This window comes from Laribacter hongkongensis DSM 14985 (assembly GCF_000423285.1).
Lineage (GTDB): Bacteria > Pseudomonadota > Gammaproteobacteria > Burkholderiales > Aquaspirillaceae > Laribacter > Laribacter hongkongensis.
In genome coordinates this window covers 56,447-169,129 of the sequence record NZ_AUHR01000001.1, presented here as the reverse complement: position 1 = coordinate 169,129, position 112,683 = coordinate 56,447, and the positions used below count along the sequence as shown (strand labels likewise).

107 protein-coding genes, 1 tRNA gene and 1 pseudogene (2 of these 109 only partly in view) are annotated in these 112,683 nt (G+C 64.1%); 74 read left to right on the top strand and 35 right to left on the bottom strand.

Annotated features, from left to right (window positions below; genetic code table 11):
• A protein-coding gene (locus G542_RS0100815; protein ID WP_027823132.1) for a hypothetical protein crosses the window boundary here: on the top strand, positions 1-5 show its end. The gene continues 484 nt to the left of window position 1, outside the view; 5 of the gene's 489 nt are visible here — the last part of the coding sequence; its start codon lies off the left edge, out of view; the stop codon is at positions 3-5.
• Positions 6-31: 26 nt separating this feature from the next.
• On the opposite strand, the gene gshA is transcribed toward G542_RS0100815, so the two are convergent.
• Complete coding sequence (gene gshA, locus G542_RS0100810) at positions 32-1,312, bottom strand: glutamate--cysteine ligase (RefSeq protein ID WP_012698526.1); 1,281 nt, start codon at positions 1,310-1,312, stop codon at positions 32-34.
• A gap of 58 nt (positions 1,313-1,370) precedes the next feature.
• Complete coding sequence (locus G542_RS0100805) at positions 1,371-2,336, bottom strand: carbohydrate kinase family protein (protein ID WP_012698525.1); 966 nt, start codon at positions 2,334-2,336, stop codon at positions 1,371-1,373.
• A gap of 71 nt (positions 2,337-2,407) precedes the next feature.
• Between G542_RS0100805 and G542_RS0100800 the strand changes: the two genes are divergently transcribed.
• The 8 genes from G542_RS0100800 (at position 2,408) to G542_RS0100765 (ending at position 10,182) form a co-directional block, all read left to right on the top strand.
• Positions 2,408-2,890: a TlpA family protein disulfide reductase gene (locus tag G542_RS0100800; RefSeq protein ID WP_034984674.1), complete on the top strand. Its 483-nt coding sequence runs from the start codon at positions 2,408-2,410 to the stop codon at positions 2,888-2,890.
• 88 nt (positions 2,891-2,978) lie between these two features.
• A complete protein-coding gene (gene purE / locus G542_RS0100795) occupies positions 2,979-3,464 on the top strand; it encodes a 5-(carboxyamino)imidazole ribonucleotide mutase (RefSeq protein ID WP_012698523.1) in 486 nt (161 codons plus the stop codon).
• The gene (locus G542_RS0100790) at positions 3,461-4,603 is read left to right on the top strand and encodes a 5-(carboxyamino)imidazole ribonucleotide synthase (protein ID WP_012698522.1); all 1,143 of its coding nucleotides are present in this window, start codon (positions 3,461-3,463) and stop codon (positions 4,601-4,603) included. Before purE ends, G542_RS0100790 begins: the two co-directional genes overlap by 4 nt.
• Before the next feature lie 159 nt (positions 4,604-4,762).
• Positions 4,763-5,446 carry an NYN domain-containing protein gene (locus G542_RS0100785; protein ID WP_012698521.1) on the top strand — a complete coding sequence of 228 codons (684 nt, stop codon included), beginning with the start codon at positions 4,763-4,765 and terminating at the stop codon, positions 5,444-5,446.
• Positions 5,447-5,499: 53 nt separating this feature from the next.
• Positions 5,500-6,378 carry a phosphoribosylaminoimidazolesuccinocarboxamide synthase gene (locus G542_RS0100780; protein ID WP_012698520.1) on the top strand — a complete coding sequence of 293 codons (879 nt, stop codon included), beginning with the start codon at positions 5,500-5,502 and terminating at the stop codon, positions 6,376-6,378.
• A 371-nt stretch (positions 6,379-6,749) separates the two neighbouring features.
• Positions 6,750-7,880 (top strand): serine/threonine protein kinase, encoded by a 1,131-nt coding sequence (locus G542_RS0100775; RefSeq protein ID WP_012698518.1) that lies wholly within the window; start codon positions 6,750-6,752, stop codon positions 7,878-7,880.
• Between the two features lie 272 nt (positions 7,881-8,152).
• A complete protein-coding gene (locus G542_RS0100770; protein ID WP_012698517.1) occupies positions 8,153-9,127 on the top strand; it encodes a DMT family transporter in 975 nt (324 codons plus the stop codon).
• Between the two features lie 104 nt (positions 9,128-9,231).
• Positions 9,232-10,182: a DMT family transporter gene (locus G542_RS0100765; protein ID WP_012698516.1), complete on the top strand. Its 951-nt coding sequence runs from the start codon at positions 9,232-9,234 to the stop codon at positions 10,180-10,182.
• Positions 10,183-10,187: 5 nt separating this feature from the next.
• On the opposite strand, the gene rodA is transcribed toward G542_RS0100765, so the two are convergent.
• The 5 genes from rodA to G542_RS0100740 all read right to left on the bottom strand — a co-directional run bounded on the left by rodA (position 10,188) and on the right by G542_RS0100740 (position 16,022).
• Entirely contained in the window at positions 10,188-11,294 is a 1,107-nt protein-coding gene (rodA, locus tag G542_RS0100760) for a rod shape-determining protein RodA (RefSeq protein ID WP_012698515.1), read from the bottom strand.
• Positions 11,275-13,251 (bottom strand): penicillin-binding protein 2, encoded by a 1,977-nt coding sequence (gene mrdA / locus G542_RS15495; RefSeq protein ID WP_051189829.1) that lies wholly within the window; start codon positions 13,249-13,251, stop codon positions 11,275-11,277. The genes rodA and mrdA overlap by 20 nt, the downstream gene beginning before the upstream one ends.
• Before the next feature lie 12 nt (positions 13,252-13,263).
• Positions 13,264-13,770: a rod shape-determining protein MreD gene (mreD, locus tag G542_RS0100750; protein ID WP_012698513.1), complete on the bottom strand. Its 507-nt coding sequence runs from the start codon at positions 13,768-13,770 to the stop codon at positions 13,264-13,266.
• A gap of 3 nt (positions 13,771-13,773) precedes the next feature.
• Positions 13,774-14,910, bottom strand: coding sequence for a rod shape-determining protein MreC (mreC, locus tag G542_RS15490; RefSeq protein WP_051189828.1), 1,137 nt, complete (start codon positions 14,908-14,910; stop codon positions 13,774-13,776).
• 68 nt (positions 14,911-14,978) lie between these two features.
• Positions 14,979-16,022 (bottom strand): rod shape-determining protein, encoded by a 1,044-nt coding sequence (locus G542_RS0100740; protein ID WP_012698511.1) that lies wholly within the window; start codon positions 16,020-16,022, stop codon positions 14,979-14,981.
• A 152-nt stretch (positions 16,023-16,174) separates the two neighbouring features.
• On the opposite strand from G542_RS0100740, the gene gatC reads away from it, so the two are divergent.
• The 21 genes from gatC to moaC all read left to right on the top strand — a co-directional run bounded on the left by gatC (position 16,175) and on the right by moaC (position 38,349).
• Positions 16,175-16,462: an Asp-tRNA(Asn)/Glu-tRNA(Gln) amidotransferase subunit GatC gene (gatC, locus tag G542_RS0100735; protein WP_012698510.1), complete on the top strand. Its 288-nt coding sequence runs from the start codon at positions 16,175-16,177 to the stop codon at positions 16,460-16,462.
• Between the two features lie 45 nt (positions 16,463-16,507).
• The gene (gatA, locus tag G542_RS0100730; protein ID WP_027823128.1) at positions 16,508-17,959 is read left to right on the top strand and encodes an Asp-tRNA(Asn)/Glu-tRNA(Gln) amidotransferase subunit GatA; all 1,452 of its coding nucleotides are present in this window, start codon (positions 16,508-16,510) and stop codon (positions 17,957-17,959) included.
• Between the two features lie 82 nt (positions 17,960-18,041).
• Positions 18,042-19,472, top strand: coding sequence for an Asp-tRNA(Asn)/Glu-tRNA(Gln) amidotransferase subunit GatB (gatB, locus tag G542_RS0100725; RefSeq protein WP_012698508.1), 1,431 nt, complete (start codon positions 18,042-18,044; stop codon positions 19,470-19,472).
• 244 nt (positions 19,473-19,716) lie between these two features.
• Complete coding sequence (gene mraZ / locus G542_RS0100720) at positions 19,717-20,151, top strand: division/cell wall cluster transcriptional repressor MraZ (RefSeq protein ID WP_012698506.1); 435 nt, start codon at positions 19,717-19,719, stop codon at positions 20,149-20,151.
• Entirely contained in the window at positions 20,148-21,101 is a 954-nt protein-coding gene (gene rsmH / locus G542_RS0100715; protein WP_027823127.1) for a 16S rRNA (cytosine(1402)-N(4))-methyltransferase RsmH, read from the top strand. Before mraZ ends, rsmH begins: the two co-directional genes overlap by 4 nt.
• Complete coding sequence (gene ftsL / locus G542_RS0100710; RefSeq protein WP_012698504.1) at positions 21,098-21,373, top strand: cell division protein FtsL; 276 nt, start codon at positions 21,098-21,100, stop codon at positions 21,371-21,373. The genes rsmH and ftsL overlap by 4 nt, the downstream gene beginning before the upstream one ends.
• Positions 21,373-23,148, top strand: coding sequence for a peptidoglycan D,D-transpeptidase FtsI family protein (locus G542_RS0100705; RefSeq protein ID WP_012698503.1), 1,776 nt, complete (start codon positions 21,373-21,375; stop codon positions 23,146-23,148). The genes ftsL and G542_RS0100705 overlap by 1 nt, the downstream gene beginning before the upstream one ends.
• Positions 23,145-24,620, top strand: coding sequence for a UDP-N-acetylmuramoyl-L-alanyl-D-glutamate--2,6-diaminopimelate ligase (locus G542_RS0100700; RefSeq protein ID WP_012698502.1), 1,476 nt, complete (start codon positions 23,145-23,147; stop codon positions 24,618-24,620). The genes G542_RS0100705 and G542_RS0100700 overlap by 4 nt, the downstream gene beginning before the upstream one ends.
• Entirely contained in the window at positions 24,614-25,972 is a 1,359-nt protein-coding gene (locus G542_RS0100695) for a UDP-N-acetylmuramoyl-tripeptide--D-alanyl-D-alanine ligase (protein ID WP_027823126.1), read from the top strand. The genes G542_RS0100700 and G542_RS0100695 overlap by 7 nt, the downstream gene beginning before the upstream one ends.
• 57 nt (positions 25,973-26,029) lie before the next feature.
• On the top strand, positions 26,030-27,115 hold the full coding sequence (gene mraY, locus G542_RS0100690) for a phospho-N-acetylmuramoyl-pentapeptide-transferase (RefSeq protein WP_012698500.1): 1,086 nt from the start codon (positions 26,030-26,032) through the stop codon (positions 27,113-27,115).
• Between the two features lie 18 nt (positions 27,116-27,133).
• The gene (gene murD, locus G542_RS0100685) at positions 27,134-28,492 is read left to right on the top strand and encodes a UDP-N-acetylmuramoyl-L-alanine--D-glutamate ligase (RefSeq protein ID WP_027823125.1); all 1,359 of its coding nucleotides are present in this window, start codon (positions 27,134-27,136) and stop codon (positions 28,490-28,492) included.
• Entirely contained in the window at positions 28,489-29,727 is a 1,239-nt protein-coding gene (gene ftsW, locus G542_RS0100680) for a putative lipid II flippase FtsW (protein ID WP_211218770.1), read from the top strand. The genes murD and ftsW overlap by 4 nt, the downstream gene beginning before the upstream one ends.
• A gap of 156 nt (positions 29,728-29,883) precedes the next feature.
• Positions 29,884-30,948, top strand: a complete 1,065-nt coding sequence (gene murG, locus G542_RS0100675; RefSeq protein ID WP_027823123.1) for an undecaprenyldiphospho-muramoylpentapeptide beta-N-acetylglucosaminyltransferase — start codon at positions 29,884-29,886, stop codon at positions 30,946-30,948.
• Between the two features lie 88 nt (positions 30,949-31,036).
• Positions 31,037-32,446, top strand: a complete 1,410-nt coding sequence (gene murC / locus G542_RS0100670; RefSeq protein WP_027823122.1) for a UDP-N-acetylmuramate--L-alanine ligase — start codon at positions 31,037-31,039, stop codon at positions 32,444-32,446.
• A complete protein-coding gene (locus G542_RS0100665; protein WP_012698494.1) occupies positions 32,443-33,369 on the top strand; it encodes a D-alanine--D-alanine ligase in 927 nt (308 codons plus the stop codon). Before murC ends, G542_RS0100665 begins: the two co-directional genes overlap by 4 nt.
• Positions 33,359-34,090 carry a cell division protein FtsQ/DivIB gene (locus tag G542_RS15485; protein ID WP_012698493.1) on the top strand — a complete coding sequence of 244 codons (732 nt, stop codon included), beginning with the start codon at positions 33,359-33,361 and terminating at the stop codon, positions 34,088-34,090. The genes G542_RS0100665 and G542_RS15485 overlap by 11 nt, the downstream gene beginning before the upstream one ends.
• Positions 34,091-34,155: 65 nt before the next feature.
• On the top strand, positions 34,156-35,367 hold the full coding sequence (ftsA, locus tag G542_RS0100655) for a cell division protein FtsA (protein ID WP_197736104.1): 1,212 nt from the start codon (positions 34,156-34,158) through the stop codon (positions 35,365-35,367).
• Between the two features lie 93 nt (positions 35,368-35,460).
• Positions 35,461-36,645 (top strand): cell division protein FtsZ, encoded by a 1,185-nt coding sequence (ftsZ, locus tag G542_RS0100650; RefSeq protein WP_012698491.1) that lies wholly within the window; start codon positions 35,461-35,463, stop codon positions 36,643-36,645.
• Between the two features lie 105 nt (positions 36,646-36,750).
• Entirely contained in the window at positions 36,751-37,665 is a 915-nt protein-coding gene (gene lpxC / locus G542_RS0100645) for a UDP-3-O-acyl-N-acetylglucosamine deacetylase (protein WP_012698490.1), read from the top strand.
• Positions 37,666-37,673: 8 nt separating this feature from the next.
• Positions 37,674-37,859 carry a hypothetical protein gene (locus G542_RS0100640; protein ID WP_012698489.1) on the top strand — a complete coding sequence of 62 codons (186 nt, stop codon included), beginning with the start codon at positions 37,674-37,676 and terminating at the stop codon, positions 37,857-37,859.
• A gap of 4 nt (positions 37,860-37,863) precedes the next feature.
• On the top strand, positions 37,864-38,349 hold the full coding sequence (gene moaC / locus G542_RS0100635) for a cyclic pyranopterin monophosphate synthase MoaC (protein WP_012698488.1): 486 nt from the start codon (positions 37,864-37,866) through the stop codon (positions 38,347-38,349).
• A gap of 330 nt (positions 38,350-38,679) precedes the next feature.
• On the opposite strand, the gene G542_RS15480 is transcribed toward moaC, so the two are convergent.
• The 4 genes from G542_RS15480 to G542_RS15475 all read right to left on the bottom strand — a co-directional run bounded on the left by G542_RS15480 (position 38,680) and on the right by G542_RS15475 (position 42,052).
• Entirely contained in the window at positions 38,680-38,949 is a 270-nt protein-coding gene (locus tag G542_RS15480) for a FeoC-like transcriptional regulator (RefSeq protein ID WP_051189827.1), read from the bottom strand.
• Positions 38,943-41,237 (bottom strand): Fe(2+) transporter permease subunit FeoB, encoded by a 2,295-nt coding sequence (feoB, locus tag G542_RS0100625; RefSeq protein WP_012698486.1) that lies wholly within the window; start codon positions 41,235-41,237, stop codon positions 38,943-38,945. Before feoB ends, G542_RS15480 begins: the two co-directional genes overlap by 7 nt.
• Positions 41,234-41,476, bottom strand: coding sequence for a FeoA family protein (locus G542_RS0100620; RefSeq protein ID WP_012698485.1), 243 nt, complete (start codon positions 41,474-41,476; stop codon positions 41,234-41,236). The genes feoB and G542_RS0100620 overlap by 4 nt, the downstream gene beginning before the upstream one ends.
• Positions 41,477-41,614: 138 nt before the next feature.
• On the bottom strand, positions 41,615-42,052 hold the full coding sequence (locus G542_RS15475) for a DciA family protein (RefSeq protein ID WP_051189826.1): 438 nt from the start codon (positions 42,050-42,052) through the stop codon (positions 41,615-41,617).
• An 89-nt stretch (positions 42,053-42,141) separates the two neighbouring features.
• Between G542_RS15475 and G542_RS17290 the strand changes: the two genes are divergently transcribed.
• Both G542_RS17290 and secA read left to right on the top strand, forming a co-directional pair.
• A complete protein-coding gene (locus G542_RS17290; RefSeq protein WP_051189825.1) occupies positions 42,142-42,681 on the top strand; it encodes an acyloxyacyl hydrolase in 540 nt (179 codons plus the stop codon).
• A gap of 91 nt (positions 42,682-42,772) precedes the next feature.
• On the top strand, positions 42,773-45,493 hold the full coding sequence (gene secA, locus G542_RS0100600; RefSeq protein WP_012698482.1) for a preprotein translocase subunit SecA: 2,721 nt from the start codon (positions 42,773-42,775) through the stop codon (positions 45,491-45,493).
• A gap of 209 nt (positions 45,494-45,702) precedes the next feature.
• On the opposite strand, the gene G542_RS0100595 is transcribed toward secA, so the two are convergent.
• A complete protein-coding gene (locus tag G542_RS0100595; protein WP_012698479.1) occupies positions 45,703-46,164 on the bottom strand; it encodes a hypothetical protein in 462 nt (153 codons plus the stop codon).
• Between the two features lie 144 nt (positions 46,165-46,308).
• On the opposite strand from G542_RS0100595, the gene G542_RS0100590 reads away from it, so the two are divergent.
• The 6 genes from G542_RS0100590 (at position 46,309) to G542_RS0100565 (ending at position 52,240) form a co-directional block, all read left to right on the top strand.
• Positions 46,309-47,649, top strand: a complete 1,341-nt coding sequence (locus G542_RS0100590; protein WP_027823121.1) for an adenosylmethionine--8-amino-7-oxononanoate transaminase — start codon at positions 46,309-46,311, stop codon at positions 47,647-47,649.
• A 15-nt stretch (positions 47,650-47,664) separates the two neighbouring features.
• Positions 47,665-48,087 carry a hypothetical protein gene (locus tag G542_RS0100585; RefSeq protein WP_012698478.1) on the top strand — a complete coding sequence of 141 codons (423 nt, stop codon included), beginning with the start codon at positions 47,665-47,667 and terminating at the stop codon, positions 48,085-48,087.
• Positions 48,084-49,067 (top strand): 4-hydroxythreonine-4-phosphate dehydrogenase PdxA, encoded by a 984-nt coding sequence (gene pdxA, locus G542_RS0100580; RefSeq protein ID WP_027823120.1) that lies wholly within the window; start codon positions 48,084-48,086, stop codon positions 49,065-49,067. Before G542_RS0100585 ends, pdxA begins: the two co-directional genes overlap by 4 nt.
• A 234-nt stretch (positions 49,068-49,301) precedes the next feature.
• Positions 49,302-51,671 (top strand): heavy metal translocating P-type ATPase, encoded by a 2,370-nt coding sequence (locus G542_RS0100575; protein ID WP_027823119.1) that lies wholly within the window; start codon positions 49,302-49,304, stop codon positions 51,669-51,671.
• Between the two features lie 67 nt (positions 51,672-51,738).
• The gene (locus tag G542_RS0100570; RefSeq protein ID WP_027823118.1) at positions 51,739-51,939 is read left to right on the top strand and encodes a heavy-metal-associated domain-containing protein; all 201 of its coding nucleotides are present in this window, start codon (positions 51,739-51,741) and stop codon (positions 51,937-51,939) included.
• On the top strand, positions 51,926-52,240 hold the full coding sequence (locus G542_RS0100565; protein ID WP_012698474.1) for a metal-sensitive transcriptional regulator: 315 nt from the start codon (positions 51,926-51,928) through the stop codon (positions 52,238-52,240). Before G542_RS0100570 ends, G542_RS0100565 begins: the two co-directional genes overlap by 14 nt.
• A gap of 149 nt (positions 52,241-52,389) precedes the next feature.
• Here G542_RS0100565 and sstT read toward each other — a convergent pair whose 3' ends face one another.
• Complete coding sequence (sstT, locus tag G542_RS0100560; RefSeq protein ID WP_027823117.1) at positions 52,390-53,640, bottom strand: serine/threonine transporter SstT; 1,251 nt, start codon at positions 53,638-53,640, stop codon at positions 52,390-52,392.
• A 563-nt stretch (positions 53,641-54,203) separates the two neighbouring features.
• Here sstT and G542_RS15465 point away from each other — a divergent pair.
• The 3 genes from G542_RS15465 (at position 54,204) to G542_RS18350 (ending at position 55,526) form a co-directional block, all read left to right on the top strand.
• Positions 54,204-54,413, top strand: coding sequence for a hypothetical protein (locus G542_RS15465; protein WP_034984667.1), 210 nt, complete (start codon positions 54,204-54,206; stop codon positions 54,411-54,413).
• 83 nt (positions 54,414-54,496) lie between these two features.
• Positions 54,497-55,060, top strand: coding sequence for a phosphatase PAP2 family protein (locus G542_RS15460; RefSeq protein ID WP_051189824.1), 564 nt, complete (start codon positions 54,497-54,499; stop codon positions 55,058-55,060).
• Between the two features lie 46 nt (positions 55,061-55,106).
• On the top strand, positions 55,107-55,526 hold the full coding sequence (locus G542_RS18350; RefSeq protein WP_155826566.1) for a hypothetical protein: 420 nt from the start codon (positions 55,107-55,109) through the stop codon (positions 55,524-55,526).
• Here the strand turns inward: G542_RS18350 and G542_RS0100545 are convergent.
• The gene (locus tag G542_RS0100545) at positions 55,499-56,665 is read right to left on the bottom strand and encodes a class C beta-lactamase LHK-1 (protein WP_081666691.1); all 1,167 of its coding nucleotides are present in this window, start codon (positions 56,663-56,665) and stop codon (positions 55,499-55,501) included. The two genes, G542_RS18350 and G542_RS0100545, sit on opposite strands and share 28 nt — an antisense overlap.
• A 189-nt stretch (positions 56,666-56,854) precedes the next feature.
• Between G542_RS0100545 and G542_RS0100540 the strand changes: the two genes are divergently transcribed.
• Positions 56,855-57,742, top strand: coding sequence for a LysR family transcriptional regulator (locus G542_RS0100540; protein ID WP_027823115.1), 888 nt, complete (start codon positions 56,855-56,857; stop codon positions 57,740-57,742).
• A 141-nt stretch (positions 57,743-57,883) separates the two neighbouring features.
• On the opposite strand, the pseudogene G542_RS18345 reads toward G542_RS0100540, so the two are convergent.
• Positions 57,884-58,035: pseudogene (locus G542_RS18345) on the bottom strand (integrase core domain-containing protein); the annotation flags it as partial.
• 418 nt (positions 58,036-58,453) lie between these two features.
• Between G542_RS18345 and G542_RS15455 the strand changes: the two are divergent.
• Positions 58,454-60,340, top strand: coding sequence for a methyl-accepting chemotaxis protein (locus tag G542_RS15455; protein ID WP_081666690.1), 1,887 nt, complete (start codon positions 58,454-58,456; stop codon positions 60,338-60,340).
• A gap of 68 nt (positions 60,341-60,408) precedes the next feature.
• On the opposite strand, the gene G542_RS19565 is transcribed toward G542_RS15455, so the two are convergent.
• From G542_RS19565 to rsmI, 4 genes are all read right to left on the bottom strand, one after another.
• Positions 60,409-60,690, bottom strand: coding sequence for a phage integrase central domain-containing protein (locus tag G542_RS19565; protein ID WP_373279773.1), 282 nt, complete (start codon positions 60,688-60,690; stop codon positions 60,409-60,411).
• Positions 60,603-61,031, bottom strand: coding sequence for an integrase arm-type DNA-binding domain-containing protein (locus G542_RS17765; RefSeq protein WP_081666689.1), 429 nt, complete (start codon positions 61,029-61,031; stop codon positions 60,603-60,605). Before G542_RS17765 ends, G542_RS19565 begins: the two co-directional genes overlap by 88 nt.
• Before the next feature lie 154 nt (positions 61,032-61,185).
• Positions 61,186-61,270, bottom strand: a tRNA-Leu gene (locus G542_RS0100520).
• A 68-nt stretch (positions 61,271-61,338) separates the two neighbouring features.
• The gene (rsmI, locus tag G542_RS0100515; protein ID WP_012698466.1) at positions 61,339-62,235 is read right to left on the bottom strand and encodes a 16S rRNA (cytidine(1402)-2'-O)-methyltransferase; all 897 of its coding nucleotides are present in this window, start codon (positions 62,233-62,235) and stop codon (positions 61,339-61,341) included.
• Between rsmI and G542_RS0100510 the strand changes: the two genes are divergently transcribed.
• From G542_RS0100510 to G542_RS0100495, 4 genes are read left to right on the top strand one after another with little or no spacing between them, the layout of a single operon-like run.
• Positions 62,230-63,342, top strand: coding sequence for a penicillin-binding protein activator (locus G542_RS0100510; RefSeq protein WP_027823112.1), 1,113 nt, complete (start codon positions 62,230-62,232; stop codon positions 63,340-63,342). The genes rsmI and G542_RS0100510 overlap by 6 nt on opposite strands.
• Positions 63,339-63,680, top strand: a complete 342-nt coding sequence (locus G542_RS0100505) for a YraN family protein (RefSeq protein WP_027823111.1) — start codon at positions 63,339-63,341, stop codon at positions 63,678-63,680. Before G542_RS0100510 ends, G542_RS0100505 begins: the two co-directional genes overlap by 4 nt.
• 33 nt (positions 63,681-63,713) lie before the next feature.
• On the top strand, positions 63,714-64,304 hold the full coding sequence (locus G542_RS0100500; RefSeq protein WP_012698463.1) for a phosphoheptose isomerase: 591 nt from the start codon (positions 63,714-63,716) through the stop codon (positions 64,302-64,304).
• Entirely contained in the window at positions 64,305-64,922 is a 618-nt protein-coding gene (locus G542_RS0100495; RefSeq protein ID WP_244878662.1) for a BON domain-containing protein, read from the top strand.
• A gap of 96 nt (positions 64,923-65,018) precedes the next feature.
• Here the strand turns inward: G542_RS0100495 and G542_RS0100490 are convergent, their stop codons facing one another.
• The 3 genes from G542_RS0100490 to tsaA form a co-directional block, all read right to left on the bottom strand.
• Positions 65,019-66,596: a TerC family protein gene (locus tag G542_RS0100490; RefSeq protein ID WP_012698460.1), complete on the bottom strand. Its 1,578-nt coding sequence runs from the start codon at positions 66,594-66,596 to the stop codon at positions 65,019-65,021.
• 225 nt (positions 66,597-66,821) lie between these two features.
• The gene (locus tag G542_RS0100485; protein WP_027823109.1) at positions 66,822-67,778 is read right to left on the bottom strand and encodes a Tim44 domain-containing protein; all 957 of its coding nucleotides are present in this window, start codon (positions 67,776-67,778) and stop codon (positions 66,822-66,824) included.
• 136 nt (positions 67,779-67,914) lie between these two features.
• Positions 67,915-68,643: a tRNA (N6-threonylcarbamoyladenosine(37)-N6)-methyltransferase TrmO gene (tsaA, locus tag G542_RS15450; protein WP_244878661.1), complete on the bottom strand. Its 729-nt coding sequence runs from the start codon at positions 68,641-68,643 to the stop codon at positions 67,915-67,917.
• A 481-nt stretch (positions 68,644-69,124) separates the two neighbouring features.
• Between tsaA and G542_RS0100475 the strand changes: the two genes are divergently transcribed.
• Positions 69,125-70,456, top strand: coding sequence for a DUF445 domain-containing protein (locus tag G542_RS0100475; RefSeq protein WP_027823107.1), 1,332 nt, complete (start codon positions 69,125-69,127; stop codon positions 70,454-70,456).
• On the opposite strand, the gene G542_RS0100470 is transcribed toward G542_RS0100475, so the two are convergent.
• Complete coding sequence (locus G542_RS0100470; RefSeq protein WP_012698454.1) at positions 70,441-71,211, bottom strand: GNAT family N-acetyltransferase; 771 nt, start codon at positions 71,209-71,211, stop codon at positions 70,441-70,443. The two genes, G542_RS0100475 and G542_RS0100470, sit on opposite strands and share 16 nt — an antisense overlap.
• Positions 71,212-71,419: 208 nt before the next feature.
• On the opposite strand from G542_RS0100470, the gene mnmG reads away from it, so the two are divergent.
• From mnmG to G542_RS0100370, 20 genes are all read left to right on the top strand, one after another.
• On the top strand, positions 71,420-73,306 hold the full coding sequence (gene mnmG / locus G542_RS0100465; protein ID WP_012698453.1) for a tRNA uridine-5-carboxymethylaminomethyl(34) synthesis enzyme MnmG: 1,887 nt from the start codon (positions 71,420-71,422) through the stop codon (positions 73,304-73,306).
• Positions 73,303-73,926, top strand: coding sequence for a 16S rRNA (guanine(527)-N(7))-methyltransferase RsmG (rsmG, locus tag G542_RS0100460; protein WP_012698452.1), 624 nt, complete (start codon positions 73,303-73,305; stop codon positions 73,924-73,926). The genes mnmG and rsmG overlap by 4 nt, the downstream gene beginning before the upstream one ends.
• A gap of 1 nt (position 73,927) precedes the next feature.
• Positions 73,928-74,710 (top strand): ParA family protein, encoded by a 783-nt coding sequence (locus G542_RS0100455; protein ID WP_012698451.1) that lies wholly within the window; start codon positions 73,928-73,930, stop codon positions 74,708-74,710.
• Positions 74,707-75,570: a ParB/RepB/Spo0J family partition protein gene (locus G542_RS0100450; protein ID WP_012698450.1), complete on the top strand. Its 864-nt coding sequence runs from the start codon at positions 74,707-74,709 to the stop codon at positions 75,568-75,570. Before G542_RS0100455 ends, G542_RS0100450 begins: the two co-directional genes overlap by 4 nt.
• A gap of 99 nt (positions 75,571-75,669) precedes the next feature.
• On the top strand, positions 75,670-76,029 hold the full coding sequence (locus tag G542_RS0100445; protein ID WP_012698449.1) for an ATP synthase subunit I: 360 nt from the start codon (positions 75,670-75,672) through the stop codon (positions 76,027-76,029).
• Between the two features lie 16 nt (positions 76,030-76,045).
• Positions 76,046-76,837: a F0F1 ATP synthase subunit A gene (gene atpB / locus G542_RS0100440; RefSeq protein ID WP_012698448.1), complete on the top strand. Its 792-nt coding sequence runs from the start codon at positions 76,046-76,048 to the stop codon at positions 76,835-76,837.
• A 98-nt stretch (positions 76,838-76,935) separates the two neighbouring features.
• A complete protein-coding gene (atpE, locus tag G542_RS0100435; RefSeq protein WP_012698447.1) occupies positions 76,936-77,217 on the top strand; it encodes a F0F1 ATP synthase subunit C in 282 nt (93 codons plus the stop codon).
• Positions 77,218-77,266: 49 nt separating this feature from the next.
• Positions 77,267-77,737, top strand: a complete 471-nt coding sequence (locus G542_RS0100430; protein ID WP_012698446.1) for a F0F1 ATP synthase subunit B — start codon at positions 77,267-77,269, stop codon at positions 77,735-77,737.
• Between the two features lie 7 nt (positions 77,738-77,744).
• Positions 77,745-78,281, top strand: a complete 537-nt coding sequence (locus G542_RS0100425) for a F0F1 ATP synthase subunit delta (RefSeq protein WP_012698445.1) — start codon at positions 77,745-77,747, stop codon at positions 78,279-78,281.
• Between the two features lie 8 nt (positions 78,282-78,289).
• Positions 78,290-79,834 carry a F0F1 ATP synthase subunit alpha gene (gene atpA, locus G542_RS0100420; RefSeq protein ID WP_012698444.1) on the top strand — a complete coding sequence of 515 codons (1,545 nt, stop codon included), beginning with the start codon at positions 78,290-78,292 and terminating at the stop codon, positions 79,832-79,834.
• A 34-nt stretch (positions 79,835-79,868) separates the two neighbouring features.
• Positions 79,869-80,735 (top strand): F0F1 ATP synthase subunit gamma, encoded by an 867-nt coding sequence (gene atpG / locus G542_RS0100415; RefSeq protein ID WP_012698443.1) that lies wholly within the window; start codon positions 79,869-79,871, stop codon positions 80,733-80,735.
• Positions 80,736-80,772: 37 nt separating this feature from the next.
• Complete coding sequence (gene atpD / locus G542_RS0100410) at positions 80,773-82,149, top strand: F0F1 ATP synthase subunit beta (protein ID WP_012698442.1); 1,377 nt, start codon at positions 80,773-80,775, stop codon at positions 82,147-82,149.
• A 12-nt stretch (positions 82,150-82,161) separates the two neighbouring features.
• Entirely contained in the window at positions 82,162-82,584 is a 423-nt protein-coding gene (locus tag G542_RS0100405; protein ID WP_012698441.1) for a F0F1 ATP synthase subunit epsilon, read from the top strand.
• A gap of 100 nt (positions 82,585-82,684) precedes the next feature.
• Positions 82,685-84,049 (top strand): bifunctional UDP-N-acetylglucosamine diphosphorylase/glucosamine-1-phosphate N-acetyltransferase GlmU, encoded by a 1,365-nt coding sequence (glmU, locus tag G542_RS0100400; protein WP_027823106.1) that lies wholly within the window; start codon positions 82,685-82,687, stop codon positions 84,047-84,049.
• Between the two features lie 94 nt (positions 84,050-84,143).
• A complete protein-coding gene (gene glmS / locus G542_RS0100395; protein ID WP_012698439.1) occupies positions 84,144-85,973 on the top strand; it encodes a glutamine--fructose-6-phosphate transaminase (isomerizing) in 1,830 nt (609 codons plus the stop codon).
• Between the two features lie 8 nt (positions 85,974-85,981).
• Positions 85,982-87,049, top strand: a complete 1,068-nt coding sequence (gene rfbB / locus G542_RS0100390) for a dTDP-glucose 4,6-dehydratase (protein ID WP_012698438.1) — start codon at positions 85,982-85,984, stop codon at positions 87,047-87,049.
• The gene (rfbD, locus tag G542_RS0100385; protein ID WP_190273258.1) at positions 87,049-87,930 is read left to right on the top strand and encodes a dTDP-4-dehydrorhamnose reductase; all 882 of its coding nucleotides are present in this window, start codon (positions 87,049-87,051) and stop codon (positions 87,928-87,930) included. The genes rfbB and rfbD overlap by 1 nt, the downstream gene beginning before the upstream one ends.
• A 12-nt stretch (positions 87,931-87,942) precedes the next feature.
• On the top strand, positions 87,943-88,812 hold the full coding sequence (gene rfbA, locus G542_RS0100380) for a glucose-1-phosphate thymidylyltransferase RfbA (RefSeq protein ID WP_012698436.1): 870 nt from the start codon (positions 87,943-87,945) through the stop codon (positions 88,810-88,812).
• Positions 88,813-88,867: 55 nt separating this feature from the next.
• The gene (gene rfbC, locus G542_RS0100375) at positions 88,868-89,416 is read left to right on the top strand and encodes a dTDP-4-dehydrorhamnose 3,5-epimerase (RefSeq protein ID WP_027823105.1); all 549 of its coding nucleotides are present in this window, start codon (positions 88,868-88,870) and stop codon (positions 89,414-89,416) included.
• A gap of 143 nt (positions 89,417-89,559) precedes the next feature.
• Entirely contained in the window at positions 89,560-90,345 is a 786-nt protein-coding gene (locus tag G542_RS0100370; protein WP_027823104.1) for a ferredoxin--NADP reductase, read from the top strand.
• A gap of 159 nt (positions 90,346-90,504) precedes the next feature.
• Here G542_RS0100370 and G542_RS15445 read toward each other — a convergent pair whose 3' ends face one another.
• The 8 genes from G542_RS15445 to G542_RS0100330 form a co-directional block, all read right to left on the bottom strand.
• Positions 90,505-91,320, bottom strand: a complete 816-nt coding sequence (locus G542_RS15445) for an alpha/beta hydrolase (protein ID WP_051189821.1) — start codon at positions 91,318-91,320, stop codon at positions 90,505-90,507.
• A gap of 46 nt (positions 91,321-91,366) precedes the next feature.
• Entirely contained in the window at positions 91,367-95,989 is a 4,623-nt protein-coding gene (locus G542_RS0100360) for an autotransporter domain-containing protein (RefSeq protein ID WP_027823103.1), read from the bottom strand.
• A gap of 235 nt (positions 95,990-96,224) precedes the next feature.
• A complete protein-coding gene (locus G542_RS15440) occupies positions 96,225-98,060 on the bottom strand; it encodes a TRAP transporter large permease (protein WP_027823102.1) in 1,836 nt (611 codons plus the stop codon).
• The gene (locus tag G542_RS0100350) at positions 98,057-98,662 is read right to left on the bottom strand and encodes a TRAP transporter small permease subunit (protein WP_012698429.1); all 606 of its coding nucleotides are present in this window, start codon (positions 98,660-98,662) and stop codon (positions 98,057-98,059) included. The genes G542_RS15440 and G542_RS0100350 overlap by 4 nt, the downstream gene beginning before the upstream one ends.
• Positions 98,663-98,806: 144 nt before the next feature.
• Positions 98,807-99,901, bottom strand: a complete 1,095-nt coding sequence (locus G542_RS0100345; protein WP_012698428.1) for a TRAP transporter substrate-binding protein — start codon at positions 99,899-99,901, stop codon at positions 98,807-98,809.
• A 301-nt stretch (positions 99,902-100,202) separates the two neighbouring features.
• Positions 100,203-101,144, bottom strand: a complete 942-nt coding sequence (locus G542_RS0100340; protein ID WP_012698427.1) for a homoserine kinase — start codon at positions 101,142-101,144, stop codon at positions 100,203-100,205.
• Positions 101,145-101,155: 11 nt separating this feature from the next.
• Positions 101,156-101,500 (bottom strand): DUF2782 domain-containing protein, encoded by a 345-nt coding sequence (locus tag G542_RS0100335; RefSeq protein WP_012698426.1) that lies wholly within the window; start codon positions 101,498-101,500, stop codon positions 101,156-101,158.
• An 18-nt stretch (positions 101,501-101,518) separates the two neighbouring features.
• Positions 101,519-102,247: an LOG family protein gene (locus G542_RS0100330; RefSeq protein WP_012698425.1), complete on the bottom strand. Its 729-nt coding sequence runs from the start codon at positions 102,245-102,247 to the stop codon at positions 101,519-101,521.
• Between the two features lie 15 nt (positions 102,248-102,262).
• On the opposite strand from G542_RS0100330, the gene polA reads away from it, so the two are divergent.
• Positions 102,263-105,061: a DNA polymerase I gene (gene polA / locus G542_RS0100325; protein WP_027823101.1), complete on the top strand. Its 2,799-nt coding sequence runs from the start codon at positions 102,263-102,265 to the stop codon at positions 105,059-105,061.
• A gap of 91 nt (positions 105,062-105,152) precedes the next feature.
• Positions 105,153-106,379, top strand: a complete 1,227-nt coding sequence (locus G542_RS0100320) for an HD-GYP domain-containing protein (protein WP_027823100.1) — start codon at positions 105,153-105,155, stop codon at positions 106,377-106,379.
• A 28-nt stretch (positions 106,380-106,407) separates the two neighbouring features.
• On the opposite strand, the gene G542_RS15435 is transcribed toward G542_RS0100320, so the two are convergent.
• Complete coding sequence (locus G542_RS15435) at positions 106,408-107,136, bottom strand: phosphatase PAP2 family protein (protein ID WP_051189819.1); 729 nt, start codon at positions 107,134-107,136, stop codon at positions 106,408-106,410.
• A gap of 60 nt (positions 107,137-107,196) precedes the next feature.
• On the opposite strand from G542_RS15435, the gene G542_RS0100310 reads away from it, so the two are divergent.
• Together G542_RS0100310 and G542_RS0100305 are read left to right on the top strand one after the other, a co-directional pair.
• Complete coding sequence (locus G542_RS0100310; RefSeq protein WP_027823099.1) at positions 107,197-108,087, top strand: DMT family transporter; 891 nt, start codon at positions 107,197-107,199, stop codon at positions 108,085-108,087.
• 10 nt (positions 108,088-108,097) lie between these two features.
• The gene (locus tag G542_RS0100305; RefSeq protein WP_027823098.1) at positions 108,098-108,502 is read left to right on the top strand and encodes a carboxymuconolactone decarboxylase family protein; all 405 of its coding nucleotides are present in this window, start codon (positions 108,098-108,100) and stop codon (positions 108,500-108,502) included.
• Here G542_RS0100305 and G542_RS15430 read toward each other — a convergent pair.
• Positions 108,471-109,739, bottom strand: coding sequence for a YihY family inner membrane protein (locus G542_RS15430; protein ID WP_051189818.1), 1,269 nt, complete (start codon positions 109,737-109,739; stop codon positions 108,471-108,473). The genes G542_RS0100305 and G542_RS15430 overlap by 32 nt on opposite strands.
• Before the next feature lie 98 nt (positions 109,740-109,837).
• Between G542_RS15430 and wrbA the strand changes: the two genes are divergently transcribed.
• Complete coding sequence (wrbA, locus tag G542_RS0100295) at positions 109,838-110,443, top strand: NAD(P)H:quinone oxidoreductase (RefSeq protein ID WP_027823097.1); 606 nt, start codon at positions 109,838-109,840, stop codon at positions 110,441-110,443.
• 63 nt (positions 110,444-110,506) lie between these two features.
• Here the strand turns inward: wrbA and arsC are convergent, their stop codons facing one another.
• The gene (gene arsC, locus G542_RS0100290; RefSeq protein ID WP_012698417.1) at positions 110,507-110,962 is read right to left on the bottom strand and encodes an arsenate reductase (glutaredoxin); all 456 of its coding nucleotides are present in this window, start codon (positions 110,960-110,962) and stop codon (positions 110,507-110,509) included.
• A 31-nt stretch (positions 110,963-110,993) separates the two neighbouring features.
• Here arsC and G542_RS0100285 point away from each other — a divergent pair, with 31 nt between their 5' ends.
• A complete protein-coding gene (locus G542_RS0100285; protein ID WP_027823095.1) occupies positions 110,994-112,196 on the top strand; it encodes a multidrug effflux MFS transporter in 1,203 nt (400 codons plus the stop codon).
• A 7-nt stretch (positions 112,197-112,203) separates the two neighbouring features.
• Here the strand turns inward: G542_RS0100285 and ybaK are convergent, their stop codons facing one another.
• Positions 112,204-112,683, bottom strand: the 3' portion of a protein-coding gene (ybaK, locus tag G542_RS0100280) for a Cys-tRNA(Pro) deacylase (RefSeq protein ID WP_027823094.1). The gene runs 15 nt beyond the window's last position; only the last 480 of its 495 coding nucleotides appear in the window; the start codon falls outside the window, past its right edge; it ends in the stop codon at positions 112,204-112,206.

The following is a 112,683-nucleotide window of genomic DNA, read 5'->3' as shown; positions in this document are numbered from 1 at the left end:
GCTGAGGGCGGCCGGCCGGCGCCGGGCGGGTTCAGGCGTCCGGTGCCGTGGCTTCCAGTTCGCGCGAGGCGGCCAGTTGTGCCAGTCGCGCCACCACGCCGTAGGCGTACAGGCGGTTGGTCGAGCATTCCGGGCCGCAGCGCAGGTCGGGCAGGCAGGCGTCGTCGAACGTCATCGGGGTGAAGTGCATGCCCGGCGCGTTGAGGTTTTCGTCCACGCCGCGGCCTTCGTGCACGCGGTAGAAACCGCCGACCACGTGGCGGTCGATCATGTAGATCACCGGCTCGGCCACGGCGTCCCCGATGGTCTCGAAGGTGTAGACACCTTCCTGGACGATCACTTCGCTGACCTGCAGGCCTTCCTTGACCACCGACATCTTGTTGCGGGCCTTGCGGTTGAGGCCGATGACGTCGTCCGGGCTCTTGACCGTCATCACGCCCATGCCGTAGGTGCCGGCGTCGGCCTTGACGATCACGAACGGCGTTTCGTCGATGCCGTGTTCGCGGTACTTAGCGCCGATGCGGGCCAGCACGTCGCTGACGGTGTCGGCCAACTGCTGTTCGCCCTGCCGTTCATGGAAATCCAGCCCGTTGCACGAGGCAAACAGCGGGTTGATGAACCACGGATCGAACGACAGGAGGGCGCCGAATTCGTCGGCGACGCTGTCGTAGGCGGCAAAGTGCTGGGTCTTGCGGCGGGTGGTCCAGCCGGCGTGCAGGGGTGGCAGCAGGTCCTGCTCCAGCCCTTGCAGCAGGGGCGGCACTCCGGCCGACAGGTCGTTGTTGAGCAGCACGAGGCAGGGGTCGAAACCGTCGGCCAGGCGCAGGCGGTTGCCGTGGCGCTCGATGGGCTCCAGCGTCAGCGAGTCGTCGTCGGGCAGGGCAAAGGTGGTCGGCTCCTGGATGTCGGCCAGCAGGGTGCCGATGCGCACATGGAAACCGGCCTGCACGAGGATGCGTGCCAGCGCGGCGACATTCTTGAGGTAGAAGGTGTTGCGCGTGTGGTTTTCCGGGATCAGCAGCAGGTTGCGTGCGGTGCAGCACGAGCGCTCGATGGCCATGGTGGCGGCCTGCACGGCCAGCGGCAGGGCGTCGCGGCCGAGGTTGTTGAAGCCGCCGGGAAACAGGTTCATGTCGACCGGTGCCAGCTTGAAGCCGCTGTTGCGCAGGTCGACCGAGCCGTAAAACGGCGGGACATGCTCGGCAAACTGGCGGCGGAACCAGTGCTCGATCTGGGGCTGGGCCGCCAGCAGGCGGCGTTCGAGCTCGACCAGCGGAGCGGTCAGGCCAGTGGAAAGGGTGGTGACAGGCATGATGTTTCCTGCAAAAAGACGGCGTATCCGATCATCAATGGCGATAAATGGCGCTTTTTCAAGTCTGGGCGGCAGGCTGTGCTTCCACTGGCCAAGGTTCGCCAAAGGCCCTGGCGTAGCGCAACTGCAGGGTTGTCCAGTCAAAGCCATGGTTCTGCGCTCCCTGATGCTCGATCTTGATCGCACCCAGCAGCGCGCCCAGCCGGCCGGCCAGCGGCCAGTCCCAGCCTTGCGCCCGGGCAAACAGCAGCCCGGCGCGATAGGCATCGCCGCAGCCGGTCGGGTCGACCACGCGCGCGGCCGGTGCAACCGGAATACGGTGATGATAGCCGTTGGCCCAGATGTCCGAACCCTGCGGTCCCCGGGTGATGACCAGGGCTTCCAGCCGGTCGGCCAGTCCGGCCAGCGACAGGCCGGTGCGCGACTGCATCAGCTCGGCTTCGTAGTCGTTGAGCGTCAGGTACGGCGCGCGTTCGATCATTTCCAGCAGTTCGTCGCGCGAGAACAGGGGCAGCTCCTGCCCCGGGTCGAAGATGTACGGCAGGCCGTGTTCCGACAGCTGGCGGGCATGTTGCAGGTCGGCGGCGTAGCCCGACGGGCCGACGATCGCCAGCGTGGCGCCGGCGAGGTGCCGGCTGACCGGATTGTCGACCGCGCAGTCAGTGGCGCCGGGATGGAAGGCGGTGATCTGGTTGTCGTCCCGGTCGGAGGTGATGAAGCACTGGGCGGTATGGCGGCCGGGCGCTTCGTAAATGCCGTCGGTGCGGATGCCGTGCTGCGCGAGGTGGGTGCGGTAGGGGCCGAAATCCTCGCCGGCGGCCGACACGATCAGCGGCTCGCCGCCCAGCAGTGCTAGGTTGTAGGCGATGTTGCCGGCACAGCCACCGTATTCGCGGCGCAGCTCGGGCACCAGGAAGCAGACCGACAGCTTGTGCAGCTGGTCGGGCAGCAGGTGGCCGGCAAAGCGGTCGGGAAAGGTCAGCAGGGTGTCGTAGGCGAGCGATCCGCAGACGATGATGGACATGGAGGAATCCAGCGGCCGATGATGGCGGAGATTGTAACATTGCCGTTTTGCCGAACTGTCTGGAGTTGCCCATGCCGCTGCGTCTGATCCGAACCCTGTTGCTGGCCTGCCTGCTGCTGCCCGCGCTGGCGCAGGCCGCCAGCCTGGCCGATACCCGCTTTACCGACCTCAAGGGCCAGAGCCGCACGCTGACCGACTGGCGCGGCCGGGTGGTGGTGGTGAACTTCTGGGCCACCTGGTGTGCGCCCTGCCGTGAGGAAATGCCGATGCTCAATACCTATGCCCAGAAGTGGGGTCCGCACGGTGTCAGTGTGGTGGGTATCGCACTGGACCAGGCGGTCGAAGTAAAGAACTTCGTGCAGATGTTTTCCATCACCTATCCGGTCCTGCTGGGCGGCAACCAGGCGGCCATGGACCTGATGCGCGCCAACGGCAATCCCGTGGGGGCCCTGCCGTTTACGCTGGTGCTGGACCGGCAGGGACGGCCGGTGGCCCGCATCACCGGCCGCCTGACCGAAGAGCAGCTGGATGCGGTGGTGTTGCCGCGGCGCTGAAAACCCGCGTGACGGCTACGGGGATAGCAAAATCGGGTAAAATCTCCGACCTTTGTTGATAACCGCAGTTTTTTTGCACGGATACGCCATGAAAATCGGCATCGTCATGGGCAGCCAGAGCGACTGGCCTGTCATGGAGCACGCCGCCAAAATGCTCAAAGCGTTTGGTGTGGACTATGAAACCCGCGTCGTGTCGGCGCACCGGACGCCGGACCTGCTGTTTGAATACGCCGAACAGGCCGAAGAACGCGGACTGGCGGCCATCATCGCCGGTGCCGGCGGTGCGGCCCACCTGCCGGGCATGCTGGCTGCCAAGACCCACGTGCCGGTGCTGGGCGTGCCGGTGCCGTCCAGATACCTGCGCGGCGAGGATTCGCTCCTCTCCATCGTGCAGATGCCCAAAGGCATTCCGGTGGCCACCTTCGCCATCGGCGAAGCCGGCGCGGCCAATGCCGGACTGTTCGCCGTGGCCATGCTGGCCGGCCAGGACCCGCAACTGGCCGACCGCCTCAAGGCATTCCGTGCCGAGCAGCGCGACAGCGTGCTGGCCATGAGCCTGCCGGAGGTGGCATGAGCGCCGCCAGCCAGCCGGTCCTGCCGCCGTCCATGCTGGGCATCCTCGGCGGCGGCCAGCTCGGCCGCATGTTCACCGTGGCCGCCAAGACCATGGGTTACCACGTCACGGTGCTCGATCCCGATCCCAACGCTCCGGCGGCCGATTTTGCCGACGTGCACCTGTGCCGTGCCTACGATGACCCGGAGGCCCTGCGCCTGCTGGCCGATTCGTGCGCGGCCGTCACCACCGAATTCGAAAACGTCAACGCCGACTCGATGCGCTGGCTGGCCGGCCGCACCCGGGTCAGCCCGTCCGGCGACTGCGTGGCCATTGCCCAGGACCGCATCCAGGAAAAAGCCTGGATCAACCGCGCCGGGCTGGCCACGGCGCCGTATCTCGCCATCGAATCGGTCGAGGACATCCAGTGCGATCTGGCGCCTTACCTGCCGGGCATCCTGAAGACGGCCCGCCTCGGCTATGACGGCAAGGGCCAGGTGCGGGTACGCACGGCCGATGAAGCCCGGGCCGCCTACGCCAACCTCGGTGGCCAGGCCTGCGTGCTGGAGAAGATGCTGCCGCTCAAGCTCGAAGTGTCGGCCATCGTCACCCGCGTGTCACCGGCGCTGAAAACCTGCTTCCCGGTAGCGGAAAACCAGCACGCGGATGGCATTCTGGACGTGTCCATCGTGCCGGCGCGCGTGGCGCCTGAGCTGGCCGAACGGGCCCAGGCCATGGCGCTGCGGCTGGCCGACGAGCTGGATTACGTCGGCGTGCTGGCGGTTGAATGCTTCGTGCTGGAAGACGACAGCCTGGTGGTCAACGAAATTGCTCCGCGTCCGCACAATTCCGGCCATTACACGCTGGATGCCTGCGTGACCGACCAGTTCCAGCAGCAGGTCCGTGCCATGTGCGGACTGGTGCCGGGCGTGGCCGACCTGCTGACGCCGGTGGTGATGGTCAACCTGCTGGGCGACAGCTGGCAGGATAACGGCGCGGCTCCGGCGTGGTCGGTGCTGATGGATGCACCCAATGCCAAGCTGCACCTGTACGGCAAGCGCATGGCCCGTCCGGGGCGCAAGATGGGCCACTTCAGCGTGACCGGGCCGGATGTGGAGGCACTGCTCGGGCAGGCGCGCGCACTGCAATCGACGCTATAAAACAGCAGGACAGGGAGGACGATGTGCCTCTCCTTTTTTTGGTTTGCCGGGCAGTCCGCTGCCCGTTGTTGCTTCGGGGCTTGACGCGTGGCCATCCAATTGCGCGCCCTGCCGACCCCCGGAGCTTTTTTGCTGGATTCCGACTGAAAGGTTCCGATCATGGCAACTGCCATCCTTATTGATGGTGCATTCTTCCTGCACCGCTACCGCGCCCTGGTGGCCGATGCCGCCACGCACACGGCCGACGACGTGGCCGACACGCTGGTGCGCTGGTCGCTGGCGCACCTCAACCAGCAGGACGAGCGCCGCGACCTCTACCGCATCTTCTTTTACGATTGCCCGCCGCTGACCAAGAAGGTACACACCCCGGTCGGCAACGTGCTGCGCGACTTTGCCGAATCACCGGAAGCGCGTTTCCGCACCACCCTGCACGAAGCCCTGTCGCGCAAGCGCAAGCTGGTGCTGCGCCGCGGCCAGCTGGCCGATTTCAACCAGTGGAACATCAAGCCCATGGTGCAGCGCCAGATCCTCAAGGGCGAGCGCAGCGTGGATGACCTGCGTGACGACGACTTCATCTACGACGTGCGCCAGAACGGCATCGACACGCTGATGGCGCTTGACGTGGCCGGCATCGTCTACAAGAAGCTGGCCGACCAGGTGGTGCTGTTCGCCGCCGACGCCGATTTTGTGCCGCTGGCACAGCTGGTGCGCCCGGAAGGCATCGACCTCGTGCTCGACCCGATGTGGAAGCCGGTGGCGCCGGAACTCTTCAACCACATCGACGGCCTGCGCTCGACCTGTCCGCGCCCGGTGCGCGAACTCGGCACCAACGGCAACGCCTGATCACCCGGCCCCGGATTTTCCGGGGTCTTTTCCCTTTTGCCCGAGACCTGACCATGAACGGCCTGACGACCACCGACCTGACAAGCCTGAAAAAAATCTATTCCGGCAAGGTGCGTGACCTCTACGAAATCGACGACCAGCGCATGCTGATGATAGCCACCGACCGGCTGTCGGCATTTGACGTCATCCTGCCCGATCCGATTCCGGAAAAAGGCAAGCTGCTGACTGCCATTTCCAACTTCTGGTTCGACAAGCTCAAGGATGTGGTACCCAACCACCTGACCGGCGAGCGGCCCGAAGACATGGTGTCCGCCGCTGACCGGCCGCAGGTCGAAGGGCGCGCTGTCGTGGCCAGAAAGCTCAAGGCGCTGCCGATCGAGGCCGTGGTGCGCGGCTATCTGGCCGGTGGCGGCTGGAAGGAATACCGCAAGACCGGCGGCGTGTGCGGCATCGCCCTGCCGGCCGGCCTGCAGGAGGCCAGCAAGCTGCCGGAACCGATCTTCACCCCGTCGACCAAGGCGGCCGTCGGCGACCACGACGAGAACATCAGTTTCGAGCGCTGCGCGGACATCATCGGTCGCGAGATGGCCGGGCAGGTGCGCGACACCGCGCTGCGCCTGTATCGCGTGGCGTCGGAATACGCCGCCAGCCGCGGCATCATCATCTGCGACACCAAGTTCGAGTTCGGCCTCGACGAAAACGGTACGCTGGTCCTGATGGACGAGGCGCTGACGCCGGATTCCAGCCGTTTCTGGCCGGCTGACAGCTATCGTGAGGGCATCAGCCCGCCGTCGTTCGACAAGCAGTTCGTGCGCGACTGGCTGGAGACCACCGGCTGGGACAAGGTTTCGCCGGCTCCGCGCGTGCCGGACGAGGTGGCGCAGAAAACCGCCGACAAGTACCGTGAGGCGCTGGTGCGGCTGGCCGGCTGATTGATCAAATCAATTGACATTAAAAACACCCCCTGCACGCAGGGGGTGTTTGCTTGTGGGGAAACCGGAAAAATCCGGCTTCCATGACGTTATTTCGCGGGTTTTTCTGTATTTGTGATGAAATGACCGGTCGTGTTTCGGTGTGTAGTATTGGTATTTATCCTTTTGTTTTCAATGTATTGATGTGGTTTGTTTAATGACTTTTTCATGGGGCGCCGTGTTTTTTTGTGATTATGCTTCATGGAATCACAATATTAGTTGATCTTAATTTGATAGTTTTTGATTGGTTTTTGGAATGTCTCGGATACGGGAAAAGCGTCAAATACGTTCCGTAGCAAGTCACTTCAATCAACCATCAAAAGGGAAGCACCATGACGAAGATCGTCAACTCCTGGAACGACTGGGATCCGCTGAAGCACGTTATCGTTGGCCGTTGCGACAACAGCTGCGTGCCGCCGGAAGAACCTGCCACCTCGGAAAAGGTGCCGGTCGACAGCCCGATGCGTGGTATGTGGGGTCCCCGTCCGACCGACACGGTCGAAAAGGGCAACGAAGCACTTGACGGTCTCGTCAAGGTCCTGGAAAGCCGCGGCGTCAAGGTTGATCGTCCGACCCCGCTGCAGTGGAACGCTCCGGTCATCACCCCGGACTTCCGTACCGATTCCATGATGACTTGCATGCCGCCGCGCGACACGCTGCTCACCATCGGTAACGAAATCATCGAAGCAGCCATGTCGTTCCGCTGCCGTTACTGGGAATACCTGGCCTTCCGTCCGCTGCTGAGCCAGTACTTCAACGAAGACCCGGAATTCATCTGGACCCAGGCTCCGCGTCCTCGCCTGACCGACAAGTCGTACAAGCACAACTACTACGACGAGCGCATCACTCTTGAAGAGCGTCTGGTCCGCACCGCCAACAAGGACTTCGTGACCACCGAAGAAGAAATCCTGTTCGATGCCGCCGACGTGATGCGCATGGGCAAGGACCTGTTCATCCAGCACGGCCTGACCACCAACCGCAAGGCTATGGAATGGTTCAAGCGCAAGTACCCTGAGTTCCGCATCCATGCCGTGAACTTCCCGGGCGACCCGTACCCGATCCACATCGACGCCACCTTCGTGCCGCTGCGTCCGGGCCTGATCATCAACAACCCGGTCCGCAAACTGCCGGAAGAACAGCGTGTCGTGTTCGAGAAGAACGGCTGGGAAATCGTTGATGCCGCCCAACCGGCCCACGACGAACCGCCGCCCCTGTGCTACAGCTCGGTCTGGCTGTCGATGAACTGCCTGGTCCTCGATCCGAAGACCGTCATCGTCGAAGCTTCCGAAGTCAACCAGCTTGAGCAGATGGACAAGCTCGGCATGAACGTGATCCCGGTTGCGATGCGTGATGCCTACGCCTTCGGTGGCGGCCTGCACTGCTCGACCGCTGACGTGTATCGCGAAGGTACCTGCCAGGACTACTTCCCGAACCAGAACTTCAAGGACGTTACCCGCGTCTGAGAAGCTCCGCCTTCCGGCCGGACTTTCCCGGTCGGGCCGGAAGGATTGCAGTAGTTGCTGTAAAGCCCGCCCCGATGGGGCGGGTCATCCCCCCGGATCAGGTGCCGGGGGTGACTGCCAAGAGTCGCTAGCAAAGTTGGGTTTTCCTGCCGTCGTTTCCAGGGTTCCGGACCGTGTTCCGGAAGCTCCGGGCGCGGGAGCAAGGCAATTTCGTTAGCGGCTCTTTTTGGGTCATGCTCGGCTCCTGCGGTCTCCCTTTCCCGGAGTCAATCATGAGTACGACCCCCGAAGTCTTTGTTGCGGACAAAAAGCTCGGCTTCATCTGCGCTTTCACCGCAGCCACCCTCATGGGTTTTGTGGGCTTCTTTGCCCGTCACATCAACGCCCAGGGTGACTTTATCGCCTGGTCCCGCATGGCCTGCGGTGCCATCCTCTTTTTCGGCATCCTTGCCTACAAGGGCCGTCTGGGTGACCTGAAGACCTACAAGATCTCCCCGTCAATGGTGATGTCCGGCTTCTTCATGGGCAACTGCCTGTCGGCCTACATCGCGTCGACCCAGCTCACCTCGATCGCCAACGCCGTGTTCTTCATCTACGTCGGCCCGATCATCTCCACCCTGCTGGCCATCGTGTTCCTGCGCGAAACGCTGAAGCTCGCCACCGTGATCGCCGTGGTCGCCGTGTTCATCGGCATGATGGCCATTTCCGGCTTCATCAACTACGGACCGGAAGGCCTGAGCGTCGGCATCCAGTTTGCCCAGGAAACCTTCCTTGGCGACATGCTGGGCCTGTATTCCGGCGTCGGTTACGGTCTGTTCCTGTTCTTCGGCCGCTATCGCACCGAAGTCCCGGGTGACGTGCGTGCCTTCTGGAACTTCGTGTTTGCCGTGGCCGGCATCACCATCCTCTTCACCTTCACCCAGCCGACCATCTCGCAGATGACGGCATCCGACTGGATGTGGTGGGTGGGCATCGGCTTCGTGTGCGGTTTCGGTGCGCTGGGTACCTGCACCATCGCCACCCGCCACCTCAAGGCCGTGGAGTTTGCCTGCGTCTCCTACTGGGAGTGCGTGGTGGCTGCCGTGTTCATCGGTTACCTGTTCTACGGCGAAACCATGAACGCCATGCAGTTGTTCGGTGGTGCGCTGATCATCTTTGGCGGCATGAGCGAAATGCTGCTGGCCCTGCTGAAGGGCGCAGCCAAAAAGTCCCAAGCGAAGAAGGCTGCCCCGACTGCCGCGGCCTGATTCCTCTCAGAGTGACTTCCTTGATACGGCCGGTAACCCCGGCCGTTTTTTTCTTGACCGGCGCAGGCGGCCGACTGCGGGCAGCGTGACAAGGGGAGAGCATCATGGCCGGAACGGATGGAGCAGGACACCACGATGGCCGGCGCGCAGCGGTGGCCATGGCGCTGGTGGCAGTGGCACTGTGGTCGAGCAATGCCGTGGTGGCCCGCTTTCTGGGTGATGCCATTTCGCCGTGGATGATGTCGTGGCTGCGCTGGCTGATTCCGTTCATCGTTTTCCTGCCGCTGGTCAGGAAACCGTTCCGTTCGGCCCGGCGCAAGCTGCTGGCCAATGCCCGGCTGCTGGTCATGCTGTCCGGGCTCGGCTTCGTGGCCCATACGGTGTTCTTCTACGTCGGGCTGACCGACACCACCGCCATCAATGCCTCGGCGCTGCTGAGCCTGACGCCGATCTGGATCATGCTGATCCTGCTCGCACGCGGCGCACCGGTCACGCCAGTGCAGTGGGCCGGCATCGTGCTGTCGATTGCCGGCTCGCTGGTCATCATCACCGAAGGCAGCCTGGCTGCCCTGCTGCAACTGCACTTCCAGTGGGGGGATCTCGCCATCATTGCCTCGGGCATCACCTGGGCCGGCTACACCCTGCTGCTGCCGCGGCTGCACGGTTACATTCCGCCGGTCCTGCTGATGATGGTGCTGATGGGCGTGGCCAGCATCATGCAGCTGCCGATCGTGGCCATTGACCTCTGGTACCGCGGTGCCCCGGCGCTGGATGCGCTGCAATGGAGCATCGTCGGCTACGCCGGCATCATCTGCTCGTTCGTCGGCTTTGCCCTCTACAACAAGGCGGTGAAGCAGCTGGGCAGCGACCGCGCCGGCGTGTTCCTCAACCTGATGCCGCTGATGACGGCACTGGAGTCGGTCCTGTTCCTGTCCGAAGACTTCATGGGCTATCACCTGGCCGGCATGCTGGTGATCCTGTGCGGACTGACGCTGGCCGTGGGACGCTTCCGCCTGCGCCGGCCGCTGGCGCCACCGGCCCAGCCTGCCGGCTGAACGGCCTAGCGCTTGAGCAGCGGCCGGTTCTTGTGGATCGACATCAGGATGCCGAAACCGGTCAGGATGGTGACCATGGCCGTGCCGCCGTAGCTCACCAGCGGCAGCGGTACGCCCACCACCGGCAGGATGCCGGACACCATGCCCATGTTGACGAAGGCGTAGGTGAAGAACGACAGCGTGATGGCGCCGGCCAGCAGGCGGCCGAACAGGGTGGTGGCCTTGGCGGCGATCATCAGGCCGCGGGCAATCACCAGCGTGTACAGCACCAGCAGCAGGCCGTTGCCCAGCAGGCCGAATTCCTCGGCGTAGACGGCAAAGATGAAGTCGGTCGTGCGCTCGGGGATGAAGTCGAGGTGGGTCTGGGTGCCGGAGAGCCAGCCCTTGCCGAAAGGGCCGCCCGAACCGATGGCGATCATCGACTGGATGATGTGGTAGCCGGCACCGAGCGGGTCCTGCGTCGGGTCCAGCAGCGTCAGCACCCGGCGGCGCTGGTAGTCGTGCAGCAGGGTCCAGATCACCGGCAGCGTGGCGGCAAAGCCGGACAGGCCGATCAGCAGCACGCGCCACGGCAGGCCGGCAAAAAAGATCACGAAAAAGCCGGCCGCCCCGATCAGCGTAGCCGTGCCGAGGTCGGGCTGCTTGAGCACGAACGCCATGGGCACGCCGAGGATCAGGGCCGCCACCACGTAGTGCCACCAGCCGAACTTGCCTTCAAAGCGCTGGAAAAACCACGCCACGGTCATCGGCACGAGGATCTTCATGATTTCGGACGGCTGGATGCGGGTGATGCCGATGTCCAGCCAGCGCCGCGAGCCGTTGACCACCTCGCCGGCCACCGCCACTCCCAGCAGCAGGACCAGCCCGGCCAGATAGCCCGGCAGCGCCAGCTGCATCAGGATTTCCGGCCGGATGTTGGCGACCAGCCACATCAGTCCCAGCGCCACCAGCATGAACACGGCCTTGTTGGCGATGCGGTCCATGCTTTCGTTGGAGGCGCTGTACAGCACGACGAGGCTGACGGCAAACAGCAGGACCACGAACAGCAACAGCCAGCCGTCCACCGGCGCCTTGATGCGCGCCCAGACGCGGCTAATCAGATTCGGATGCATCTTCGGCACCTTGTTGCGCGGGCGGCGGCGCCAGCCGGCTGGCAGCCTGGTCGCCCAGAAGATAGAAGTCGGTCAGCTGGCGGGCAATCGGCGCTGCCGCTGCTGCCCCCCAGCCGCCGTTTTCGACGATGACCGCGATGGCGATCTTCGGCTCGGCCACCGGGGCAAAGGCGATGAACCACGAGTGGTCGCGGTGCTGCTCGGCCAGTGCCGCCGCGTTGTACTTGGCACCCTGCTTGATCTGCACCACCTGCGCCGTGCCGGTCTTGCCGGCCATTTCGTAGGCGAGGTTGCCGCCCAGCCGCGCAGCGGTGCCGCCGGGCTTGAGTACGGCCGCCATGGCACTTTTGACAAAGTCGACATGCTGCGGCTTGAAATGGTTGTCGCGCACCGGTTGCGGCTCGACCAGCGTGCTGGTCCCGGTCTGCGTATCGACGATTTCCTTGACCACGTGCGGTTTGAACACCACGCCGTTGTTGGCAAGGATGGCCGTTGCCTGCGCCATTTGCAGCGGCGTGTAGGCGTTGTAGCCCTGGCCGATGCCGATCGGCACCACGTCGGCCGGCAGCCAGCGCCGGTGCTCTTCGCGGTAGCGCTTGGCGGCAAAGCGGCGGGTCTTCCATTCCTTGGACGGCAGCACGCCCTTGGCTTCGTGGTCAAGGTCGATGCCGGTGACCGAGCCGAGGCCGAACTTGGCCAGCTCCGGCGCAATGCGGTCGATGCCCATGTCCCAGGCGAGCTTGTAGTAGTAGGTGTCGGACGAAACCTGGATCGACTTGAACAGGTTGACCGTACCGTGTCCGGCCGGCTTGGAGTCGCGGAAACGGTGGCTGGAGCCGGGCAGGGTGAAGTAGCCGGGGTCGGCAATGGTGTAGCCCGGATCGCGGAATCCGCTTTCCAGCGCGGCCATGGCCATGAACGGCTTGAAGGTGGAGCCCGGCGGATAGAGGCCGCGCAGCGCACGGTTGATCAGCGGGCGCTTCCAGTCTTCGTTGAGGTCTTTCCAGCTCTGGCTGTCGATGCCGTCCACGAACAGGTTGGGGTCGAAGCCGGGCTTGGAGACAAACGCCAGCACGCCGCCGGTGGCGGGTTCGATCGCCACCAGGGCGCCGCGGCGGTCGCCAAAGAGTTCGAAGGCCTTCTGCTGCAACCGGATGTCGAGCGCCAGCCTGAGTGTCTTGCCGTTGACCGGCGGCGTACGCCGCAGGGTGCGGATGGCACGGCCACCGGCGTCGGTTTCCACTTCCTCGAAGCCGGTCTGGCCATGCAGCTCGTCCTCGTACACGGCTTCCAGACCGGTCTTGCCGATGTGCGTGCTGCCACGGTAGTTGGCGCTCTTTTCCTCTTCGTCCAGCCGGTCCTTGTCACGCTGGTTGATACGGCCGATATAGCCGACCACATGCGCCAGCTGGTCCTTGTACGGATAGTCGCGGAACAGCCGTGCATTGATTTCCACACCGGGCAGCCGGTAGCTTTCGGCCGCCACCCGCGCCACTTCGTCGTCGGTGAGCTTGAGCTTGAGCGGAATGCTCTCGAAGTTGCGCGATTCGGCCTTGAGCTTGCGGAAGCGCTTGAGGTCGCGCGGGGTGATTTCGACCAGCCGGCCCAGCTCTTCGAGGGTGGCGGGCAGGTCGGGAATCTTGGATGGCGTCAGCTCCAGCGTGTAGGCCGAGTAGTTCTGCACCAGCACCACGCCGTTGCGGTCGACGATCAGCCCGCGGTTGGGCACGATCGGCACAAAGGAAATGCGGTTCTGCTGGGCCAGCGTGCTGAAGTGGTCAAACTGGAACACCTGCAGCCAGACAAAACGGGTAAACAGGATGCCAAACGCAAACAGGATGGCCCCGAACGCGACCAGCAGCCGGATCTGGAACTGCCGGTCACTCTCTTGCGGCGTCTGCGGAGCCTTGCTCCGCAACAGCCGGGCAAACGAAAAACGGCGCCGGAACGAAAACATGCGTGTACGGCCCTAACCCGGCTGGCGGCTGCTGCCGCTGCGTTGCGGCCACAGCAGGATGGTGGTCAGGAGCGGCCACAGCAGTGCGCCGACGAACGGCGACATGAAGTAGCTCCAGCCTACTACCACGCCGCCCAGCGCCATGCGCGCAAGCCACATGATTGCCTGGCTCAGCAACAGCAGGCCGAGCACGATCAGCGCCTGCTGGCCGAGGCTGTACATGGCGATCTGGCGCTGCCGCAGCAAGACCAGGTAGCTGATGACGGTGTAGGCCAGTGCATGCTGGCCGATCAGGCCGGCGCTGAAAAAGTCACCGATCAGGCCGACCAGGAACGACAGGCCGATGCCGAAGCGCGACGGCTGGTTGATGTTCCAGTACAGCACGAGGAGGGCGACGAAATCCGGTGTCAGGCGGGCCGGGCCGGAAAGCGGCAGCAACTCGACCACCAGCGCCAGTGCCAGCGACAGGGCGATCCAGCGCTTGCGTACCGGGCGGAGCAGTTCGCGGGGTTTGTCCATGGCTCAGGGTTGGGTAGTGGCGCGCGCCGGAGCGGTGGCCGGGGTGGACGGAGCGGCCGGTGCAGTGCTGGCCGCCGGGGGCGTGGCGGTTGCCGGACGGACCGGAGCCGGGCTGCCGGCTGCGACGGAGCGGGCCGGTGGTGTGGTCGTCGTCACTGCCGGAGAAGGTGTCGCCGCCGGGACGGGCTTGCCGGTGGCGGGAGTGGCTGTCGCGGCGCTCTGGGCATTCCGGTGTGCGGCCTTGCCGGCCGGCTTTTCGTCGGCCGGGCGGGGTGGCAGCGGAGCCGGGTGTGGCGAGGGCTGCGGTTCGCGCTCGGCGCGCGGCAGGACCAGGGCAAAGCGGCCGCGGTCGACAAGACCGACCGGTTCGCTCTGGATGGTGGCGAAGGTCCGGCCGGCGTCGCGTTCGACGAGGCTGACCCTGGCCACGTTCAGGCCGGCCGGAAACACGCCGCCGAGGCCGGAGGTGACCAGCATGTCGCCTTCCTTGACGTCGGCATTGAGGGGCAGGTAGCGCAGCTCCACCCGGTTGCCGTCGCCGTACAGCAGTCCGCGGATGCCGTTGCGGGCGACCTGGATCGGCACGATGGTGCCTTTTTCGGTAATCAGGGTGACTTCGGAGGTCAGGGGGGCGACACGGGTGACCTGTCCGAGCAGGCCGTGGGCATCGATCACCGGCTGGCCGGCGATAATGCCGGCCTGCGTGCCCTGGTCGATGACGAGCTGGCGCGAAAACGGGTCGCGCGACAGCGACAGGATTTCGACAAAGCGTGGTGAGCCGCCCTGCACCTCGCGCAGTCCGGCCAGCTGGCGCAGCTCGGCGTTTTCGCTTTCCAGGGCCGACAGCCGCTGCAAGCGGGCGGCCAGCGTGATCTGCTGGTTGCGCAGGGCGTGGTTGTCGCGCTCAAGCTCGGCCTGGGCGGTGACGAATTCGGCAAGGCGCAGGCCGGCGGCCAGTGGTGCATTGATCATCCACTGGAGCGGGTACAGGGCGACGGCTGCCGATTCGCGGGTGTTTTCCAGCAGCTGGAAGCGGGCGTCGGCAATCATCAGTCCGAGCGACAGCGCGCCGCAGACCAGCGCACGGGTCAGCGGCCTGGGGCCCTGACGGAAGAATCTCGGTTGGCTCGCAAAGTCCATACACATTTACGCAGACGCCCGCGCGGGCGGGCGTCTGGTGTTCGAGGGGTGAAAAACGGACCGGGCGGTCAGTCGTAGGTGAAGATGGTGCCGACCGCCTTGTCGAGTTTGTCGAGCGCCTTGCCCGAGCCGCGCACCACGCAGGTCAGCGGGTCTTCGGCGACGAATACCGGCAGGCCGGTTTCTTCCTGCAGCAGGCGGTCGATGTCGCGCAGCAACGCGCCGCCACCGGTCAGCACCATGCCCTTTTCGGCAATGTCGGCGCCCAGTTCCGGCGGGGTCTGTTCCAGCGCGATCTTCACGGCCGACACGATCTGGTTCAGCGGTTCGGTCAGGGCTTCGAGGACTTCGTTGGAGGAGACGGTGAACGAGCGCGGGATGCCTTCGGCAAGGTTGCGGCCCTTGACTTCCATTTCCTTGACTTCGGCGCCCGGGAAGGCGGAGCCGATGGTTTTCTTGATTTCTTCGGCGGTGGTTTCGCCGATCAGCATGCCGTAGTTGCGGCGGATGTAGTTGATGATGGCTTCATCAAACTTGTCGCCGCCGACGCGCACCGAGTTGGAGTAGACGATGCCGCCCAGCGAGATCACGCCGACTTCGGTGGTGCCGCCGCCGATGTCGACCACCATCGAGCCGGTGGCCTCTTCGACCGGCAGGCCGGCGCCGATGGCGGCGGCCATCGGTTCCTCGATCAGCTCGACGCGGCGGGCGCCGGCGCCGAGGGCCGATTCCTTGATGGCGCGGCGTTCCACCTGGGTGGAGCCGCACGGCACGCAGATGACGATGCGCGGGCTGGAGCTGAAGAAGCGGCTCGGGCTGACCTTCTTGATGAACTGCTTGAGCATCTGCTCGGTCACGGTGAAGTCGGCGATCACGCCGTCTTTCATCGGGCGGATGGCCTGGATCGAACCCGGGGTACGGCCAAGCATTTTCTTGGCTTCGAGACCGACGGCCAAGATGGTCTTCTTGTTGGAGTTCGGTTCGTGATGAATCGAGACCACCGATGGCTCGTTGAGGACAATGCCCTTGCCCGTGACGTAAATGAGCGTGTTGGCAGTACCGAGGTCAATAGCCAGATCGTGAGAAAAATAGCCGGTGATGGAGCGGAGCATGTACTGGTCCTGATATCGGCTGCGGAACTCGGCCGCAGCCTTGGGAATTCTGGGGTGGATACCGTTTTCCGGCGCCTGGCGGGCGCTTGGGCGAAACGGCGCGGTATGATAACCTACAAAGTTCTAAATATTAAGGCATTAACGAGGATTTTATGGCCCTCTCCTCAGATGACGTCGTCAAGATTGCCCGGCTTGCGCGGCTGCGCGTCAGCGAGGCCGAGCGCGGCGCGGTGCAAGGTCAGCTCAACGGGATTTTCGACCTGATCGAGGCCATGCGTGCCGTGGACACCGCCGGCGTCGAGCCCATGGCCCATCCGCAGGACGCTGCCCTGCGCCTGCGCGCCGATGCGGTGACCGAAACGGACCGCCGCTCCGCCTACCAGGCAGTCGCTCCGCAGGTCGAGAACGGCCTGTACCTGGTGCCCAAAGTCATTGAATGATTTCGTGCCGGCGGCCTGCGCTGCCGGCCTTCCTGCGTGAATCCCATGTCCTACACACTCAAAGCTCTGGCCGGCCAGCTGGCGGCCCGCGAGGTGTCGAGCGCCGAACTGGTTGCCGACGCCCTTGACCGTATCGGGCGCCTCAACCCGGTGCTCAACGCCTTCATCACCGTGGCCGACCGCGACAGCGCGCTGGCCGCGGCCCGTGCCGCCGATGCCGCCCGTGCCGCCGGCACCGCTTCACCGCTGGCCGGCATCCCGCTGGCCCACAAGGACCTCTTCGTCACCGAAGGCATGAAAACCTCGTGCGGCTCGAAGATGCTCGACAACTTCATCGGCCCGTACGACGCCACCGTGGTGGCCCGCTGCAAGGCTGCCGGTCTGGTGACGGTCGGCAAGACCAACATGGACGAATTCGCCATGGGCTCGTCGAACGAAAACTCGTTCTACGGCCCGGTGAAAAACCCGTGGGATCTGGCCGCCGTGCCGGGTGGCAGCTCGGGTGGCTCGGCCGCTGCCGTTGCCGCGCGCCTGGTGCCGGCCGCGACCGGTACCGATACCGGCGGCTCGATCCGCCAGCCAGCCGCCTTCTGCGGCATTACCGGCATCAAGCCGACCTATGGCGTGGTCAGCCGCTACGGCATGGTGGCCTATGCCAGTTCGCTCGACCAGGGCGGGCCGATGGCGCAGACCGCAGAAGACTGCGCCCTGCTGCTCAACGTCATGGCCGGGTTTGACGAGCGCGATTCGACCAGCGTCGAGCGCGCGGCGGAAGACTACACCCGTGATCTGGCCCGCCCGATTGCCGGACTGAAGGTCGGCCTGCCGAAAGAGTTTTTCGCCGAAGGGCTGGATGCCGACATCGCCCGCGTGGTCGACGAAACCGTGGCCGAGCTCAAGAAGCTCGGTGCCGACATCGTCGAGGTCAGCCTGCCGAAAACCCGCCTGTCGATCCCGGCCTACTACGTGATCGCCCCGGCCGAAGCCAGCTCCAACCTCAGCCGCTTTGACGGCGTGCGTTACGGCCATCGCGCCGCCGACTACCGCGACCTGACCGAGATGTACGAAAAGTCGCGCGCCGAAGGCTTTGGCGAGGAAGTGAAGCGCCGGATCATGGTCGGCACCTACGTGCTGTCGCATGGCTATTACGACGCCTACTACATCCAGGCGCAGAAAATCCGCCGCCTGATCGCGGAAGATTTCCAGTGTGCGCTGACCGAGTGTGACGTCATCCTCGGCCCGGTGGCACCGACGCCGGCGTGGAACCTCGGCGAAAAGACCAGCGATCCGACCGCCATGTATCTTGCCGACATCTACACGCTGGCGGTCAACCTCGCCGGGCTGCCGGGCATGAGCCTGCCGGCCGGCGTGGCGGCCAACGGTCGTCCAGTCGGCCTGCAACTGATCGGCAACTACTTTGCCGAAGCGCGCCTCCTGAACGTGGCGCACCAGTTTCAGCAGGCTACCGACTGGCACACCCGCGCGCCGGCGCTGTAACCGTCCGGGCAGCCAGGCTGCCCGTTCCGCATTCCGCGGGGTGCCAGCGTGGCATCCCGCCAGACAACAGGATTTCTCGACCATGAAATGGGAAGTCGTCATCGGTCTGGAGGTGCATGCGCAGCTCTCGACCCAGTCGAAGATTTTTTCCGGTGCCAGCACGGCCTTTGGTGCTGCACCCAATACCCAGGCCTGCGCGGTGGACATCGCCCTGCCGGGCGTGCTGCCGGTGATGAACCGCGTGGCGATGGAAAAAGCCGTGCGCTTCGGCCTCGCCATCGGCGCCACCGTCAACCCGGTGTCGATCTTTGCGCGCAAGAACTACTTTTATCCCGACCTGCCCAAGGGCTACCAGATCAGCCAGTTTGAAAAGCCGATCGTCGAGGGTGGCCAGATCGCCATCCGCGTGGGCGAGACGGAAAGGCGCATCAACCTGACCCGTGCCCACCTCGAGGAAGACGCCGGCAAGAGCCTGCACGAAGAGTTCGAGGGCTCCACCGGCATCGACCTCAACCGCGCCGGCACGCCGCTGCTGGAAATCGTCTCCGAGCCGGAAATGCGCTCGGCTGCCGAAGCCGTGGCCTACGCTCGCGCCCTGCACGGACTGGTTACCTGGCTTGGCATCTGCGACGGCAACATGCAGGAAGGCAGTTTCCGCGTGGATGCCAACGTGTCAGTGCGTCCCGAAGGGCAGGCCGAATTCGGCACCCGCCGCGAGATCAAGAATCTCAACTCGTTCCGTTTCCTCGAGCAGGCGATCAACTACGAAGTGCAGTGGCAGATCGACCTGATCGAAGATGGCGGCAAGGTGCAGCAGGCCACCGTGCTGTTCGACCCGGCTACCGGTGAAACCCGCGCCATGCGCAGCAAGGAAGACGCGCATGACTACCGCTACTTCCCCGATCCCGACCTGCTGCCGCTGACCGTGACCGAAGCTGATTTCGCTGCCGTGCGTGCCGACATGCCGGAACTGCCGGGCGAAATGGCCGCACGTTTTGTCGAGAGCTTTGGCGTGCCGGAACTCGATGCCGCGCAACTGACGCAGAGCCTCGACGTGGCGCGCTACTTCGAAGCCGCTGCGGCTGCGTCCGGCCAGGGCAAGCTCGCCGCAAACTGGATCACCGGTGAGCTGGCTGCCCGCCTGAACCGCGAGGACATGGCGCTGGCAGCCTGCCCGATTGCACCGGAACGGCTGGCCGGCCTGCTGGTGCGCATCGCCGACAACACCGTGTCGTCGAAGCTCGCCAGACAGGTGTTCGATGCCCTGTGGGACAGTGAACTGTCGGCTGACGCCGTGATCGAGCGCGATGGCCTCAAGCAGGTGTCCGACGCCGGGGCCATCGAGAAACTGGTCGACGACGCCATCGCCGGTAATCCGAAGGCCGTGGAAGAGTTCCGCGCCGGCAAGGAAAAGGCGCTCAACGCGCTGGCAGGCCAGGTGATGAAGGCCAGCAAGGGCAAGGCCAACCCGGCGCAGGTGCAGGACATCCTGCGGCAGAAACTGGCCGGCTGACCGGCTGCGTTGTCCGTTCAAGCCCTCCGTTGCCGGAGGGCTTTGTCGTTGGGTGGCCGGCCTGCCGGCAAGTGCCTGATTTGATCGGACAATGATGCCTGAAGGGTCTCTAAGTACTTGTCCTGAAACATGAATTGCAGCCGGGCGACATTGACGGTGGATTGCTGCGTCCTTATAGTGGCGAAAAGTGGGAAAATGTGGACAAAAGCCGCTTCTTTTACCTGACCGGTGGATTTGAACAGCCATGCTCAACGGTGGTGTTGCCTCGCTTACGCTTGACGGCAAGGGACGTCTGATGGTCCCGGCCCGGCTGCGGGCCGACATGAGCGACGCCACGCTGGTCGTGACGCTGGAATCCGCCAAATGCCTGTTGCTCTACCCGCTGTCGTGCTGGCAGCCGGTGGAAGCCCGATTAATGTCGCTGCCGGCCAATGATCCGGCAGCGTTGCGTTTTCAGCGTCTGGTCCTTGGCCATGCCGAAGCGCTGACCCCCGACCCGGCCGGACGCATCCTGCTGCCGGCCAGGCTGCGCAAGCTGGCCGGCCTTGAGCGCAAGGTGGTGCTGGTCGGCATGGGGCGGCGCTGGGAGCTCTGGGACGAAGCGCGCTGGGACGCTGAAATGGACGCCGTACTGGCCGCACCGGACAGTCTGGCGCATCTGGGAGAGATTGCTCTGTGAGTGCCGGTTTTGTGCATGTCACCGTGTTGTTGCAGGAAGCCGTCGAGGCGCTCGCCATCCGGCCGGACGGCGTTTACGTCGACTGCACGTTCGGTCGCGGCGGCCACTCGCGGCTGGTCCTGTCCCGCCTGGGACCGGCCGGCCGGCTGGTCGCATTCGACAAGGATCCGCAGGCGATCGCCGTGGCTACGGAGCTGGACGATCCGCGCCTGACCATCGTGCATGAAGGCTTCGCCGGGCTGGACCGTGAACTGGACCGGCTCGGCATCGACAAGGTGGACGGCGTGCTGATGGACCTTGGCGTGTCGTCACCGCAGATCGACGACGCCAGTCGCGGATTCAGCTTCCGTTTTGATGCGCCGCTCGACATGCGCATGGACACCACGCGCGGCGAAACCGCCGCTGACTGGCTGGCGCGTGCCGACGAGGCGGAAATCCGCACCGTGATCCGCGATTACGGTGAAGAGCGGTTTGCCGCCAGCATTGCCCGGGCCATTGTCGCCAACCGGCTGGAGGGGCAGTTCCTGACCACCACCGGCGAACTGGCCGCCCTGTGTGCCCGCTGCGTCCGGACCCGTGAAAAAGGCCAGGACCCGGCCACCCGCACCTTTCAGGCGATCCGCATTTTCATCAACCGCGAGCTGGACGAACTGCAGGCCGTGCTGCCGCAGACCGTACGCCGGCTGCGGCCGGGCGGCCGGCTGGTGGTGATCGCCTTCCACTCGCTGGAAGACCGCATTGTCAAGCTGTTCCTGCGTGACGCCTCATCGCCACCCGAGCTGCCACGCGGGCTGCCGGTGCGGGCAGCTGACCTGCCCGAGCCGCCGCTGCGGCTGGTCGGCAAGCCGGTCCGTGAAGGTGACGAGCAGCTGGCGCGCAATCCGCGTGCCCGCAGCGCCATCATGCGCGTGGCCGAGCGCAGTGCCGTGGCCTGGGATGCCGCACCGTGAAACGGCTGGATTTCGTCCTGCTGGCGATCCTGGTCGGACTGGCCATGATCGTCATCACCACCCGTCACACCAACCGCCAGCTTTACGCCGAGCTTGAGCGCGAGCAGAAATTCGCCCAGAACCTGGACATCGAATTCGGCAAGTTGCGGCTGGAGCAGGGTACCTGGGCTGCGCACCCGCGCATCGAGCAGCAGGCCAGCGCCAGGCTGTCGATGCGGGTGCCGGAAACCCAAGAAATCCAGGTCTTTACCCTGCGCGGAGGGCGGCCCTGATGCGCGTCGGTTCCATTCACACGCCACGGGACAGCCGTCGTCCCGGCGCCACGCCGCGCCAGGCTGCGCGTCCCGTGCTGGCCGAAGGCCGGGTGCGGCTGGTCGGCCTCGGCCTGCTGACGCTGTTTTTGCTGCTGCTGGGGCGGGCACTGTACCTGCAGGTCGTGTCGCAGGACTTTTTGCAGGACCAGGGATCGGCCCGCTACAGCCGGGTGCTGCGGCTGGAAGCCACCCGCGGCATGATCACCGACCGCAACAACGAGCCGCTGGCAATTTCCTCGCCGGTGGAGTCGATCTGGGCCAGTCCGGCCGACATGGACCCGGTGCCGGCCGCACAGGTGGCGCGGCTGGCGCGCCTGCTGGACATGCCGGCTGACCTGATCGGCCGCCGGCTTGCCGACAAGCGGCGCGAATTTGTTTACCTCAAGCGGCAGATTTCGCCCGAGCTGGCCCGCGAAGTGATGGCGCTGGGCATTCCCGGCATCAGTACCCAGCCGGAGTTCCGGCGTTTTTACCCGGCCGGCGAAATCACCTCGCACCTGGTTGGCTATACCGGCATCGATGGTCAGGGAATGGAAGGCATGGAGCTGACGCGCGAGTCGATGCTTGCCGGTGCTGCCGGCCGCCGTCACGTGATCAAGGACCGGCGCGGCCATGTCGTCGAGGACATCGCCGCCATCGAGCGGCCGCGTGACGGCCAGACGCTGACGCTGTCGATCGACCGGCGCATCCAGTATCTCGCCTGGCGCGAACTGAAGGTGGCGATGGAAAAATCCAACGCCAAGGCTGCCAGCATGGTGGTGCTCGACGCCCGCACCGGCGAGGTGCTGGCCCTGGTCAACCTGCCGACCTTCAACCCCAACAGCCGCTCCAGCATGGCGCCGGAGCTGCGCCGCAACCATGCGGTCATCGACATCTACGAACCGGGTTCGACCCTCAAGCCGTTTGCCATCGCCAAGGCGCTGGATGCCGGGCTGGTCCGGCCCAACCAGGTGTTCGAGACCCTGCCGTACATGATCGGCCCGGCGCGCATCCGCGATACCCACGACTATCCGGCGCTGGACGTGGCCGGGGTGCTGCAAAAGTCGTCCAACGTCGGTTCGAGCAAGATTGCCCTGCTGCTGCCACCGCATGATCTGTGGCAGTTCTATTCCGACCTCGGCTTCGGCCGGCGTCCGCAGTCCGGCTTTCCGGGCGAGGCAGCCGGCATGCTGCGGCCATGGAAGCACTGGCGGCCGATCGAGCAGGCCACCATGAGCTACGGCCACGGCATCAGCGTCAGCCTGTTGCAGCTGGTGCGGGCCTATACCATCTTCACCAACGACGGCGTGCTGCTGCCGCTGTCGTTCACCCGGCTGGCGCAGCCGCTGCCGGGGCGTCAGGTGCTCAGGCCGGAAACGGCGCGCAAGGTGCGCGACATGCTGGTCAGCGTGACCCAGCCCGGCGGCACGGCTACCCGGGCGCAGGTGCTCGGCTATACCGTCGGCGGCAAGACCGGCACCTCGCGCAAGCTCGAAAACGGCCGGTACGTCACCAGCAAGTACGTCGCCTCGTTTGCCGGCTTCGTGCCCGCCAGCCGGCCGCGCCTGATTGCAGCGGTGATGCTCGACGAACCGGACACGTCCGGCGGCCAGTACTACGGCGGCATTTCCGCGGCACCGGTATTCAGCCGGGTGATGGCGGGCAGCCTGCGCGTGCTGGGCATCGAGCCGGATGCGCCGACCCACAATACCCTCCTGCCGGCCGACATGCCGGTCGTGAAAGAAGAAACATGATTTCCGCTCTGACTCCCCTGGCACCCTGGGATGCTGCCGCGCTGGATGCGCTGGGCGCGCGGCCGGACCGGGTCACGTCCGACAGCCGCCGCGTGTTGCCGGGTGACCTCTTCCTGGCCTTCCGTGGCGAATATGCCGATGGCCGCAACTACATTGCCGACGCCATTTCCCGCGGGGCGGTGGCCGTGGCGTGGGACCCGGCAGACGGCTTTGAATGGCAGCCCGGCTGGACCGTGCCCAACCTGCCGGTGCCGGACCTGCGTGCCCGCGCCGGCGTGGTGGCGTCCTTTTTGCTGGGACGGCCCAGCGAGGCGCTGACGGTGATCGGTGTTACCGGCACCAACGGCAAGACCTCGATCACCACCTGGCTGGCACAGGCCTTCACCCTGCTGGGGCAGAAGGCGGCGCTGATCGGCACAGTCGGCAACGGCTTTTTCGGTGCGCTGTCCGACGCCACCCACACCACGCCGGACCCGGTGACGGTGCAGCGCACGCTGGCGGATTTCCGCCGCCAGGGCGCGCATGTGGTCGCCATGGAAGTGTCCAGCCACGGGCTGGACCAGTTCCGCGTCAACGGTGTGACGTTCGGCACCGCCGTGTTCACCAACCTGACCCGCGACCATCTGGACTATCACGGTTCGATGGCTGCCTACGGCGCTACCAAGGAGCGCCTGTTCCACTGGCAGGGCCTTCAGCATGCCGTCATCAACGTGGACGACCAGTTCGGCCGCGAGCTGGCAAGCCGCTGTACGGCCGGACAGGTAATTACCTACGGGCTGGAACATGGCGACGTACGGCCGATGGCAGTGCACGCCAGTCTTGAAGGGCTGGCGATGGAGCTGGCCACCCCGTGGGGCCACGGCCGCATCGAGTCGGCCTTCCTTGGCCGTTTCAATGCCTCCAACCTGCTGGCCTGCCTGGCTGTGCTGTGCGTCAACGGCGTGCCGCTGACGCAGGCGTGCCGGGTGCTGGGACAGATCCAGCCGGCGCGCGGGCGCATGCAGCGGGTCGGCGGCACGCGCGAGCCGCTGGTGGTGATTGACTATGCCCATACGCCGGACGCACTGGAAAAAGCCCTGTCGACGCTGGCAGACATCAAGCCGGCCGGCGGCCGCCTGTTTGCCGTCTTCGGCTGCGGCGGCGACCGTGACCGCGGCAAGCGGCCGCTGATGGGCGACATCGCCGAGCGCTTTGCCGACGTGACCGTGGTCACCAGCGACAATCCGCGTACCGAGTCGCCGCAGGTGATCATCGACGACATCCTGGCCGGCATGCGGCAGCCGACGCAGGTCGAACCGGACCGCCGGGCCGCCATCCACTGGGCGGTGGCACAGGCCAGGGTCGGGGACGTGGTGCTGGTGGCCGGCAAGGGTCACGAGGACTACCAGGACATCCAGGGCGTCAAGCACAGCTTCAGCGACGTGCGCGAGGCCGAGGCGGCACTGTGTGCCTGGGGACAGCGCCCATGCTGACCCTGCACGAGGTGGCCGAGGCCCTGTTTGCCGTCCGTCAGGGTGACAACACCGGTTTCACGCGGGTGGTGACCGACAGCCGGGCCATCAAGGCCGGTGACCTGTTCGTCGCCCTGAAGGGCGAGCGCTTTGATGCCCATGATTTTGTAGCCGACGTGCTGGCGCGCGGTGCCGCCGGTGCCGTGGTGCGCTGTGACTTCGACCTGCCCGGTGCGCCGCTGGTCAAGGTGGCCGATCCGCGCCTGGCGCTCGGCCAGCTGGCGGCGCTGTGGCGCCGGCGCTTTGACCTGCCGCTGGCCGGCATTACCGGCAGCAACGGCAAAACCACGGTCAAGGAAATGCTGCGCGGCATGCTGGCGCAGTGGCTGGGCGACGAAGCGGTGCTGGCGACCGGCGGCAACTTCAATAACGACATCGGCATGCCGTTGACCCTGCTCGGCCTGCGCGACACGCATCGGGCCGCCGTGATCGAAATGGGCATGAACCATGCCGGCGAGCTGACCTATCTTTCCGGGCTGGCGCGACCGACGGTGGCGCTGGTCAACAACGCCCTGCGCGCGCATATCGGCCATTTCGGCTCGGTGGAAGCGATTGCCCAGGCCAAGGCCGAGATTTTTGCCGGACTGGCTGCCGACGGCGTGGCCGTCATCAACCGCGACGACCCGAACCGGGATCTTTTCGTGGCAGCCGCTGCCGGCCGGCGGATCGTGGAATTCGGTCTTGCCGCCGGGGACGTGCATGCCCTCGATGCCGAACTGCTGGCCGACGGCAGCCGGCTGACGCTGGTGACGCCGGCCGGCCGGGCCGCAGTCATGCTGCCGGTGCCGGGGCAGCACATGCTCGCCAATGCGCTGGCTGCCTGTGCGGTGGCGTCGGCCATGGGCGTGCCGCTGCCGGCGATGGTGGCCGGTTTGCAGGCGTTTGCCGGAGTTCCCGGCCGGCTGGCATTCCGGCGTGCCGTCAGCGGGCTGACGGTGATCGACGACACCTACAACGCCAATCCGGATTCGGTACGGGCTGCCATTGCCGTACTGGCGGCCCGGAGCGGCCGGCGCTGGCTGGTGTTCGGTGATCTGGGCGAACTGGGCGAGGGTGCGCCGGCGCTGCACGCCGAAATCGGCCAGGCGGCCAAGGCGGCCGGGCTGGACGGGCTGGTGACGCTGGGGGCGGTCAGCCGTGAAGCGGCGGCGGCTTTTGGGCCGGGCGCACTGGCGTGTGATTCGGTCGAGGCTGTGCTGGAGGCGCTGGCGCCGCTGGGCGCGGCCGACAGCGTGCTCGTCAAGGGCTCGCGCTTCATGAAGATGGAACGGGTGGTGGCGGCACTGACCGCGACTGCAACCGGTGGGTACTGACCCGCAGGCAGGACAACAAACCAGGGCACGCCGAGGGGCGGCCCAGTAGGGAATCAAGTGTTACTCTGGCTGGCAGACTGGCTCGGCGAATATGTCCGGGCATTCAATGTATTCAACTACGTCACGCTGCGTGCGGTGCTGGCAAGCCTGACCGCGCTCGGCATCGGGCTGGCACTCGGACCGTGGGTGATCCGCAAGCTGGCCGAACTCAAGGTCGGGCAGGCGGTCCGTACCGACGGGCCGCAGACGCACCTCGTCAAGACCGGCACGCCGACCATGGGCGGCACGCTGATCCTGCTGTCGATCGGCATCACCACCCTGCTGTGGGCCGACCTGACCAACAAGTACGTCTGGCTCCTGCTGGCGGTGCTGTTCGGCACCGGAGCGATCGGCTTTTACGATGACTGGCGCAAGGTGGTCTACAAGGACCCGAAGGGCATTTCCGCCCGCGCCAAGATGTTCTGGCAGTCGGCCATCGCCATTTTTGCCGGTATCTACCTCATCAGCACGGCGTCGCTGCCGGCGGCCACCGAACTGATCGTGCCGTTCTTCAAGCACGTGATCTATCCGTTCGGCGTGGTCGGCTTCTGCATCCTCACCTATTTCGTGATCGTCGGCACCAGCAACGCGGTCAACCTGACCGACGGGCTGGACGGCCTCGCTGCCATGCCGGTGGTGATGGTGTCGGCCGCACTGGCGGTGTTTGCCTACGTGGCCGGCAACAGCGTGTTTGCCAGCTACCTGTCGCTGCCGCACATTCCGGGCGCGCACGAGGTGGCGGTGTTCTGCGCCGCCATGGCCGGTGCCTGCCTCGCCTTCCTGTGGTTCAACGCCTATCCGGCACAGGTGTTCATGGGTGACGTCGGCGCGCTGGCGCTGGGCGCGGCGCTGGGCACGGTGGCGGTGATCGTGCGCCAGGAAATCGTGCTGTTCGTGATGGGCGGCCTCTTCGTGATGGAAGCCCTGTCGGTGATGATCCAGGTGGCGAGCTTCAAGCTCACGGGCAAGCGGGTGTTCCGCATGGCGCCGCTGCATCACCATTTTGAACTCAAGGGCTGGAAGGAAACCCAGGTGGTGGTGCGCTTCTGGATCATCACCATGATGCTGGTCCTTGCCGGCCTTTCCACCCTCAAGCTGAGATAAACCGCCATGTACGCCGATCTGGGATTCGCCAACAAAACCGTGTGCGTGGTCGGGCTGGGCGGCAGTGGCCTGGCAGCGGCGCGTTTCCTGGCTCCGCGCGTGGGCCGGCTGGTGGTGGCCGACAGCCGCGAGGCACCGCCCAATGCCGGCCAGCTGGCCGGGGTGGCCGCGGGCGCCGAGCTGCGCGCCAGCGCGTTTTCTGCTGCGACGTTTGCCGGTTGCGACGTGCTGGTGCTGAGCCCCGGCGTACCGCTGGCGACGCCGGCGGTGGCTGCCTTTGCCGGCGAAGTGATCGGCGACGTGGAGGTGTTCGCGCGGGCGATTGCCCCGCTGGCCATCCCGGTGATCGCCATTACCGGCTCCAACGGCAAGACCACGGTGACGTCACTGGCCGGTCATCTGGTGGCGGCCTGCGGGCGCCGCGTGGTGGTGGCCGGCAATATCGGCCTGGCGGTGCTGGATGCGCTGGCCGACATCGAAGCCGGTGGCGAACTGCCCGAATGTTTCGTGCTGGAACTGTCCAGCTTCCAGCTGGAAACCACCACGAGCCTCAACGCCATCGCCGCCACGACGCTGAACATTTCCGAGGATCACCTCGACCGTTACCGCGACCTGCTCGCGTACGCTGACAGCAAGGCGGCGGTGTTCAACGGCGGCGGTGTGCAGGTGCTCAACCGCGACGACCTGTTCGTGCGGGCCATGGCGCGGCCGCAGCGGCGGCATGTGTGGTTTTCGCTGGAAGATGCCGGGGCGGATTACGCACTGGCCGAGCGTGACGGCCGTCACTGGCTGTGTGCCGGTGGCGAGGCGCTGTTGCCGTTTGACGCCATGCAGCTGGTCGGTCTGCACAATGCGGCCAATGCGCTGGCGGCGCTGGCGCTGTGCGAGGCCGCCGGACTGCCTCGGGCCGGATTGCTGGCCGGGCTGACCACCTTCAAGGGGCTGGCGCACCGGGTCGAGCACGTCCTCACCCACGAGGGCGTGGACTTCATCGACGATTCCAAGGGCACCAATGTCGGTGCCACCGAGGCGGCCCTCAAGGGCATGACCCGGCCGGTGGTGCTGATCGCCGGCGGCGACGGCAAGGGGCAGGATTTCAGCCCGCTGGCACCGGCGCTGGCGCGTATCGGCCGGGCAGTGTTGCTGATCGGCCGGGATGCGCCGGTCGTGCGCCAGGCGCTGGCCGGACTGGCGTTGCCGCTGATCGACTGCGCCACGCTGGAAGAAGCGACCCGGCGCGGGTTCGAGCTGGCGCAGCCGGGGGATGTGGTGCTGCTGTCGCCGGCCTGTGCCAGCTTTGACATGTTCCGTGGCTATGCCCACCGGGCAGAAGTGTTCATTGCCAGCGCCCGTGAACTGGCAGGAGTGCAGCCGTGAAAGCCGTCTGGCAAGGCTGGTGGCGACGGGGGCGGGTGGTGGCGCGCAGCCTGCAAGGGCCGGTGCGTTCGCCGGCCGGGCTGGGTGAGCCGCGTTTTCGCACCTTTGACGAACCGCTGGCCTGGGTCATCGTTGCCCTGCTGACCATCGGGCTGGTGATGGTGTATTCCGCCTCGATTGCCTATGCCGATGCCGACCGCGCCACCCACAGCCGGTTTTATTACCTGATCCGGCATGCGCTGTCGCTGGGCGTGGCGCTGGGGGTGGGCTGGTGCGTGTTCCGGGTGCCGACGCGGATCTGGCAGCGCTGGGCGCCAAAGATTTTCCTGCTGGCGATCGTGCTGCTGGCGCTGGTGCTGGTGCCGGGGATCGGCAAGGTGGTGAACGGTTCGCGCCGCTGGATTTCGCTGGGCTTCATGAACCTGCAACCGTCCGAGCTGATGAAGCTGGCGGTGGTGGTGTATGCCGCCGACTTTACTTCGCGCAAGGCCGTGTACTTGCAGGGATTTTTTCTTGAAAGCCTGTGGAAGGGCTTTGTGCCGATGGCGGGTGCCATCGTGCTGGTCGGCGGACTGCTGCTGGCCGAGCCGGACTTCGGTGCCTTTGCCGTGGTGGCGGTGATTGCCATGGCCACCCTGTTTCTCGGCGGCATCAACGGGCGGATCTTTTTCGGCCTGCTGATCATCGGGGCGGTGGCAGCGGTGGGGCTGGTGGTGAGTTCTCCGTACCGGATGGAGCGCGTGGTCGGGTTTCTGGACCCGTGGCAGGATCCGTACGGCAAGGGTTACCAGCTGTCGCATTCGCTGATTGCCTTTGGCCGTGGCGAGTGGTTTGGCGTCGGACTGGGGCAAAGCGTGGAAAAACTCTTTTACCTGCCCGAGGCGCACACGGACTTTTTGATGGCGGTGATCGGCGAGGAATTCGGATTTGCCGGCATTGCTACCGTGGTCGGATTGTTTGCCTGGCTGGTCTGGCGCGCGTTTCATATCGGACGCGAATCCAGAAAACTCGAAAGGCATTTCCAGGCGCTGGCGGCTCAGGCCATCGGAATCTGGATTGGCTGGCAGTGTTTTATCAATATCGGCGTGAATCTGGGTTTGCTACCAACAAAAGGTTTGACCTTGCCGCTTTTGTCCTATGGTGGAAGTGCAATTCTTGCAAATTGCATGGCTTTGGCAATCCTGTTGCGGATTGACTGGGAAAACCGGTTGCTGATGCGGGGTTACAAGGTGTAGTCCATTTGTGTTTTTCCGCCGGCAAACGGAAAAACGACCATGGATGACAGAATCCAGAAAAGGATTTCAATGTATGGAATCCAGATCAAGCCGGTAAAATTGCCGTGTGTTATCAACTGTTGGTTTTTGGCGTAAAGCAGGAATTGGCGAATTGAAATGAATCGGACAGCCTTGATCATGACGGGTGGAACCGGGGGGCACATTTTCCCGGCGCTGGCGGTGGCGGATGAATTGCGCCAGCGCGGCTGGACCGTGGTGTTCCTCGGCGCCGAGGGCGGTATGGAAACCCGTCTGGTGCCGGACCGTGGCTATCCGCTGAAAACGCTGGCCATCCGCGGCGTGCGTGGCAATGGCGTACGGCGCTGGTTGCTGATGCCCCTCATGCTGGCGCGGGCCGTGCTCAAGTCACTGGCCTTGCAGTTTGGCGTGCGGCCGGATGTGGTGGTGGGATTCGGCGGCTATACCGGTGCGCCGGGCGGGCTGGCTGCACGCCTGCTGTGGAAACCCCTGGTGATCCACGAACAGAATTCGGTTGCCGGGCTGACCAACCGCGTGCTGTCGCACATTGCGACACGCACCCTGTTTGCCTTTCCCGGCGCGTTTGCCGGCAAGGCCGGTCTGGTCGGTAACCCGGTGCGGGCGGACATCGCAGCGCTGCCGGCGCCGGAAAGCCGCTTTGCCGGACGCAGCGGACCGTTGCGCCTGCTGGTGGTGGGCGGCAGCCTGGGTGCCCGGGTGTTTAACGAGGTGGTACCCGAGGCACTGGCCCGCCTGCCGGCGGCGGAACGCCCGGTGGTGGTGCAGCAGGCCGGAGCAAAGCAGCTGGACGCATTGCGTGACAACTATGCCCGCGCCGGCGTGACGGCTGACTGCCGGGCCTTTATCGACGACATGGCCGCCGAATATGCCGCCGCTGATCTGGTGCTGTGCCGGGCCGGTGCACTGACCGTGGCCGAACTGGCTGCGGCTGGCGTAGCCAGCGTGCTGGTGCCGTTTCCGCATGCCGTGGATGACCACCAGACCGGCAATGCCGCTTTTCTGGCGGATGCCGGAGCCGGCATCCTGCTGCCGCAGTCCGGGCTGACGGCCGAGTCTCTGGCGGCCCTGCTGGCGGACATGACGCGCGACCGCTGTCTGGAGATGGCGGTGGCGGCACGCCGGCAGGCGCGTACCGATGCGGCCAGCCGGGTGGCGGATGTCTGCGAGGAGCTGGCCGAATGACGAACACGGGAAATGACTGGGCGCAAAACAGCAGGACCGGAAAAATCAGTATCCTTACGAGTTTTGCGCCAGCAAGCGGATTCAGAGCATGAAACACAAAGTCAGACACATTCACTTCGTCGGCATCGGCGGCGTCGGCATGAGCGGCATCGCCGAAGTCCTGCTGACGCTGGGGTATACCGTGTCCGGCTCCGATCTGGCTGCCAGTGTCACGACCGAGCGGCTGGCGGCAGCGGGAGCGCAGATTCATGTCGGCCATGCCGAAGGGCATGTGCACGGCGCCAATGTCGTGGTGACTTCAACGGCCGTGCAGGCTGACAACCCGGAAGTGATGGCTGCCCGCGCAGCCGGCATTCCCATCGTGCCGCGTGCGCAGATGCTGGCCGAACTGATGCGCTTCAAGCAGGGCATCGCCATTGCCGGTACGCACGGCAAGACGACCACGACCAGCCTGGTCGCCAGTGCGCTGGGGCGCGCCGGACTGGACCCGACCTTCGTGATCGGCGGCCGCCTGACGGCCGCCGGCAGCAATGCCCGCCTGGGCTCGGGAGACTATCTGGTCGCCGAGGCCGACGAATCGGACGCCAGCTTCCTGTGCCTGTCGCCGGTCATGGCCGTCGTGACCAACATCGACGCCGACCACATGGATACCTACGGCCATGATTTCGAGCGGCTCAAGCAGGCATTCATCGATTTCTTGCAGCGGCTGCCGTTCTATGGCCGGGCAGTGTTGTGCATTGACGACAAACACGTACGTGAAATCCTGCCATTTGTCACCCGGCCGCTGACGACCTACGGCCTGACGCCTGATGCCGACGTCCGGGCGGACAACATCCGTCCGGTGGCCGGCCAGATGCTGTTTGACGTGGTCTGGCAGCAGCAGGGCGAAGAACAGCGCCACCCGGTCACGCTCAACCTGCCCGGACGCCACAACGTGCTCAATGCCCTGGCGGCCATTGCCATCGGCCTGGAATGCGGAGCCGACATCGGTGCGATTGCGGCCGGGCTGACAGAGTTTTCCGGTGTGGGACGGCGCTTCCAGCGCTATGGCGACATTGCCCTGCCCGCCGGAGGACAGGCGACGGTGGTTGATGACTACGGCCACCATCCGGTGGAAATGGCAGCCACGCTGGCCGCTGCCCGCGGGGCGTTTCCGGAGCGGCGGCTTGTGCTGGCTTTCCAGCCGCACCGCTATACCCGGACGCGTGACCTGTTCGAGGATTTCGTCGGCGTGCTGTCTACCGTGGATGCCTTGTTGCTGGCCGAGGTGTATCCGGCCGGTGAGGCACCGATCGTGGCGGCTGACGGCCGTGCGCTGGCACGTGCAGTGCGCGTGGCCGGCAAAGTGGAACCGGTTTTTGTGGAGCGGATCGCCGACCTGCCGGCCACGCTTCTGGATCAATTGCAGGACGGGGACGTGGTCCTGACCATGGGGGCGGGCTCGATCGGCCAGACTCCGGGCCGGCTCGTGACCTTGGCAGGAACCCAAGCAGCATGAATGAAACAATGAAGTCCAGATTTGGCAAAGTCGCCGTGATGATGGGAGGCAACTCCTGCGAGCGCGAAATCTCGTTGATGAGCGGGCAGGGGGTGCTGAACGCCCTGCGCGGGCAGGGCGTGGACGCCCATGCCTTTGATCCGGCCGAAAAGCCGCTTGCCGCCTTGCAGTCGGAAGGCTTTGACCGTGTGTTCATCGCCCTGCACGGGGCGTTTGGTGAAGACGGCACCCTGCAAGGGGCGCTGGAAACCATGGGAATTCCCTACACCGGCTGCGGCGTGATGGCCTCGGCCATCGGCATGGACAAATGGCGCTCCAAGCTGGTGTGGAAGGCTGCCGGGCTACCGGTGCCGGATTTCCGCCTGCTGGCCGATGACAGTGATTTTGCCGCGATTGAGGCGGAGCTGGGCCTGCCCATGTTCGTCAAGCCGGCCTGCGAAGGCTCCAGCCTCGGTGTGACCAAGGTCCGCAAGGCCGGCGAACTGGCACAGGCCTACGCCGAAGCACGCAAGTTCGATCCGCTGGTGCTGGCCGAGCAGTTTGTCGGAGGGGGCGAATACACCGTGGCCCTGCTGGAAGGCCGGGCCCTGCCGGCGATCAAGATCGAACCGGCCACCGAGTTTTACGATTACGACGCCAAGTATTTTCGTGATGACACCGTGTACCGTTGTCCGGCCGGAATGGATGACGAACACGAGCTGGCCATGCGCCGTCTGGCCGAGCAGGGCTTTGCCGTGCTCGGTGGCAGCGGCTGGGGGCGGATCGACTTTCTCGTCGACGAGGCGGGGCAGCCGTATCTGCTGGAGATCAATACTGCACCGGGCATGACGACCCACAGCCTGGTGCCGATGGCCGCACGCGAGGCCGGGCTGACTTACGAAGCCCTGTGCCTCAAGGTGCTGGAAGCGGCACATGTGGGATAACCACCGGGCGCTCGGCAGTCTGGCAAGCTTCCTGACCGGGCTTGCCCTGCTGATAGGTCTGGTGGCCGGAGGCTACTGGCTGGCTCATTCGCCCTGGTTTCCGGTGCGGGTGATCCGGATCGACGGCACGCTGAAACACGTGACGCCCGAACAGCTCAAGCTGGTGGCCGAAAGTGAACTGAGAGGAACGTTTTTCACCCTGAACCTCGACGCGACGCGCGAAACCTTCGAAAAACTGCCTTGGGTACGCCAGGCTGTGGTACGGAGACAATGGCCTGACCGTCTTGACATAGTCATTGAGGAATACGAGGCTGCTGCACGCTGGAAACATGCGGGCCTGCTTTCGACACAGGGTGAATGGTTTGATGCCGCTACCAGCGAATCCATGCCGGTAGTGGACGGGCCCGGCGGCAGCGAGCCGGATCTGGCGCAGGCGCTGGAGCGGTTTGGCCAGACCCTGCAGCCGGCCGGACTGAAAATTGCCGAGCTGGTGCTGTCTGACCGGCGGGCCTGGCGCATGAAGCTCGACAACGGGCTGGAGCTGGAACTGGGGCGCGACGAAGTCGGGCCCCGTCTGGACAGGTTTGTGGCGATCTGGCGGCAAGAGCTGTCCAGGCTGCCGTACAGGATGGAATACGTCGACCTGCGCTATCCCAACGGATTCGCGGTCAAAATGCCCGATTACGTACCGGGCAGGCAGCCGGCCCGGCCGGCGGCATGAGAGACAGGACACAGAGACAGAGCGGGTGGAGCGAACAGGTGAGCAAGCATAGGGATACGCAACAGATGCTCGTGGGGCTCGACATCGGCACCTCGAAAATCGTCGCCATCGTTGCCGAGGTGACCGACGAGGGCACCATCAACATCGTCGGCATGGGCGACACGCCGTCGCGCGGCCTGCGCAAGGGCATGGTCGTCAACATCGAGGCAACCGTCAAAGCCATCGAGGCCGCCGTGCGCGAGGCCGAACTGATGGCCGACTGCAAGATCAACGAGGTCTATACCGGCATCGCCGGCAGCCACATCAAGAGTGTCAATTCGCACGGCATGGTGGCCATCCGTGACCGCGAGGTCACGCAGGCCGACATCGACCGCGTGATCGACACCGCCCGGGCGGTGAGCATCCCGTCAGATCACCAGACCCTGCACGTATTGCCGCAGGAATTCTGCATCGACGGCCAGGAAGACGTGCGCGAGCCGCTGGGCATGTCCGGCGTGCGGCTGGAAGCGCGCGTGCACATCGTGACCGGTGCAGTCAGTGCCGCACAGAACATTACCAAGTGCGTGCGCCGCTGCGGGCTGGAGGCCAATGACCTGATCCTGCAACCGCTGGCCAGTGCCGAAGCGGTGCTGACCGAAGACGAGCGCGATCTGGGCGTGTGCCTGATTGACATCGGTGGCGGTACCACCGACATCGCCGTGCTGCGTGGCGGTGCGGTCCGGCATACCGCGGTAATTCCGATCGCCGGCGACCAGATCACCAACGACATTGCCATGGCCCTGCGGACACCGACCAAGGAAGCCGAGGAAATCAAGATCGCCCATGGCGTGGCCCTGAGCCGGCTGACCGATCCGGCGCAGATGATCGACGTACCCGGGGTGGGCGAACGCGGGCCGCGCCAGCTGTCGCGCGCCACGCTGGCCGAAGTGATCGAGCCGCGGGTTGAAGAGCTGTTTGTGCTGGTGCAGCAGGAACTCAAGCGGGCCGGTTTTGACGGCATGCTGGCATCCGGCATCGTGCTGACCGGTGGTTCAAGCCAGTTGCCGGGCATGTGCGAACTGGCCGAAGAGGTTTTCCACCTGCCCGTCCGGGTCGGCGTGCCGCAGTATTACGCCGGGCTGGCCGAGGTGGTGCGCAAGCCTTCGTACTCCACGGCAGTCGGGCTGCTGCTGCTCGGCAAGGAACAAATGGTGCGGCAGGCTCCGGTCAAGGTGGAGTCCGGCGGCATCGGCTCGATTTTCGAACGCATGAAATCGTGGTTTGGCAGCAATTTCTGAGCAGTGAGGGATATCGTCTCCTGAAGCCGGCAGGGCGTTGCCGGCGGGGCGATGACAGATCGCAAGATTGGCAGATTTGAGGAGAGCAGTGTTATGAGCATGATGATTTACGAGATGGTGCAGGACGATGCACCGGCCCAGCAGGCCGTCATCAAGGTCATCGGTGTGGGGGGCGGTGGTTGCAATGCCGTCAACAACATGATCATTGCCGGTGTGCGCGGCGTGGAGTTCATTGCCGCCAATACCGATGCTGACTCGCTGGCGCAAAACCGGGCGCCGACCCGCATCCAGCTGGGCCAGACCCTGACCAAGGGCCTGGGTGCCGGCTCCAAGCCGGAAGTCGGCCGCAATTCGGCCCTGGAAGACCGCGAGCGCATCGCGGACGCCCTGCACGGTACCGACATGGTGTTCATCGCGGCCGGCATGGGCGGCGGAACCGGGACCGGTGCGGCCCCGGTGGTGGCTGAAGTGGCCAAGGAAATCGGCGTGCTGACCGTTGCCGTGGTGACCCGTCCCTTCGTGTTCGAAGGTGCCAAGCGGGTCGGTGTGGCGACCCAGGGCATTGACGAGCTGAAGAAGAACGTCGATTCGCTGATCGTCATCCCGAACCAGAAGCTGATGGACGTGCTGGGTGACGATGTCACCATGCGCGACGCCTTCCGGGCCGCCGACGACGTGCTCAAGGGCGCCGTGGCCGGGGTGGCGGAAGTGATCACCACGCCGGGTTTCGTGAACGTCGACTTTGCTGACGTGCGCACGGTGATGAGCCTGAACGGCATGGCCATGATGGGTACTGCCTCGGCTTCCGGCATTGACCGCGCCCGCGTGGCGGCCGAAGAGGCCGTGGCCAGCCCGCTGCTGGACGACATTACGCTGGTGGGCGCCCGCGGGCTGCTGGTCAACATTTCGACCGCGCCGGGTTGCCTGAAGATGAAGGAATACAGCGAGATCATGGAGATCATCACCCAGCTTGCCGACGCCGAAGCCGACATGAAGTTCGGTACGGCCGAAGTCGAAGGCATGCCGGAAGAAGAAATCCGGGTGACGCTGATCGCCACCGGTCTGGCACCGAACAAGAAGGGCCGCGAAGAACGCAATACCCGTCTGGAGGTAGTCCGTACCGGTACGGACGATGTGCCGCTGGAAATCGGCAACAGCGAAGCACCGCCGCAGGCCCTGCGCTCCGGTCGCCGGGTGACGTCGACGGCTGATTTTGCCAATCCGTCGGTGATGGAAAACTACGATATTCCGGCATTCCTGCGCAAGCAGGCGGACTGATTGGCGCGGCCTATCAGGAAGGGCAGGGGAATCAATCGGCGCTCGTCCGCGTCCGTGATACCCTTGGCTATCCTGTTGTCTGCCTGAAGTCAGGTTGTCTTTTCCATGATCCATCAGCGCACTCTCAAGGCTCCGGTCACTGCCAGCGGAGTCGGGTTGCACTCGGGCGACCGTATCCGGCTGACGCTCCGGCCGGCACCGCCCGACACCGGAATCGTCTTCCGGCGGACCGACCTGCCCGAAGCCGCGGACATCCTGTGTTCGCCCGAACTGGTCAACGACACGCGCCTCTCCTCAACGCTGGTCACGCCCGACGGCGTGCGTGTCGGAACCATCGAGCACCTCATGAGTGCGCTGGCCGGGCTGGGTATCGACAACCTGTACGTGGAAATGACGGCGCAGGAAACGCCGATCATGGACGGCAGTGCCGCACCTTTCATCTATCTGCTGCAAACGGCCGGCATCGTCGAACAACCGGCGAAAAAGCGCTTTATCCGGGTACTGGAGCCAGTCGGTGTGGCCGAAGGTGACAAATGGGTCCGGCTGGAGCCGTACGACGGCTTCCAGGTCTCGCTGGAAATCTCGTTTGACCATCCGGCCTTCCGGCTGGCACCGCAAAAAGTCGACATCGACTTTGCCCGGACCAGCTACATCGACGAAATCGCCCGTGCCCGCACCTTCGGCTTCATGTACGAAGTCGAAACCATGGCCAGGATGGGCCTGGGGCGCGGCGGCAGTCTCGACAACGCCATCGTGATCGATGACGAATTCGTCCTCAACCGGGACGGGTTGCGTTTTCCGGACGAGTTCGTCCGGCACAAGATCCTCGACGCCATCGGCGACCTTTACATCATCGGTCATCCGCTGATCGCGGCCTTCAGCGGCTACAAATCCGGCCACGCCATGAACAACCAGCTGTTGCGCCAGCTGCTGGCCCGGCCGTCCGCATGGGAATACGTGACCTTCAGTCATTCCGAGGATGTGCCGTCGAGTTTTCACCGCATTCCTCATCTGGCGTAGCGCGCACCATGATGTTCTTCCGCCTGTGGCTGCTGGGCACCATCCTTGGTGTCGGCTGGGCGCTGGTAACCTTCCTGCTGACGCGCGACCGCCATTACCTTGGCCTGCTCGGACGCATCGTCATGCTCTCGGCCTTGCTGGCCGGTGGCCTGACCGGCCTCGTCTGGCTGCAACAGCACTACAACTGGTGGTAAACGCATGAGCTCTCCCCTGACGCATTTCGATCCGGCCGGACAGGCCCACATGGTGGATGTCGGCAGCAAGCCCGAATCCGCCCGTGTCGCCGTGGCCGAAGGGTGCATCCGCATGCAGCCGGCCACTTTTGCCCTGGTCGAATCCGGCGGGCACAAGAAAGGCGACGTGCTGGGCATTGCCCGTGTTGCCGCCATCATGGGGGCCAAACAGACACCGGCACTGATTCCGCTGTGCCACCCGATTGCCCTGACCCGTGTTGCGGTAACGTTTGACCTTGATCGCCAGGCCAGCAGTGTCCGCTGCCAGGTCACGGCCGAAACGGTCGGCAAGACCGGCGTCGAAATGGAGGCGCTGACGGCGGTCAACGTGGCACTCCTGACCATCTACGATATGTGCAAGGCAGTCGACCGCGGCATGGTCATGGAGGGCGTGCGACTGCTGGAAAAAGCCGGTGGCAAGTCCGGCCACTGGACTGCTACGCAGGAATGACCGGCGCAGGTACGCAACAGGCAAAAGCCCGTCAGTGACGGGCTTTGTTGTGTCTGCTGCCGATGTGCCGCCGGTTTGATCCGGTGTCGGCCGCGTGCGGGAATGCCGGCCGTGACCGGGAGTGGTGAAAAACGCAGGAGAGCCTCTCGGCAGCGTTGTCCCGGAAGTCTCGTCGTGTGTCACCGCAGCTTCCGGAGGCGTTTTTCCGTGCTGCCGGTTTCTTCAGTTGTGCTGACCTGTGGGCATCTGCATGTCTGGTGCAGCACGTACCGGCTGCCGGCACCGCGCGTTTTGCCCGGAGCGTTACGGCAGACACGGCCTGCCGTTGCCTCAGGTCGGGGGAGGGGAACTGTCGGAACGGATGGCAATGAACGGCGCGGCAGGTGTGTCGAGCCAGCGGTAGTAATGACAGGCGCGGGCGCTGCAACCACCGCAACTGCCGCCCTGGCAAGGCGCCGGCTCGACGGCGATACGGCCCTTGCGCTGCCAGTGCGCCAGCAGGGCCTCGACCGTGGCGGCCGGCACGCCCAGCGTACCGGCCAGCTCGTCCAGCGAAGCCAGCCTGCGGGCCTGCAAGGCTTCGCGCAGGGCAATCAGCATGAGCACTTGCCGCAGCCGCTGCCACCGCAACCTTCGGCGGTGGCCAGTTCCGGTGCCATGCCGCGCTGGCCGATCTGGCGCAATACCAGCAAGGCCAGTGCGGCGCAGACCAATACGGCGGCCATCCAGCCTCCGGCTTCGCCCGGATGCGTGGTGAGGCGGCTGGTCTGGTAGGTCAGCGTGGCCGTACCCCATGCCAGCGCGAAGGTCCAGCCAGCGACGATGACGGCCCAGCGTGGTCCGGCTTCGCGCCAGACTGCACCCATGGCGGCCACGCACGGGGTGTAGAGCAGCACGAACACGAGGTAGGCAAGGCCGGCGCTGGCGCCGCCAAACAGCTGTGCCATCTGGCCAAAGGTGCTTTCGTGCAGGTTCTTGTCTTCGGCCAGCGAGCCCTGGTCTTCGCTGGCCACTTTCAGGCCCAGAGGGTCCAGCACGGCATCCGACAGGCCGGCCAGGTTGGCCGGAATGGTGGCGAATGCCGCCTCGATGCCGGCAACCGGATCGTAACCGGCGTCTTTGGCGTCGGCGTGTTCGCCGCCGGCATTGCGGGCCAGCTGGCTGTAGAGGGCATCCAGCGTGCCGACCACGGCTTCCTTGGCAAAGATGCCGGTAAACAGGCCTACGGTGGCCGGCCAGTTGTCCGGCTGGATGCCCATCGGGGTAAACACCGGGGTAATGGAGCGGCCCACGGCCGACAGCACGGACTTGTCGCTGTTTTCGTTGCCGAAGCTGCCGTCGGTACCCAGCGAGTTGAACAGGCTCAGTACCACCACGACGCAGACGATGACGCGGCCGGCGTTGACCACGAACGAGCGCAGGCGCATCCAGGTGTGGGTGAGCACGCCGCGCAGGTTGGGCAGGCGGTAGGGTGGCAGTTCCATCACGAACGGCGTGGCTTCGCCCGGCAGCAGGGTGCGCTTCATGGCCAGCCCGGTCAGGATCGCCATGGCGATGCCCAGCAGGTAGAGGCCGAACACGACGTTCTGGCCGTTGCTGGGGAAGAACACGGCGGCAAACAGGGCGTAGACCGGCAGGCGGGCGCCGCAGGACATGAAGGGCACCATCATGATGGCGGTCAGGCGGTCGCGGGTGCTGTCGAGCGTGCGGGTGCCCATGATGGCCGGCACGTTGCAGCCGAAACCGACCAGCATCGGCACGAAAGCCTTGCCCGGCAGGCCGATGGCGCGCATGGCCCGGTCGATCACCATGGCGGCGCGGGCGAGGTAGCCGGAATCTTCAAGGAAGGCGAGGCACAGGAACATGGCCATGACCACCGGGATGAAGGTGGACACGGTCTGGATACCGCCGCCGACGCCGTGGGCGAGGATGGCGGTCAGCCACTCCGGTGCGCCGGCCAGCCCGAGCAGGTGGGCCGTGCCGTCGACCAGCAGGGTGCCGGTCAGGCCGTCGAAGAAGTCGATGAACACGGCGCCGAGGTTGATGGCCAGCAGGAACATCAGGTACATCGACAGCAGGAAAATGGGGATGCCGAACACGCGCGAGAGCACGATGCGGTCAAGCCGCTCGGTGGTGCTGATGCTGGCGCTGCCGGGCCGGGTGATGACCTGGCGGCACAGGTTGTCGATCTGCTCGTAGCGCGAGCTGGCCACCACGATGTCGACGTCTTCGCCGTGCAGTTCCGGCCATTGGCCGGCGGGCAGGCGGCCGCATTCGAGGTCGGCTACCCACTGCTGGCGGGTACGTCCCGGCTGCCGGGCCTGTTGCTGTTCCAGCCACTGTTCCAGTGTGGCGCCGAGGGTGGCGGCAGGACGGGGAGCACGGGCGGTGGCGCGGGCTATCGCCTGGCGCAGGGCTGACAGGCCGGTGCCGCTGCTGGCGCTGACGGCGATGACCGGGCAGTCGAGGGCGGATTCCAGCGCGGCGAGGTCGAGCTGCTCGCCCCGGTCGTGCACGACGTCGATCAGGTTGAGCACGACCAGCATCGGCCGGCCCAGTTCCAGCAGTTGCAGGGTCAGGTACAGGTTGCGTTGCAGGTTGGAGGCGTCGACGACGTTGATGAGCAGGTCGGCTTCGCCGCTGACGGCGTAGTCGCGGGCGATGCGTTCGTCTTCGGAAATGCCGGCATTCTGGCTGTCGATGGCATAGGTGCCGGGCAGGTCGACCAGGTCGTAAGGCTGGCCGTCGACGCTAAAGTGTCCGAGCTTGCGCTCGACGGTAATGCCGGGCCAGTTGCCGACGCGCTGGTGGGCTCCGGTCAGCGCGTTGAAAAGGGTGGTCTTGCCGCAGTTGGGATTACCGACCAGTGCGAGTGTGCGTGCCTTCATGCGGCCTCCCGCTGGACGGATACCACGGCAGCTTCGCTGTGGCGCAGGCACAGGCGAAAGCCGCGCAGCGAAACTTCGATCGGGTCGCCGAGCGGCGCGACGCGTACGACTTCAACCGTGCAGCCCGGGGTGATGCCCATGGCCAGCAGTTTGCGGCGGAAGGGGCGTGCCGCTTCTCCCAGGCCCGCGACGGTGGCGCGATCGCCCGGTTTGAGTTGCCCCAGATGCTCAAGCTCCATGCCTGAAACCCTTCGTGCGAATATGGTCATGATTGCCGCTGCGACTGTTGTGCTGCAATTCAATAGCGGGAATCAATCTCGTTTATGAACCGGGCAAATTGAATCACCAGCGGGCGGCAGGGTCAAGCAAAAGACCGGTCAGGTTCCGCCTTGACGGGCCAGGAGCCGGGCCAGTGCCAGTGCTAGTGCCGGATGGTGTGCCACCTGACCGGCTGCCTGTTGCAGGGCGTCCTGGCCGGCCGGCCCGATGGCCAGCTGCTTGTCACGCAGGGGGGACGGTGGCGTGCTCCGGACCTTGACCGTCAGTTGCCGGACGGCCCAGCCCTGGGCCTGCAAGGCGGTCAGCAGGCGCTGCTGGGTGGCGCGCAGACGGGTCGCTGCCGCGCCGTGCGGAGCAAACAGCACCAGCTCTCCACCATCGTGCACGCAGGACACGTCGATGCGCCCGGCCAGCGCTGCGGGCAACTGGCGGCGCAGGTCGGCCTCCAGCCGGCGGTACAGCTGCTGCCGGGCCAGCAGTTCGGCCAGGCCGGGCGCATGACCGGCGGCATCCAGCGGGGTAGCCGAATCACTCATGACGTTGGATAAAATTAGTCTAGGGTCGGGCATGATTGTAGCCCGACACCCCCGGTTGCGAGGGGCCAAGACAAAAAGGAAACAGGATCATGCGTTCATGGACAGGTATCGGGCTGGTCGTCTGCGGACTCGGGCTGGGCAGCGTCGCCATGGCCGGGGGCATCAGGCTGACTGGCGGCATCGGTGACGACAGTACGCGTTTTGCCGAACTGGGTTATCGCGGCACCCTGATGGCGCCCCGGCCGCTGGCCGGTAACTGGGACTGGTCGGTGCCGTGGGAAGCCAGCATCGGTTACTGGAGGGCCGATCATGACAGGCCGGGAGCCCGCTCTTTGGGCATTGCCGGCATCACGCCGCTGGTGCGCATCTCGCGCCCGTTGGGAGACGACAGCCGTTTTTACGCCGAAGCCGGCATCGGTGGCTATCTGCTGAGCCATGCCGCGCTGAACGACAGCGAACACTATGGCAGCAGTTTCCAGTTCGGCAGCAGCCTTGGCTTCGGCCTGGCCTGGGGCCGGGACCAGCGCTGGCAGGCCGGCTATCGTTTCCGCCATGTTTCCAATGGCGGCATTGCTTCCGAAAACTCCGGCATGAACCTGCACGGCTTGCAGCTGGGCTACAACTATTGACTCTGCCCGGGGGCCGGCATCATCGAGAACAAGGCGGGCCTGCCTTACCCGTGCTAGTATCCGAGGCATTTTTTCGGCCTGCCGTACAGACATGATTGCCAATATCCTCAAGAAAGTATTTGGCAGCCGCAATGACCGGCTGCTCAAGCAATACCGTGCGGTGGTCAACCGCATCAACGCTCTCGAATCCGGTCTGCAAACGCTGGATGACGCAGCACTGGCCGGCAAGACGGCCGAGTTCCGCGCCCGCGTCGAGAAGGGCGAGCGGCTCGACAGCCTGCTGCCCGAAGCCTTCGCGGTCTGCCGCGAAGCCAGCCGCCGCGTCATGGGCATGCGGCACTTCGACGTCCAGCTGATCGGCGGCATGGTCCTGCACGACGGCAAGATCGCCGAAATGCGCACCGGCGAAGGCAAGACCTTGGTCGCCACCCTGCCGGCCTACCTCAATGCCCTGGCCGGCAAGGGCGTGCACGTGGTCACGGTCAACGATTACCTGGCCAGCCGCGACGCCGGCATCATGGCGCCGCTCTACAACTTCCTGGGCCTGAGCGTCGGCGTCAACCTGTCGCAGATGCCGCACGACGCCAAGCAGGACGCCTACGCCGCCGACATCACCTACGGCACCAACAACGAGTTCGGCTTTGACTACCTGCGCGACAACATGGTCTACAGCCCGGCCGAGCGCGTACAGAAGCCGTTATCGTTTGCCATCGTCGACGAAGTGGACTCGATCCTGATCGACGAGGCCCGTACGCCGCTGATCATCTCCGGCCCGGCCGACGACAACGTCGACATGTACCGGCGCATGAACGCCATCCCGGCCCTCTTGGTGCGCCAGCAGGCCGAAGACGGCGAAGGCGATTACTGGGTGGACGAAAAAGCCCACACCGTCATGTTGTCCGAAGCCGGCTTCGAACATGCCGAAGCCGCCCTGGTGGCCGCCGACCTGCTCAAGGAAGGCGAGAGCCTCTACTCCGCGGCCAACATCACCCTGATGCACCACCTGATGGCCGCCCTGCGCGCCCACGCGCTCTTCCACCGCGACCAGCATTACGTGGTGCAGGATGGTGAAATCGTCATCGTCGACGAATTCACCGGCCGCCTGATGGCCGGGCGCCGCTGGAGCGAAGGCCTGCACCAGGCCGTGGAAGCCAAGGAAGGCGTCAACATCAACCGCGAGAACCAGACGCTCGCCTCGATCACCTTCCAGAACTACTTCCGCCTCTACAAGAAGCTCGCCGGCATGACCGGTACGGCCGATACCGAGGCCTACGAATTCCAGCAGATCTACGGCCTTGAAACCGTGGTGATCCCGACCAACCGGCCGATGGTGCGCAAGGACAGCCTCGATCTCGTCTACCGCACCGGGCAGGAAAAGTACAACGCCATCCTCGCCGACATCACCGACTGCCACCAGCGCGGCCAGCCGGTGCTGGTCGGCACCACCAGCATCGAAAACTCGGAACTGCTGGCCGGACTCCTGAAACAGGCCGGACTGCCGCACAACGTGCTCAACGCCAAGGAACATGCCCGCGAAGCCGACATCATCGTCCAGGCCGGCCGGCCCGGCGTGGTCACCGTGGCTACCAACATGGCCGGTCGCGGTACCGACATCGTGCTGGGCGGCAACATCGCCCCCGAGATCAAGGCCATCGAAAGCGACGAATCGCTGACGGCAGACGACAGGGCACAACGCATCGCTGCCCTCAAGGCTGAATGGCAGGCCCGCCACGATGCCGTGCTGGCCGCCGGCGGCCTGCACATCATCGGCACCGAGCGCCACGAATCGCGCCGGATCGACAACCAGCTGCGCGGCCGTTCCGGCCGCCAGGGCGACCCGGGCAGCTCGCGTTTCTACCTGTCGCTGGAAGACCCGCTGCTGCGGATTTTCGCCTCCGAGCGCGTCAGCGCCATCATGCAGCGCCTCAACATGCCCGAGGGCGAGGCGATCGAGCACAGCTGGGTCACCCGGGCGATCGAAAACGCCCAGCGCAAGGTCGAAGGCCGCAACTTCGACATCCGCAAGCAACTGCTCGAATACGACGATGTTGCCAACGACCAGCGTCGCGTGATCTACCAGCAGCGCAACGAAATCCTCGAATCCGAAGAAGTCAGCGACATGATCGCCGCCATGCGCGACGACGTGCTGTCGCAGCTGTTCGATACCTGGATGCCGCCGCAGTCGATCGAGGAGCAGTGGGACGCGGCCGGCCTGATGCGGGTGCTGGAGGCCGACTACCAGATCAGCGTGCCGCTGGCCGACTGGATCAAGGCCGAACCGAATGCCGAGCTCGATACCTTCAAGATCCGCATCCTCGAGCAGGCCCGGGCGCTGTACGACGAAAAGGTGGCTGCTGTCGGTGCCGCCAGCATGCAGCAGTTCGAGCGTGCGGTGCTGTTGCAGCACTTTGACGGTGCCTGGCGCGAACACCTGGCTGCACTCGACCACCTGCGTCAGGGCATCCACCTGCGCGGTTACGCGCAGAAGAACCCGAAGCAGGAATACAAGCGTGAGGCGTTTGAACTGTTCAGCCTGATGCTCGACCGCATCAAGCGCGAAGTGACGCAGATCGTGGCCACGGTGCAGATCCGCAGTCCGGAAGAGGCCGCTGCCGCCGAAGCGTTCGAACACGAAGAACGGCCGATGACCTATCGCCACGACGAATTCACCGTCGAAGGCGACGAGGCCGGCGAAGGCAATCCGTTCACCGCCGAAAAACTGGCCGCAGCCGGCGTGCGCGTGGGCCGCAACGACCCGTGCCCGTGCGGTTCCGGCAAACGCTACAAGCAGTGCCACGGGCGCCTCGCCTGATTCGACCCGGCCTGACGAAAACGCCCCGCGATGCGGGGCGTTTTGCATGGAGGCCGCCATCCGGCCCGGTGCAGCATTCCTGCCGTCTGCCGGCATTTGCCGCGTACGCTCAGGCGTTCATGCCGCTCGCGCCTTGTCGTCCGGCCTGATCTCGGGCGAGGCCGGAGCGTGCGGTGCCTGCGCCGGCAGGAGTCCGCAGGATGTGGCGCTCAGGTCCCTGCCGCATGGCGGCAGATTTCGGGCAGATGCCGCCATGCCGTGCTGTCGGCATCGGTGACGCACTGCCAGCGGATGCTGTGCCGCCCGCTGTCCAGCTCGCCTTCCCAGGCCAGAAAGCGTTGTTCCAGTGCCGGATGGATGCCGCTCAGGCGGGCGGCAAGGCGTACCCGCCTGGTGGTCGGTTGCGTCAGCACCAGCGGCCGGTCGGTGACCAGCCACGGGCTGTCGGGTGCCGGCAGGGCCAGTGTGCGCAGGTCGGCATCGGCGGGCAGGCTGCCGATCTGCCGCATCAGTGCGGCGCGGGCCGGCATCAGTGCGGCCAGTACCTCGCTGGTCTTGCCGCGGGCGTGGTAGTCGGTATAGGCCGGATAGGCCACCAGCAGCAGCATGGCCAGAAGGAGCGGCAGGCGGAAGTCCATCCGCGGCGCGAGGTCGGCAAAGGCATCTGGCATGGTTCATCCAGCGTGAAAGGAGCCCTTCGGGTATGGCACAGGCCAGACGGAAAAGTCCAGCCGGGCAGGCGGCATGCACAATGCGTGACCCGGCCGGAGCGAGCCTCTAGACTCTCGTCTGGGAAAAACAGAAGGGTCGCAGACATGTCCAATTCCGACTGGCTGGCGCGCAGCCGCGCCGCCGTCTGGCATCCGTGCACGCAGATGAAACGGCACGAAACCCTGCCGATCACTCCGGTGGCGCGGGGCGACGGCATCTGGCTGGAAGATTTTGACGGCCACCGCTTCATCGATGCGGTCAGTTCCTGGTGGGTCAACCTGTTCGGCCACGGTGAGCCGCGCATCAAGGCCGCCATCCAGCGCCAGATGGACAGTCTGGAGCATGTCATGCTGGCCGGTTTCACCCACCGGCCGGTGGTGGAGCTGTCGGAACGGCTGGCTGCCCTGTCGGGGCTGGGACATGCGTTTTACGGTTCCGACGGTGCCAGTGCCACCGAAATCGCCCTGAAAATGAGCTTCCATTACTGGAAAAACCGCGGATTACCGTGGAAAAACCGCTATCTGCACCTGGAAGGCAGCTATCACGGTGAAACTGTCGGCGCGCTGGCCGTGACCGACGTGGCGGTTTTCCGCGATACCTATGCGCCGCTGATCAAGGCCGGCGTCCAGTTGCCGGCACCGCTGCCGCGCGAACGGGAAACCCCCGGAGCCGCCGTCACCCGCGCGCTGGCTGCGCTGGAAAACGTGCTGAAAAAGCAGGGCGACGAACTGGCGGCGCTGATCGTCGAGCCGCTGGTGCAGGGAGCTGCCGGCATGCGCATGTATCCGGCTGACTACCTCAGTGGCGCCCGGCGCCTGTGCGACCTCTATCACGTCCACCTGATCGCCGATGAAATCGCCGTCGGCTTTGGCCGTACCGGCACGCTGTTTGCCTGCGAGCAGGCGGCCGTCCGGCCGGACTTCCTGTGCCTGTCCAAGGGCATTACCGGCGGCTTCCTGCCGCTGTCGTGCGTGCTGACCACCGACACGGTGTACGCGGCGTTCTACGATGATTCCGTCAGCCGCGCCTTCCTGCATTCGCACAGCCATACCGGCAACGCCCTGGCGTGCGCGGCCGCGCTGGCGGTGCTGGACATCTTTGAACAGGACGACGTGCTGCGCTGCAACCGCGAGCGGGCTGCCGAATTCAGCCGCCATCTCGCTCCGCTGGCAGCGCATCCGCGGGTGGAAAACTTCCGCCATCGGGGCATGATCTGGGCCTTCGAGGTCAGCGCGCCGCGGCCGGACTTTGCCCAGGTGGTGTTTGCCGACCTGTTGCGCCAGGGCTGCCTCGTCCGGCCGATCGGCAACACAGTGTATTTCATGCCGCCCTATATCATTGAACCCGTGCACATGCGCCAGCTGGCCGACGCCATGCTCGTGACGCTGGAGCGGCTCGACCGGCTGCCAGCGCTCGGCGTGGCGGCCGTACCGCGCATGGCCTGACCGGAGACACTGACCATGTTCTATCTGCTGCTGCTGGCCACCCTGGCCGTTGCCGTGCTGGTGTCGTGGCTGACCGCCCGCTTTTTTGATGCCGCCATTGCCCGCATCCTGCGGCGCATCGTCGGTGACGCGCTGGCCGAACCGTGGCAGCGCTACCTGCGCTTTGCCATGCTGGTGGTCGGTGTCTCCGGCGGCGTACGCCTGTGGTCGCTGGAAAAATACCTTGAGGACAAACCCGGCACGCCGGCTCTCGACGGCGCCCGCTGGACGCTGGAAATCTACCGTACCCTGATCGACACATTGCAGTCCATCGCCTGGCTGCTGCTGCTGTTCTTCCTGTGCACCATGATCGCCTACGTGATCGTGCGGGCAGTCGAGGCCCGCACCGGCCACCGGCTTGACCACGACGATGAAGAAAAAGAGGAGTCCCGCCCATGATGCCGACCCTGGCCCTGACGATTGGCGAGCCGGCCGGCATCGGTCCGGACCTGGTGTGCCGGCTGGCCATGCAGCCGCGGCAGACGCGGGTGGTGGCCATCGGCGACGCCGGCCTGCTGGCCGACCGTGCCGCCATGCTCGGCCTGCCGGCGCGTTTTGCGGCTTACGATCCGGCCGCTCCGGCCCCGGCAGCGGGCGTACTGGAGGTCTGTCATGTGCCGCTGGCCGTGCCGGCGGTGGCCGGCCGGCTGGAACCGGCCAACGGGCCGGCCATGCTGGCGATGCTGGACCGGGCCATTGACGGCTGCCTGGCCGGCGAATTTGCCGCCATGGTGACGGCTCCCCTGCACAAGGGCGTGATCAACGAGGCCGGCGTGGCGTTCACCGGCCATACCGAATACCTGGCCGAGCGTACCGGTACGCCGCTGGTGGTGATGATGCTGGCCGGAGGCGGCATGCGGGTGGCGCTGGTCACCACCCACCTGCCGCTGCGGGCGGTGGCCGACGCGGTGACACCGGCGCGGCTGGAGGCGGTGCTGCGCATCCTGCACCGCGATCTTGTGGACAAGTTCGGCCTGCCGGCGCCGCACATCTTGGTGGCCGGGCTCAATCCGCATGCCGGCGAGAGCGGCCACATGGGCCGCGAGGAAATCGACGTCATCGAGCCGGTGCTGGCGCAGTTGCGTACCGAAGGCATGCTGCTGACCGGTCCCTTGCCGGCTGACACCCTGTTCAATCCGGACAGGCTGGCCACGGCTGACGCCGTGCTGGCGATGTACCACGATCAAGGCTTGCCGGTGCTCAAGCACGCCAGCTTCGGGCACGGCATCAACGTGACGCTGGGCCTGCCGCTGATCCGCACCTCGGTCGATCATGGCACGGCGCTTGACCTGGCCGGCAGCGGCCGCGCCGATGATGGCAGCCTGCATGCCGCACTGGCGCTGGCAGAAACGCTGGCCCTCCGGCGGGTTGCCGGCTGAGCGCTGCGGCCGGGGTGTTCCGGCCGGGCGTACCGGAGGTCCGGGCAGATCCCGTGCTGGTGGCCTTTCCGCCAGTCCGGACCTGCGGCGCACCGTAGATGACCGGTCAGGGGCAGGAATTTGACCTTTTGTCCGCCCGGAGCGCGGTGGCTGGCAAGCGGCTTGGTAAATAGGGTATGGGGGTATATAGTAAAGCCATCAGACTCACCCGCCTGGCGTGAGAAAGGCTTTGCCATGGAACAGAAACTGACCTTGCCGATTACCGGCATGACCTGCGCGTCGTGCGCCAACCGCATCGAGACCCGACTCAACCGGCTTGAAGGCGTGACGGCCGTAGTCAACTTTGCCAACGAAACCGCCACCGTAACGCTGCCGGAAGGCATGCCGGCACAGACCGTCATCGATACCGTGCGGGCGACCGGCTATGACGTCGACCCCGAGCGGCTGACGCTGGACCTGGAGGGCATGACCTGCGCGTCATGTGCCACCCGCATCGAAACCGTGCTCAACCGCCTGCCCGGCGTCAGTGCCGCGGTCAATTTCGCCACCGAAACCGCCCAGGTCAGCTATCTGCCCGGCAGCCATACGCCCGACGAGCTGATCGCCGCTGTGGCCCGTGCCGGCTATGGCGCCAAGGTGCAGGCAGGCGACGACCGGGCCGCCCGCCAGGCCGAACAGGAACGCGTGTGGCGGCACGAACTCGGACATTTCGTGATTGCCGTCGTGCTGACCCTGCCGCTCCTGGCAGGCATGTTCGGCATGCTGACCGGCGGGCCGCACGAGCTGCTGCCGCGCGGCTGGCAGCTGGTGCTGGCGACCCCGGTGCAGTTCTGGATCGGCTGGCGCTTTTACAAGGGGGCCTGGCACGCCCTGCGCGGCGGCGGTGCCAACATGGACGTGCTGGTGGCACTGGGCACCAGCATGGCCTACGGCTTCAGCGCGCTGGTGACGCTGCTGGGTGCCACCCACATGCACGTGTATTTCGAGGCCAGCGCCTCGGTCATCACCCTGATCCTGCTGGGCAAGCTCCTGGAGGCGCGGGCCAAGCGGCGCACGTCGTCGGCGATCGAATCCCTGCTGTCCATGCAGCCCAAGACCGCCCGGGTGGAGCGCAACGGCGAGCTGGCCGAAGTGCCGATTGCCAGCCTGAAACCCGGTGACGTGGTCGTGGTGCGCTATGGCGAGGCGGTGCCGGTGGACGGCGTCGTGCTGGAAGGCCGTGCGGCCGTGGATGAAAGCATGCTGTCAGGCGAAAGCCTGCCGGTGGAAAAAGCCGTGGATGCCAGCGTGTACGCCGGCACCCGCAATGTCGAAGGTGCGCTCAAGGTGCGCGTGACCGGCGTGGGCAACCAGACCCAGCTGGCAGAAATCGTGCGGCTGGTGTCGGAGGCACAAGGTTCCAAGGCACCGATCCAGCGGCTGGCCGACCGCATTTCCGGCGTGTTCGTGCCGGTAGTGGTGGGGCTGGCCGTGCTGACCTTCTTTGGCAGCTGGTGGTGGGCCGGCAGTGCCACCGTCGGGCTGATCCACGCGGTGGCGGTGCTGGTGATTGCCTGCCCGTGTGCCCTGGGGCTGGCCACGCCGACCGCCATCATGGTCGGCGTAGGCCGCGGGGCGCAGGCCGGCCTGCTGTTCCGCAATGCCTCCGCGCTTGAGCGGGCCGAGAAAATCGACACACTGGTGGTCGACAAGACCGGCACGCTGACCGAAGGCCGCCCGGTGCTGACCGAAGTGCAGGCGCTGGCCGGCGTGCCACGCGAAACCCTGCTCGCCTGGGCTGCCGGGCTGGAGCAGGGATCGGAACACCCGCTGGCCCGCGCCGTGCTGGAAGGTGCGAACAAGGAAGGTGTCACGGCAGCAGCAGTAACCGATTTTGCCGTGGAACCCGGCCATGGCGTCAGTGCCCGGCTGCCCGACGGCACCTTGCTCAGGCTCGGAACGCCGGCATGGGTGGGCGGCCTGACGGATGAACAGCTCGGCGGGCTGGCACGGCTGGCCAGCCGCGGGCAGACCGTGGTGGTGCTGGCGCAGGAAGGCGGTGCGGTCGGCCTGCTGGCAATCGCCGACCAGCTGCGGGCCAGCTCGCCGGCGGCCGTCCGGCGCCTGCAGGACATGGGCGTGAAGGTGATGATGCTGACCGGCGACAATCCGGCTACCGCTGCCAGCGTCGCCAGCCATGTCGGGCTGGCCGACTATCGTGCCGAGGTGAAGCCGGGCGACAAGGCGCGCATCGTGCAGGAGCTGGTGGCGGCCGGCCGCAAGGTGGCGATGGCCGGGGACGGTGTCAACGATGCCCCGGCGCTGGCGGCAGCCGATGTCGGCTTTGCCATGGGCGCTGGCAGTGACGTGGCGATCGAAACCGCCGGGGTCACGCTGATGAAAAGCGACCTCATGGCGGTGGCCGATGCCATCGACCTGTCGCGCCACACCATGAAGAAAATCCGCCAGAACCTGTTTTTTGCCTTTGTCTACAACGTACTGGGCATTCCGCTGGCTGCCGTGGGCCTGCTGAATCCGGTGATTGCCGGGGCCGCCATGGCCGCCAGCTCGGTATCGGTGGTCAGCAATTCGCTGCTGCTGCGCCGCTGGCGCGCAGTGCGCTGACCGGCCGCTTCTTCTGACCGGAAGGCGAGGGCTCGCCTTCCATTGTACAACCAGGAAAGGAACCATCATGCAAACTCTGGAACTGAAAATCGACGGAATGACCTGCGGTGGCTGCGTCAACAGCGTCAACCGGGTGCTCAAGGCGCAGGCCGGGGTGGACGACGCCCAGGTAGAGCTGGGCCGGGCGGTGATCCGGTTTGACCCGGCCGTGACGGATGCGGGCAAGCTGCGTGCCGCGGTTGAGGATGCCGGTTATGCCGTCATCTGACTGCTGTACGCCACCGGTTGCTTCCGGGCCGGACGTGGTCCGGCCGGACAAGCAGCGGCTGATCCACCGCCTGAACCGGATCGAGGGCCAGGTGCGCGGGATTGCCGGCATGGTGGCGGACGACCGTTATTGTGTCGACGTGCTGACGCAGATTGCCTCGGTCAAGTCGGCGCTGGACGGGCTGGCCATGCAACTGCTCGAGCAGCATGCGCGCGGCTGTGTCAGCCAGGCGGTGCAGCGCGGCGAGGGCGAAGCGGCCATCGGGGAAATGATGACCGTGTTCCGCAAGCTGACGCGCTGACGCGCGGTGATGTAGTCGCGGTTCCGGCCATGATCCTGGTCCGCCGGGCGGCCGGCCGGAGTCCGTAGCCGGCATCTGCAAGCCTGAAAACCACCGGGCCCCGTTTCATGCACGAAACGGGGCCCGGTGCCGTATCAGCCTGCGGTGTGTCAGGCGTCGGTTTTCACCAGTTCGCCGGCCGGTACGTCGACATCGCCGTTGGCAATGCAGGCGGCGGCGGTGAACAGCACGTCGGTCGAGCTGTTGAGCGCGGTTTCGGCCGAGTCCTGGATGACGCCGATGATGAAGCCGACGGCCACCATCTGCATGGCGACATCGTTGGAGATGCCGAACAGGCTGCACGCCAGCGGGATCAGCAGCAGCGAGCCACCGGCCACACCGGAGGCGCCGCAGGCGGCGACCGAGGCAACCAGCGACAGCAGCAGCGCGGTGGGCAGGTCGACTTCCACGCCGAGCGTGTGTACGGCTGCCAGGCTCAGCACCGAGATGGTGATGGCGGCGCCGGCCATGTTGATGGTGGCACCGAGCGGAATCGATACCGAATAGGTGTCCTCGTGCAGGCCGAGCTTGCGGCACAGGTTCATGTTGACCGGAATGTTGGCGGCCGAGCTGCGGGTGAAGAAGGCGGTGACGCCGCTTTCGCGCAGGCAGGTCCAGACCAGCGGGTAGGGATTGCGGCGGATGGCCAGGAACACGATCAGCGGATTGACCACTAGGGCGATGAAGAGCATCGAGCCCAGCAGTACGGCCAGCAGGTGGCTGTAGCCCATCAGGGCGGAGAAGCCGGTGGTGGCGATGGCGTCGGCGACCAGACCGAACACGCCGATCGGGGCAAAGCGGATGATGACCTTGACCACGTTGGAGATGCTTTGCGACAGGTCGTAGAGCATGGCCTTGGTGGTGTCGCTGGAGTGGTGCAGGGCTACGCCGAGGGCCGCAGCCCAGGCGAGGATGCCGATGAAGTTGCCGGTGGCCAGGGCATTGACCGGATTGTCGACTACCTGGAACAGCAAAGTGTGCAGCACTTCACCGATGCCGCCGGGAGGAACGCTGCCGGTGGCGGCGTTGGCCAGTACGAGCCGGACCGGGGACAGGAAGCTGGCCACGACGCCGACCAGAGCGGCGAGGAAGGTGCCAACCAGGTACAGCACCAGTACGGGGCGCATGTTGGTTTGCACGCCCTTGGTCTTGCCGGCGATCGAGGTGGCGACCAGCACGAAGACGAGGATCGGGGCCACGCCTTTGAGCGCCTTGACGAACAGGGTGCCGAGAAAGGCGACGGATTTGGCGGCTTCCGGGGACAGCAGGGCCAGTGCCATGCCGGCCACCAGACCGAACATGATCTGTAGCACGATGCTGCCGTGCCGGAGGCGATAGAGGAGGAACGGGAGTAGCTGCATAAAAACTCGTTGCCGGTTGCAGGGCTGCGCAACGACAGGCCGGCAAACCGGGTCGTCGGGCGCAGGCCCGGGTGGATCAAAACCGCAAGGTAACGGGAGCGTGCGGTCAAGTGTGCCGGAAATCATATATCACGTTTGGCTAATGTGAACCCCGCAGGTCGGAAATCATGGCGGTCAGGAGCAGGCCAGGACGTTTCGGGGCTGCGCTCCGGGTGCCATGAGGCGGAGGCAGACAGGGTGAGGCTGAGTGTTGCTGGCGATGTATGACCGAAAGATGCCGGCATGAATGAACGGTAATGATTTTCAAAAGAACATGCGGGTTATTTTGGTCAATTATTTGCTTAATTGTTTTTGCAAGTTGTTGTAAAAATTCAATCGAGACCATTTTAAATGGCAGTTTTGTTGTCTTTGTTTTGTGTGTTAATAATCAAATGATTAATTAATTCATCTGTGCATTACAATAAGTAACCGATTTCAGGCTGTCCAATCGTGACTGGTTGCTCTAGATTGCAGTTGAGCCATATGGCTTGCCTCGAATTGCAAAGTTGAGAAAGGTTTGTGCGATGAAAAAACTGACGGCTATTCTGCTGGCTTCGGCTGTGGCCCTTTCTGCCGGCATGGCTTCGGCAGCAGAAATGACTCCCGCAGCAAAACCGGCCCATTCGGCCATGAAGCAGCAACATCACAAGAAGGTGGCAGCCAAAAAGCAGGCGGTGCATAAAAAGCACGCCAAGAAGATGGTTCACGCTCCGAGCGCAGCAGCACAAAAATAACACCGCCAATATACTGGCCAGATTATTTGAAACCGCCTTGATTTTTATTTTCAAGGCGGTTTTTGCTTTTTAAAGGGGCTGTCGTGTTTCCTATATGGGTCGAGCAGGTCAACCGGCTGCTGTTTTTGGCTATCAATCCTTCGGTGCATCCAGGTTATTTGATGGACGGGATAGCCAGGTTTTCAGCTGTTTATCTGATTTTCCTGATTGTGCCTGTACTGTTGCTGCTGGCCGCCCGGGGCCGGTCAGCAATCCGGCCGGTATCAGTCATTGTGCTGGCCATTCTCTACAGCTCTGTCCTGGCCAATCTGGTTGCTTCTCTGGTGCAGCATCCTCGCCCGTTCGTTGATGGTCTTGGCATGCTGTTGATCGAGCATGGTCCATCGCCTTCATTCCCGAGCCGTCACATGGCCGTGGCATGTGCATTTGCTCTGGGGCTGGTGTTTCAATATGGCTTCCGGAAAACCTGGCCGGCTCTGGTGCTGGCAGGGATCGTTGGTTGGGCCCGGGTGTATGTGGGTGTCCACTACCCGGTCGACATGCTGGGATCCGTGGCTGTTGCGCTGGTTTCGTACCGTGCCGCGCGTATGTCCGTGGATTTGTGGAACGGGCTAGCCGTTGCCCGGCTGACCAGGAAAGCAGGTTGAAGGTGTGCCGGAACCGGCCGGGGATGCAGGACTGGCTGGATCGGGCATGCTCCGGAAACTGCCTAGCAGGCGTGATTTCCGGCGGGTAATGCAGGCTTGTGCAAGTAGCGTCGGGTTTGCTGCTGGTGCTGGAGGGCTTTCATCCGGCGACGGTTTGCACACGGATCCTGTATGGCAGGATGGTCGCGAAAGTCGATTCAGGCATCTTGAATTGCCAGGCCCGTCTTGGGCGCTTTGGATTATGGAAAAGATTCAAGGCTGGCTGAAATATTTCGGACAAGGATGCATGTCTGCCCGGAATGTGCTGCTTTTGGGTATTGCCGTGACGGGTTTTTATGCATGGCGAAGCGGCCCGGACCCGGATACCAATCCATCCGGGGCCGGGCCGCATTCCCTTTCAGTGCTTGAATCCACCGCTGCCAATCAATTCATGATGACTCAGTGCAATGCGGTCAAAATTCCGTGAGCGAGCCGGATACGGTCTGCAATCGGGTAATTACGGTTGGCCAGGATGACAATGCCGGTTTGTCGGGCAGGCAGGAATACGGCATAAGCGCCGAATCCCGCAGTAGAACCGGTCTTGTTGACCCACACATCGGGCTCATTCATGGTGCCGGCAGGACAGGCTTTCACCGGCTGCGGCTCAAACACCATTTGATTTGAATTTCCCGCCAGCAGCACGTCGAGGTTTTTCCAGTCTTGATAACTTTCCCAGCCCAGTCCTTGCCGGGTCTGTCCGGCGCAATAAACCGGTACACGTGTTTGCTGTAATGCCGACCGCAATGCACCTTTGCTGCGTGCAGGGTCCATATGCGCCAATAAAAATCCGGCCATGTCTGCGGTTGTGGACTTGACGCCGTAGGTTTCCTCATCCAGCGGACCGGGGTTGACCCTGACCGGTTTCCCGGCGGCGGTATAACCCATGGCATAACGTGAACGGGCCTCCGGGGGCATTTGCAGATAGGTCGAGTTCATGCCGAGGGGTTGCAGCACCGTTGTCCCGAGCAGGCCGGCAAAGGACTCTCCGGTTGCCAGGCTGGCAGCCAGCCCCATCAGGCCAATGCTCGGATTGGAATACAGCCGGGTGGTGCCTGCCGGATGGACAGGTTGCCAATGCCGGTAATAAGCCAGCACATCTGCCGGGGTGGTGACATTGTCAGGAAACTGGAGCGGTAATCCGCCTGCGCTATAAGTACCGAGCTGCCTGAGGGTGATCCGGTCGAATGCACTGCCCCGCAGGGCGGTAACGTAGCGGCTGGCCGGTGCAGACAGGTCAATCCGGCCTTCGGTTTCAGCCCGCTGGGCGATCAGTGCAGTAAACGGTTTGGAAAGGGAGCCGATTTCAAACAGGGTGGTTTCCCGGACCGGCTGGCCGGTTTCGCGGGAGGCGACACCATAATTGTGATAAGTGGTCTTGCCTGACTGGATGATGGCAATGGCCATGCCCGGAATCTGGTGTGCCTGCATCACGGTTTGTATCATGGCATCCATGCCGGCTGCTGCTGTATTGGCAGCATGTGCCACCGTCACCAGCAACATGCCTGTGCTACAGGCGAAAAGGCCTTTTGATGCAAAGCGGGAAAATGGGGTAATCCGTTTTTTCATGCCTGTTTGTTCCGTATGTATATGCCGATCGATTTGATCCGCTGTTCGGCAAGGTGCAGTGCCCGGCAGCAAAACATGATGATGTTCTGTTTTCTCCGTGCCGGAGATGGATACTGACTCTATTGGCAAGCAGTCTTGCCAACAAACGATAAAATCTAGTCACAGTCATGAATTGATTTTGGGTTCACGATGGTTCGACCATTTCTACCTTTGAATGCATTGCGGGCGTTTGAGGCTTCAGCACGCCATCTGAGCTTTACCCGGGCGGCCATTGAGCTGAACGTTACCCAGACCGCCGTCAGTCATCAGGTCAAGGCACTGGAGCAGCAGCTGAATGTCATGCTGTTCAAGCGGTTGCCCCGCGGCCTGATGCTTACCCGCGAAGGCGAATGGTTGCTGCCTGCCGTCAGCCGGTCGTTTGACAGCATTGCGCTGACCATGGAGCCCTTCCGTGAAGGGGCCTTTCGCGAACCGCTGCATGTCGGAGTGGTCGGAACTTTTGCCACAGGCTGGCTTTTGCCGCGCCTGCCCGGCTTTGTAAACAGCCATCCCCGGATTGACCTGCGCCTGTCCACGCACAACAACCGGGTGGACATTGCGGCGGAGGGGCTGGATTACGCAGTGAAATTCGGCTCCGGAGCGTGGCAGGGCCTGGATGCCACGCCGCTGTTCGAAGCACCGCTCAGCCCGCTTTGCACACCGGAACTGGCGAGGACGCTCAGCCAACCGGCCGACGTGCTGGCCCATACCCTGCTCCGCTCATACCGCGCTGACGAATGGCCGCAATGGCTGCGAGAGGCCGGGGTAGGCCATCCGGTCTTCATCCGGAACAGCATCATGTTCGACTCGTCGATAGGCATGATTGAAGCCGCCCGGCAGGGTGCAGGTATCGCACTGGCGCCTCCGGCGATGTTTACCCGCGCACTGGCGCGGGGTGAACTGGTACAGCCTTTTTCGCCCGGCCTGTCGACAGGACAGTACTGGCTGGTCAAATTGCAGTCCAGGCAGGATAGCCCGGCCATGCTGGTCTTCAGTCAATGGTTGCTGCAACAGATAGCCGGCCAGCCAGGCCTTTGATCTGTCCTGTAGCTGGATAAGCCCTTGTCCTGCCGGTTCATAGGCAATTCCGGGGGGGGGGGGCCGTACCTGGATTTGACTCCGTATCTCAGGGCACTCAGCCCTCGTTAGATTGAGGTGATCGCCAAGCGGCGAAATTCTCCGTGGTGAACGGCAGTTCAGTGCACTGTGCGGGTGATGCTCGTTGTAATGCACGAGGCAATGCTCAGGTTTCGCAAGGCTGTTGCAGCGTCCGGTTTCGGCATGTGCGCTACGTAATCGTGTTTGATGGTCTCCCTCATGCCGATACTGCGCTCCAAGTTGTTTTACACGACGGCTGAGCAGCAAGGCATGTGTTTCATGATGTGCGCGCTGCTCGTACTGACAACAGATGTCCACAGTGGCGGATTTTTACACCTCAAACTTCCACGCAAGCCTTGCTATCGCGCTCGCGCAGGGTATGGACAAGCTCCACGTCAGCACCAGTCAGAACGGCACTATGGTGGTGCTGGCTAATCCGATAGCTTTTTTACCTGCTTTTCATGTGTTTGCCTCGTTGCGAGTCACGGTCACCATGATGCGTAGAGGATTGCCATTCTTGCATACGACCAAGTAGCTTCGGCCTGCCCGCGCTCGTTTGAGGTGTTTGATTCAAGTCAAAGACGATGCGGTAGTGCGTTGATTTATCATCATCATTTTAATTCGGGAAACAAATGAATTAGGAGGAAAGCTGTGTTGAAAACACTCAAAGCACGAATATTGGTATGGAATACAGTATTTTTAGTGGCTTTAGGTGTCTTGATGATCGGGATGGCATTTTGGCAGATGCGTGCCTCCCTGCTTTATACGCTGAATCAAGAAATACACACTTTGGTGCGAGGGCAAAACCGTGCATTGGAGTCTTGGTTACAGGATAAGCAACGTGTGCTGACTGGCATTGCCAGTCAGCATCAGGAAAATGTTCCATTGCGCGACCTCAAGCAGGCGATGGATATTGGCGATTACGTGGTTGCGTACTTTGCCGGAGCCGATGGGCATACTCTTTTTTCTGACGACAGACAATTACCGGCTAATTTTATTGCTTCTGAGCGACCGTGGTATCAAGCAGCAGTCAAAAGCAAAAAAGTTATTGTGACTGACCCTTACGCTGACGCCATTAGCGGTCAGCCTACCGTAGGCTTTGCCTATGCACTAAGGCAGGGGGATATGTTGAAAGGGGTGCTGGCTGCCGATATGGAACTGGAGGATATGGTCAAGGCTGTGCTTGGCAATATCGATATCCAGGGCGGGGGCTATATGTTCCTCGTTGATGCAAAGGGGACTATTCTTTCACATCCCGAAAAACAACTGATACTCAAACCCATCACGTCCTCCAATTCCAGCTTGACACCAGAGAATCTGCAGAAATGGGCAGGTCGAGAACAATTGGTCGAATCTGTGCGCAACGATGGCACAGACATGCTGATGCTTTGGGACAAAGTACCGGGTACTAATTGGTATCTCGGTATTGCTACCTACAAGGATGCAGTGCTGGCGCCTCTGGAAACCCTTCTGCTGGTACTGGCTGGTAGCGGCGCTTTTCTGATCATACTGATTGCAGTCATCAATTCATGGTTGGCTCGCCACTCATTGCGAGGTTTGGCGCAATTGCAGGACACCATGAGAGCGATTTCTCAGGGCGAAGGAGACTTGACCGTTCGCCTGCCGGAAGAAGGGCAGGATGAACTGGCCGAAACGGCCCGTGCATTCAATGTCTTTATTGGGCGCCTGCACGAAATGTTCCGTAACCTGCGTGAGGAAGCTTCCAGCCTGGTTAGCGATATCCAGCGTATCAATCAACAGATGAACGGGATTGCCGGTCGTTCACGGCAAATGGCTGACCTGTCTTCTTCAAATGCAGCTACGCAGGAGGAAATCTCGGTCAGCATCGCCCATATTTCCGGCAATGCCAGTGATACCGACCAGCATGTGCGGGCGACGCACCGGCAGCTGGAACAGACGGCTGGTGATATCGAATCGCTGGCTCACGGCATGGAGGCCACCATGCAAGCCGTACAGGGCTTGCGTACGGTACTGGATGGACTGGATCAGCGCTCCGGAGAAATTTCCGGCATCACTGGTGTGATCCGTGAAATTGCCGACCAGACCAACCTGCTGGCGCTGAATGCTGCCATCGAGGCTGCACGTGCAGGAGAGGCAGGTCGTGGTTTTGCCGTGGTGGCTGACGAAGTTCGCAAATTGGCTGAGCGGGTTGGTGCAGCTACTCAAGAAATTACCCGGATGATCGGTGCGGTGCGCCAGGAAACCGCTCAGGCCGTGCACGACATGGGATGTACGGTGGAGTCGGTCAGCGCCGGTCTGGAGCAGACGCAATCGGTAGTTGGCACTATCCGAGAAGCCAGGCAGGCCATGGAGGAGGTGGTCGGCAAGGTGGCAGAAATCACTGACTCAACTCAAGAGCAGCAGAATGCCAGTACTTTGCTGGCACAAAGCACCGAGTCGATGAACAGCTACATCCTTGAAAACGACCGCAATCTTCAGGCAATCAGTGAAACGGTAGCCGGGGTGGATCAGGCCGCGCAACATATGGGTAATGCCTTTGCGCGCTTTCGGCTATAGGAAATGCCTGGTTTTATTGATTTGAAATATTGGCCGCTCTGGAAGCAAGTAGGCCATGGCGGCCAAGTTTATTCACATTGCAAGGCTATGCATTTTTTCTGATTAACTGTATTTTCTGCTCGGCATGGGGCTCTGCCCGACCGATGCCATGGAGCCGGCCGGATCGGATTCTTGGTGAGCAGCACCGACAGCGCCAGCGGGCGACTGCATCGATTGCTCTGGCGCAAAGTATCCAGATAATCCAGCGTTGTGAGGTGAGCGATTAGATGCTTTCCGATGGCTGGGAACAGGTTCTGTTCCTGTCGCTTGAGGATGCGCCCGGCATGGTCATGGCTCCACTTGCCGCGTATCTTGTCGTGCCATTCCCGCGTGACGGCTTCGAAGATGTTGGAAGCAATCGCGATGCTTGCTGCCTTGGCTTGTGCACTACCGGGTCAGTGCCCATTGCCAGTAGGTCGATTGCTTTGGCGCGCAACTCGCGGGCGATGGCAAGCGATATGGCGGGATAGTTTCCGAACGAGGTCAGCCCTTGTTTACCGTTTGGCTTGATGTACTTCATCCGCCATAACTTGATCCCATTGGTTTTGACCAGCAGGTACAGGCCTTGACCGTCGAATAGGGAGTAATCCCTGTCTTTGGGTTTGGCGTTACGGCAGGCCGCATCGGTAAGCGGGACGGTTGTTCTGGCCATTTTTAGGTATACAGAACCCTGATCGAATCGGCGTATACCTAAAATCGTGGGCTGTCACGGCATTCCGTGGCACAACGTGAGACAACAAAAAACCCGCAAATCCTTGCTGGATGCGGGTTTCAGACACTTCGTGACACTATCTGATTTGACCTGTTGGTGCCCGGGGTCGGACTCGAACCGACACGCCTTGCGGCGGGGGATTTTGAGTCCCCTGCGTCTACCGATTTCGCCACCCGGGCTTGCACTGAATTTCTGCATTTAGGTGCGGTAGGTAGAGCATTATATGGGGCCGGCCTGGTTATGGCAATCAGCTGTTTCTCAGGGCCAAGGCCTGTTCATACCAGGCCTTTTTATGTCCGCCGGCCAGCTGGGTGGTGATGCTGGCGGCTTGCTTGACCGGAAGTCCTTCGGCCAGCAAGACCTTGAGGATGTGTTGGCCTTCGACAACGGCGGTTTCGTCCGAATCCGCCGTGGCGGGTGCCGGTTCGATGATGATGGCCATCTCGCCGCGGGACTGGTTGGGGTCACTGTTGATGCGCTCGAGCAGGCCGGCAGCCGGCAGCCGCAGGATGGTTTCGAACGTCTTGGTCAGCTCGCGGGCCAGCACCAGCGGACGCTCTTCTCCCAGCTCGGTCACGATGTCGGCGACGGTATCCTGAATGCGGTGCGGTGCCTCGTAGATCACCACGGCATCGGGGCAGTGCAGCCAGCCCGCCAGCGCCTCCCGTCGGGCCTTCGATTTGGGCGACAGAAAACCGGCAAACCGCCAGCCTTCAGCCATTACGCCCGATGCGGACAGCGCCGCCGTCACGGCCGAAGCACCGGGCAGGGGAGATACCGGCAGACCGGCCTCCCAGACCGCCCGGCACAGGCGGGCGCCAGGGTCGGACACTGCCGGAGTGCCGGCGTCGGATACCTGCGCGACCAGCTTGCCGTCCTGCAACCAGCCGATCACCTTGTCGGCCATGCTGCGCTCGTTGTGTTCGCGGACACTGACGATATGGCGACGCAAACCGTAGCGTGCCAGCAATTGTCCGGTGACGCGCGTATCCTCTGCCAGAATGATGTCTGCGGCATCAAACAGTGCCAATGTCCGCAAGGTGATATCGGCAAGGTTTCCCAGCGGGGTAGCCGCTACATATAATGTGCCTCGCTTAAACGAGACTCTGGCATCTTCAAGTATCTGAAAGTACGGGGAATGCAACGACTGGCTCCACTTCTGGCCCTGTTGGCCGGCTTCTGGCTGGCAAGCGCGCATGCAGCAACGCCTGCCGAGGCCGACTATATCATCCGGCTCAATGCCGCGCCCTTAAGACCGCTGCCGGGAGCTGCTGCTTCCGTGCCGTCTGCACCGGCTACGCTACCGGCTGTACCCGTGGCGAATCCGCAGGCTGCTGCTGGCACGGCATTGCCGGGACCGGCGCCGATTGCCGTCCTGTTACCGCTCCAGCACGCCGGCCTGCAGGAGGCTGCCCAGGTGGTGCGTGCCGGCATCATGGCCGCCCGGCAGGCAGAACACGGCCCGGAGGTGATCGTCTACGACACGGACGGCCAGCAGCAGGTCGCCAGTGCCTACCAGACCGCGCTCAAGCAAGGCGCGCGCGTGGTGATCGGGCCGCTGACCCGGTCCGCCGTTGCCGGTATCGTACCCCTGGTCAAGGCTGTTCCCACGCTGGCGCTCAATGCGCTCGACGGATTGCCGCCCCGGCCCCAGCTTTACAGCCTGTCGCTGGCCGCTGACCACGAAGCCCGGCAATCGGCGACCGACATGCGGGCAGCCGGTATCCAGCGGCCCTTGGTTGTTACCGGTCCGGGCGGGCTGGATGCCCGGCTGGCACGGGCATTCGTCAATGCGTGGACCGTAGACGGCAGTCACCAGCTGCCGGCCAGCGTGCAGTATGACTCGCCGGCCTTGCCGGCCCTGTCCGCCACAGCCGACGGCGCATTCCTAGCGCTGTCGCAGCCCCTGCTGGCGCCGGCCCTGCCGGCCCGGCTGCCGCGTTATGCGACTTCCCAGTTGCGGGTCACTCCCCTGCCGCCGGTGCTGGCCGGTACCCGGGTGCCGGACATGCCGTGGCTGATCGATCCGCAGCGACCGGTGGTGCAGCGCTATCCACGCCCGGCCGAACCCCTGACGCTGGCGACCGAGCGGCTCTATGCCCTCGGGATTGATGCCTACCGCCTGGCGGTCGAACTCATGAACGGCCCTATGGCCAGCGGCCGGACGTTCGACGGCGTGACCGGAGAACTGGTCCTTGCCCATGACCGGCAGTTCCGGCGGCAACTGCCGGTGAGTGTGCTGGAGCCATGACGCTGACCCGTGGCCAGCAGGCGGAAAACCTGGCGCTGGCTCATCTGCAATCGGCCGGGCTTAAGCTCCTTGTGCGAAACTGGCGTGGAGGCGGCGGTGAGCTGGACCTCGTCATGCAGGAAGGTCCGGTGCTGGTGTTTGTCGAAGTGCGTGCCCGCAGCAGTGCCCGTTTCGGCGGCGCAGCGGCCAGCATCGGTGCCGGCAAGTGCCGGCGCTTGCGACAGGCGGCCGAGGCTTTCCTGCTGACCCGTTCCCGGCCGCTGCCACCCTGCCGTTTTGATGCAGTCTGCTTCGAGGGCTCGGACGAGCCGGTTTGGCTCAGGCAGATTGATGTATAGACTCAGGCCCTTTGGGCAAAGGATTCACGCGTGATGGAACTCATTGAGCGCGTCAACGGACATTTTCTGGAAAGCATGGCGGCCAAGCAGCTCGCCATGGAGGTACTGCCCGGTACCATTGCCCAGGCGGCCGAAAGCATGGTGGCCTGCCTGATGAACGAGGGCAAGATCCTCGCCTGCGGCAATGGCGGCTCGGCCGCCGATGCCCAGCACTTTGCCGCGGAAATGGTCGGACGCTTTGAAAAGGAGCGTCCGGGCCTTGCCGCCCTGTCGCTGGCAACCGACACCTCGGCGCTGACCGCCATCGGCAACGACTATGATTTCGAGCGGGTGTTTTCCAAGCAGGTACGTGCGCTCGGACAGGACGGCGACCTGCTGCTGGCCCTGTCCACGTCGGGCAATTCGCTCAACGTGATCGAGGCCATCCACGCCGCCCACGAACGCCAGATGGGTGTCATTGCCCTGACCGGCCGCGACGGCGGCCAGATTGCCGACCTGATGACGGCCGACGACATCCTGATCAACGTGCCGGTCGAACGGACGGCCCGGATCCAGGAAGTCCATATCACCATCATCCACGCGCTGTGCGATGCCGTGGACTACATGCTGCTGGGAGGAGACTGAATGCAGGTGACCAAATCACTCGGAATGGCCGTTGCCGCCACCATCCTGGCCAGCCAGCTGGCAGCGTGCGTGCCGCTGGTGGCCGCCGGAGCCGGCGGGGCCGTGCTGGTCGGGGCCGACCGCCGCTCGTCCGGCGTCTACGTTGACGACCAGACCACCGAGGTCAAGCTGGCGCAGCAGGTTTCGTCGGGCTATCCCGCCGCGCATGTCAACGTCACCAGCTACAACAGGGCCGTACTGCTGACCGGCGAAGTGCCGGACGAAGCCACCCGCGCCGGGGTCGAACTGCTGGCCCGCGGCATGCCCAACGTGCGTGATGTCTACAACAAGACCGTGGTGGCAGGGGCTTCCAGTCTGGGTGACCGGTTGAACGACGGCACACTGACTTCCAAGGTCAAGGCGCGCATGGTGCAGGCCAACCTGTTCTCGCCCAACCACGTCAAGGTGGTCAGCGAACGTAGCCAGGTGTTCCTGCTCGGACTGGTGACGCAGGATGAAGGAGCTGCAGCGGCCCGTATCGCCAGTGAAACCTCGGGAGCGCAGCAGGTGCACACCTTCTTCCAGTACATCGACGCCCGCACCAACCAGATGCTGCCGGCCACGCCGGCAGCGCAGTAAGGCATCCGGCGATCCATGTGAAAACCCGCCCCAGCAGCATCGCTGCCGGGGCGGGTTTTTTTGCAGGCCGACAACTGTGCCGGCCCTGTCCGGGGATCAGTCCGTTTCGGTGACGGGTTCCGGAGCCATGCGACGGATCCGCACCCGCTCGATGCGGCGGGTGGCCACGGCAAGGATCACGAACTCGAACGAGCCGGCCCGGATGACTTCACCCGGTTCCGGCAGGGCACCGTGCCGGGCCAGCAACAGGCCGGCCAGCGTGGTGTAGTCCGCCTCGGCGTCAAGCAGTTCCGGTGCATCCAGCTTGCGTGCCAGCCAGTGCAGGTCGGTGCTGCCCTTGGCCAGCCATTCCGCACCTTCGCGCACCAGGTCCGGTGTCTCGTCCTCGTCCGGGAATTCACCGGCAATTGCCTCCAGCACGTCCAGCGGCGTCACCAGACCTTCGATGGTGCCGGCTTCGTCGGCCACCAGCACCAGCCGGCCGCGTGCCCGGCGCAGCACGCCCATCAGCGTGAGCGTTTCCAGCGATGCCGGTACCACGATCGGCGCCGGCTGGCGGCGCACAAAGCTTTCCAGCGCATCGTAGTTCGGCAGGGCGGCCAGCATGTCCTTGGCGCGCGCCACCCCCAGTACCTGGTCCAGCGAGCCGCGGCAGACCGGGAACAGGCTGTGCGGGGTATCCAGCAACTGCTGGCGTACCGCATCGGGACCGGCATCGAGGTCAATCCACGAAATCTCGTTGCGCGGCGTCATCACGCTGCGGATCGAGCGGTCTGCCAGGGTCAGCACGCCGCTGATCATGTCGCGCTCTTCTTCACCGAACGCCGGCAGCGGTGCCGGCGCATCGTCCGACGGGGCGGCGGCATGCGGGGCATCGCCGGATGCATGGGGATGCTGGCGTGGTCCCATCAGGCGCATGATGGTTTCTGCCGTCCGCTCGCGCAGTGGCCGGTGCGCCTGCTGGCGCACCAGGTTGCGGTGGGCCATCTGGTTGAAGGATTCGATCAGGATCGAGAAGCCGATGGCGGCGTAGAGATAGCCCTTGGGAATGTGCAGGCCGCTGCCTTCGGCCACGAGGCTCAGGCCGATCATCAGCAGGAAGCTCAGGCACAGCACCACTACGGTCGGGTGGGCGTTGACAAAGCGGGTCAGCGGCCTGGATGCCAGCACCATCACGCCCATGGCGATGATGACTGCGGCCATCATGATGCCCAGTTCGTTGACCATGCCCACGGCGGTGATGACTGCATCCAGTGAAAACACCGCGTCCAGCGCCACGATCTGCGCGACCACCAGCCAGAAGCCGGCGTAGGGGCGCTGGCCATTGTCCTGGTGGGAGCGGCCCTCGAGTCGTTCGTGCAGCTCAACCGTGGCCTTGAACAGCAGGAACAGGCCGCCGGTGATCAGGATCAGGTCCCGGCCGGACAGGCTGAAACCGCCGAGCGTGATCAGGGGCGAGGTCAGCGTGATCAGCCACGACATGACCGACAGCAGCCCCAGCCGCATCAGCAGGGCCAGCGACAGGCCGATCAGGCGGGCGCGGTCGCGCTGCTCGGGTGGCAGGCGGTCGGCGAGGATGGCGATGAACACCAGATTGTCGATGCCGAGGACGATCTCGAGCACGATCAGCGTGGTCAGGCCCAGCCAGACCGACGGATCCATCAGCCATTCCATGACAGCCTCCCCGTCAGGTGATGCAAGGGGTCAAACAGGGGTGTGCAGGGCAAGCTCGGTCTGGGATGGTCCATGAGTCGTAAGACAAAAAAGCGAAGCGGATATTTTGCGTCAAAAAACACGACCCATGTGGCGGTTTCAGCGACATGGCGTGTCAGAGGGCGAGAAAAAACCGCCGGTCCGTGCCGGCGGTCAAGACAGGAAGGGTACGACGGAACTACAGGATTACTGGTCTTGCTGGATGCCGGCCACCACCCATTTCTGGCTGGTCGCGTCGGACTTGATGAAGTGCCAGGTTTCGGCAAACGGCAGGGCCGGTGCACCGACCGATTCGCTGACCAGTCCGGAGAAACGCACGCTGGCCACGATCCGGCCGTCAGCCTCGGTGGAGGCGTCCACCACCTGGCAGTCAAGCTGCGGGAAGTCAGCGGTTTCCGGATTGCCGGCGATGTCGGCGCGCAACTGTTCGAACAGCTCCGGCGTCAGGTACTTGCGGACTTCCTCGACGTTGTCCGGGTTGTTCATGCTTTGCAGGTGCATGAACGTAGCCTTGGCCTGGCGTACGAAGTGCGGCACTTCGGTACCGTCCGGCAGGCGGGTCAGCGCCGCCGGCTGGGCATAGCCACCGCCGATCGGCGGCACCGGCACGCTGCCGGTCGGGTTGATCTTGAAGGCGTTCGGGTTCAGCGGCGCGCGGGCATTCGGCGGCACCATGCCGGCCGGAGTCGGCAGCGGCGGTTGCTGTTGCTGGCGGCGGCGGATGAAGCGGAACAGCAGGAAGCCACCGAGGGCCAGCAGCAGCAAGGTGCCGATGCCCATGCCGCCGGTGCCGCTCTCGGCCGCCGTCTTGTCGCCGGCTGCCTGTTTTTCGGCCGCACTGTTGGCGCTGGCGGTCTGGTTGTCGCTCATGGCGTTGCCCAGCATGTAGCCGGCTGCCGCACCCGCCGCACCGGCGGCGATGGCGGTGCCGACACCCGGACCGCTGCGTTGCGGTGCCGGTGCCGTCTGTGCCGGCATGGCCGGAGCGGCCGGCGCAGCCTGCTGATAGGTCGGTGCCGGCTTCATGCTGCGCTGCATGCCGGACGATTTGCCCTTGCCGATGCGGGCGGCGTCCGCAAATGGCGCTGCCAGCAGGCCGGCGAGGGCGAGCGACAAGGCAAGGTGGCGAGTGGCAGTCTTCATGATGATGGCGGCTCCTGATCCTGAAAGAGGGGCGGTACGATTCAAAGGATAAACCCAGTCTTGTGGGACTGGCCGGCCGGCAAGGGGTTCCCTGACGACCGGGAACGCATGGTCAACGGATGAACTTAGCCAGTGCTTAAACCTTGCTGGCATGTGTTGTGCCAGCGTCAACCAGCTCGACCACCTCAACGCCACCGGCATCAACGCGGAAACGTACGTCCAGTGATGCCAGCCGCACGCCGTAAATCCGCGCCGGATCGTCATGAAAAGCCGGGCGCGGGTCCTGCGTCAGCACTTCGCCGATCAGGACCGCCAGGTCACGGTCGGCCAGTTGTGCCAGTTGGGCGGCTGCGAGCGGAGTCCAGCGCAGCGGCAAGGTCGGCGGTGGAGCCGGCACCCAGTCACAGCGGGCACCGGCCACCGAGTCGGAGAACGGAATGTAGGGTTTGATGTCGAGTACCGGCGTGCCGTCAACCAGATCGGCCCCCGCCAGCAGCAGCCGGCCCGGTTCGACCGCCAGCAGCTCGACCAGTGACAGGCCAAGGGGATTGGGACGGAAGGTGGAGCGGCTGGCAAAGACGCCGAGCTTGTCATTGCCGCCCAGCCGCGGCGGGCGCACCAAAGGCTTCCAGCCACGTCCCAGATGGGCGTGGAACACGAACGTCAGCCAGACGTGCGAATAGCCATCCAGTCCGCGCACGCAGTCCGGATGGTCGAACGGCGGCTGCAGTTGCAGTTCGGCCCGTGCATGCGGTGCCAGCCGTGGCTGGCGGGGTACGCCGAACTTGTCGGCAAACGGCGAACGGATATAGCCGACCGGCGTCATGGCGTCCATGGCAAATCCCGTAACAGTCAGGCTGCGCATTGTCGGCAGGCCTGCCGGTGCCGGCAAGCCGCAGATGCCGCCCGGTGATGCATCCGGGAGCCTGTCTCGGGTCGTGGCGGAGGTATGAGTCTGCTGGCCGCGCGGTATTCTGGCCTGCCTGCCTGCCTGCCTGCCTGCCTGCCTGTATGTTATGTCGGGCCGGTTGTCGGACTGCATCAATGCTCACTGTATTGGCCATGGTGTGTGCTGGCCCGGACCCGTTGCCCCCGGCAGCATGCCCGCATGCACCGGAAAATCCGCTCACCGGCAGGGTATTGCCTGCGCCGGGTCGGCCGGCAGTGCCTGGTTACTCCATGACCATGCGCAGTTCCCGCGAGGGCACAGGTCTGGCCGGCGACGCAGCGGCCGCTTCGGTCCGGGGCGGCCAACCGGCGGTCTGGTCTGGTGTTGCCGGCCGTCCGGCTATGGCCGGGCTGGAACATGCTCTAGACTGACGCTTTTGCATGGCAGACAAACGGTCATGACTGATTCCGCACCGGCAGGCGGCTACCTGTCACGACATCGCGGGCCGGTTTCACTGGCGCTGGCCGGAGGCGGCCTGCTGGCCTGCGAGGCCGCCATCTGGGCCGGCTGGCTGCCCGGGGCCGAAGGGCGGGTGCTGGCCACGGCATTCGAAGGGGCAACGGTCGGCGGGCTGGCCGACTGGTTTGCCGTCTCGGCCCTGTTTCACCGCATTCCGCTTCCCGGCCTGTCGCGCCACACCGATCTTCTGGCCCGCAAGCGCGAGCGGCTGGCCGAAGGCATTGTCGAAATGACCGAAACCCGCTGGCTGGCACCGGACGTGCTGCGTGAGCGCCTGGCCGGTGTGTCGTTTGCCGGGCTGATTGCCGACTACCTGCGCGATCCGGCCCGGCGCGACGCGGTCCGGCGCGCCTTGCGCGGTTTTGTGCTGCCGATGACCGCAGCGCTGGAGCAGCCCGCCCTGCAAGAGGCGCTGGCGGCCGGGTTGCGCCAGGGGCTGACGGCCGAGCGGCTGGCCGGTGTCGCCGGTCGCGGCATGGCCCAGGCGCTGGCCGAACCGTCCGTGCAGTCCCGGCTGGCCGACGTGCTGGCGCTGTCACTGCGGCGGGCGCTGGCCGAGCCGGCCTTGCGTGACTGGCTGACGGCGGCGCTGCTGAGCGCCCTGGCCGACTACGCCGGCGAAGGCTGGTGGGAGTCGACCAAGCTGAAGCTGGCGCGCCTGTTTGTCGATGGCGACGATGACCGGGAGCGCGTCAGTCATCTCGTGGGCATGCTGGTGGTGCATGCCGACGGCGTGCTGCGCGAGGTGGAAAATGATCCGGCGCATCCCCTGCGGCAGGAGCTGGCGGCCACGCTGGCAGGCTGGGGCAGCCGGCTGGCCGGCGGACAACCGGCCACGGTGATGCTGGGTGAACTGCTGCGCCGGGTGCTGGAGGAACAGTGGCGGCCGGAAGGGCCGCTGGCGCACTGGCTGGCCGGCGCACGTGCCGGTCTGGACCGGGCGCTGGCCGATCCGGTGTCTCCGGTCAGCCAGCGGCTGGATGCCTTGATCGGCGGTGGCATCGCCCATTTCCTGACGCATGCCGAGACGCGCGACAGCTTTGATTCCAGCGCCCGTCGCTTGCTGGTCGAGGTGATCGAATCCCGTCCGGGCCTGATTGGAGATACGGTACGCCTGAGCCTGTCGGAGGAGCGTTTGCCCACGCGGGAGCTGGTGCGGCAGATCGAGGACAAGGTCGGCGACGAATTGCAGTGGATCCGCGTCAACGGTGCCGTGATCGGCGGACTGGCAGCCGGCGCCATTGCACTGGTGCGCTATGCCTTGGGCTGACCGGCCGGCGCGACAAAGCGGCGGGCATAACGGGCATCGGTGGCTGCCAGCGGCAGCAGGACGAAAAAATCGGCACAGCGAAAAGCCGGGTCCCACGCCGGTTCGCCACAGATGAAGGCGCCGGCGCGCAGATAGCCCTTGAGCAGCGGAGCCAGCGGCATGGCCGGGTCGGGTGCCGGCAGCGACTCCAGCGGCAGGGGCAGCAGGGGGGGCACCCGCCATTCCGGCGGGGCCAGTTGTGGTTGCAGGTGCTGCCAGGCGCTGGCGGCTTCACGCCCGCCATCGTGCAGCGGCACGCTGGCACAGCCGGCCAGATAGTCGCCACCGACGCTACGCGCGTATTGCACCAGCCCGGTCCACAGCATGGCGATCACGGCGCCGCGCCGGTAGTCGGGATGCACGCAGGAGCGGCCGACCTCGACCAGCCGGGGCTTGAGGGTGGCCAGGGCGTCGAGGTCGAATTCGTGTTCGGCGTACAGGCAGGGTGCGCGGGCCGCCCGGGCTGGCGGCAGCATGCGGTAGGTGCCGACCACCGGACCGTCGATGCCCGCGGTGACCAGCAGGTGGTCGCAGATGGGGTCGTATTCGTCGCAGTCGATGCCGGTGTCGGCCGAGGCCAGCCGGGCACCCATTTCTCCGGCAAAAATGTCGTAACGCAGGCGCTGGGCCGCCAGCAGGTCCGCTTCGTTGCGGGCCAGCCGGACATTCAGCTGGGGTGCGCCCTGGCGGGCGGTGGACCGGGGAGAGGTGCGCATGGGCCTTCCTTAGGTGAAAACAGGACGCCTGGAGCGTCTCGTTTCAACATGACTGTTTCGCGACCCGGGCATGAACAATCGGCGACAGGAGGAAGAATGGCCGGACGGGAGGCAAGATCGACCGCGAAATCAGTCGCTTACCGGGGGGGCGGATTTGGCGTAGAATTGCGCGCTTTTCTGTGCAAAACGCATTGGCAGACTTTCAGCCATGATTTACCCGACCGAATTTGACGTCATCGTCGTCGGTGGCGGCCATGCCGGCACCGAAGCGGCGCTGGCCGCGGCCCGCATGGGACGCAGTACGCTGCTGCTGACCCATAACATCGAAACGCTCGGCCAGATGTCGTGCAATCCGTCGATCGGCGGCATCGGCAAGGGCCATCTGGTCAAAGAGGTGGATGCGCTGGGCGGTGCCATGGCGCTGGCCACCGACATGGGCGGCATCCAGTTCCGTACCCTCAATGCCAGCAAGGGCCCGGCCGTGCGCGCCACCCGCGCGCAGGCCGACCGCGTCCGCTACAAGGCCGCCATCCGCCACATGCTGGAAAACCAGCCCAACCTGTGGCTGTTCCAGCAGGCAGTGGATGACCTGGTGATGCAGGGCGACCGGGTGGCCGGTGCCATTACCCAGGCCGGCATCACGTTCATGAGCCGGACCGTGGTACTGACGGCGGGCACCTTCCTGTCGGGCAAGATCCATATCGGGCTGGAAAACTACACCGGCGGGCGCGCCGGTGATCCGGCCGCCAGCACGCTGGGCGCGCGCCTGCGCGACTACGCCCTGCCGGTGGGCCGGCTGAAGACCGGCACGCCGCCACGCATTGACGGGCGCAGCATTGATTTTTCGGTACTGGAAATGCAGCCGGGCGATGATCCGGCACCGGTGTTCAGCTTTCGCGGTAGCCGCGACATGCACCCGCAGCAGCTGCCGTGCTGGGTGACGCACACCAACCTGCGCACGCACGAGATCATCCGCTCCGGCTTTGACCGCAGCCCGATGTTCACCGGCAAGATCGAAGGCGTAGGGCCGCGTTACTGCCCGAGCATCGAGGACAAGATCAACCGCTTTGCCGACCGCGACAGCCACCAGATTTTCTTGGAACCGGAAGGGCTCGACACGCACGAAATCTATCCGAACGGCGTGTCGACCAGCCTGCCGTTCGATATCCAGCTGGCCGCCTTGCGCAGCATGAAAGGGCTGGAAAACGCCCATATCCTGCGTCCTGGCTACGCCATCGAATACGATTACTTCGATCCGCGCGCGCTCAGGCACACGCTGGAATCCAGACGGGTGGCCGGGCTGTTTTTCGCCGGGCAGATCAACGGCACCACCGGCTATGAAGAAGCCGCCGCACAAGGGCTGCTGGCCGGACTGAATGCCGCCCGCGCCGCGCGTGACGAAGAAGGCTGGTATCCGGGGCGCGAAGAGGCTTACCTCGGAGTGCTGGTGGATGACCTGACCACCCTCGGGGTCAACGAGCCCTACCGGATGTTTACCAGCCGGGCCGAATTCCGCTTGCAGTTGCGCGAGGACAACGCCGACCTGCGCCTGACCGAAACCGGCCGCCGGCTGGGGCTGGTGGGCGATGCGCAGTGGGACATTTTCTGCCGCAAGCGGGATGCCGTGGCGGCCGAACGCGAGCGTCTGAAGTCCACCTGGGTCAATCCGCGGCTGGTGAGCGAAGAAGATGCCCGGCGGGTGCTGGGGCAGCCGGTGGAGCGCGAGTATTCGCTGGAAGAACTGCTGCGCCGGCCTGGCGTGGATTACGCCACGCTGGCCACGCTGCCGGCCTTCGGTGGCGAGGCCCTAAGCGGGGCGGTTGCCGAGCAGGTGGAAATTCAGGTCAAATACCAAGGCTATATCGACCGTCAGCATGAAGAGGTCGCCAGGCGCGAAGCCACCGAGCATGTCCGCATTCCGGCCGCTTTCGATTTTTCCGCCGTCAGCGGACTGTCGAAGGAGGTGCAGCAGAAACTGGCGCTGCACCGGCCGGAAACGCTGGGCCAGGCGTCGCGCATTTCCGGTGTCACGCCGGCCGCGATCTCCCTGCTGCATGTCTATCTCAAACGCGCCGGGGCGCCAAAAAGCGAATGAACCTTAAAGAAGAACTCAAAGCCGGTCTCGCCGAGCTCGGTCTTGCGCTCAGCGCACCGCAGGAACTGCTGCTGGTCCACTATGTCGAGCTGCTCGACAAGTGGAACCGTGTCTACAACCTGACTGCCGTGCGTGAAACCGGCCGCATGCTGTCGTACCACGTGCTCGACAGCCTGGCGGCCCTGCCGCTGGTGGCCGGCCAGCGCATTCTGGACGTGGGTTCGGGTGGCGGCATGCCTGGCATCCCGTTTGCCATCAGCCAGCCGGACTGGTCGCTGACGCTGCTGGATGCCAACCACAAGAAAACCACTTTCCTCAAGCAGGCCGTGATCGAGCTGGGGCTGACCAATACCGAAGTGGTATGCGAGCGGGTGGAGGCTTTCCAGCCGGAGCGCAAGTTTGACGTCATTACTTCGCGGGCGTTTTCCGATCTGGCCGAATTCGTGCGCCTGACCCGCCACTTGCTGGCCGAGGGCGGTGAATGGGCAGCCCTGAAGGGCGTGTACCCCGACGAGGAAATCGCCCAGTTGCCTGAAGACGTATGCGTGCGCGAAGTGATTGAACTCAAGGTGCCGGGGCTGGATGCCGAGCGGCATCTGGTCAAGCTGGGGTTGCGCTGACATGGCCCGGGTGCTGGCAGTAACCAACCAAAAGGGCGGAGTCGGCAAGACCACCACGGTGGTCAATCTGGCAGCCAGTCTGGCCGAGCGTGGCCAGCGGGTCCTGCTGGTCGATCTTGACCCGCAGGGCAATGCCACCATGGGCTCCGGAGTGGACAAGGGGCAGCTGCGCCACAGCGTCTACCATGTGCTGGTGGACGGCATGGATCCGGCGGCGGTGCGCTGCCGGGGCGAGGGCGTGGCGTTTGACGTGCTGCCGGCCAACCGCGATCTGGCTGCGGCCGAAGTCGAGCTGGTGGATGCCGGCCAGCGCGAGTCACGCCTGCGTACGGCGCTGGCATCGATTGCCGGCGAATACGACTACATCCTGATCGATTGTCCGCCGGCGCTGAACCTGCTGACGCTGAACGGGCTGGTGGCGGCTACCGGTGCCATCATTCCGATGCAGTGCGAATACTACGCGCTGGAAGGGTTGTCTGACCTGGTGACCACCCTGCGCAAGCTGCGGGTGGCGCTCAATCCGGCGATCGACATCGTCGGGCTGGTGCGCACCATGTACGACGCCCGCTCGACGCTGGCGCAACAGGTGTCGGCCGAGCTGGCGCAGCATTTCCCCGGCAAGCTGTTTGAAACGGTCATTCCGCGCAATATCCGGCTGGCCGAGGCACCGAGTTACGGTTTGCCGGTGCTGGCCTATGACCGCCGGGCCAAGGGGACCAAGGCTTATCTGGCTCTGGCCGACGAGTTGCTGGCCCGGCTGGATGCAATGGCGGTAACGGCATGAGTGTGTCCAAACAGAAACCCAAAGGGCTGGGGCGCGGGCTGGATGTCCTGCTGGCGGCCCACCATACCGAAGACCGGCTGGCGACGCTGAAAATCAGCGATATCCGCCCGGGTCGCTATCAGCCGCGTACCCACATGGACGAGGCGGCGCTGGCCCAGCTGGCGGACTCGATCCTGGCGCAGGGGGTGATCCAGCCTGTCGTGGTGCGCGAGATCGGTCTGGGTGAATACGAACTGATTGCCGGGGAACGGCGCTGGCGGGCGGCCCGCAAGGCCGGGCTGACCGAGATTCCGGCGGTGGTGCGTGCCGTGCCGGACGAGGCGGCGCTGGCGATTGCCCTGATCGAGAACATCCAGCGCGAGCAGCTCAATGCGCTGGAAGAGGCGCACGGCATCCAGCGGCTGATCGACGAATTCGGCATGACGCACGAGCGGGCTGCGGCGGCGCTGGGACGGTCGCGCAGTGCGGTCAGCAATCTGCTGCGTCTGCTGCATCTGGCTGAACCGGTGCAGGATCTCGTCTATGCTGGGAAGCTCGACATGGGGCACGCACGTGCCCTGTTGCCGTTGCCGGTGCTGGACCAGATCGACATGGCGCGCGACATTGCCGATCGTGGCCTGTCCGTGCGTGAGGCGGAACGGCGCGCCCAGGCGCGTCTCAGCGAGTCGTCGGCTCCCGTGCCGGTGGCAGGCGGGCGCAAGGTCGATCCGGACGTTGCCCGGCTACAGGAGGAGCTGGCTGACCGGCTGGGCGTGGCGGTGAAAATCCGTCATGGCAGCAAGGGGCGCGGGCGTCTCGAGATTGAATATCTTGATTTGGATCAACTGGATAGGTTTCTTGCCGCACTCACGCGCGAGTAATGTGCCAGTAGATTCTGATATTACAATGTGTTATTCGGAATTGACGTTGTGCGCTGCACATTCCTATAATCATGCGGTTTTTCTAGGCGCTTCAAGCCGATGATCACAAAAAGAGTAGGATACGTGATCCGGCTGCAGGTCGGGTTGACGGTGCTGGCAGCCTTGGTTGCCGCCGGTATGGCGCAGGACGCCATGCATGCCGGTCTGTCGGCCCTGCTGGGAGGCGCCATCGTTGTCATGGGCGCTCTGGTTTACATCGGAGTGGCTTTTGCCCGAAAACGGGCCGCACCCGGTGTCCTGGTCCGGCGTCATTTCCGGGCCGAGGCGCTGAAAATGATCGTTACGGCATTTTTGTTTGTGGCGGTCATGCTCTTTTTCAAGAGTGTGTCGGCGTGCGCATTGCTTGGCGGTTTCGCCGCTGCGCAGTCGGCATACTGGTTGGGATTGTTATCCAAATAAAATCGAGAGTGGGCAAATGGCTGGAAATGCTACCGAATACATCAAGCACCACCTGACGCAGGCAACCTGGCCGCACGATGGTGGTTTCTGGGCGATCAACGTGGATACGTTCACGGTTTCGCTCATCCTCGGTTTCCTCTACCTGTTTATCTTTGCACGGGTAGTGCGCGGCTTCCGCGTTGAAAATCCGGGGCGCTTGCAGCTCTTCGTTGAAATGGTTGTGGATATGATCGGCAGCCAAGTCAAGGAAGTCTTTCATCACAAGAGCAACGTGGTTGCCCCTCTGGCGCTGACGATCTTTGTCTGGGTGTTCCTGATGAACGCCATGGACCTGCTGCCGGTTGACCTGTTGCCGTACGGTGCCCAGCTGATCGGCCAGCACGTGTTCGGAGCCGATCCGGCCCACGTCTATCTGCGGGTGGTGGCCTCGGCTGATGCCAACGCAACCTTTGCCATGTCGATCGCCGTGATGTTCCTGATCATCGGTTTCTCGATCAAGGCCAAGGGCTTTGGCGGCTACATGCATGAACTCTTCAGCGCACCGTTCGGTCCGAAGCTCGGCCCGATCAACTTCCTGTTCCAGTTGATCGAACTCATCGCCAAGCCCATCTCTCTCGCACTTCGTCTTTTCGGCAACATGTATGCAGGTGAACTGATCTTCATCCTGATCGCTCTGCTGCCGTGGTGGGTGCAGTGGCCGCTGGGCGCGCCGTGGGCCATCTTCCACATCCTGATCATCACCCTCCAGGCCTTCGTGTTCATGATGCTGACCATCGTGTACCTGAGCTTGGCGGTGGAAGACCACTGACCGGTCTGACCGAACTTACCGCCCTCGGGTGAGGGCGGTGGTAACTACCCCTCTTTAATTTACCCTCATCAACTCGTTCTCACTTTTAGGAGACATCCATGGAAGCACTCGTTTCGCAGATTCAGGGCATGACCGCGCTGGCCGCTGCCATCATGATCGGTCTGGGCGCCATCGGCACCGCTCTGGGCTTCGGCATCCTCGGCGGCAAGTTCCTCGAGAGCTCAGCCCGCCAGCCGGAAATGATCCCGGTTCTGCAAACCAAGCTTTTCATCATTGCCGGTCTGCTGGACGCCATCTCGATGATCGGTGTGGGTGTGGCCCTTCTGTACACGTTCAACAACCCGTTCCTGGCTGCCGCCAAGGCTGCCTTGGGTGCCTGATCAATCCGGCGCAAGCCGGGTGTTGTTGAACTGAAGGAGGAAAACAAACGTGGATATCAACGCAACACTGCTGGGACAGGCGATCACTTTCGCCATCCTGGTGTGGTTCACGATGAAATTCGTTTGGCCTCCGCTGACTAACTTGATGGACGAGCGTGCCAAACGCATCGCGGATGGTTTGGCAGCTGCCGAGCGGGGCAAGCAGGATCTGGAGCAGGCGAGCAAGCGCGTCGACGAACAGATCCGTCTGGCCAAGCAGCAGGCAAGCGAACTGGTGCTGATGGCTGAAAAGCGCGCAGCCCAGATCGTGGATGAGGCTAAGCAGGCAGCCAAGACCGAGAGCGAGAAAATTCTTGTGGATGCTCGCGCTCAGATCGGTCAGGAAGTCCTGCGTGCCAAGGAAGACCTGCGTGGCCAGGTAGCCGACCTCGCAGTCGTGGGTGCAGAGAAGATCCTCAAGCGCGAGATCGACGCCTCCAAGCACGCCGACCTTCTGGCCTCCATCAAAGCGGAGTTGTAATCAGCCCATGGCAGAACTCATTACCGTAGCGCGGCCTTACGCCGAGGCGGTATTCCGGCTGGCCAAGGATGAAGGGCGTCTGGCTCAATGGAGCGAGGCGCTGGCTTGGCTTGCTGCATCTCTGGCCGAACCGGCCGTGAGCGCAGCAGTCGCCAATCCGGAACGCACCGAAGCGGAAGTCGTGACACTGCTGGGCGGGATACTTGGTGACAAGGCCGGTCATGAGGTCAGGAACCTCCTCGAGGCCTTGGCCGAGAATCATCGTCTGGCGCTGTTGCCGGCCATCGCCGAGCAGTTTGAACAGCTCAAGCAGGTCGAAGAGGGTGTCCTGACTGCGGACATCGCATCGGCCTACCCGCTTACCGAGGCGCAATCGGCAGAACTCGCCGCCACGCTCAAGGCCAAGTACGGCAAAGAGATCGTGCTCAAGGCCAGTGTGGACCCGTCGCTGATCGGCGGCGTCCGTATCCTCGTCGGTGACGAAGTCATCGACGCTTCGGTACGCGGCAAACTGCACACGATGGCGATCAGCCTCAAAAGTTAGGAGAGATCATGCAGTTGAACCCTTCTGAAATCAGCGAGCTCATTCGCGCGAAGATTCAGAACCTGCCGTCTGCGACCGAAGCACGTACCACCGGTACCGTGATCTCGGTGACCGACGGTGTCATCCGCATTCACGGCCTCAAGGACGCGATGCAGGGTGAAATGCTCGAATTTCCGGGCGGTACCTACGGTCTGGCCCTCAACCTTGAGCGCGACTCGGTCGGCGCCGTGGTGCTGGGCGAGTACGAGCACATCAGCGAAGGCGACGAAGTCAAGTGCACCGGGCGCATTCTCGAAGTGCCGGTCGGGCCGGAGTTGGTTGGCCGCGTGGTCAATGCTCTGGGCCAGCCGATCGACGGCAAGGGTCCGATCCAGGCCAAGGCTTCCAGCCCGGTCGAGAAAGTGGCTCCGGGCGTGATCGCCCGCAAGTCGGTGGACCAGCCGCTGCAAACCGGCCTCAAGGGCATTGATGCCATGATCCCGATCGGTCGCGGCCAGCGCGAACTGATCATTGGTGACCGCCAGACCGGCAAGACCGCCGTGGCCCTGGATGCGATCATCAACCAGAAGGGTTCCGGCGTCATCTGCATCTATGTTGCCATCGGCCAGAAAGCCTCGTCGATCGCCAACGTGGTGCGCAAGCTCGAAGAGCACGGCGCGATGGACCATACCATCATCGTTGCTGCCTCGGCTTCGGAAACTGCCGCCCTGCAATACATCGCCCCGTACTCCGGCTGCGCGATGGGCGAATACTTCCGCGATACCGGTCGTGACTCCCTGATCGTGTATGACGACCTGTCCAAGCAGGCCGTGGCCTACCGCCAGATCTCCCTGCTGCTGCGTCGCCCGCCGGGCCGCGAAGCCTATCCGGGTGACGTGTTCTATCTCCACAGCCGCCTTCTTGAGCGTGCTGCCCGCGTGAACGCCGAATACGTTGAAAAGCTGACCAACGGTGAAGTGAAAGGCCAGACCGGTTCGCTGACCGCCCTGCCGATCATCGAAACCCAGGCCGGTGACGTGTCTGCCTTCGTGCCGACCAACGTGATTTCGATCACCGACGGCCAGATCTTCCTGGAAACCGACCTCTTCAACGCCGGCATCCGTCCGGCCGTGAATGCCGGTATCTCGGTGTCGCGCGTGGGTGGTGCAGCCCAGACCAACGTGATCAAGAAGCTCGGTGGCGGTATCCGTCTGGCACTGGCCCAGTACCGCGAACTCGCGGCCTTCGCCCAGTTTGCCTCCGATCTTGACGAAGCGACCCGCAAGCAGCTCTCGCACGGTGAAATCGTGACCGAGCTGATGAAGCAGAAGCAGTTCTCGACACTGAAGGTGTCGGAAATGGCCATGACGCTGTATGGCGTGACCAAGGGTTACTACGAAGGCATTCCGGTCAAGACCGCGCTCAAGTTCGAATCCGACTTCCTGTCCAACATCAAGGCCAACCACGCTGAGCTGCTCGCTGACATCGAAAAGAGCGGCAAGCTGTCGGACGAGAACGACAAGAAACTCGCGCAAGCGTACGAATCGTTCAAGGCCGGCTACAACTTCGCCTGATCCTCACAGACGTCAACACTGAAAGGATTGGGAGATGGCAGTCGGCAAGGAAATTCGCAGCAAGATCAAGAGCGTGCAAAGCACGCAAAAGATCACCCGCGCGATGCAGATGGTTGCGACGTCGAAGATGCGCAAGACGCAGGAGCGCATGCGCTCCGCCCGTCCGTATGCCGAAAAGATCCGTGAAGTCATGGCGCATGTCGCCGAGACCAACCCGGACTTCAAGCATCCGGCACTGGAGCGGCGCGATGTGGTCAAGCGCGTCGGCGTGATTCTCGTCACGACGGACAAGGGTTTGTGCGGCGGTCTCAATGCCAATGCCCTGCGTACTTTCTACCAGTACGCAGAGCGTTGGGCCGAGCAAGGCATCGAAGTGGATGTCTGCTGCTTTGGCCAGAAAGGCTATGCCGCGCTGACCCGTCTGGACATGAAGGTCGTGTCGAGCGCCACCCAGCTGGGCGACACGCCGCAGCAGGAAAAGCTGCTCGGCCCGGCCTCTCATATCGTTCGCGCCTATCTCGACGGTGAGATCGACGAATTGCACATCGTGTATTCGAAGTTCCTCAACACCATGAAGCAGGAGCCGCGTGTCGAACAGCTGCTGCCGCTCAAGACCGAAGAGCTGGAGAGCGAGTTCCCGTATTCGTGGGACTACCTCTACGAGCCGGACGTGCGTGGCGTGCTGGACGTGTTGGTGCGCCGCTATCTCGAGTCCGTCGTCTACCAGGCGGTCAGCGAGAACATGGCGAGCGAGCAGTCCGCCCGGATGGTGGCCATGAAGGCCGCTACCGACAACGCGGCCCAGGCGATCGAGCGACTCAAGCTCACTTACAACAAGGCCCGTCAGGCCGCGATTACGACCGAACTGTCGGAAATCTGCGCTGGCGCTGCCGCGGTGTAATGCGCTGCGAACGGATTACTTAATTGGGATTTGAACAATGAGCCAAGGCAAAATCGTACAGATCATTGGTGCGGTGATCGACGTGGAATTTCCGCGCGATTCCATCCCCAGGGTCTATGACGCCCTCAAGGTCGAAAGCACTGGCCTGACGCTGGAAGTGCAACAGCAGCTCGGTGACGGCGTCGTGCGCTGCATCGCCATGGGCAGCTCTGACGGCCTCAAGCGCGGCCTGCCGGTGACCAACACCGGTGCCGCCATCTCGGTGCCGGTCGGCACCGCAACACTGGGCCGCATCATGGACGTGCTTGGTACCCCGATCGACGAACTCGGTCCGGTGGCCACCGAAGAGCGCATGCCGATCCACCGTGCCGCTCCGAAGTTCGACGAGCTTTCCGCTTCGTCCGAACTGCTGGAAACCGGCATCAAGGTGATCGACCTGCTGTGCCCGTTTGCCAAGGGCGGCAAAGTGGGCCTGTTCGGCGGCGCCGGTGTGGGCAAGACCGTGAACATGATGGAACTGATCCGCAACATCGCCATCGAGCACAGCGGCTTCTCCGTGTTTACCGGTGTGGGTGAACGTACCCGCGAGGGCAACGACTTCTATCACGAAATGAAGGAGTCGAACGTTCTCGACAAGGTGGCGCTGGTTTACGGCCAGATGAACGAACCGCCGGGCAACCGTCTGCGCGTGGCACTGACCGGCCTGACCATGGCCGAGAAGTTCCGTGACGAAGGCCGTGACGTGCTGCTGTTCGTGGACAACATCTACCGCTACACCCTGGCCGGTACCGAAGTGTCGGCCCTTCTGGGTCGCATGCCGTCGGCCGTGGGCTACCAGCCGACGCTGGCCGAAGAAATGGGCAAGTTCCAGGAACGCGTGGCTTCGACCAAGACCGGTTCGATCACCTCGATCCAGGCCGTGTACGTGCCTGCCGATGACTTGACCGACCCGTCGCCTGCCACCACCTTTGCCCACCTGGATGCTACCGTGGTGCTGAGCCGTGACATTGCCTCGCTGGGTATCTACCCGGCCGTGGACCCGCTCGACTCGACTTCGCGCCAGCTTGACCCGCTCGTGGTGGGTGACGAGCATTACAGCGTGGCCCGTGGCGTGCAGATGACCCTGCAGAAGTACAAGGAACTGCGTGACATCATCGCGATTCTGGGCATGGACGAACTGTCGGCTGACGACAAGCTGACCGTGGCCCGCGCCCGCAAGATCCAGCGCTTCCTGTCGCAGCCGTTCTTCGTGGCTGAAGTGTTCACCGGCAGCCCGGGCAAGTTCGTGTCCCTCAAGGACACCATCAAGGGCTTCAAGGCCATCCTCAGCGGCGAATACGACCACCTGCCGGAACAGGCGTTCTACATGGTAGGCGGCATCGAAGAAGCCGTTGAAAAAGCCGCGTCGCTGTAAAAGGGGTAGGCCATGAGTACGATGCATGTGGAAGTGGTCAGTGCCGAAGCGCAGATCTATTCGGGTGAAGCCGAGTTTCTGGTCGCACCGGGAGAGATGGGCGAGCTCGGTGTCTATCCGCGCCACGTGCCGCTCCTGACCCGCATCAAGCCCGGCCCGTTGCGCATTCGCGTACCGGGTCAGGCCGAAGAAGTCATCGTCGCTGTCTCGGGCGGTTTGATGGAGGTCCAGCCGGACGCCATCACCGTCCTCGCCGATGTCGCCGTTCGCGGTGACGAGATCGACGAAGCACGTGCCGAAGCAGCCAAGAAAGCTGCCGAAGCCGCGCTCGAGAAGGCTACCGATGACCGGGAAACGGCTGCGGCGCGCCAGGCGCTGAAGACCGCCATCGCCGAACTCAAGGCGCTCGACTACCTGCGTCGTCGCGTGCACTGAGCCCGTTACGGACCGGGCCGGTATGGTCCCGCCAGAGAAGGCTGTTATCCTTGCGATAACAGCCTTTTTGCTTTGTTGAACCCGATTTCCGACTCTATCCATGACTTCTCTCAGTATCGTGATTCTCGCCGCCGGTCGCGGCAAACGCATGTATTCGAACCTGCCCAAGGTCCTGCACCGTCTGGCCGGGCAACCGATGCTCGGCCGGGTGATCGATACCGCCCGGCAACTGCATCCCGCCCGCCTGTGCGTGGTCTATGGTCACGGGGGCGAGGCAGTCCGTTCGGCCTTTGCCGATGCTGATGACATTGTCTGGGCCGAGCAGGCCGAACAGCTGGGAACCGGCCACGCACTCCGCATGGCCTTGCCCTGTCTGCCGGCCGAAGGGCAGGTACTGGTGTTGTATGGTGATGTACCTCTGGTCACGGCCGACACCCTGCGCACCCTGGTTGAGCGCGCCGGCGAATCCCTGTCGCTGCTGACCGACACGCCGGACGATCCCGCCGGGTATGGTCGTGTGGTGCGTCAGCCGGACGGAACCGTGCGGGCCATCGTCGAGGAAAAGGATGCCAGCCCCGGGCAGAAAGCCATCCGTGAAATCAATACCGGCATGATGGTGCTGCCGGCGTCCCGGCTGGCTGGCTGGCTGGCTGCTCTCGATAACCGCAACGCCCAGGGTGAGTATTACCTGACCGATGTCATCGGGCTGGCAGTGGCCGATGGCCTGGCGGTGACTGCCGTACCGGTGGAACAGTCATGGCAGGCTGCCGGGATCAACTCCAAGCGGCAACTGGCCGAACTCGAGCGCATCTACCAGCGCAACGAAGCCGGCCGCCTGCTGGACCAGGGCGTGACCCTGCTGGATCCGGCACGCTTCGACCTGCGCGGCGAACTGCACTGCGGCCGTGATGTCAGCATTGATGTCGGCTGCGTGTTCGAAGGCCGGGTCGAACTGGGTGACGGTGTGGAAATCGGTGCCCACTGCGTGCTCCGTAATGTCACCCTGGACGCAGGAACCCGCGTGGCACCTTTCAGTCATCTGGACGGTGCACGGGTCGGCCGCAATGGCCGCATCGGTCCGTTCGCCCGGCTGCGGCCAGGCGCCGAGCTGGCCGAATCGGTGCACGTCGGCAACTTTGTCGAGATCAAGAACAGCCAGCTGGGGACCGGCAGCAAGGCCAACCATTTGACGTATCTGGGCGACAGTACGGTGGGTAGCCGGGTCAATATCGGTGCCGGAACCGTGACGTGCAATTATGATGGCGTCAATAAATTCCGGACGGTGATCGAGGACGATGTTTTCGTCGGCTCCGGCTCCATGCTGGTGGCTCCGGTGACGCTGGAGCACGGCGCTACGGTGGGCGCCGGATCGGTTGTTACCAAAACGGCCCCGGCCGATGCGCTGACGCTGGCCCGGGCGAAACAGCTGAGCCTGAGCGGCTGGAAGCGGCCGCAAAAGGGCTGAGGCGATGGGGCGTAACGGGTTTGCTACAATGTGCGCCTGAATCTTCAACATGCCACCCGCAAGGGTGGCATTGCAACGTGTAGGAAGACTGCCAATGTGTGGAGTTGTCGGGGCGATTGCCCGCCAGAACATCGTGCCGCTGCTGATCGACGGCCTCAAGCGGCTGGAATACCGCGGCTACGATTCCTCGGGGCTGGCCATCCTTGCCGGGGACAGCATCCGCCGGGTACGCCGGGTCGGCCGTGTGGCCGAGATGGAAGCTGCCGCCCGGTCCGAAGGACTGAGCGGATGCCTGGGCATTGGCCATACCCGCTGGGCTACCCACGGAGGCGTGACCGAGCCCAATGCCCACCCGCACGTTTCCGGCGGCCTGATTGCACTGGTGCATAACGGCATTATCGAAAACCATGAAACCAGACGTAACGAGCTCGCTGCGGCCGGCTATGCCTTCGAGTCGCAGACCGATACCGAGGTGATTGCCCACCTGATCCATCGGCATTATCTGGCTTGCGGTGATCTGTTCGAAGCCGTGCGGCAGGCCGTGCGCGAGTTGTCGGGTGCCTACGCCATCTGCGTGATGGCACAGGACCGGCCGGGCGAACTGGTGGTGGCACGCATGGGCTGCCCGCTGCTGATCGGTCTGGGGGAGCAGGCAAACTTCGTCGCTTCCGACGTTTCGGCCATCCTGAGTGCCACGCGGCGCGTGGTGTTTCTGGAAGAGGGGGACGTGGCACGCCTGACCTGCGACAGCATCAGCCTGACCAATGCCGACGGCGAGCCGGTCGAGCGGCCGGTGCGGCAAAGCGAGGTGTCGCTGGCTTCGCTGGAGCTGGGTCCGTACCGCCACTTCATGCAGAAGGAAATCCACGAGCAGCCCAAGGCGGTGGCCGACACGCTGGAAGTGGCGCAGACCGCCGGATTCGATGCAGCCCTGTTCGGGGCCGAAGCTCCGGCGCGGCTGGCCACGGTGCGCGGCGTCAAGATCCTGGCGTGCGGCACCAGCTATTACGCCGGGCTGACCGCCAAATACTGGATCGAAAGCCTGGCCAACCTGCCGTGCGACGTGGAAATCGCCAGTGAATACCGCTACCGCAACGCATGGGCGGACCCGGACTACCTGATCGTGACCATTTCGCAGTCGGGCGAGACGCTCGACACCATGGAGGCGCTCAAGTACGCCCGCCAGCTGGGGCACCGGACAGCCCTGTCGATCTGCAACGTGGCCGAATCGGCCATCCCGCGCGCGTCGGACCTCGTGTTCTATACCCGCGCCGGTGCGGAAATCGGCGTGGCGTCCACCAAGGCGTTCACCACCCAGCTGGTGGCCCTGTTTCTGCTGGCCGGCGTGCTGGCCAGACTGCGCCAGCGCCTGACGGCCGAACAGGAGGCCCATGCGCTGGAAGAGCTGCGCAGCCTGCCGGCCAGCATCCAGCATGCGCTGAACCTGGAGCCGCAGATCCAGTTGTGGGCCGAGCAGTTTGCCGTCAGGAACGACGCGCTGTTCCTGGGGCGCGGCCTGCACTATCCGATCGCGCTGGAAGGTGCGCTCAAGCTCAAGGAAATTTCCTACATCCACGCCGAAGCATATCCGGCCGGCGAGCTCAAGCACGGGCCGCTGGCGCTGGTGGACGAGCAGATGCCGGTCGTGGTGATTGCTCCCAACGACAGCCTGCTGGAAAAGGTCAAATCGAACATGCAGGAAGTGCGTGCCCGTGGCGGCGAGCTGTTCGTGTTCGCCGACGCGGACAGCCACTTCGAGGCATCAGCCGGTGTCCACGTGATCCGCACGCCACGGCATGTAGGTCTGGTGTCGCCGATCGTGCATGCCATCCCGGTGCAATTGCTGGCCTATCATGTGGCCCTGGCGCGCGGTACCGATGTCGACAAGCCGCGTAATCTGGCCAAGAGCGTAACGGTGGAGTAAGCAAGCCAATGACCATCCTGGTAACCGGTGGAGCCGGTTTTATCGGCAGCAATTTCGTACTCGACTGGCTGGCGCAGTCGGATGAGCCTGTCGTCAATCTCGACAAGCTGACTTATGCCGGCAATCTGGAAACCCTGCAGTCACTGGAGGGAGATGCCCGCCATGCATTCGTGCGCGGTGACATCGGCGACAACGCGCTGGTCACGCAGTTGCTGGCAACACACCAGCCGCGTGCCGTCATCCATTTTGCGGCCGAAAGCCATGTAGACCGCTCGATCCATGGTGCGGCCGATTTCATCCAGACCAATATCGTCGGCACGTTCAGCCTGCTGGAGTCGGTACGGCAGTACTGGCAGGCACTGCCTGCCGGGGATCAGGCCGTTTTCCGTTTCGTGCACGTGTCGACAGACGAGGTGTTCGGCAGCCTGGAACCCGGTGCAGCTCCGTTTACCGAGGCGCACGGCTACGAGCCGAACAGTCCCTATTCAGCCAGCAAGGCGGCCAGCGACCATCTGGTCCGTGCCTGGCACCAGACCTATGGCCTGCCGGTCCTGACCACCCATTGCAGCAACAATTACGGTCCGTACCACTTTCCGGAAAAGCTGATTCCGCTGGTGATCCTGAACGCTCTGGCCGGCAAACCGCTGCCGGTATACGGTGACGGCCAGCAGGTACGGGACTGGCTGTATGTCGGTGACCATTGCAGTGCCATCCGGTGCGTACTGGCCCAAGGGGCAGCAGGTGCGACCTACAATATCGGCGGCTGGAACGAAAAAACCAATCTGGAAGTCGTGCAGGCCATTTGTGCTTTGCTGGACGAACTTTCTCCCCGGGCTGACGGTCAGCCATACGCCCTGCAGATTGCCTTTGTCACCGACCGGCCTGGGCATGACCGCCGTTATGCCATTGATGCCGGCCGGCTGGCCCGCGAGCTGGGCTGGCGTCCGGCAGAAACATTCGACACTGGCTTGAGAAAAACCGTGTGCTGGTATCTGGAACACCCGCAGTGGGTTGCCAATGTCACCAGCGGCACCTACCGGGACTGGCTGGCGCAGCACTACGGAGCCGCGGCGTGATGCCTCCCCGGATCCTGCTGACCGGAGCCAATGGACAGGTCGGTTTCGAGTTGCGGCGCGCCCTGGCGCCGCTCGGCGAGGTCTTGGCCATCACGCGACACGAAGCCGATTTGCAGCAACCTTCGTCGATCCTGCCGCTGCTGGACGCTTTCCGGCCCCGGCTGATCGTCAATGCTGCCGCCTGGACTGCTGTGGATCTGGCCGAACAGCAGCCGGACGCTGCGTGGCAGGTGAATGCTGTCCTGCCGGGGGTGCTGGCGCAATGGGCCGCCGACCGGCAGGCAAGGCTGGTGCACTATTCGACGGATTACGTGTTTGACGGTCTGGCCTCGCGACCGTACGACGAAACCGATCCCGCACATCCATTGTCGGTCTATGGCCAGAGCAAGTGGGCCGGAGAGGAAGCCGTCCGTGTCGCGGGCGGTGCTCCGGTGATTGTGCGGACCAGCTGGGTGTTCGGTGCGCACGGGCACAATTTCCTGAAAACCGTCTTGCGGCTGGCAGCGGAGCGTGAGCAGCTGGCGATCGTGGCCGACCAGACAGGTGCGCCGACACCGGCGAGCCTGATTGCCGACGTGACCGCTCATCTGGTCCGGCACTGGCCTGATGAAGGAGCGACCTACCATCTGGCGGGCCAGGGTGAAACCAGCTGGCATGGTTATGCCTGCGAGGTGGTCCGGATTGCCCGGGCGCTGGGCTGGTCCCTGCGGGCGACCGAAACAGCGATCCGGCCGATCGCAACGTCCGATTATCCCTTGCCGGCAGTCCGGCCGGCCAACAGCCGGCTGGACTGCCGGAAAATCCAGGCTGACCTGCAACTGTGGCTGCCGGACTGGCAGTCCGGAGTCAGACAGGTACTGGCAAGCCTGCAATCTTCCTGAACGGTGGTTTTGATGCAGCGTAAAGGCATTATCCTGGCCGGCGGTTCCGGTACCCGCCTGTATCCGGCCACGCTGGCAGTCAGCAAGCAGCTGCTGCCGATCTATGACAAGCCGATGATTTACTACCCGCTCAGCACCCTGATGCTGGCGCAGATCCGTGACGTGCTGATCATCTCCACGCCGCAGGATACGCCGCGCTTCCAGAGCCTGCTAGGGGACGGCAGCCAGTGGGGCATGAACCTGCAGTACGCGGTCCAGCCCAGTCCGGACGGGCTGGCGCAGGCTTTCCTGATCGGAGCGGATTTTCTGGCCGGAGCGCCGTCGGCGCTGGTGCTTGGCGACAACATTTTCTACGGCCACGATTTTGTCCGGTTGCTGACGGATGCCGGTCGGCAACATGACGGTGCCACGGTGTTTGCCTATCACGTGCAGGATCCGGAACGCTACGGGGTGGTGGAGTTCGATGCTGCCGGCAAGGCGCTGTCCATCGAGGAAAAGCCCGTACGGCCCAAGTCCGGCTATGCCGTGACCGGTCTGTATTTTTATGATTCCCGGGTTGTCGACATCGCCCGTGAAGTCCGCCCGTCGCCGCGTGGCGAGCTGGAGATCACCGACGTCAACAACGCCTATCTGCGTCAGGGGCTGCTGGACGTGCAAACCATGGGACGCGGCTACGCATGGCTGGATACCGGTACGCACGAGTCCATGCTGGAAGCCAGCCAGTTCATTGCCACGGTGGAAAAACGCCAGGGCCTGAAAGTTGCCTGTCCGGAAGAGATTGCCTATCAGGCCGGCTGGATTGATGCGGAGCAGGTGGCGGCACTGGCGGCGCCGATGCAGAAAAATGCCTATGGGCAATACCTGCTGCGCCTGCTGGCATAGCATTCATCCGGTATCGCCCGCCAGAGCGGCGGACCTTCAGGACAGGTACAAGACCATGAAAGTCATCGATACGGCGATTGCCGAAGTCAAGATCATCGAGCCGCGCGTGTTCGAGGATGAGCGGGGTTTCTTTTTCGAGAGCTTCAACCAGCAGCGTTTTGAAGAAGCCATTGGCTACCCGGTGGAGTTCGTGCAGGACAATCACAGCCGTTCATCACGCGGCGTGTTGCGCGGACTGCATTACCAGCAGGCACCGCATGCCCAGGGCAAGCTGGTGCGCTGTGTGGCTGGCGCGGTGTGGGACGTGGCCGTTGATCTGCGGCAAAGCTCACCGACATTCGGCCAGTCGGTCGGTGTGGAGTTGTCTGCCGGCAACCGGCGGCAACTGTGGATTCCGGCCGGGTTTGCCCACGGCTTCCTGACCTTGAGCGAGTCGGCCGAATTCCTCTACAAGACCACGGATTATTACGCGCCGGCAGCAGAAGTGTGCCTGCGCTGGAATGACCCCGTGCTGGCGATTGCATGGCCGGAGGCAGTCAGGCCGGTGCTGTCCGTGAAAGACGGGCAGGGTCTGGACTGGCATCAGGCGCCCTGGTTTGCCTGATCGGACGTCAGTGGAAATGCTTATGGAATTAAATATATCCCTATCGACTATATGGATAAGCGATATCGCCATTCCCCATTAACCGGCCAGACCGGTATGCCTACAATCCGGCCATTCCGACAAAAACGATGATTGTTGCTGCAATGGCCATTCCCGCTTCGATGACTGCCGAGCGTGTCCTGTCCGTTCACCACTGGAACGACACGCTGTTTTCCTTCTCCTGCACCCGCGATCCGGGGCTGCGCTTCATCAATGGCCAGTTCGTCATGATCGGCCTTGAAGTCGACGGCAAGCCGCTGATGCGTGCGTACAGCGTTGCCAGTTCCAACTACGAGGAAAACCTGGAGTTCTACAGCATCAAGGTACAGGACGGCCCGCTGACCTCGCGGTTGCAGCATCTCAAGGAAGGCGACACGGTGCTGATCAGCCGCAAGCCGACCGGTACGCTGGTGCAGGACAACCTGCTGCCGGGCAAGCGCCTGTACCTGTTGTCCACTGGCACCGGGCTGGCGCCGTTCATGTCCATCATCAAGGATCCGGACATTTATGAACGCTACGAAAAAGTCATCCTGACACATGGCGTACGCTGGGTCAGCGAGCTGGGCTACCACGACTACATCGAGAAAGAACTGCCGCAGAACGAGTTTTTTGGCGACATGGTGCGTGAAAAACTGGTGTATTACCCCACGGTAACGCGGGAGCCGTTCCGCAACCAGGGCCGGCTGACCGACCTGATCGCCAGCGGCAAACTGTGCCATGACTTGGGTTTGCCCCAGCTCAACCCGTCCGAGGACCGGGTGCTGATCTGCGGCAGTCCGTCCATGCTGCACGACCTGTGCGTGATGCTGGACGGCATGGGTTTTCGCGAGTCCCCGCGCATGGGTGAACCGGCCGATTACGCCATTGAACGTGCCTTTGTCGAAAAATGACCCGGGCCGGGACATGTTTCCCGGCTTTTGCCGTCTTGCGGGCGGTTCCTGTTCCTTGGCTGCAAGGCGCTGCCGGCATCAGCCGGGGTCCAGGTAGTGACAGCCAGCCCGACCGGGCTGGCTGTATTCTTCCTGCGGCGGGGTCTGTCGGCCGTCATGTCAGCGTGCAGGGGTATTTCCGTGTTGCCACTGTTGCAGCCAGCCTTCCAGATGCCCGGCCTCCACGATGTGCAGCTGTCCTTCCAGACCATAACGTGCCAGAAGGACACGGGTCAGCGCAGGAGGGACAACCTGGTCCTGTACACCGGCCCAATGGGTTTGCGGCAGACGGGCAATCTGTGGCAAGGCTTCTGCTGCATTGAGTGAACCGCTCAAAGGCGAAACACCGTGCCACGCACTCCAGGCTGCATGGTCAAGATTGCCGGCAATCGTTTGCAGGGCAGCGACGTCATGGCGCCGGGCAGCCAGCAAGACAGCCAGCGCACCGCCGCCGGAGTAGCCGATCAGCTCGAACGAAGTCACTCTCGTGGCGGTTTTAAGGGCATCCAGTGCCTGCGAAAGGCGAGCGACCACTTCGGGGGCAAAGCGGTGGCTGCTCCAGTAGCGGGGCGAGCAAGGAGACTGGCCGGCACCGCCATACTGGCAAGGGCGGGCGAGGTAGGCGACATTCGGGCGCCCGTCAGCACGGGCCAGCCACATGGCCAGTGGCTTTACCGGGGTCGGGTCAGCCGAAATGATGGTACGGCTGGCCCATGCCCGGCCGTCACCTTCCAGATAAACAACCAGCTGTTTTTCCGTCAGGGGACCGACCGGCTGCCAGTAGCGGACGGGCAGGCCGTCGCCGGCCAGCGTTTTGGCCTCGAAACGCGCGCCCGGCAAGGTGTCTGGCTGGAGGCCGTTGCCAATGATGCCGGGCTGGCTGGCGCAACCTGCCAGCAGGCCGGCCAGGGCCGCAGCAAAAAGGCGGCGGACCAAGCCGCCGCCATCAAAAGACCTGTTGTCAGGCGTCAAGCCACCCTCCCTAGAATGCGTAACGGGCTTTGACGGATGCCGTGCCGTTGCTGTAACCGCCCTTGCGCCATTCTCCGTCTAGGCGGCCGGTGATTTCCAGTCCGCCCTTGCCGGTATCGGCCTTGTGGGTGTAACCCAGACCGGCGCGCCACAGCCAGCGGCTCTGATCGGTGGCCCGGGTGGAGAATACGGCACCGGGTTCGCCGGCAAAGGCCGAGGTCAGCTGGGCGCCGTCGTTCATCAGGTCGAACGCTGCACCAAAGTTGAGGGCTACCGACTGGCGCTCGTCCAGCGGGAGCGTGATCCGGTTATCCACAGCCAGCAGCAGCTGTTCGACCGAGCGGGCATCATTAACCAGCGATGCCGCTCCGGCTCCGGTTTCCCGGTAGGCATCCTCCTTGATCCGGGTGTAGTCTAGGCGGACTGACGGGGTATTGCTCATGCCGCTGCCAAACGCAAACGTACGGCCAAGACCAGCCCCGGCGTGATAGCTGGTGCTGTCGTAATCGGAACTGGCGATGGTGTTCATGAACGGCAGCTGGCGCTCGCCCTTGTTGCGGTTGCGGCCGCCGTCCAGCTGGAAGTTGAATTCCGTGATGTCATCCAGCTGGACACTGCCGTAGCCGATCAGCTGGTAAACGTCGACCTTGGACGATTGCGGGGCTGAAGACGACAGGCCGTCCACATTGCTGTGGGCATAGGCAAATGCTCCCCCGAGCCGCAAGCGCGGATGGACGGCGGTATCGGCACCAAACACCATGCCACCCGTATTGGCGGTAAAGCCGGCCGTTTCGCTGCGGGCTTCCTGTCTGGCATGGGAGCCGAACGGTTTGACCCACACGTAGCGCTCGCCGGAGAGTTCTTCGCCGGAAGACAGGCCACGGTTTCCTTCGATGCGGGCCTGCACCACGCGGTTGATCGCGCCCAGGCTGTCGCTGACGGCTGACAGTGCGGCCGAATGCAGTGCCGGCGTCAGCTGTTCGACGGCGCGGGCCAGCCCTGACTGCGTGCTGATCCGGCCCAGTGCATTGATCACCGGTGCCATTTCGCCGGCGCTGCCGGTGTTGACCAGCCGGTCGGTAATCTGGTCCAGCGCGCGTGCTGCGCCGCGGTTTGCCAGAGGAACGGAGCTTTGCTGGTCGCTGACGATCTGTTCAAGGTAGACCGACTTGCTGTCGCCTCCTGCCCTCTGGAGCACCAGATCGACATTGTTGCCGGTCTTTTCGGCGCTGAAGTCGAACAGGGCCGAATTGTCGCTGACGCGGAACGTGCCGTCACTGACGAGCTGGGCAGCCTGGATCACGCCGGGCAGCCGGTTCCTGCTGAACAGGGTATCCGAACTGCTGGCACCGGCGCGGATTTCGCTGTCCTGGCGTACGTCGACATCGATCCGGGTGCCGGAGGCCAGCGTCGCCGTATTGCTGATTTTCAGCTTGCTGTAAGTGGTGTTGCCGGTTGCCCGTACGGCGAGGGTGGCGTCGGCCGACTGGGCATAGTTACCCGTAATCCGGTAGTCCGCAGGCCGGGCCAGTGCCAGGCGACCGCTGTTTTGCACGCCATCGGCGGTTTTCAGGGCATCCGTGAGGAAGGGCAGCCCGTCGCTGGCCATTCCCGCCTGGCGCATTGTGTTCCGGGCACTGGTCGACTCCAGCTTGTCCAGAATCAGTTCTCCGCCTGCCTGTACCGTCAGCTGCCTGATGTCGAGTGCCCCGCTGAGGTAGTTGTCTTTGCCGGTGACGGTCACGCGTTCACCCGGGGCGTAGATGTCGCCATGTACACCGGTATGGCCTGCCATCGTCATGCCGCCGAGCCGTGCTTCATCGCGTGAGCGCAGCGCCGGGCTGGGCTGGACCACCAGAACAGCGTAACCTTGGCTGTCCAGCAGTGCCGGCTTGCCGGCCTGTCCTTGTAGCGTCAGGCCACCTGCGTCAGTGTTGCCCGTCAGGATGATGGCAGCAGAGTCGGCCCTGACGGCGCCGGTGATCCGGATGCCTCCTGCCGTTGTATCGGCAAGGGCGATTCCGTAGTCGTTCCCTGCAATCAGGCCGGCATTGTCGATGCCACCCGCCAGCACGGCCCCATCGACTTCAATGCCTGCGTAGGTGCCAAACAACCGGCCCGCTGCCGTATTCACGATGGCGCCCTGCACGGTGGTGCCGTGTTCAAGCAGGATGGCGGAGCCGTTTGTCCCCTCGATACGACCGCTGTTGCGGATGTCGCCGCTGACCGTCATCGGATCACCATCCCAGTCCAGGTGAATGCCGTCTCTTCCAGCGACGATGGTGCCGCTGTTGAGGACCGAGCCCCGGATGACCGAGTCTTGCAGTTCGAGGCCATTGTCCCTGGCCAGAATGGTGCCCTGATTGTCGAGGTTGCCATTCAAGATCAAGTGGTTGGTATCCATGCCGTCAGAGTCGGTGGATTCGATCCTGCCCGCATTGAGGATGCCGCCCGTGATGGTGGAATCGGTAATGTCCAACGCATCGCCAAGGCTCTTTATTTCTCCCGTTGCCGCATTCATGAATCCTTGGGAGAGCGTGGCATTCTCAAGCTGGATCCCATAGGACTCGCTGCTGCCTGTAATCTTTCCGCTATTGGCCAGTTGCCCGTCAATCCAGGTGTTGTTGATGGTCATGGCGATACCACCATCCATCTGGATTTCACCATTGTTCACCAGATTGCCGGTAATCCAGCTCTGGTTCATGTTGATGCCGGTACCCCGGGTGAGGAGTTTTCCGTTGTTGATGAGAGAACCATCAATGTAGGCGTACTCGATCGCTACCGCGTCCTGGCCTCCGTTGCTATTGTCCAGGATACCGGTGGCTTCGTTGACGATGTTGCCGTGGATGGTCAGAGGAGGCATCTCCGGTCCCATGGAACCGGCGCTTGTCGGTTGGGGGGCTGCCAGATCCGGAATGCCGGAAATCCTCAGTGAGGCTCCGTCATTGCTGGTAATGGTGCCGCTGTTGCGGATTGCCAGCTTGTTGCCGTCTGCTCCGGTGACGCCATTCAGGGTTGAGGCACCGGTAATCAGCACGCCATTGATATCATTGACGTAGAGGTTGTTGAGATGCCCGGTCTGTATGGTTCCCTGGTTGTCGATCAGGCCGTTTACGGTGCTGTCGCTTACGACCACCCCGCCGAGCGAGGCATGAATGGTGCCACTGTTGACTACATTCCCGTTGACCTCGGCATTGTTTGCCAGCTCGATGCCGCTTCTGCCGCTTGAGGCATCCAGCGTACCGGCATTGATGATGCCGCCGCTTACCTGTCCGCCGTTCACCAGGATGGCGCTGCCCCGGCGGGTCGACGGATCATCATCATCCCGCAGGGGAGCCAGCGTGATTGTCGCACCGGACTCGTTGTGCAGTCCGCCTGTAATCTGCGTATTGTCGAGCCTGATGCCGCTGTTGACCCCGGCAATCAAGCCGGCATTCTGCACGCCACCCGCTACCTGTGCGTTCAGGACGACAATGCCTTCGGCATGGAGAGCGTCCCAGCCTGCCTGGAAACCGGTCATGGTGCCGGTGTTGCGGATGGAGCCGGCCATGGCTCCGTCCTGATAGAGCAGCCCTTCGACCCGGGTATTGATCGTACCGGCGTTGAGCAGGCCGGCCGTCCCGACTGCGCCGGCTACTGCCACTCCTCCGTTGATGACCCCGGTTGCCTCGTTGATCAGGCCGGTGATGCTGCTGTCTGACTGCACGCTGACAGCATGGGAGTCACCCGGGCCGCCATTTGGTGGCGTGTCGCTGGCAATTACTCCCCGGTTGATGATGGTGCCGTTAATGACCGAGTCATCCACGACCAGGCCGGTTTGCAACAGACCGCTGTTTTCAATGGCAACCCTGTTTCCGGCCGCATCGGCTACCGGACCTGTGATGGTCGAACCAGAGATCAGGATGGAACTGGTGGCGCCGAGCATGGTTCCTTCATTGAGGATCTGGCCGTAGACGGTCGAATCCCGGATGCTCAGGGCATGCTTACCACCACCCATGTTCCCCTGGTTGATGATGTCGCCATAGGCCGTGGAGCCGGTATTGATGTCCAGCGCACTCTGGTTGGCACTGGATACATGTCCGCCGGTTTCGTTGATGAAGACTGTGGAGTCTTCGGTGATCGTGTTCAGCGTGGCGTGGCGGAACTCGATACCGTGGGTGGTGAAGCCTTCAACCCTACCGCTGTTCTGGACACCCAGTACGTTGGTTCCGGAAAACAGGACTCCGCCGTTGCTGCCGGCAATATGGTCGTGGTTTACGAACCCGCCCAGCGTGTTGCTGTCGATTTCGATGGCCGTGTATGCCCCGCTGGCGTGGATATGTCCATCGTTGACAAACGAGCTGGTGATCATTCCATTCTGGATACCGGTGATCCGGACTGCCGGGCCGTCAGATACGTCGATTGATTCTCCTGCCGGCAGGATGACGCGATCCCCGGCATTCACTATGGTGGTTATCGTGCTGCTGGGCAGGTCAATCCAGTCAGCCAGCACCGGCGTGGTGCCAAGCAGGCTGGCGGCACAGGCTGCGGCAACCCGGGTGGCTGCGGGCTTGCCACAGGCCGTGGCGAATTCATGGGCGACAACATAGGCCTGCCGGACGGTCGACCAGACGATACGATGGGTTTTGTTCATGACAGGTGTCCTTCAAGTTAAGCCAGACTCTGGTTTGCATGAAAAGTACGTAGGCATATCTCGTCGGGATGCTAGCAATCACCTGCCAGTCCAGAACTTACAAGACCTTACATGTGTCATGGCTGACTCACCGGGCAGCGGTGCGGCCGTAAAAAGCAAAACGCCGACACGGGTGTCGGCGCTTGAAGGGCATGCATGGGGGGCAAGGCTGGCGTAGCCAGCCAGTTGCCGGAGGCTAGGGTTTCGGCGTGTCGTCGGGTGTGCTTTCGCTGCCGTCCGGCACGGCGTCCAGAATGCTGCCGTCCGGCTCCGGCATCGACAGGTCTTCGGCAGGAAGGGCCAGTTCGTCGGTCAGGGTGGCATTGCTGGTATCCACCGGCTTGTCCAGTCCGACCTGGACGATTTCCGGGAAGGCGATCAGCACGCCCACCATGACCAGCTGGATCACCACGAAAGGAATGGCGCCGCGGTAGATCTGGCCCGAACGGACCCGTTCGATCACGCGGCCGGTTATCTTGTCGGTGTAATCCTTGACCGGTGCCACACTGCGCAGATAGAACAGCGCGAACCCGAATGGCGGGTGCATGAACGAAGTCTGCATGTTCACCGCCAGAATGACGCCGAACCACACCAGATCGATGCCGAGCTTGTCGGCAACCGGAGCCAGCAGCGGCACGATGATGAAGGCCAGTTCAAAGAAGTCGAGGAAAAAGGCCAGCCCGAACACCAGAGCATTGACCGCAATCAGGAAGCCCATCTGTCCGCCCGGCAGGCTGTGCAGCAGCTCTTCCACCCACACATGGCCGTCCACGCCGTAGAAGGTCAGGCTGAAGACCCGGGCACCGATCAGGATGAACACCACGAAGGTGGTCAGTTTGGCCGTGCTGTACATCGCCTGCTGCAACAGGTCGGTATCCAGCCGCTTGCGTGCCAGTGCCATCAGCAGGGCACCGGTCGCACCCATGGCACCGCCTTCGGTCGGCGTGGCAATGCCGATGAAAATGGTGCCCAGCACGAGGAAAATCAGTCCCAGCGGCGGAATCAGCACGAAGGTGGTTTTTTCCGCCATGTGCGACAGCAGGCCAAGACGGAACACCCGGTTGAGGACAGCCAGCACGAAGGCCACGCCGATGCCCAGCATGATCGACAGCACCACGGTTTCGTCCAGCGGCGCTTCGGCCGGGCGCGAGCCGGCAAACCACAGTGCCGGCAGCAGCGACACCAGTGTCAGCACGGCCAGCGAGCGGTTGCCGCTGTTGCCGTTGGCTTCGCGCAGGGCACGGGCTTCCGGCGGCAGGGCCGGGGCCGACAGCGGGCGCAGCCAGGTCATCACCATCACGTAGGCGATGTAGCAGGCTACCAGGATGAAACCGGGCAGGAAGGCACCCTTGTAGAGGTCGCCCACCGAGCGGCCCAGCTGGTCGGCCAGCACGATCAGCACCAGCGATGGCGGAATGATCTGGGCCAGCGTGCCGGAAGCGGCAATCACGCCAGAGGCCAGCCGCCGGTCGTAACCGTAGCGCAGCATGATGGGCAGCGAGATCAGTCCCATCGAGATCACGCTGGCGGCCACCACGCCGGTCGTGGCGGCCAGCATGGCACCGACCAGGATGACCGCGTAGGCGATGCCGCCGCGCACCGGTCCGAACAGCTGGCCGACCGTATCCAGCAGGTCCTCGGCCATGCCGCTGCGTTCTAGGATTAGGCCCATGAAGGTGAAGAACGGGATGGCCAGCAGGGTGTCATTGCTCATCACGCCCCACAGGCGCTCGGGCATGGCGCGGAACAGCGACGGCTGGAGCATGCCAAGGTCGATGCCGATCAGTCCGAAGATCACGCCGCAGGCGGCCAGTGCAAACGCGACCGGGTAGCCCAGCAGCAGGAACAGCACCATCGACACGAACATGACCGGGGCCATGTTGTGGCGCAGGGCATTCAGGACCGGATGGGTATGACCCAGCGTGTCGGCCAGCGAATAGCCGAGCAGCATGGAGGTGATCAGGGCAGCGATCACCAGGGTGAGCACACCGAAAATGGTCGGGGCCCAGCGGGAGGAGGATGCGTGGTTCATGCAGCGGCTCCCTTGGGGGTAGCGTCTTCGCGGCGCTTGAGTTCGGCGATCAGGTTTTCTTCGGCTGTCGGCTGCACGTGCTTTTCCAGCGGGTCGTCAATGCGTCCCAGCAGGAAGGCGATGCGCTTGATGATTTCCGATACGGCCTGCAACAGCAGCAGGATGAAGCCGGCCGGAATCAGCAGCTTGGCCGGCCACAGCAGCAGGCCGCCCGGGTTGGCCGAGACTTCCTGCAGCCGGAACGACTCGAGAAAGCCGGGCAGGGCCAGCCACAGCACCATGGTGACGGTCGGCAGGAGGAACACCAGCGTGCCGAAAATGTCGATCCAGGCGCGGGTTTGCGGTGAGTAGCGGCTGGCCAGCAGGTCGATTCGGATGTGTTCGTTGTGCAGCAGCACATGGGCACCACCGAGCAGGAACACGGCGGAGAACATGTACCACTGCGCTTCGAGCAGGCCGTTGGAGCTGTAGTCGAAAAACTTGCGGATCAGGGCGTTGCCGGTACTGAGCAGGGTCATGGACAGGATGAGCCACATCAGGAGGCGGCCCACCTTGTCGTTGAGCGCGTCGATCAGACGCGAAAGACACAGAGCGGAGTGCATGGGGATTCCATCAGGCGTCGGGCGCAGGAGCGTGGGTAGCATCCCTGCGCGCATCGGGGTAATTGGTCATACCTTTGTGCCAGCGGGGCGCAAGGCAAAAAACGCGACCACCGGCAAAGTGGTCGCGTGCAGTGGCCCGGTGGCTTACTTGACCTTGAGCGGATTGGCCTGCATGAAGCGTTCCAGCGGGGCTTCGGCAATGCTCATCCAGCGGGCCTCGTTGTTGCGGAACGGAGCCCACGAGGCATAGATCTTCTTGAAGAGCGGATTCTTGGCCGATTCTTCTGCGTACAGCTCTTCCGAAGCCTTGAACGCACCCTTGAGCACGTCGTCCGGATACTTTTGCAGCTTCACGCCCTGCTTGAGCAGGCGGGCCAGCGCTGCCGGGTTCTTGGCGTCGTAGTCGGCCAGCATCTTGACGTTGGTTTCGGCTGCCGCGCAGCGCAGTGCGGCCTGATAGGCCTTGGGCAGCCTGGCCCAGGCTTCCTTGCCGATATAGAACGACACCTGCGGACCCGGCTCCCAGAACCCTGGGTAGTAGTAGTACTTGGCGATCTTGTAGAAGCCGAGTTTTTCGTCGTCATACGGGCCGACCCATTCGGCGGCGTCGATGGTGCCCTTTTCCAGCGAGGGGTAGATGTCGCCACCCGACAGGGTCTGCGGCACGGCACCGAGCTTGGCCATGATTTCGCCACCGATGCCGGGAATGCGCATTTTCAGGCCCTTGAGGTCGGCCAGCGAGGTAATGGGCTTGCGGAACCAGCCGCCCATCTGGGCACCGGTATTGCCGCCCGGCAAGGCCAGTATCTTGTACTGGTCAAACAGCTCGGCCATCAGCTTTTCGCCGCCGCCGTAATACATCCAGGCATTCTGCTCGCGGGCGGTCAGACCGAACGGCAGCGAGGTGTCGAAGGCAAAGGCCTTGTTCTTGCCGACGTAGTAGTAGCTGCACGAATGGCCGATTTCGACCGTGCCGTTGCTGACGGCATCCAGCACCTGCAGGCCGGGGACGATTTCACCGCCGGCAAACACACGGATGTCGAACTTGCCGTCAGTCATCTCGCGGACGCGGTTGGCCAGGTCTTCGGCGCCACCGTAGATGGTGTCGAGGCTCTTGGGGAAGCTCGAGGCGAGCCGCCAGCGGATCTGCGGTTCGGCAGCGGCAATGGCGGGGGCGGCCAGGGTACCGGCAGCGAGGCCGGCGACCGAGGCTTTTTTCAGAAAGGCGCGACGTTCCACTCTCTATGTTCTCCTGTGTTGCATTCCATGTGACTGCATGTGCCAGTAGATTATTGTTTATGCATTAATCTGGCTGTCGCGCATTCTATGGGCAATTTCTGCCGATGCAAATGGCCTGACCATATTTTTGATGCTGCATTGCAGTGAAATGATCGGCTGGCAGCAATTTTCTGCTGCTGGCCGGGCGTGGAGCGGGGCATCTGTCTGAGGGCGTGGCGCGGCAGGCGGATTCTGTCGGGACAATGCAAAAAAAAAGCGCACAGCACCCGGAGGGGCTGTGCGCGGTGGCTGCGCCGGCGGCCTAGTCCAGCCAGAAGTCCTGGCGCTGGCGGTGATGCTCGATCACCCGCTGGAATGCCTTGGGGTCTTTGGCGAAGGTCAGTTCGCCCTCGGCAGGCCGGTAGAAATCGTACAGGCGCGATACCCAGAACCGGATGGCTGCCGCCCGCAGCATCAGCGGCCAGGCAGTCCGTTCGGCTTCGGTCAGCGGACGCACGCTCTGGTAGCCGCCGATCAGCGCCCGGGCGCGACTGGCGTCCAGGTCGCCGTCGGGCAGCATGGCCCAGTCGTTGACGGCAATGGCCAGGTCGTACAGCAGCACGTCGTTGCAGGCGTAGTAGAAGTCGATGAAGCCGGCAATCCGTTCGCCGTCAAACAGCACGTTGTCGCGGAACAGGTCGGCATGGATCACGCCGCGCGGCAGGTGCAGGTGCTGCTGGGCCGCTTGCAGGTCCAGTTCCTGGCGCAGCAGCGCGGCATCGGCTGCGTCCATGTATTCGTAGACCTGCTGTGCCGTGGCATGCCACCAGACCGGGCCGCGCGGGTTGTCCATGCGCATGGCGAACGTGTTGCCGGCCTGATGCATGGCGGCCATCTGCTGGCCGACCTGCGCGCACTGTCCGGCACCGGGCGTGCTGACGTCTTGTCCGGGCAGGCAGTGCACCAGACAGGCCGGCTTGCCTGCCAGCAGGCTGGCAAATGCGTCATTGCGGTCTGCGACCGGCGAGGCGACCGCCACGCCATGGCGCGCCAGATGGTGCATCAGGTTGAGGTAGAACGGCAGCTCGTCCAGCCGGAGCACTTCGAACACGGTCAGGACAAAGCGGCCCCGGGTGGTGGTGACGAAGTAGTTGGTGTTGGTGATGCCGGCAGCAATGCCCTTGAGCCCGACCAGTTCGCCAACGTTGTAGCGCGCCAGCCACGGGCTCAGGGCATCGGGGGTGATGGTGGTATAGACAGACATGACGGCCCGGATCAGAACGAGAACAACACCCAGCGCGGGATGACCAGTTTGCCGCCACCGTGCAGGTCGTAGGGCTGCAGCGTACCGGAACCGTCCGGGTCATAGAGGTAATAGGCCGGTCCGACCGGCGGCGTGACCTTGACGGCGTACAGTTTGCCGTGGACACGGTATTCCTCGATCCTGTTGTCGCCGTCCTTGCGGATGGTCACGTCCGGTTCCACCGTGCTGCCGTCGTCGATCAGGTTGACGGGGGGCGGAGGCAGGCCGGCAGGGTCGGCAGCAGGCGCCGGCTGGGCTGCCACGGCGGGCAGCGCGACGAGGGCGGCGAGGGACAGCGCGAGAAGGGAGGGGCGCATGGACGTTCCTGGATGACGTTAGAGATTGAGCAGACGCTCGCGTTCTTCCGGCGAAGCCGTGAACCCGCGCGTTTCGTAATGGTTGAAAATGGCACTGACCACCGCAGCCGGGTCGTCGGTCAGGCAGATCAGGTCCAGATCCTCCGGATTGATGTAGCCCCGGCCGACCAGCTGGTCGGAAAACCAGTCCAGCAGGCCCTGCCAGAACCGGCTGCCGACCAGGATGATCGGAATGCGCCGGCTCTTGCCGGTCTGCACCAGCGTCAGGGCCTCGAACAGTTCGTCCAGCGTACCAAATCCGCCGGGCATCACCACATAAGCACAGGCATGTTTGACGAACATCACCTTGCGCGAGAAAAAGTGGCTGAATTTCAGCGAAATGTCCTGATAGGGATTGTTGACCTGTTCGTGCGGCAATTCGATGTTGAGGCCGACCGAGGGCGCCGGACCGTAAAAAGCCCCTTTGTTGGCCGCTTCCATGATGCCGGGTCCGCCACCGGAAATCACCGCAAAACCGGCATCGGAAAGGCGGCGGGCAATATCTTCGGTCAGCTTATAATCGTCGTGATCGCGCGCCGTGCGCGCGCTGCCAAAAATGCTGACGGCGGGCTCGATGCCCAGCAGTTCTTCGGCGGACTCGACAAATTCCGCCATGATTTTCAACACATGCCACGACTCCCGCGCGCGAAAACGCTGCATCACCTCGTACTGGTTGCTGGCGGGCGGGATTTTGTCTGACGCGCTCATTGCCGGAATTCCTTGATGAAAACCCTGTTGCTGATCGACGGCTCTTCCTATCTGTATCGCGCATTCCACGCGATGCCTGATCTGCGTTCGCCTGACGGTGCGCCGACAGGCGCCGTCTACGGCATGATCAACATGTTGCGGCGTCTGGAGCGGGAAGTGGCAGCCGATTATAGCGCGTGCATATTCGACGCCAAAGGCAAGACCTTCCGCGACGACCTCTACCCGGCCTACAAGGCCCACCGGCCACCCATGCCCGACGACCTGCGCCAGCAGATCGCGCCGGTACATGCCGCCGTGCGCGCCCTGGGCTGGCCGCTCCTGATGGTCGACGGCGTCGAAGCCGACGACGTCATCGGCACGCTGGCGAAAAATGCCGCTGCGGCCGGCTTTCAGGTGGTGATCTCCACCGGCGACAAGGACATGGCGCAGCTCGTCACCCCGCAGGTGAAGCTCGTCAACACCATGACCGAAGAATGGCTCGACGAAGCCGGTGTGGCCGGCAAGTTCGGTGTGCCGCCGGCACGCATCATCGATTACCTGACCCTCACCGGCGACAAGGTCGACAACGTGCCCGGCGTCGACAAGTGCGGCCCCAAGACCGCCGTGAAGTGGCTGGAAAATTACGGCGACCTCGACACCCTGATGGCGCAGGCCAATGAAGTCGGCGGCAAGGTGGGCGAGAACCTGCGCACCGCGCTGGCGTGGCTGCCGCTGTCGCGCCAGCTCGTCACCATCAAGACCGACGTGGATCTCGCCACCGAACTGCCGCAGGGCTTCGACAGCCTGCTGCGCCCGGCGGTGGACCGCCCGGCCATGAGCGTACTGTGCCGCGAACTGGGGTTCCGCACCTGGCTGAAGGAATACGGTGACGGCACCGCCCTGACGGAGCCGGTCGCGCCCACCCGTCCGGAGGCCGTTGCAGACGATCTGTTCGCTGCCGCCCCGGCCGCAACTGACACGCCCACCGCTCCCGCAGCGGCTTCGCCTGCGCTGGTCACTCCCACCGCCGAAGCCCGCTACCAGACCGTGCTGACCGAGGCTGCGCTGGCCGACTGGCTGGCGCGGCTGGCCGCGGCGCCGCGCGCCGCCTTCGATACCGAAACCGACAGCCTCGACCCGATGCAGGCGCGCATTGTCGGGGTCAGTTTTGCCGTCACGCCGGGCGAGGCCGCCTACGTGCCGCTGGCGCATGTCGCCCCCGGTGTCGAAACCCAGCTCGACCGGGACCGCGTGCTGGCGCAACTCAAGCCGTGGCTGGAAAACCCGGCGGCGGCCAAAGTGCTGCAAAACGCCAATTACGACCGCCACGTGCTGGCCAACCACGGCATCCGGCTGGCGGGGGTGGCCGACGACACCATGCTGATGGATTACGTGCTGGCCAGCCACGAGCGCCACAACATGGACGCCATGGCCGAGCGCGAGCTGGGGCTAACTACCATCAAGTACGAAGACATCTGCGGCAAGGGCGCACGCCAGATCGGCTTTGCCGAAGTCGATCTCGACACCGCCACCCGCTACGCCGCCGAAGATGCCGACGTGACTCTGCGCCTGCGTGACGTGCTGGCCGGCAAGCTGGACGGCGCGCGCGACACGCTCTACCGCAGCATCGAGCTGCCGACGGCGGCGGTGCTGTTTGCCATGGAGCGCACCGGCGTGCTGATCGACCGCGCCGAACTGGCGCGGCAGAGCCAGGTGCTGGGCGAGGAAATGCTGGCGATCGAGGCCGAGGTCTACGAACTGGCCGGCCAGCCCTTCAACCTCAATTCGCCCAAACAGCTGTCCGACATCCTGTTCAACAAGCTGGCCATCGACACCAAGGGCGTGAAGAAAACCGCCAGCGGCGGCTATTCGACCGACGAATCGGTGCTGGAAAAGCTGGCCGAGGATTACCCGCTGCCCAAAGCGCTGCTGCGCTACCGCGGGCTGGCCAAGCTCAAGTCCACCTATACCGACAAGCTGCCGGCGATGATCAACCCGGACACCGGCCGGGTGCACACGCACTATTCGCAGGCCTCAGTGGTGACCGGCCGGCTGGCGTCCAGCGATCCCAACCTGCAGAACATCCCCATCCGCACCGACGAAGGGCGCCGGGTGCGCGAGGCCTTCGTGGCGCCGGCGGGCAGCTGCATCGTGTCGGCCGACTATTCGCAGATCGAGCTGCGCATCATGGCACATCTGTCCGGCGATGCCGGGCTGATCGCCGCCTTCCGCGAGGGACGCGACATCCACCGCGCCACCGCCAGCGAGGTGTTCGGCGTGCCGCTGGAGGCCGTCAGCGCCGAGCAGCGCCGCTATGCCAAGACCATCAACTTCGGCCTGATCTACGGCATGAGCGCCTTTGGTCTGGCCAAGAGCCTGGAAATCGACAACAAGGCAGCGCAGACCTTTATCGAACGCTACTTTGCCCGCTACCCCGGCGTGCAGGACTACATGCAACGCACCCGTGAAGCCGCGCGCGAGCAGGGCTGGGTCGAAACGGTATTCGGCCGCCGGCTCTACCTGCCGGAAATCCGCTCCAGCAACGCTGCCCGCCGTGCCGGCGCTGAACGCGCGGCCATCAATGCGCCGATGCAGGGTACGGCGGCTGATCTCATCAAGCTTGCCATGATCCGCGTGGCCGACTGGCTGCAACGCGAGCAGCTGGCCAGCCGGCTGATCATGCAGGTGCACGATGAACTGGTGCTGGAGGTGCCGGAGGCCGAGCGCGAGCGGGTGTGCGCGGCGCTGCCGCAGGAAATGGCCGCCGTGGCCGGACTGGCGGTGCCGCTGGTGGCCGAGGTCGGCAGCGGAGCCAACTGGGGCGCCGCGCACTGAGGCACTTGCAGTTGGCCGGATTTTGTTTTCTCATGAAAGGTCAATGGCGTATGCGTTTCGCAAGGGTGCGGAACGCAATGACGGAGGATGCATGATCAAACGGATTCGGACTCAGGACCTGCGGGTAGGCATGTTTGTCTGCGACCTCAACTGTGACTGGCTCGATCATCCGTTCCTGCGTTCCCGTTTCCTGCTGCGGCAGGACAGCCAGATTGCCAGCATCGTGGCGCACGGCATCCAGGAGGTGGACATCGACACCCGCCTCGGGCTGGACTGTCCCCATGCGCCGACCCGGCAGGAAGAAATCCGCCGTCACGAGCAGGAGCTGGTCCAGCTGGCACGCAACAGCGTGGCCGTACCCAACCGGGTGGCACTGGCCGAAGAATGGGAGACAGCCAGCCGCATCTTCCGCGAAACCCAGCACATCGTGACCGATACCCTGTCCGGCGTCCGGCAGGGACAGCCCCTGGTGCTGGATGCGCTGGACGAGGCGGTCAGCGAGGTGGCCGGCTCCATCCTGCGCAATCCGGGGGCTTTGCTGTCGCTCAGCCGCATCCGTGACAAGGACAACTACACCTACCGTCACTGCATTGGCGTCAGCGCGCTCCTGATCAATTTCTGCCAGCTGGAAAACCCGGATGCCCGCATCCTGCATACGGTCGGCATGGGCGGCATGCTGCACGACGTAGGCAAGATGCGCATTCCCGGAGAGATCCTGACCAAGCCCGGCCGCCTGAGCGATGCCGAGTACGCCATCATGCAGACGCACGTCGATGAAGGTATCGGCATCCTGGAAACCATGCCGTGCATTGATCCGATCGTGATCCGCATCGCCGGCGAACACCATGAGCGGCACGACGGCAGCGGCTATCCACAGGGTGCAGCCGGTGACCGGATTTCACGCTTTGGCCAGATGGCGGCGATTGTCGACGTCTACGATGCCCTGACCTCGGACCGCTGCTACCACCGGGGCATGGCACCGACCGAAGCACTGCGGCGCATTTACGAGTGGTCGCGCTTTTATTTCAGCCGTCCGCTGGTCGGCGTGTTCCTGCGCACCATCGGCATTTATCCGGTCGGCAGCCTCGTACGGCTTGAAAGCGGGCGGCTGGCAGTCGTGATCGAGCACGACAGCAGCAATCTGCTGACTCCCGTGGTGAAGGTGATCGCCGACCCGAAGCGCGGACGGATGACGCCCTACCGGCTGGACCTGTCACGCCCGCTGGGCAGCGGCGGTGGCGACGCCATCTGCGGGCACGAGGACGGTGCCCGGCTCGGAATCGACCCGCTGGAATGGCTGGTGGGCGACCCCGGCTGATGGCAGCCAGGTCCTTGACCGCTTTGTTTCAGATCCAGCTGCGCCAGCGGAACAGGCCGTAAACGGCCAGACACACCGCCCAGCACCACCACAGGGTCCAGAGCTGGTGGCTGAGGAAATGCGCCCCGCGCAGCATCTGCACCGTGCTGGCAAACACGCCGGTCGCCAGTACGCCGGTAGTGATCCAGAAGGTATGGCGGCTGCCGCCGGCATGGGCGGCAAAGGCGTACGACAGCATGCCGAAGCCGACCGAGGCATGGCCGCCAGGAAAGCAGCGTCCGGGAGCGATGCCGTCCGGCAGGCCGGCAAACAGCGGCAGGATGGGGGCAAAGCCGCCGTACTCGCTGATGTCCCACGGGCAATGGTGAATGCTGTTGCGCTTGAGCCAGGACACGACCAATGTTGCCAGCGCCATGCCGGCCAGTGCCAGCCAGGCCTGGCGGCGGCGGAACAGCAGCGTGCCGGGCCGCAATGCCACGACCAGCGTGACCAGCACGCCGACGTAGATCAGGTTCTTGAGCCAGGTGTGTCCCAGGCGTTCCAGCCAGATGCTGTCCTTGAGCGGAAAGCGGCCGAGTTCCGGCGCATAGGCCAGACCGGCCAGCCACTGGTCCAGCCGGTTGTCCTGCCAGAGCAGGAAGCTGCCCACCCCCAGGAGGGTGAGCCCGGTCAATTGCCAGAACCAGAAACCTGCACCATCGCGCGGGCGGCTGAATGACGAACTCTGGCCGTGAAAAATGAATGACTTGCGTAGCATTTTATATGTTTGGAATAAACTTCATGGTCAAGCGTATGACAGTTTGGCATGATCACCTGCATGAAGTCTCGTCCCTTTATCGTTGCCTGCCTGCTGCTCACCCTGACCTCGCTGTTCTGGTCGGGAAATTTCGTATTGGCGCGTGCCATGCATGCCGCCCTGCCGCCCATGGCGCTGTCGTTTGGCCGCTGGCTGATCGCCTTTGTCCTGCTGGCGCCGTTTGCCCTGCCGCGGGCCTGGCGTGACCGCCGGCTGCTGTGGGAGCAGCGGGGACGCCTGCTGTTGCTGGCGGCCCTGGGCGTTGCCGGGTTCAACTCGCTGGTGTACACCGGCGTGCAGTTCACCACCGCCACCAATGCCGTCCTGCTCAATTCGTTCATTCCGATCCTGACCGTGGCCTTTGGCGCGCTGTTCTTCCGCCAGGGACTGCACGGCCGGCAGATAGCCGGGCTGATGCTGTCGTTTGCCGGCGTGCTCCTGATCATCTCCCGGGGCGAGTGGGAGCGGCTGGCCGGGCTTGACCTCAACCGCGGCGACCTGATCGTGTTTGTCGCCATGGTGTTCTGGGCGGTTTACACACTGGCCATCAAGGAAGTGGACAGCCGCATTGACCGGCTGGGGCTGCTGGGCGTACTGGTCGGGCTGGGGGTGCTGATCATTGCGCCGCTGTATGCCTGGGAGCACGCCGGTGGCCGGACGTTCGAGCTGAATGCGGCGACGCTGGCGACATTTGCCTACGTCGGCACCCTGCCGTCCGTGGCAGCGTATTTTTTCTTCAACCTCGGGGTGGGCGCCATCGGCCCGGCGCGGGCCGCCATGTTCATCCACCTGATGCCGGCCTTTGGCGCACTGCTGTCAGTCGCGTTCCTCGGCGAGGCGTTTTACCTCTATCATGCGCTGGGCATTGCCGGCATCCTCGCCGGCGTCGGCCTGTCCACCCGCGGACGCTAGGAATCCACACATGGACATGAAACTCGACCCTGCCGGGCTGGCCCGGCGCACTGAAGTCATGGGTACCGGATTCGTCGACCAGGCCTTGCAGGACGTGGACGCATTCAACCTGCCATTGCAGCAATGGGTGACCGCCCACGCCTGGGGCAGCACCTGGCAGCGCGACGGCATCGACCTGCGGACCCGCAGCCTCGTGACGATTGCCATGCTGGCCGCACTGGGGCGCAGCCACGAACTGCGCGGCCATGTCCGCGGAGCCGTCAACAACGGGGCCGGCTGGGTCGAGATCCGCGAAGTGCTGCTGCACGCCGGTGTGTATGCCGGAGCACCGGCTGCCGTGGAGGGTTTCCGGGTAGCCCGGGCCGTCCTCCTGGAAATGGGCATCAGCCTGGCCGAGGAACCGCCGGCAGCGTGACGGCCGGGCCTGCCGGCGGATAACGGCGCAGGAATTCCGCCAGGCTGATGTCCAGCCCCGCTTCCAGCGGCCGCACGAGTTCGGTCAGCGAGTGGCTGATGGCATCGTCGGCAGGACTGGCGTTGAGGTCCAGTACGAAGTGGTGCCAGAGCCGCAGCAGGGATACCGACTCCGGGCGGTACAGCAGGGCCCACAGCCCTTCGGCGCTGCGCTGCACCAGTCCCAGCCGCGCCAGTTCATCGAGGATGCGGCCGATCTCGTCGTAGCCGGTGTCGATATGGTGGCGCAGGTCGGCCTGACCCAGTGCCCGCCCGTGCACCTGTGCCTGGCTCAGGCGGACCAGGGTGTCGAGGGCATCGCAGAAACGGCGCTGCGAATCGCCTTCACGGCGCCAGACATCACCTTTCCAGTAGCTGAGCGACGCTGTCAGTTCCGCCCCGATCAGTACGGTCAGCCACATCAGTTGCAGCCAGATCAGCAGGAACGGGAAGGTGGCAAAGGCACCGTAGATGAACTGGTAGGTGCGGGAAATCTCGACGTACAGGCCGAAGCCGGCCTGCGCCACACCCAGCGTCAGGGCCGTCAGGGCGCCGCCGATGAGGGCGTGCCAGCGCGGCACGTAGCAATTGGGCACCAGCCCGTACAGCACGGTCAGCATCACCGTGGCGAGGGTCAGGCTGCCGAGGTGCTGGATGATGCCGGCCAGTCCCGGCGCCGTGCGCGCCAGTCCGCTCCAGTTGAGGATCCACGCCGAACCGGAAATGCCGACACCCAGCAGCAGCGGCCCCAGTGTCAGCACCGTCCAGTACACCAGCATGTTGTGCAGCAGCTTGCGCGGGCGCTGGACCTGCCAGATGGCGTTGAAGGTCCGGTCGATGGTCAGCATCAGCGACAGCGAGGTAAAGGCCAGCAGGGCGAGGCCGACTGCCGTCAGCCGGCCGGCATTGTCGGTGAACTGCTTGAGGTAGACCGAAATGATGCGCCCGGCAAAGTCCGGTACCAGGTTGCGCAGCAGGAATTCCTTGAACTGGCTCGACAGCTCTTCGAATACCGGAAACGCCGCCACCACGATCAGGGTGATGGTGATCAAGGGCACCAGCGACAGCAGGGTAGTGAAGGTCAGGCTGGCCGCCACCTGAAGGCAGCGGTTCTGCATGGCCCGGCGCCAGACGAACAGGCTGAATCCCGTCAGGCGTTGCAGGACCGGAGGCAGGGGAAGGCGGGAAAGCCGGAGCATGTCATTGCCCGCTTGCGAAATGGGTCATGAGGCGATTATGGTCGCGCCCTGACCGAGACACTAGCCCGGCCTCCGGGGCGGGCACATGAAAGGCCGACATGACCGAAATCCTGGTGTTGTTCTACAGCCGGCACGGCGCGACCCGTGACCTGGCGCGACTGATTGCCCGCGGCATCGAAAGCGTCGACGGCTGCCATGCGCGGCTGCGCACCGTGCCGCCGGTTTCCACCGTCTGCGAAGCCACGGCCCCCGGGGTGCCCGGCAGCGGCGCACCCTACGTGGAACTGCAGGACCTGCGCGACTGCCACGGGCTGGCGGTGGGCAGTCCCACCCGCTTTGGCAACATGGCCAGCGCCATGAAGTATTTCTGGGACGGTACCTCGCCCGAATGGCTTGCCGGCAGCCTGGCCGGCAAGCCCGCCTGCGTGTTTACCAGCACCGGCAGCCTGCACGGCGGACAGGAATCCACCCTGCTGTCGATGATGCTGCCGCTGCTGCATCACGGCGTGCTGCTGATGGGGCTGCCGTATACCGAGCCGGCACTGTCGGCCACCCGTTCCGGCGGCACGCCTTACGGCGTCAGCCACTGGGCCGGCAACGATGGCCGGCAGGCCATCAGTGACGAGGAAAAACAGCTGGCGATTGCCCAAGGCAGGCGGCTGGCGCGGCTGGCGCGCCAGCTGGGACAGGCATCCGGCGCTTAGGCGGCGCAGCTCTGGCGGGGTACGTCCGGCGTGCCGGACCGGCTATCCTGCCTGTCCGGAGCGTCAGGCCGGTTCGGGGCGTGCGGCCAGTCCGACCAGCTCCAGAGCCAGGGATGGCGGGCGGGCGATCACGGCCCGGTCTCCCGCCACCACGATCGGGCGCTGCAAGAGGCGCGGGTGTTCGACGATGGCACCCAGCAGGTGGGCCTCGCTCAGCGTCACGTCATCAAGGAACAGCTCGCGGTATTCCGGCTCGTCACGGCGCATGATGTCGCGGGCCTCGCATCCCAGCCGGCGCAGGACCTGCACGAGACCGGCTTCGGTCAGCGGGGTTTTCTGGTAGTCGACAACGACCGGCGTGACGCCGGCCTCCTCCAGCAGGCGCAGGGCTTCGCGCGATTTGGAGCAGCGGGGATTGTGATACACCGTTACGGCTGTCATGGGTAAACCGGGTAGAATCATCAGCGATTCATTCTGGCCGATGCCAGGCAGAGGCGCAACGCCAGATTCTGCTGGCATGGACGGCCTCCTCGCTGGCGGCAGACTTCCGATGACCCGAACCGTAGTGCCCGGCCTGGCCCTGATGCTGGCAGCGTTGTCGACGCTGGGACCGTTTTCCATCGACACTTTCCTGCCGGCCATGGGCGCCATCGGCACGGCCCTGGAGGCCAGTCCGCTGGAAATGCAGCAGGCATTGTCGGTTTACCTTTTTTTCTACGGCGGCATGATGCTGTGGCACGGATCGATCTCCGATGCCATGGGCCGGCGGCCGGTGCTGATGGTGGCGACCGGGCTGTTTGCCTGTGCCTCGATCGGCTGCATGCTGGCGCAGTCGCTGGGGCAGTTGCTGCTGTTCCGGGCCTTGCAGGGCGTGTGCGGCGGTGCCGGACTGATTGTCGGCCGTGCCATCATCCGCGACACCTTTGACGGCCACGATGCCCAGCGGCTGATGTCGCAGGTCACCATGCTGTTTTCGCTGTCGCCGGCGCTGGCACCGGTCATTGGTGGCTGGCTGTACGGTGCGTTCGGCTGGCGGTCGATCTTTGCCTTCATGGCGCTGGTAGGGCTGGTGCTGTTCGTGCTGTGCTGGCGCTGGCTGCCGGAAACCCATGCCCGCGAGCGCCGCAGTTCGCTGGCGCCGCGCATGCTGCTGCGCAATTACTGGCAGGTGGTCCGACAGCCGGAATTCCGCTGGCTGGCGGCAGCGGTGACGTTCAACTTTGCCGGTTTTTTCCTGTACATCCCGGCCGCCCCGGTGTTCCTGATGCGCCATCTCGGGCTGGGGCACAACGATTTCCTGTGGCTGTTCGGGCCGGCGGTCGGCGGCATCATGCTCGGAGCGTGGCTGTCGGGCACGCTGGCGGGCCGCCGTTCGGCCCGCGAACTGGTGCGCATGGCCTACGTGATGATGGCGCTGGCAGCGGCGGCCAACCTGCTGGTCTGCCTGTGGCTGCCGCCGGCCGTACCGTGGAGCGTATTGCCGCTCGGGCTCTACACCACCGGCATGTCGCTGGCGGCGCCGTCGATCACGCTGTTCATCCTCGACCTGTTTCCCGAACTGCGCGGTACGGTGTCGTCACTGCAAGGCTTTGTGCAGACGCTGTTTGCCAGTGTGGTGGCCGGGGTGATTGCCCCGCTGCTGTGGGATGCGCCCCTGCACATGGCGCTGGGCATGGCGGGTTTCCTGGCGCTGGGCTATGGCTTCATCGTGCGCCTGCGCTACAGCCTGCGCCCGCGCCGGCCGGCTGCCTAGTGCCGGTTCAGTCCGGGTTGTGCGGGACGGCAATGTCCACCAGCCGGGGCGACAGCACGCGGATGAGGTCAGCCGGCGCCAGTCCGACCAGATAGCCCTTCTTGCCGCCGTTGACGTAGATGCGCGGCAGGCCGGCAATGCTGGCTTCCATGTACACCGGCATGGCGTGACGGGTGCCGAACGGGCTGGTGCCACCGACCTGGTAGCCCGAATGCCGGTCGGCCACGGCCGGCGGGCAGGGCTCGATGTGGCGGACGCCGATCTGGCGGGCGAGGTTGCGGGTGGAGACTTCGCAGTCGCCGTGCATGAGCACGACCAGCGGTTGCCGGTTGTCGTCCTGCATGACCAGCGTCTTGATCACCGCGTGTTCATCCACGCCCAGCTCGCGGGCAGATACCCGCGTACCGCCTTTTTCTTCGTAGGCATACAGGTGGTCGGTCCACTGCACGTCATGCTGGCGCAGGACGCGGATGGCCTGGGTGACGGG

Bases quoted from the DNA above. Each gene is read 5' to 3' on its own strand.
- G542_RS0100740 (WP_012698511.1), bottom strand. From the start codon at position 16,022: ATGCTCCGCTCCATCACCGGCTATTTTTCTCACGATCTGGCTATTGAC.
- G542_RS0100350 (WP_012698429.1), bottom strand. From the start codon at position 98,662: ATGCACTCCGCTCTGTGTCTTTCGCGTCTGATCGACGCGCTCAACGAC.
- G542_RS0100495 (WP_244878662.1), top strand. From the start codon at position 64,305: ATGCAGGTGACCAAATCACTCGGAATGGCCGTTGCCGCCACCATCCTG.
- G542_RS0100320 (WP_027823100.1), top strand. From the start codon at position 105,153: ATGATCAAACGGATTCGGACTCAGGACCTGCGGGTAGGCATGTTTGTC.
- G542_RS0100595 (WP_012698479.1), bottom strand. From the start codon at position 46,164: ATGCCAGATGCCTTTGCCGACCTCGCGCCGCGGATGGACTTCCGCCTG.
- lpxC (WP_012698490.1), top strand. From the start codon at position 36,751: ATGATCCATCAGCGCACTCTCAAGGCTCCGGTCACTGCCAGCGGAGTC.
- G542_RS0100765 (WP_012698516.1), top strand. From the start codon at position 9,232: ATGGCCGGAACGGATGGAGCAGGACACCACGATGGCCGGCGCGCAGCG.
- tsaA (WP_244878661.1), bottom strand. From the start codon at position 68,643: ATGCGCAGCCTGACTGTTACGGGATTTGCCATGGACGCCATGACGCCG.
- mraZ (WP_012698506.1), top strand. From the start codon at position 19,717: ATGCTCAACGGTGGTGTTGCCTCGCTTACGCTTGACGGCAAGGGACGT.
- mreC (WP_051189828.1), bottom strand. From the start codon at position 14,910: ATGGACTTTGCGAGCCAACCGAGATTCTTCCGTCAGGGCCCCAGGCCG.
- gshA (WP_012698526.1), bottom strand. From the start codon at position 1,312: ATGCCTGTCACCACCCTTTCCACTGGCCTGACCGCTCCGCTGGTCGAG.
- G542_RS0100470 (WP_012698454.1), bottom strand. From the start codon at position 71,211: ATGCGCACCTCTCCCCGGTCCACCGCCCGCCAGGGCGCACCCCAGCTG.
- G542_RS0100475 (WP_027823107.1), top strand. From the start codon at position 69,125: ATGACTGATTCCGCACCGGCAGGCGGCTACCTGTCACGACATCGCGGG.
- G542_RS0100450 (WP_012698450.1), top strand. From the start codon at position 74,707: ATGAGTGTGTCCAAACAGAAACCCAAAGGGCTGGGGCGCGGGCTGGAT.
- G542_RS0100360 (WP_027823103.1), bottom strand. From the start codon at position 95,989: ATGAACAAAACCCATCGTATCGTCTGGTCGACCGTCCGGCAGGCCTAT.
- rfbC (WP_027823105.1), top strand. From the start codon at position 88,868: ATGAAAGTCATCGATACGGCGATTGCCGAAGTCAAGATCATCGAGCCG.
- mreD (WP_012698513.1), bottom strand. From the start codon at position 13,770: ATGGACAAACCCCGCGAACTGCTCCGCCCGGTACGCAAGCGCTGGATC.
- G542_RS0100565 (WP_012698474.1), top strand. From the start codon at position 51,926: ATGCCGTCATCTGACTGCTGTACGCCACCGGTTGCTTCCGGGCCGGAC.
- G542_RS0100570 (WP_027823118.1), top strand. From the start codon at position 51,739: ATGCAAACTCTGGAACTGAAAATCGACGGAATGACCTGCGGTGGCTGC.
- G542_RS0100310 (WP_027823099.1), top strand. From the start codon at position 107,197: ATGAAGTCTCGTCCCTTTATCGTTGCCTGCCTGCTGCTCACCCTGACC.
- G542_RS0100640 (WP_012698489.1), top strand. From the start codon at position 37,674: ATGATGTTCTTCCGCCTGTGGCTGCTGGGCACCATCCTTGGTGTCGGC.
- glmS (WP_012698439.1), top strand. From the start codon at position 84,144: ATGTGTGGAGTTGTCGGGGCGATTGCCCGCCAGAACATCGTGCCGCTG.
- G542_RS15480 (WP_051189827.1), bottom strand. From the start codon at position 38,949: ATGCTGATTGCCCTGCGCGAAGCCTTGCAGGCCCGCAGGCTGGCTTCG.
- G542_RS0100425 (WP_012698445.1), top strand. From the start codon at position 77,745: ATGGCAGAACTCATTACCGTAGCGCGGCCTTACGCCGAGGCGGTATTC.
- arsC (WP_012698417.1), bottom strand. From the start codon at position 110,962: ATGCCAGCAGAATCTGGCGTTGCGCCTCTGCCTGGCATCGGCCAGAAT.
- rsmG (WP_012698452.1), top strand. From the start codon at position 73,303: ATGAACCTTAAAGAAGAACTCAAAGCCGGTCTCGCCGAGCTCGGTCTT.
- G542_RS0100800 (WP_034984674.1), top strand. From the start codon at position 2,408: ATGCCGCTGCGTCTGATCCGAACCCTGTTGCTGGCCTGCCTGCTGCTG.
- moaC (WP_012698488.1), top strand. From the start codon at position 37,864: ATGAGCTCTCCCCTGACGCATTTCGATCCGGCCGGACAGGCCCACATG.
- G542_RS0100665 (WP_012698494.1), top strand. From the start codon at position 32,443: ATGAATGAAACAATGAAGTCCAGATTTGGCAAAGTCGCCGTGATGATG.
- G542_RS0100590 (WP_027823121.1), top strand. From the start codon at position 46,309: ATGTCCAATTCCGACTGGCTGGCGCGCAGCCGCGCCGCCGTCTGGCAT.
- G542_RS0100700 (WP_012698502.1), top strand. From the start codon at position 23,145: ATGATTTCCGCTCTGACTCCCCTGGCACCCTGGGATGCTGCCGCGCTG.
- G542_RS0100335 (WP_012698426.1), bottom strand. From the start codon at position 101,500: ATGCGCCCCTCCCTTCTCGCGCTGTCCCTCGCCGCCCTCGTCGCGCTG.
- G542_RS0100445 (WP_012698449.1), top strand. From the start codon at position 75,670: ATGATCACAAAAAGAGTAGGATACGTGATCCGGCTGCAGGTCGGGTTG.
- ftsA (WP_197736104.1), top strand. From the start codon at position 34,156: ATGCTCGTGGGGCTCGACATCGGCACCTCGAAAATCGTCGCCATCGTT.
- G542_RS0100330 (WP_012698425.1), bottom strand. From the start codon at position 102,247: ATGAGCGCGTCAGACAAAATCCCGCCCGCCAGCAACCAGTACGAGGTG.
- G542_RS0100540 (WP_027823115.1), top strand. From the start codon at position 56,855: ATGGTTCGACCATTTCTACCTTTGAATGCATTGCGGGCGTTTGAGGCT.
- atpG (WP_012698443.1), top strand. From the start codon at position 79,869: ATGGCAGTCGGCAAGGAAATTCGCAGCAAGATCAAGAGCGTGCAAAGC.
- G542_RS0100485 (WP_027823109.1), bottom strand. From the start codon at position 67,778: ATGAAGACTGCCACTCGCCACCTTGCCTTGTCGCTCGCCCTCGCCGGC.
- wrbA (WP_027823097.1), top strand. From the start codon at position 109,838: ATGACCGAAATCCTGGTGTTGTTCTACAGCCGGCACGGCGCGACCCGT.
- G542_RS0100575 (WP_027823119.1), top strand. From the start codon at position 49,302: ATGGAACAGAAACTGACCTTGCCGATTACCGGCATGACCTGCGCGTCG.
- rfbA (WP_012698436.1), top strand. From the start codon at position 87,943: ATGCAGCGTAAAGGCATTATCCTGGCCGGCGGTTCCGGTACCCGCCTG.
- G542_RS15430 (WP_051189818.1), bottom strand. From the start codon at position 109,739: ATGCTCCGGCTTTCCCGCCTTCCCCTGCCTCCGGTCCTGCAACGCCTG.
- G542_RS0100695 (WP_027823126.1), top strand. From the start codon at position 24,614: ATGCTGACCCTGCACGAGGTGGCCGAGGCCCTGTTTGCCGTCCGTCAG.
- purE (WP_012698523.1), top strand. From the start codon at position 2,979: ATGAAAATCGGCATCGTCATGGGCAGCCAGAGCGACTGGCCTGTCATG.
- rodA (WP_012698515.1), bottom strand. From the start codon at position 11,294: ATGCATCCGAATCTGATTAGCCGCGTCTGGGCGCGCATCAAGGCGCCG.
- G542_RS18350 (WP_155826566.1), top strand. From the start codon at position 55,107: ATGCTCCGGAAACTGCCTAGCAGGCGTGATTTCCGGCGGGTAATGCAG.
- G542_RS0100770 (WP_012698517.1), top strand. From the start codon at position 8,153: ATGAGTACGACCCCCGAAGTCTTTGTTGCGGACAAAAAGCTCGGCTTC.
- G542_RS0100545 (WP_081666691.1), bottom strand. From the start codon at position 56,665: ATGAAAAAACGGATTACCCCATTTTCCCGCTTTGCATCAAAAGGCCTT.
- G542_RS0100285 (WP_027823095.1), top strand. From the start codon at position 110,994: ATGACCCGAACCGTAGTGCCCGGCCTGGCCCTGATGCTGGCAGCGTTG.
- sstT (WP_027823117.1), bottom strand. From the start codon at position 53,640: ATGCAGCTACTCCCGTTCCTCCTCTATCGCCTCCGGCACGGCAGCATC.
- G542_RS17765 (WP_081666689.1), bottom strand. From the start codon at position 61,031: ATGGCCAGAACAACCGTCCCGCTTACCGATGCGGCCTGCCGTAACGCC.
- rfbB (WP_012698438.1), top strand. From the start codon at position 85,982: ATGACCATCCTGGTAACCGGTGGAGCCGGTTTTATCGGCAGCAATTTC.
- G542_RS0100305 (WP_027823098.1), top strand. From the start codon at position 108,098: ATGGACATGAAACTCGACCCTGCCGGGCTGGCCCGGCGCACTGAAGTC.
- G542_RS15485 (WP_012698493.1), top strand. From the start codon at position 33,359: ATGTGGGATAACCACCGGGCGCTCGGCAGTCTGGCAAGCTTCCTGACC.
- G542_RS0100585 (WP_012698478.1), top strand. From the start codon at position 47,665: ATGTTCTATCTGCTGCTGCTGGCCACCCTGGCCGTTGCCGTGCTGGTG.
- G542_RS0100455 (WP_012698451.1), top strand. From the start codon at position 73,928: ATGGCCCGGGTGCTGGCAGTAACCAACCAAAAGGGCGGAGTCGGCAAG.
- gatB (WP_012698508.1), top strand. From the start codon at position 18,042: ATGAAATGGGAAGTCGTCATCGGTCTGGAGGTGCATGCGCAGCTCTCG.
- G542_RS15440 (WP_027823102.1), bottom strand. From the start codon at position 98,060: ATGAACCACGCATCCTCCTCCCGCTGGGCCCCGACCATTTTCGGTGTG.
- G542_RS0100775 (WP_012698518.1), top strand. From the start codon at position 6,750: ATGACGAAGATCGTCAACTCCTGGAACGACTGGGATCCGCTGAAGCAC.
- feoB (WP_012698486.1), bottom strand. From the start codon at position 41,237: ATGAAGGCACGCACACTCGCACTGGTCGGTAATCCCAACTGCGGCAAG.
- gatA (WP_027823128.1), top strand. From the start codon at position 16,508: ATGTCCTACACACTCAAAGCTCTGGCCGGCCAGCTGGCGGCCCGCGAG.
- G542_RS0100505 (WP_027823111.1), top strand. From the start codon at position 63,339: ATGACGCTGACCCGTGGCCAGCAGGCGGAAAACCTGGCGCTGGCTCAT.
- G542_RS0100510 (WP_027823112.1), top strand. From the start codon at position 62,230: ATGCAACGACTGGCTCCACTTCTGGCCCTGTTGGCCGGCTTCTGGCTG.
- atpB (WP_012698448.1), top strand. From the start codon at position 76,046: ATGGCTGGAAATGCTACCGAATACATCAAGCACCACCTGACGCAGGCA.
- G542_RS0100705 (WP_012698503.1), top strand. From the start codon at position 21,373: ATGCGCGTCGGTTCCATTCACACGCCACGGGACAGCCGTCGTCCCGGC.
- ftsZ (WP_012698491.1), top strand. From the start codon at position 35,461: ATGAGCATGATGATTTACGAGATGGTGCAGGACGATGCACCGGCCCAG.
- G542_RS0100790 (WP_012698522.1), top strand. From the start codon at position 3,461: ATGAGCGCCGCCAGCCAGCCGGTCCTGCCGCCGTCCATGCTGGGCATC.
- gatC (WP_012698510.1), top strand. From the start codon at position 16,175: ATGGCCCTCTCCTCAGATGACGTCGTCAAGATTGCCCGGCTTGCGCGG.
- glmU (WP_027823106.1), top strand. From the start codon at position 82,685: ATGACTTCTCTCAGTATCGTGATTCTCGCCGCCGGTCGCGGCAAACGC.
- G542_RS0100785 (WP_012698521.1), top strand. From the start codon at position 4,763: ATGGCAACTGCCATCCTTATTGATGGTGCATTCTTCCTGCACCGCTAC.
- G542_RS0100370 (WP_027823104.1), top strand. From the start codon at position 89,560: ATGGCCATTCCCGCTTCGATGACTGCCGAGCGTGTCCTGTCCGTTCAC.
- G542_RS15475 (WP_051189826.1), bottom strand. From the start codon at position 42,052: ATGAGTGATTCGGCTACCCCGCTGGATGCCGCCGGTCATGCGCCCGGC.
- G542_RS0100500 (WP_012698463.1), top strand. From the start codon at position 63,714: ATGGAACTCATTGAGCGCGTCAACGGACATTTTCTGGAAAGCATGGCG.
- G542_RS0100805 (WP_012698525.1), bottom strand. From the start codon at position 2,336: ATGTCCATCATCGTCTGCGGATCGCTCGCCTACGACACCCTGCTGACC.
- G542_RS0100405 (WP_012698441.1), top strand. From the start codon at position 82,162: ATGAGTACGATGCATGTGGAAGTGGTCAGTGCCGAAGCGCAGATCTAT.
- atpA (WP_012698444.1), top strand. From the start codon at position 78,290: ATGCAGTTGAACCCTTCTGAAATCAGCGAGCTCATTCGCGCGAAGATT.
- murC (WP_027823122.1), top strand. From the start codon at position 31,037: ATGAAACACAAAGTCAGACACATTCACTTCGTCGGCATCGGCGGCGTC.
- secA (WP_012698482.1), top strand. From the start codon at position 42,773: ATGATTGCCAATATCCTCAAGAAAGTATTTGGCAGCCGCAATGACCGG.
- pdxA (WP_027823120.1), top strand. From the start codon at position 48,084: ATGATGCCGACCCTGGCCCTGACGATTGGCGAGCCGGCCGGCATCGGT.
- rfbD (WP_190273258.1), top strand. From the start codon at position 87,049: ATGCCTCCCCGGATCCTGCTGACCGGAGCCAATGGACAGGTCGGTTTC.
- G542_RS0100780 (WP_012698520.1), top strand. From the start codon at position 5,500: ATGAACGGCCTGACGACCACCGACCTGACAAGCCTGAAAAAAATCTAT.
- G542_RS15435 (WP_051189819.1), bottom strand. From the start codon at position 107,136: ATGCTACGCAAGTCATTCATTTTTCACGGCCAGAGTTCGTCATTCAGC.
- murG (WP_027823123.1), top strand. From the start codon at position 29,884: ATGAATCGGACAGCCTTGATCATGACGGGTGGAACCGGGGGGCACATT.
- mrdA (WP_051189829.1), bottom strand. From the start codon at position 13,251: ATGTTTTCGTTCCGGCGCCGTTTTTCGTTTGCCCGGCTGTTGCGGAGC.
- atpE (WP_012698447.1), top strand. From the start codon at position 76,936: ATGGAAGCACTCGTTTCGCAGATTCAGGGCATGACCGCGCTGGCCGCT.
- G542_RS0100490 (WP_012698460.1), bottom strand. From the start codon at position 66,596: ATGGAATGGCTGATGGATCCGTCGGTCTGGCTGGGCCTGACCACGCTG.
- mnmG (WP_012698453.1), top strand. From the start codon at position 71,420: ATGATTTACCCGACCGAATTTGACGTCATCGTCGTCGGTGGCGGCCAT.
- G542_RS15465 (WP_034984667.1), top strand. From the start codon at position 54,204: ATGAAAAAACTGACGGCTATTCTGCTGGCTTCGGCTGTGGCCCTTTCT.
- G542_RS0100340 (WP_012698427.1), bottom strand. From the start codon at position 101,144: ATGTCTGTCTATACCACCATCACCCCCGATGCCCTGAGCCCGTGGCTG.
- G542_RS17290 (WP_051189825.1), top strand. From the start codon at position 42,142: ATGCGTTCATGGACAGGTATCGGGCTGGTCGTCTGCGGACTCGGGCTG.
- G542_RS0100620 (WP_012698485.1), bottom strand. From the start codon at position 41,476: ATGGAGCTTGAGCATCTGGGGCAACTCAAACCGGGCGATCGCGCCACC.
- polA (WP_027823101.1), top strand. From the start codon at position 102,263: ATGAAAACCCTGTTGCTGATCGACGGCTCTTCCTATCTGTATCGCGCA.
- atpD (WP_012698442.1), top strand. From the start codon at position 80,773: ATGAGCCAAGGCAAAATCGTACAGATCATTGGTGCGGTGATCGACGTG.